At 69.7% G+C, this 115,343-nt stretch carries 93 protein-coding genes and 1 pseudogene (1 of these 94 only partly in view); 49 read left to right on the top strand and 45 right to left on the bottom strand.

The window, feature by feature from the left end; all coding sequences use genetic code 11:
* The first annotated feature begins 65 nt into the window (after nt 1–65).
* Both JK359_RS20030 and JK359_RS20025 read left to right on the top strand, forming a co-directional pair.
* The gene (locus JK359_RS20030; protein WP_201837445.1) at nt 66–1,019 is read left to right on the top strand and encodes a DUF4349 domain-containing protein; all 954 of its coding nucleotides are present in this window, start codon (nt 66–68) and stop codon (nt 1,017–1,019) included.
* A 28-nt stretch (nt 1,020–1,047) separates the two neighbouring features.
* A complete protein-coding gene (locus JK359_RS20025; protein ID WP_201837443.1) occupies nt 1,048–2,442 on the top strand; it encodes an FAD-dependent oxidoreductase in 1,395 nt (464 codons plus the stop codon).
* 121 nt (nt 2,443–2,563) lie between these two features.
* Here the strand turns inward: JK359_RS20025 and JK359_RS20020 are convergent, their stop codons facing one another.
* Complete coding sequence (locus JK359_RS20020; RefSeq protein ID WP_236678138.1) at nt 2,564–2,851, bottom strand: hypothetical protein; 288 nt, start codon at nt 2,849–2,851, stop codon at nt 2,564–2,566.
* Nucleotides 2,852–2,943: 92 nt separating this feature from the next.
* Here JK359_RS20020 and JK359_RS20015 point away from each other — a divergent pair, with 92 nt between their 5' ends.
* The gene (locus JK359_RS20015) at nt 2,944–3,768 is read left to right on the top strand and encodes a rhomboid family intramembrane serine protease (RefSeq protein WP_201837441.1); all 825 of its coding nucleotides are present in this window, start codon (nt 2,944–2,946) and stop codon (nt 3,766–3,768) included.
* Nucleotides 3,769–3,781: 13 nt separating this feature from the next.
* On the opposite strand, the gene hemE is transcribed toward JK359_RS20015, so the two are convergent.
* Nucleotides 3,782–4,834: a uroporphyrinogen decarboxylase gene (gene hemE, locus JK359_RS20010; protein ID WP_372445443.1), complete on the bottom strand. Its 1,053-nt coding sequence runs from the start codon at nt 4,832–4,834 to the stop codon at nt 3,782–3,784.
* Nucleotides 4,835–4,935: 101 nt separating this feature from the next.
* On the opposite strand from hemE, the gene JK359_RS20005 reads away from it, so the two are divergent.
* On the top strand, nt 4,936–5,613 hold the full coding sequence (locus JK359_RS20005) for a DUF3000 domain-containing protein (protein ID WP_201837437.1): 678 nt from the start codon (nt 4,936–4,938) through the stop codon (nt 5,611–5,613).
* 343 nt (nt 5,614–5,956) lie between these two features.
* Nucleotides 5,957–6,616 (top strand): response regulator transcription factor, encoded by a 660-nt coding sequence (locus JK359_RS20000; protein WP_030777669.1) that lies wholly within the window; start codon nt 5,957–5,959, stop codon nt 6,614–6,616.
* A gap of 178 nt (nt 6,617–6,794) precedes the next feature.
* Here JK359_RS20000 and JK359_RS19995 read toward each other — a convergent pair whose 3' ends face one another.
* Both JK359_RS19995 and JK359_RS19990 read right to left on the bottom strand, forming a co-directional pair.
* Nucleotides 6,795–7,949, bottom strand: coding sequence for a tyrosine-type recombinase/integrase (locus JK359_RS19995; RefSeq protein WP_307788188.1), 1,155 nt, complete (start codon nt 7,947–7,949; stop codon nt 6,795–6,797).
* Nucleotides 7,950–8,061: 112 nt separating this feature from the next.
* Nucleotides 8,062–8,550 (bottom strand): helix-turn-helix domain-containing protein, encoded by a 489-nt coding sequence (locus JK359_RS19990; RefSeq protein WP_233477524.1) that lies wholly within the window; start codon nt 8,548–8,550, stop codon nt 8,062–8,064.
* Nucleotides 8,551–8,638: 88 nt separating this feature from the next.
* Between JK359_RS19990 and JK359_RS19985 the strand changes: the two genes are divergently transcribed.
* The 14 genes from JK359_RS19985 (at nt 8,639) to JK359_RS19925 (ending at nt 25,048) form a co-directional block, all read left to right on the top strand.
* Complete coding sequence (locus tag JK359_RS19985) at nt 8,639–8,830, top strand: helix-turn-helix transcriptional regulator (RefSeq protein WP_161174634.1); 192 nt, start codon at nt 8,639–8,641, stop codon at nt 8,828–8,830.
* Between the two features lie 298 nt (nt 8,831–9,128).
* Nucleotides 9,129–10,367: an AAA family ATPase gene (locus JK359_RS19980; RefSeq protein ID WP_201837431.1), complete on the top strand. Its 1,239-nt coding sequence runs from the start codon at nt 9,129–9,131 to the stop codon at nt 10,365–10,367.
* Between the two features lie 1,302 nt (nt 10,368–11,669).
* Nucleotides 11,670–12,905 (top strand): helix-turn-helix domain-containing protein, encoded by a 1,236-nt coding sequence (locus JK359_RS19975; RefSeq protein WP_201837429.1) that lies wholly within the window; start codon nt 11,670–11,672, stop codon nt 12,903–12,905.
* Complete coding sequence (locus JK359_RS19970; protein ID WP_182729962.1) at nt 12,887–13,465, top strand: flavoprotein; 579 nt, start codon at nt 12,887–12,889, stop codon at nt 13,463–13,465. Before JK359_RS19975 ends, JK359_RS19970 begins: the two co-directional genes overlap by 19 nt.
* A 156-nt stretch (nt 13,466–13,621) precedes the next feature.
* A complete protein-coding gene (locus JK359_RS19965; RefSeq protein ID WP_201837427.1) occupies nt 13,622–14,872 on the top strand; it encodes a methionine adenosyltransferase in 1,251 nt (416 codons plus the stop codon).
* Nucleotides 14,872–15,795, top strand: a complete 924-nt coding sequence (locus JK359_RS19960) for an aminoglycoside phosphotransferase family protein (protein WP_201837425.1) — start codon at nt 14,872–14,874, stop codon at nt 15,793–15,795. Before JK359_RS19965 ends, JK359_RS19960 begins: the two co-directional genes overlap by 1 nt.
* Entirely contained in the window at nt 15,792–16,502 is a 711-nt protein-coding gene (locus JK359_RS19955) for a histidine phosphatase family protein (protein ID WP_201837423.1), read from the top strand. The genes JK359_RS19960 and JK359_RS19955 overlap by 4 nt, the downstream gene beginning before the upstream one ends.
* The gene (gene serS, locus JK359_RS19950; RefSeq protein WP_201837421.1) at nt 16,495–17,787 is read left to right on the top strand and encodes a serine--tRNA ligase; all 1,293 of its coding nucleotides are present in this window, start codon (nt 16,495–16,497) and stop codon (nt 17,785–17,787) included. Before JK359_RS19955 ends, serS begins: the two co-directional genes overlap by 8 nt.
* Nucleotides 17,787–18,803: a glycosyltransferase gene (locus JK359_RS40185; protein WP_201837419.1), complete on the top strand. Its 1,017-nt coding sequence runs from the start codon at nt 17,787–17,789 to the stop codon at nt 18,801–18,803. The genes serS and JK359_RS40185 overlap by 1 nt, the downstream gene beginning before the upstream one ends.
* Nucleotides 18,803–19,837, top strand: coding sequence for a hypothetical protein (locus tag JK359_RS19940; RefSeq protein WP_201837417.1), 1,035 nt, complete (start codon nt 18,803–18,805; stop codon nt 19,835–19,837). The genes JK359_RS40185 and JK359_RS19940 overlap by 1 nt, the downstream gene beginning before the upstream one ends.
* Nucleotides 19,838–19,886: 49 nt before the next feature.
* Nucleotides 19,887–22,292 carry an EcoAI/FtnUII family type I restriction enzme subunit R gene (hsdR, locus tag JK359_RS19935; RefSeq protein ID WP_201837415.1) on the top strand — a complete coding sequence of 802 codons (2,406 nt, stop codon included), beginning with the start codon at nt 19,887–19,889 and terminating at the stop codon, nt 22,290–22,292.
* Nucleotides 22,293–22,414: 122 nt separating this feature from the next.
* Nucleotides 22,415–22,906: a type I restriction-modification system subunit M N-terminal domain-containing protein gene (locus JK359_RS39220; RefSeq protein ID WP_307788187.1), complete on the top strand. Its 492-nt coding sequence runs from the start codon at nt 22,415–22,417 to the stop codon at nt 22,904–22,906.
* Nucleotides 22,890–23,915, top strand: coding sequence for an HsdM family class I SAM-dependent methyltransferase (locus JK359_RS19930; protein WP_236678136.1), 1,026 nt, complete (start codon nt 22,890–22,892; stop codon nt 23,913–23,915). Before JK359_RS39220 ends, JK359_RS19930 begins: the two co-directional genes overlap by 17 nt.
* Nucleotides 23,912–25,048, top strand: a complete 1,137-nt coding sequence (locus JK359_RS19925; RefSeq protein ID WP_201837413.1) for a restriction endonuclease subunit S — start codon at nt 23,912–23,914, stop codon at nt 25,046–25,048. The genes JK359_RS19930 and JK359_RS19925 overlap by 4 nt, the downstream gene beginning before the upstream one ends.
* Before the next feature lie 43 nt (nt 25,049–25,091).
* On the opposite strand, the gene JK359_RS19920 is transcribed toward JK359_RS19925, so the two are convergent.
* The 3 genes from JK359_RS19920 to JK359_RS40435 form a co-directional block, all read right to left on the bottom strand.
* The gene (locus JK359_RS19920; RefSeq protein ID WP_201837411.1) at nt 25,092–25,820 is read right to left on the bottom strand and encodes a hypothetical protein; all 729 of its coding nucleotides are present in this window, start codon (nt 25,818–25,820) and stop codon (nt 25,092–25,094) included.
* A 269-nt stretch (nt 25,821–26,089) separates the two neighbouring features.
* Nucleotides 26,090–26,548 carry a helix-turn-helix domain-containing protein gene (locus JK359_RS19915; RefSeq protein ID WP_201837409.1) on the bottom strand — a complete coding sequence of 153 codons (459 nt, stop codon included), beginning with the start codon at nt 26,546–26,548 and terminating at the stop codon, nt 26,090–26,092.
* Nucleotides 26,545–26,991: a DUF6932 family protein gene (locus JK359_RS40435; RefSeq protein ID WP_372445437.1), complete on the bottom strand. Its 447-nt coding sequence runs from the start codon at nt 26,989–26,991 to the stop codon at nt 26,545–26,547. The genes JK359_RS19915 and JK359_RS40435 overlap by 4 nt, the downstream gene beginning before the upstream one ends.
* Nucleotides 26,992–27,470: 479 nt before the next feature.
* Between JK359_RS40435 and JK359_RS19910 the strand changes: the two genes are divergently transcribed.
* The 3 genes from JK359_RS19910 (at nt 27,471) to JK359_RS19900 (ending at nt 32,297) form a co-directional block, all read left to right on the top strand.
* Entirely contained in the window at nt 27,471–28,769 is a 1,299-nt protein-coding gene (locus tag JK359_RS19910; protein WP_201837407.1) for a ribonuclease D, read from the top strand.
* Nucleotides 28,770–28,953: 184 nt separating this feature from the next.
* The gene (locus tag JK359_RS19905) at nt 28,954–30,171 is read left to right on the top strand and encodes a thiolase family protein (RefSeq protein WP_201837405.1); all 1,218 of its coding nucleotides are present in this window, start codon (nt 28,954–28,956) and stop codon (nt 30,169–30,171) included.
* Complete coding sequence (locus tag JK359_RS19900; RefSeq protein ID WP_201837403.1) at nt 30,168–32,297, top strand: 3-hydroxyacyl-CoA dehydrogenase NAD-binding domain-containing protein; 2,130 nt, start codon at nt 30,168–30,170, stop codon at nt 32,295–32,297. The genes JK359_RS19905 and JK359_RS19900 overlap by 4 nt, the downstream gene beginning before the upstream one ends.
* Before the next feature lie 62 nt (nt 32,298–32,359).
* On the opposite strand, the gene JK359_RS19895 is transcribed toward JK359_RS19900, so the two are convergent.
* A complete protein-coding gene (locus JK359_RS19895; protein WP_201837401.1) occupies nt 32,360–33,376 on the bottom strand; it encodes a PLL family lectin in 1,017 nt (338 codons plus the stop codon).
* Nucleotides 33,377–33,450: 74 nt separating this feature from the next.
* On the opposite strand from JK359_RS19895, the gene JK359_RS19890 reads away from it, so the two are divergent.
* Entirely contained in the window at nt 33,451–33,843 is a 393-nt protein-coding gene (locus JK359_RS19890) for a PIN domain-containing protein (RefSeq protein WP_201837399.1), read from the top strand.
* A gap of 73 nt (nt 33,844–33,916) precedes the next feature.
* On the opposite strand, the gene JK359_RS19885 is transcribed toward JK359_RS19890, so the two are convergent.
* The 10 genes from JK359_RS19885 to ngcE form a co-directional block, all read right to left on the bottom strand.
* On the bottom strand, nt 33,917–35,365 hold the full coding sequence (locus tag JK359_RS19885; RefSeq protein ID WP_201837397.1) for an ArnT family glycosyltransferase: 1,449 nt from the start codon (nt 35,363–35,365) through the stop codon (nt 33,917–33,919).
* A 73-nt stretch (nt 35,366–35,438) separates the two neighbouring features.
* Nucleotides 35,439–36,965: an amino acid permease gene (locus tag JK359_RS19880; RefSeq protein ID WP_201837395.1), complete on the bottom strand. Its 1,527-nt coding sequence runs from the start codon at nt 36,963–36,965 to the stop codon at nt 35,439–35,441.
* Nucleotides 36,966–37,109: 144 nt separating this feature from the next.
* Nucleotides 37,110–39,038 carry a 1-deoxy-D-xylulose-5-phosphate synthase gene (gene dxs / locus JK359_RS19875; protein WP_201837393.1) on the bottom strand — a complete coding sequence of 643 codons (1,929 nt, stop codon included), beginning with the start codon at nt 39,036–39,038 and terminating at the stop codon, nt 37,110–37,112.
* A gap of 201 nt (nt 39,039–39,239) precedes the next feature.
* On the bottom strand, nt 39,240–40,550 hold the full coding sequence (locus tag JK359_RS19870; RefSeq protein WP_201837391.1) for a sugar ABC transporter permease: 1,311 nt from the start codon (nt 40,548–40,550) through the stop codon (nt 39,240–39,242).
* Nucleotides 40,547–41,347, bottom strand: coding sequence for an ATP-binding cassette domain-containing protein (locus tag JK359_RS19865; protein WP_201837389.1), 801 nt, complete (start codon nt 41,345–41,347; stop codon nt 40,547–40,549). Before JK359_RS19865 ends, JK359_RS19870 begins: the two co-directional genes overlap by 4 nt.
* A 209-nt stretch (nt 41,348–41,556) precedes the next feature.
* Nucleotides 41,557–42,663: a substrate-binding domain-containing protein gene (locus tag JK359_RS19860; protein ID WP_201837599.1), complete on the bottom strand. Its 1,107-nt coding sequence runs from the start codon at nt 42,661–42,663 to the stop codon at nt 41,557–41,559.
* A 133-nt stretch (nt 42,664–42,796) separates the two neighbouring features.
* A complete protein-coding gene (locus JK359_RS19855) occupies nt 42,797–43,996 on the bottom strand; it encodes an ROK family transcriptional regulator (protein WP_201837387.1) in 1,200 nt (399 codons plus the stop codon).
* Nucleotides 43,997–44,182: 186 nt separating this feature from the next.
* Nucleotides 44,183–45,106: a carbohydrate ABC transporter permease gene (locus tag JK359_RS19850; protein ID WP_201837385.1), complete on the bottom strand. Its 924-nt coding sequence runs from the start codon at nt 45,104–45,106 to the stop codon at nt 44,183–44,185.
* A gap of 15 nt (nt 45,107–45,121) precedes the next feature.
* The gene (locus JK359_RS19845; protein WP_201837383.1) at nt 45,122–46,057 is read right to left on the bottom strand and encodes a carbohydrate ABC transporter permease; all 936 of its coding nucleotides are present in this window, start codon (nt 46,055–46,057) and stop codon (nt 45,122–45,124) included.
* 122 nt (nt 46,058–46,179) lie between these two features.
* Nucleotides 46,180–47,622 carry an N-acetylglucosamine/diacetylchitobiose ABC transporter substrate-binding protein gene (gene ngcE / locus JK359_RS19840; protein WP_201837381.1) on the bottom strand — a complete coding sequence of 481 codons (1,443 nt, stop codon included), beginning with the start codon at nt 47,620–47,622 and terminating at the stop codon, nt 46,180–46,182.
* Nucleotides 47,623–47,963: 341 nt separating this feature from the next.
* Between ngcE and JK359_RS19835 the strand changes: the two genes are divergently transcribed.
* Complete coding sequence (locus JK359_RS19835) at nt 47,964–51,767, top strand: GH92 family glycosyl hydrolase (RefSeq protein WP_201837379.1); 3,804 nt, start codon at nt 47,964–47,966, stop codon at nt 51,765–51,767.
* Nucleotides 51,768–51,847: 80 nt separating this feature from the next.
* Here the strand turns inward: JK359_RS19835 and JK359_RS19830 are convergent, their stop codons facing one another.
* Nucleotides 51,848–55,120 (bottom strand): GH92 family glycosyl hydrolase, encoded by a 3,273-nt coding sequence (locus tag JK359_RS19830; RefSeq protein ID WP_201837377.1) that lies wholly within the window; start codon nt 55,118–55,120, stop codon nt 51,848–51,850.
* 482 nt (nt 55,121–55,602) lie between these two features.
* Here JK359_RS19830 and JK359_RS19825 point away from each other — a divergent pair, with 482 nt between their 5' ends.
* From JK359_RS19825 to JK359_RS19815, 3 genes are all read left to right on the top strand, one after another.
* Complete coding sequence (locus JK359_RS19825; RefSeq protein WP_201837375.1) at nt 55,603–58,296, top strand: SpoIIE family protein phosphatase; 2,694 nt, start codon at nt 55,603–55,605, stop codon at nt 58,294–58,296.
* Nucleotides 58,297–58,612: 316 nt separating this feature from the next.
* The gene (locus JK359_RS19820; protein WP_201837373.1) at nt 58,613–59,473 is read left to right on the top strand and encodes a helix-turn-helix domain-containing protein; all 861 of its coding nucleotides are present in this window, start codon (nt 58,613–58,615) and stop codon (nt 59,471–59,473) included.
* Nucleotides 59,474–59,516: 43 nt separating this feature from the next.
* Nucleotides 59,517–60,002: a hypothetical protein gene (locus JK359_RS19815; RefSeq protein ID WP_201837371.1), complete on the top strand. Its 486-nt coding sequence runs from the start codon at nt 59,517–59,519 to the stop codon at nt 60,000–60,002.
* 270 nt (nt 60,003–60,272) lie between these two features.
* Here the strand turns inward: JK359_RS19815 and JK359_RS19810 are convergent, their stop codons facing one another.
* The 3 genes from JK359_RS19810 to JK359_RS19800 all read right to left on the bottom strand — a co-directional run bounded on the left by JK359_RS19810 (nt 60,273) and on the right by JK359_RS19800 (nt 64,450).
* Nucleotides 60,273–60,434 carry a DUF397 domain-containing protein gene (locus JK359_RS19810; protein ID WP_236678134.1) on the bottom strand — a complete coding sequence of 54 codons (162 nt, stop codon included), beginning with the start codon at nt 60,432–60,434 and terminating at the stop codon, nt 60,273–60,275.
* Between the two features lie 422 nt (nt 60,435–60,856).
* Nucleotides 60,857–63,574, bottom strand: coding sequence for an aconitate hydratase AcnA (acnA, locus tag JK359_RS19805; RefSeq protein ID WP_201837367.1), 2,718 nt, complete (start codon nt 63,572–63,574; stop codon nt 60,857–60,859).
* A 222-nt stretch (nt 63,575–63,796) separates the two neighbouring features.
* Entirely contained in the window at nt 63,797–64,450 is a 654-nt protein-coding gene (locus JK359_RS19800) for a hypothetical protein (protein WP_201837365.1), read from the bottom strand.
* Between the two features lie 207 nt (nt 64,451–64,657).
* Here JK359_RS19800 and JK359_RS19795 point away from each other — a divergent pair, with 207 nt between their 5' ends.
* The 8 genes and pseudogenes from JK359_RS19795 (at nt 64,658) to JK359_RS39205 (ending at nt 69,483) form a co-directional block, all read left to right on the top strand.
* Entirely contained in the window at nt 64,658–66,187 is a 1,530-nt protein-coding gene (locus JK359_RS19795) for a helix-turn-helix domain-containing protein (protein WP_201837364.1), read from the top strand.
* A gap of 382 nt (nt 66,188–66,569) precedes the next feature.
* A complete protein-coding gene (locus JK359_RS39215) occupies nt 66,570–66,839 on the top strand; it encodes a hypothetical protein (RefSeq protein WP_236678132.1) in 270 nt (89 codons plus the stop codon).
* The gene (locus JK359_RS39910) at nt 66,836–66,967 is read left to right on the top strand and encodes a hypothetical protein (RefSeq protein WP_269139023.1); all 132 of its coding nucleotides are present in this window, start codon (nt 66,836–66,838) and stop codon (nt 66,965–66,967) included. Before JK359_RS39215 ends, JK359_RS39910 begins: the two co-directional genes overlap by 4 nt.
* Nucleotides 66,964–67,314: a hypothetical protein gene (locus JK359_RS19785; protein WP_201837363.1), complete on the top strand. Its 351-nt coding sequence runs from the start codon at nt 66,964–66,966 to the stop codon at nt 67,312–67,314. The genes JK359_RS39910 and JK359_RS19785 overlap by 4 nt, the downstream gene beginning before the upstream one ends.
* Nucleotides 67,315–67,549: 235 nt before the next feature.
* Nucleotides 67,550–68,128, top strand: coding sequence for a hypothetical protein (locus JK359_RS19780; RefSeq protein WP_201837362.1), 579 nt, complete (start codon nt 67,550–67,552; stop codon nt 68,126–68,128).
* A 287-nt stretch (nt 68,129–68,415) separates the two neighbouring features.
* Nucleotides 68,416–68,460, top strand: a pseudogene (locus JK359_RS40430) (hypothetical protein); the annotation flags it as partial.
* A 430-nt stretch (nt 68,461–68,890) separates the two neighbouring features.
* Nucleotides 68,891–69,142, top strand: coding sequence for a CBS domain-containing protein (locus JK359_RS39210; protein WP_236678131.1), 252 nt, complete (start codon nt 68,891–68,893; stop codon nt 69,140–69,142).
* A complete protein-coding gene (locus tag JK359_RS39205) occupies nt 69,106–69,483 on the top strand; it encodes a hypothetical protein (RefSeq protein WP_236678130.1) in 378 nt (125 codons plus the stop codon). The genes JK359_RS39210 and JK359_RS39205 overlap by 37 nt, the downstream gene beginning before the upstream one ends.
* Nucleotides 69,484–69,600: 117 nt before the next feature.
* On the opposite strand, the gene JK359_RS19770 is transcribed toward JK359_RS39205, so the two are convergent.
* The 4 genes from JK359_RS19770 to JK359_RS19755 form a co-directional block, all read right to left on the bottom strand.
* On the bottom strand, nt 69,601–71,133 hold the full coding sequence (locus JK359_RS19770; protein ID WP_201837361.1) for a hypothetical protein: 1,533 nt from the start codon (nt 71,131–71,133) through the stop codon (nt 69,601–69,603).
* A 126-nt stretch (nt 71,134–71,259) separates the two neighbouring features.
* Nucleotides 71,260–72,375 carry a hypothetical protein gene (locus JK359_RS19765; RefSeq protein WP_201837360.1) on the bottom strand — a complete coding sequence of 372 codons (1,116 nt, stop codon included), beginning with the start codon at nt 72,373–72,375 and terminating at the stop codon, nt 71,260–71,262.
* 6 nt (nt 72,376–72,381) lie between these two features.
* Nucleotides 72,382–72,786, bottom strand: a complete 405-nt coding sequence (locus JK359_RS19760) for a hypothetical protein (RefSeq protein WP_201837358.1) — start codon at nt 72,784–72,786, stop codon at nt 72,382–72,384.
* A 192-nt stretch (nt 72,787–72,978) separates the two neighbouring features.
* On the bottom strand, nt 72,979–74,028 hold the full coding sequence (locus tag JK359_RS19755) for a beta family protein (RefSeq protein WP_201837356.1): 1,050 nt from the start codon (nt 74,026–74,028) through the stop codon (nt 72,979–72,981).
* Nucleotides 74,029–74,699: 671 nt separating this feature from the next.
* Between JK359_RS19755 and JK359_RS39200 the strand changes: the two genes are divergently transcribed.
* From JK359_RS39200 to JK359_RS19745, 4 genes are all read left to right on the top strand, one after another.
* On the top strand, nt 74,700–75,191 hold the full coding sequence (locus JK359_RS39200; RefSeq protein WP_236678129.1) for a DEAD/DEAH box helicase family protein: 492 nt from the start codon (nt 74,700–74,702) through the stop codon (nt 75,189–75,191).
* A 190-nt stretch (nt 75,192–75,381) separates the two neighbouring features.
* Nucleotides 75,382–75,627: a hypothetical protein gene (locus JK359_RS39195; RefSeq protein ID WP_236678128.1), complete on the top strand. Its 246-nt coding sequence runs from the start codon at nt 75,382–75,384 to the stop codon at nt 75,625–75,627.
* Nucleotides 75,624–76,085 (top strand): DUF7919 family protein, encoded by a 462-nt coding sequence (locus JK359_RS39190; protein WP_236678127.1) that lies wholly within the window; start codon nt 75,624–75,626, stop codon nt 76,083–76,085. The genes JK359_RS39195 and JK359_RS39190 overlap by 4 nt, the downstream gene beginning before the upstream one ends.
* Before the next feature lie 175 nt (nt 76,086–76,260).
* Nucleotides 76,261–79,728 (top strand): ATP-binding protein, encoded by a 3,468-nt coding sequence (locus JK359_RS19745; RefSeq protein ID WP_201837354.1) that lies wholly within the window; start codon nt 76,261–76,263, stop codon nt 79,726–79,728.
* 79 nt (nt 79,729–79,807) lie between these two features.
* Here JK359_RS19745 and JK359_RS19740 read toward each other — a convergent pair whose 3' ends face one another.
* On the bottom strand, nt 79,808–80,746 hold the full coding sequence (locus tag JK359_RS19740) for a TIGR03619 family F420-dependent LLM class oxidoreductase (RefSeq protein WP_201837352.1): 939 nt from the start codon (nt 80,744–80,746) through the stop codon (nt 79,808–79,810).
* A gap of 63 nt (nt 80,747–80,809) precedes the next feature.
* A complete protein-coding gene (locus JK359_RS19735) occupies nt 80,810–81,493 on the bottom strand; it encodes a hemerythrin domain-containing protein (RefSeq protein ID WP_201837350.1) in 684 nt (227 codons plus the stop codon).
* A 45-nt stretch (nt 81,494–81,538) separates the two neighbouring features.
* On the opposite strand from JK359_RS19735, the gene JK359_RS40425 reads away from it, so the two are divergent.
* The 6 genes from JK359_RS40425 (at nt 81,539) to sbnA (ending at nt 91,076) form a co-directional block, all read left to right on the top strand.
* Nucleotides 81,539–81,841: a hypothetical protein gene (locus tag JK359_RS40425; RefSeq protein WP_372445435.1), complete on the top strand. Its 303-nt coding sequence runs from the start codon at nt 81,539–81,541 to the stop codon at nt 81,839–81,841.
* A 186-nt stretch (nt 81,842–82,027) separates the two neighbouring features.
* On the top strand, nt 82,028–84,622 hold the full coding sequence (locus tag JK359_RS19725; protein ID WP_201837348.1) for a Pls/PosA family non-ribosomal peptide synthetase: 2,595 nt from the start codon (nt 82,028–82,030) through the stop codon (nt 84,620–84,622).
* 13 nt (nt 84,623–84,635) lie between these two features.
* Complete coding sequence (locus JK359_RS19720) at nt 84,636–87,902, top strand: non-ribosomal peptide synthetase (RefSeq protein WP_201837347.1); 3,267 nt, start codon at nt 84,636–84,638, stop codon at nt 87,900–87,902.
* Nucleotides 87,903–87,944: 42 nt separating this feature from the next.
* Nucleotides 87,945–88,949, top strand: coding sequence for a TauD/TfdA family dioxygenase (locus JK359_RS19715; protein ID WP_201837345.1), 1,005 nt, complete (start codon nt 87,945–87,947; stop codon nt 88,947–88,949).
* Complete coding sequence (gene sbnB / locus JK359_RS19710) at nt 88,946–90,016, top strand: 2,3-diaminopropionate biosynthesis protein SbnB (protein WP_201837343.1); 1,071 nt, start codon at nt 88,946–88,948, stop codon at nt 90,014–90,016. The genes JK359_RS19715 and sbnB overlap by 4 nt, the downstream gene beginning before the upstream one ends.
* A gap of 37 nt (nt 90,017–90,053) precedes the next feature.
* Nucleotides 90,054–91,076 carry a 2,3-diaminopropionate biosynthesis protein SbnA gene (gene sbnA / locus JK359_RS19705; protein ID WP_201837341.1) on the top strand — a complete coding sequence of 341 codons (1,023 nt, stop codon included), beginning with the start codon at nt 90,054–90,056 and terminating at the stop codon, nt 91,074–91,076.
* Between the two features lie 70 nt (nt 91,077–91,146).
* Here the strand turns inward: sbnA and JK359_RS19700 are convergent, their stop codons facing one another.
* From JK359_RS19700 to JK359_RS19660, 9 genes are all read right to left on the bottom strand, one after another.
* Complete coding sequence (locus JK359_RS19700) at nt 91,147–92,319, bottom strand: MFS transporter (RefSeq protein WP_201837339.1); 1,173 nt, start codon at nt 92,317–92,319, stop codon at nt 91,147–91,149.
* Complete coding sequence (locus JK359_RS19695; protein WP_201837337.1) at nt 92,319–92,846, bottom strand: GNAT family N-acetyltransferase; 528 nt, start codon at nt 92,844–92,846, stop codon at nt 92,319–92,321. The genes JK359_RS19700 and JK359_RS19695 overlap by 1 nt, the downstream gene beginning before the upstream one ends.
* A complete protein-coding gene (locus JK359_RS19690; RefSeq protein WP_201837335.1) occupies nt 92,843–94,129 on the bottom strand; it encodes a type III PLP-dependent enzyme in 1,287 nt (428 codons plus the stop codon). The genes JK359_RS19695 and JK359_RS19690 overlap by 4 nt, the downstream gene beginning before the upstream one ends.
* On the bottom strand, nt 94,126–95,415 hold the full coding sequence (locus tag JK359_RS19685; protein WP_201837333.1) for a DUF6271 family protein: 1,290 nt from the start codon (nt 95,413–95,415) through the stop codon (nt 94,126–94,128). The genes JK359_RS19690 and JK359_RS19685 overlap by 4 nt, the downstream gene beginning before the upstream one ends.
* A complete protein-coding gene (locus JK359_RS19680; protein WP_201837331.1) occupies nt 95,412–96,437 on the bottom strand; it encodes a phytanoyl-CoA dioxygenase family protein in 1,026 nt (341 codons plus the stop codon). The genes JK359_RS19685 and JK359_RS19680 overlap by 4 nt, the downstream gene beginning before the upstream one ends.
* 199 nt (nt 96,438–96,636) lie before the next feature.
* Entirely contained in the window at nt 96,637–98,148 is a 1,512-nt protein-coding gene (locus JK359_RS19675) for a glycoside hydrolase family 3 protein (RefSeq protein WP_201837329.1), read from the bottom strand.
* 8 nt (nt 98,149–98,156) lie between these two features.
* Complete coding sequence (locus JK359_RS19670) at nt 98,157–98,987, bottom strand: carbohydrate ABC transporter permease (protein WP_201837327.1); 831 nt, start codon at nt 98,985–98,987, stop codon at nt 98,157–98,159.
* Nucleotides 98,984–99,982 carry a carbohydrate ABC transporter permease gene (locus tag JK359_RS19665; protein WP_201837325.1) on the bottom strand — a complete coding sequence of 333 codons (999 nt, stop codon included), beginning with the start codon at nt 99,980–99,982 and terminating at the stop codon, nt 98,984–98,986. Before JK359_RS19665 ends, JK359_RS19670 begins: the two co-directional genes overlap by 4 nt.
* A gap of 121 nt (nt 99,983–100,103) precedes the next feature.
* Nucleotides 100,104–101,384 (bottom strand): extracellular solute-binding protein, encoded by a 1,281-nt coding sequence (locus tag JK359_RS19660; RefSeq protein WP_201837323.1) that lies wholly within the window; start codon nt 101,382–101,384, stop codon nt 100,104–100,106.
* A 302-nt stretch (nt 101,385–101,686) separates the two neighbouring features.
* On the opposite strand from JK359_RS19660, the gene JK359_RS19655 reads away from it, so the two are divergent.
* Nucleotides 101,687–102,517, top strand: coding sequence for a GntR family transcriptional regulator (locus JK359_RS19655; protein WP_201837315.1), 831 nt, complete (start codon nt 101,687–101,689; stop codon nt 102,515–102,517).
* Nucleotides 102,518–102,740: 223 nt separating this feature from the next.
* On the opposite strand, the gene JK359_RS19650 is transcribed toward JK359_RS19655, so the two are convergent.
* The 3 genes from JK359_RS19650 to JK359_RS19640 form a co-directional block, all read right to left on the bottom strand.
* The gene (locus tag JK359_RS19650; protein WP_201837313.1) at nt 102,741–103,169 is read right to left on the bottom strand and encodes a DUF6299 family protein; all 429 of its coding nucleotides are present in this window, start codon (nt 103,167–103,169) and stop codon (nt 102,741–102,743) included.
* 169 nt (nt 103,170–103,338) lie between these two features.
* Nucleotides 103,339–103,737: a RidA family protein gene (locus JK359_RS19645; RefSeq protein WP_201837311.1), complete on the bottom strand. Its 399-nt coding sequence runs from the start codon at nt 103,735–103,737 to the stop codon at nt 103,339–103,341.
* A complete protein-coding gene (locus JK359_RS19640; protein WP_201837310.1) occupies nt 103,734–104,867 on the bottom strand; it encodes an acyl-CoA dehydrogenase family protein in 1,134 nt (377 codons plus the stop codon). Before JK359_RS19640 ends, JK359_RS19645 begins: the two co-directional genes overlap by 4 nt.
* A gap of 314 nt (nt 104,868–105,181) precedes the next feature.
* On the opposite strand from JK359_RS19640, the gene JK359_RS19635 reads away from it, so the two are divergent.
* Entirely contained in the window at nt 105,182–106,774 is a 1,593-nt protein-coding gene (locus JK359_RS19635) for an AMP-binding protein (RefSeq protein WP_201837308.1), read from the top strand.
* A 15-nt stretch (nt 106,775–106,789) separates the two neighbouring features.
* Entirely contained in the window at nt 106,790–107,602 is an 813-nt protein-coding gene (locus JK359_RS19630) for a PaaX family transcriptional regulator (RefSeq protein ID WP_201837306.1), read from the top strand.
* A gap of 74 nt (nt 107,603–107,676) precedes the next feature.
* On the opposite strand, the gene JK359_RS19625 is transcribed toward JK359_RS19630, so the two are convergent.
* Nucleotides 107,677–110,094, bottom strand: coding sequence for a bifunctional salicylyl-CoA 5-hydroxylase/oxidoreductase (locus tag JK359_RS19625; protein ID WP_443729085.1), 2,418 nt, complete (start codon nt 110,092–110,094; stop codon nt 107,677–107,679).
* Nucleotides 110,079–110,906: an enoyl-CoA hydratase family protein gene (locus JK359_RS19620; RefSeq protein ID WP_201837304.1), complete on the bottom strand. Its 828-nt coding sequence runs from the start codon at nt 110,904–110,906 to the stop codon at nt 110,079–110,081. The genes JK359_RS19625 and JK359_RS19620 overlap by 16 nt, the downstream gene beginning before the upstream one ends.
* A gap of 294 nt (nt 110,907–111,200) precedes the next feature.
* Between JK359_RS19620 and JK359_RS19615 the strand changes: the two genes are divergently transcribed.
* Nucleotides 111,201–111,653, top strand: coding sequence for an ATP-binding protein (locus JK359_RS19615; protein ID WP_201837302.1), 453 nt, complete (start codon nt 111,201–111,203; stop codon nt 111,651–111,653).
* On the opposite strand, the gene JK359_RS19610 is transcribed toward JK359_RS19615, so the two are convergent.
* From JK359_RS19610 to JK359_RS19600, 3 genes are all read right to left on the bottom strand, one after another.
* Complete coding sequence (locus JK359_RS19610) at nt 111,613–113,061, bottom strand: amino acid permease (protein WP_201837301.1); 1,449 nt, start codon at nt 113,059–113,061, stop codon at nt 111,613–111,615. The genes JK359_RS19615 and JK359_RS19610 overlap by 41 nt on opposite strands.
* A 113-nt stretch (nt 113,062–113,174) precedes the next feature.
* Nucleotides 113,175–114,197 carry an ornithine carbamoyltransferase gene (gene argF, locus JK359_RS19605; RefSeq protein WP_201837299.1) on the bottom strand — a complete coding sequence of 341 codons (1,023 nt, stop codon included), beginning with the start codon at nt 114,195–114,197 and terminating at the stop codon, nt 113,175–113,177.
* A gap of 62 nt (nt 114,198–114,259) precedes the next feature.
* Nucleotides 114,260–115,343 carry the 3' portion of an arginine deiminase gene (locus tag JK359_RS19600; RefSeq protein ID WP_201837297.1) on the bottom strand. Its footprint extends 140 nt past the window's final position, so the window shows 1,084 of its 1,224 coding nt (coding positions 141–1,224); its start codon lies off the right edge, out of view — the gene reads right to left on this strand; it ends in the stop codon at nt 114,260–114,262.

Raw genomic sequence — 115,343 nt, 5'->3', positions numbered from 1 at the left:
AACGTTTCCGCCGGGGCCCGCGTCGAAGGACCGTCACAGCGCCACAACCCTCGGGGGTACCTCTCATGCACACGTCACCTTCGGCCCGGTCCGTCCGGGCCCTGTCCGGGATCCTGCTCGCCGCCTCCCTCGCGCTCGCCGGGTGCAGCGGCGCGAACGACTCGGGCGGCGGCTCGGCGAAGTCCGACGCGGGCGCCTCCGCACCGAAGGCCGAGACCGCCGGCGGAGCGGCGGCCGACGGCAAGGCCACGCGCGGGACGCCCCGGCTCGCCCCGGACGCGATCATCCGCACCGCCTCCCTCACCGTCGAGGTCAAGGACGCGGCGAAGGCACTGGCACAGGCCCGGGCGACCGCGGAGGGCGCGGGCGGCTACGTCGGCGACGAGACCACGAGCCGGGACGCCGACGGCCACGAGCGCACCAGGGTCGTGCTGCGCGTGCCCGGCGAGAAGTACGACGAGGTGCTCACCGGCCTCGAGGGCACGGGCCGGCTGGTCGACCGCACGGCCAAGGCGGTCGACGTCACCGATCAGGTGGTGGACGTCGACAGCCGCATCAGGACGCAGCGGGCCAGCGTGAACCGGATCCGCACGCTGATGGACCGGGCGACCAAGCTGAGCGACGTCGTGACCCTGGAGGGTGAACTGAGCAGCCGTCAGGCCGACCTGGAGGCACTGCTGGCCCGGCAGGCGTCCCTGAAGGACCGTACGAGCCTGGCCACCGTCACCCTGTCGCTGTCCGAGACACCGGTGCAGCGGGCGGACGACGACCCCGGGTTCACGGACGCGCTGGCGGGCGGCTGGCACGTGTTCGTCTCCATGCTGCGCTGGATCGCGCTCGCGCTCGGTGCCGCTCTGCCGTTCGTGGCCCTGGCCGCGCTCCTGATGCTGCTGTGGCTGCGGGTCGTACGCCCCCGGCTGCCGCGCCGCACGGAGGCCGCGCCCGCGATGACCGCGTTCGGCCCGCTGCCGTCCGCCCGGCCGGCGCCGGACTCCGCCGAGGAGACCGGGCGGGACTGAAATCCCCGCGCCCCTTAGCGTGTTCTCCATGAGCATGAGCGAGGGACGGGACGGGCGGGAACGGCTGGTCGTGATCGGCGGCGACGCCGCGGGCATGTCCGCGGCGTCGCAGGCACGGCGGCTGAAGGGCCCCGGGGAGCTGGAGATCGTGGCCTTCGAGCGCGGTCACTTCACCTCCTACTCGGCGTGCGGCATCCCGTACTGGGTGGGCGGCGAGGTCCCCGAGCGGGACCGGCTGATCGCGCGCACGCCCGAGGAACACCGGTCCCGCGGCATCGACCTGCGGCTGCGCACCGAGGTCACGGAGATCGACGTGGCCGGGCAGCGGGTACGCGCGCGTGAGCTGGACTCCGGCGCCGAGTCCTGGACGCCGTACGACAAGCTCGTCATCGCCACCGGAGCCCGCCCGGTCCGCCCGGACCTGCCCGGCGCGGACGCCCCCGGGGTGCACGGCGTGCAGACCCTGGACGACGGCCAGGCCCTGCTCGACACGCTGGCCCGCACGCGTGGCCGCAGGGCGGTGGTCGTGGGGGCGGGCTACATCGGTGTCGAGATGGCCGAGGCGCTGATCCACCACGGCTTCGAGGTGACGGTCGTCAACCGCGGCAGGGAACCCATGTCGACGCTCGACCCGGACATGGGCCGGCTGGTGCACCGGGCCATGGAGGGCCTCGGCATCACCATGGTGAACGACGCCGAGGTCACCAAGCTCCTCACCGCGCCGGACGGCCGGGTGCGGGCGGTGGCCACGGAGGACGCCGAGTACCCCGCGGACCTGGTGGTCCTCGGCATCGGCGTCCGTCCGGCGACGGCGCTCGCCCGGGCGGCCGGCCTCCCGCTCGGCGCCCACGGCGGTCTGCTCACGGACCTCGCCATGCGGGTGCGCGGCCACGAGGACATCTGGGCGGGCGGCGACTGCGTGGAGGTGCTGAACCTCGTCTCCGGGCAGGAGCAGTACGTTCCGCTGGGCACGCACGCCAACAAGCACGGGCAGGTCATCGGCACCAACGCGGGCGGCGGCTACGCCACCTTCCCGGGGGTCGTCGGCACGGCGGTCAGCAAGGTCTGCGACCTGGAGATCGCCCGCACCGGCCTGCGGGAGAAGGACGCCCTGCGGGCAGGCCTCCGGTTCGAGACGGTCACCGTCGAGTCGACCAGCCGCGCCGGCTACTACCCCGGTGCCGCCCCGATGACGGTGAAGATGCTCGCCGAACGGCGGACGGGCCGCCTGCTGGGCGTCCAGATCGTCGGCCGGGAGGGCGCGGGCAAGCGGGTCGACATCGCGGCGGTGGCGCTGACCGCGCAGATGACGGTGGAACAGATGACGGCCCTGGACCTGGGGTACGCCCCGCCGTTCTCACCGGTGTGGGACCCGGTACTGGTGGCGGCGAGGAAGGCCGCCGCGAAGGTACGCGCGAGGTGACCGGAGGAAGGCCGCCGCGAAGGTACGCGCGAGGTGACCGGCCGGGGGCCGGGCGGGGCCGGCACGCGGCTCCGCCGCGCGGGCCCGAGCGGCCCCCGCGCAGCCGCGGCCCGCGCCGTGCCTAGGCCGTGCCGCTGATCCGCGGCAGGGACGTCACTCCCGCCCCGGAGGAGACGGCCGCCGGCTGCTCCCCGGAGGGCTTCGCGTGGGAGGCGGAGGGCCGGGTCGAGCGCAGGCGGTAGCTCACCGCCTCGTCCAGGGTCACCGGCCGCTGCATCTGCGAAGCGAGCCGCCCCGCCTCCTGGCCGAGCCGTGCCACGTCCTCCCAGGGGATCCGTACCACCAGGGACAGCTCGGCCTCGCCGTCGGGCAGAGCGTGCATCGCGGAAACCTGCGGAGCGTTCGTCATCGCCTGATCCTCACGTCGGTTGAGGAGAGATACGCACGCCCGCCCGGCCGTGTTCACCGGTTCGGCCACCGCATCGCGGGCAGTACTTCTGTGTGGTCATCCCCGTCCATGACGTGAACCCGGTGCGCCGCACGCCCTGGGTGACGTACGCGCTCATCGCCGCCAGCGTGCTGGTGTTCCTCACCACGCCCGGCATAGCCGGTTCCGTGGCCGGCGGCAGCGACCTGGCGCAGCTGTGCCGTCTGCACGCCTTCCTGGACCACTACGCGGCTGTGCCCCGTGAGCTGATGCACGATCAGCTGCCCCGGGTCGTGCCGACCGGGGAGGCCGGCGTGGGCGCGCACGGCGCGGGCTGTGTCGTCGGCCCGCCCGGCTACGACAAGTCCCCGCCGCTGTCGGTCTTCACGGCCATGTTCCTGCACGGCAGCTGGCTGCACCTGCTGGGGAACATGCTCTTCCTGCTGATCTTCGGCAACAACGTCGAGGACCGGATGGGTCACATCCGCTACTTCCTCTTCTACGTCGTCTGCGGCTATGCGGCCGGCTACGGCTTCGCGGTGCTGAACGCCGACTCCGCGGACCCGCTGATCGGCGCGTCCGGCGCGATCGCCGGGGTCCTCGGCGCCTACATCGTGCTGTGGCCCAGGGCCCGGGTGTGGGTCCTGGTGCCGTTCCTGGTCTTCCTGCCGCTGCGGCTGCCCGCCTGGCTGGTGCTGGGCTTCTGGTTCGGACTCCAGGCCGTGTACTCCTCCGGGCACGGCGTCTCCGGAGCCGGGACCGTGGCGTACGCGGCCCATGTGGTCGGCTTCCTGGCCGGGATGCTGCTCGCCTGGCCGCTCAAGCCCGGCACGCCACCCCCGCCGGAGCCGCCCGGCCTGCTCTTCGGCAGGCGGGCGCGGCCCCATTACTCCTGGTGAACCGGCGGACGGGTCAGCGCGCGGTGGCGGTGTGGACGTACTCCACGAGCCGGGTCAGGGCGTCCGGGTCGGTGTTCGGCATGACGCCGTGGCCGAGGTTGAAGACATGGCCCTCCAGGCCGGCGGCCGCGTCGAGCACCTCGCGGGCCTTGGCCTCGACGGTGTTCTTGTCGGTGAACAGGACCGTCGGGTCCAGGTTGCCCTGGAGCGCCTTGCCGGGTCCGACGCGGCGCCGGGCCTCGTCCAGCGGGACGCGCCAGTCGACGCCGACGACGTCCGCGCCGGCCTCGCCCATCAGCCCCAGCAGTTCGCCGGTGCCGACGCCGAAGTGGATGCGCGGGACGCCGTACCCGGCGACCGCGTCGAAGACCTTCGCCGAGGCCGGCATGACCGACTTCCGGTAGTCCGCGGGGGCCAGGGCGCCGGCCCAGGAGTCGAAGAGCTGGACGGCGACGGCGCCGGCCTCGATCTGCACCTTCAGGAAGGCGGCCGTGATGTCGGCGAGGCGGTCGAGCAGGTCGGCCCACAGCCCGGGGTCGCCGTACATCATCGCCTTGGCGTTCTCGTACGTGCGGGACGGGCCGCCCTCGACCAGGTAGCTCGCGAGGGTGAAAGGCGCACCGGCGAAACCGATCAGCGGGGTGGCGCCCAGCTCACAGGTGAGCATGCCGATGGCCTCGGTGACGTAGGGGACGTCCTCGGGGCTGAGGTCGCGCAGCCGGGCGAGGTCGGCGCGGGTGCGGACGGGCTGCTCGACGACCGGGCCGACGCCGGGCTTGATGTCGAGGTCGATGCCGATCGCCTTCAGCGGGACGACGATGTCGCTGAAGAAGATCGCCGCGTCCACGTCGTGCCGGCGCACCGGCTGGAGCGTGATCTCGGTGACCAGCTCGGGCCGCATGCAGGACTCCAGCATGGGGACGCCCTCGCGCACCTTGCGGTACTCGGGCAGGGAGCGGCCGGCCTGGCGCATGAACCACACGGGGGTGTGCGGTACGGGTTCACGCCGGCACGCCTTGAGGAAGGCGCTGTCGTACGTCGCGGTCGGCTGCTGGCCCGTGGGCATGTCGTCGGCGGTCACGGAGCAAGTCTCGCACGACATCGGTGACCACCGGCGCGGGGTGTCTTGCCCTGCGCGGGGCCCCGCTTCCCCTTACTCTTCCCCGCATGGCTGCGGCTCACGGACGAATGTCGGACAGCGGTGATGGAACGGGCGACGTGAAGGACACCGAGGAGGCGGACCGGCACTCGAGTGCCTCGGGTCCGCCGGCTTTCCGGACCGCGGTCGACGCCCTGCGCAGCTGCCGGCTGCGGCCGCAGGTCGAGGTGGAGCCGACGCCGGCTCCGCAGCGGCTCGCCCCCTTCTCGTACGCGCTGGAGGCGGTGGTGGTCGACGGCGAGCAGGAACTGGCCGACGGCCGGCTGGTACTGCTGCACGACCCGGCCGGGCACGAGGCGTGGAGGGGCACGTTCCGGCTGGTGACGCTGGTGCGTGCGGAGCTGGAGCAGGAGATGGCGGCCGATCCGCTGCTGCCCGAGGTGTGCTGGTCGTGGCTGACGGGGGCGCTGCAGGCGCGGGGGCTCGGGTACGGCGAGCCGAGCGGCACGATCACTCGGGCGGGCTCGCACTACTTCGGCGGGCTCGCCGACCGGCCGCCCGCCTCGCAGATCGAGATCCGGGCGTCCTGGACGCCCCGCGAGGGCCTCGGCGGGGTGCCGGACACCGCCGCCCACCTGGCCGCCTGGTGCGATCTGCTGGCGCAGGTCGCCGGTCTGCCCCCGGCCGGTCCCGGCGACGCCTCGGTGGTGACCCTGCCACAGCGCAGGGGCCCGCAGTCCCGGTGAGCGGTCAGCGGTCAGCGGTCAGCGGTCAGCGGTCAGCGGTCAGCGGTCAGCGGTCAGCGGTCAGCGGTCAGCGGTCAGTATTCAGCGATCGCAGCGAAACGCCCCGTTGACCATCTCTTTGTCGATACGGCCACTTTGCGCACTCGAATCGCACCCGCTTGAACCGACTCGATCTTCGGATGATCGATCGCGTGTCCGAATTGCACAGATTGTTACTCACTAGATCGTGATCATTCTCTAAAGGCGGACGAGTTTGCTGCCGAAGACGACTGTGACCTTGAAAGCACGGTTCGTCCCGGCTTCCTCCCCACAAGCCGGCCCCGTCCCCCACCCAGGAGGCCTGGTGTCCGTTCTCCTAGAGCAACCCGCAAGCCTGGTCGCCTACCGCCCGAACAAGCCGACCGCCATGGTGGTCGTGGCCGACCCGCGCGTCCGCTCCACCGTCACCCGCCACCTGTGGGCGCTCGGAGTGCGCGACGTCATCGAAGCCTCGTCCATCGCGGAGGCTCGTCCCCGCATCGGCAACCCCCGCGACATCTGCGTCGCCGACGTCCACCTCCCCGACGGCTCGGGCCTGACCCTGCTGTCCGAGACCCGCGCCGCGGGCTGGCCCAACGGCCTCGCACTGTCCGCGGCCGACGACATCGGCGCGGTCCGCAACGCGCTGGCCGGCGGGGTCAAGGGTTACGTCGTCACCGGCACCCGCACCAACATCGGGCTCCCCACCCGACCCGGTGCCGCTCCCCTCGGTGCCGCCGCCCGCATGCACCGCCGCCCCCCGGGTGCCCCGAGCCACCCGGGCGGCTACCGCGAGCTGTCCGGACGCGAGGTCGAGGTGCTGCGACTGGTCGCGGAGGGCCAGTCGAACAAGGCGATCGGCGTCTCGATGGGCCTGTCCGCCCTCACCGTGAAGAGCCACCTCGCCCGCATCGCCCGCAAGCTGGGCACCGGCGACCGGGCCGGCATGGTGGCCGTGGCCCTGCGCACCGGGATCATCCACTGAGCCCTGCGCGTACCTCCTTCGGCGGAACCTTGCGGTCACGTCGGTGAACCGGGGCTTGCCCCCGGGTGACTGGTTTACGCCCCTGCGGCGCCCGTCGACGGAACGTTCCGTCGACGGGCGCCGTCCACGCACGGATACCCTTGATCTGTCCGGGCACGGCCCTGACCTGCGCGAAGAGTCATCCAGCCTGCCTCTCAGGGCACATCGGGGGCACATCGCCGAGCGCTGCTTCGACTGCAGCTCGGGTCGTGTCCTCGTCTTCCATCCAGAGGTGGGTGTACGTGTCGAGCGTGATGCTCGGCTTCGAGTGCCCCAGGCGCTTCTGGACGGTCTTCACGGACTCGCGGTGCTTGATCAGCAGACTCGCGTAGTAGTGGCGAAGATCATGCAGTGTGGTCCCGGCTGGCACCCGTTCGTCACGGCCCGCAACCTCCAGCGCGGCGTTCGCGCGCTTCACGATGCCGGACCATGTCCGCGCCCAAGGAGAGCGCTGCACGGGTCTCCCCTCCGCGTTCGGGAAGATCAGTAGCGCCTTTCGCTTCACGGGCTTGCGCGGGTCGGTACGGTCCCAGACCTCCACCTCCCGTGGCGGCGATGCCGCCAGGAAGGCTGCCACGGCGTCTACAGCGGCCTTGGCCAGCGGCACGGTGCGCACGGCCTCATGGGTCTTAGCCGGCCCAAGGAAGACGCCTCCTGCGCCCTTCCCGGTGATGTCGCACAGCTGCTGCTCGACCCGCACCTCACGGCGCAGGAAATCGACGTGGCGGACTTCGAGGCCGAACAGCTCGCCCTGTCTGAGGCCCGAGCAGGCCGCGAGGAGCACCAGCGCTCGCTCGCGGATGGTCGGGGCGGCGTCGATGAGTGCGCGCACGGCCACGTCGCCGGGCGGTACCACCTCGGTCCGACGCCTGGTCGGCAGCTTCACGCCGTCGCATGGAGAGGACCGAATGACACCGTCCAGCACAGCCGAACGCATGACAGTAACGATGATCGCGTACGTGTTCCGCAGGCTCACCGGGGCGAGCACCTGGGAGCGGTCCTTGATCCACGCCTTGATCTCAGACTGGCGTATGTCGGCTATCGGACGTTGCCCAAGCGCCGGGTACACGTGAGACTCCAGCCTCTGCCGGACGCTGGCCGCGGTGGAGGGCCGGTGGACAGCCGACGCCCGCCAGCGCTCGGCCACCGCCCGGAAAGTCTCTCGTCCCGCCTTGCGGTCGATGAACTCTCCCCGGTTGAGGTCTGTCTCTACTGCAGCGGCACGGGCATCAGCGTCCGGCTTGCGCGCGTAGTTCTCCTTGCACTGCTTCCCCGACGCGTCCCTGTAGCGCACCTGCCAACGCTTACCTCGGCCATGGTCAGCAGACGGCACCAACACTCTCGTCTTGCTGCTGTGTACCCTGCACGGCTCTGCGCCTTCCCCGGGCCGGGACAGATGCCACCGGTCAACTACCTGGGCCATCGTCGACCTCCTCTTCCAGCACCTCGACCGCGATCGTTGCCGGAGCCGCGAACATGATCTTGGCGAGTTCTTCCTCCGTCACGTACGGCCGGTTAGTGGCCAGCCAGGACAGACCGGAGACGGGGACCCGCTTCCTGGCGACCAGCGGCGTCAGCCCGTGCATCCAGCGCCAGGCCTCCCGCCATCCGGGCACGGTGAGCCTCTCCGCCAGCCGTACCGTCTCGGTCTGGTCGCCCTCGGGGGGAAGCATCAGCGTGACCGGAGAAACCCCCAGCGCGGCGGCCAGAGCCACCAGTTCGTCAACCGTGATGCGACGCTTCTGCGTTTCGATCTTCGTGATGGTGGATGCGGTCATCGGAACGCCCAACTTGGTTACCGCTGCAGCCAGTTCGGCGGTCGTCTCACGGCGCAGTCGAGCAAGGTTCTCTGCCACCTGATCACCGACGGGTCCGCGTTCACTGTGCTTTCTCATTTCTGCCACGTAGGCAGAATCTCACCCTCTCTAGCATTCCGCAAGCGACACTGGCATGCTGCTGGAAAGAGCTACGCAGGGAGGAAAGATGCCAAGCAAGCAGAAGCTCGTGACACGTGTGGAACTCGCCGAGTACCTGGGACTGCCGATCGCGACGCTCGCCCAGTGGTCCTACCGGGGCACCGGCCCGCGCTCAATCAAGGTGGGGCGTCACGTCCGCTACCGCTGGACCGACGTCGAGCGGTGGCTGGACGAGCAGAGCCGGGGAGCCGCCGCATGAGCCCCAGCCATCGCTACAAAGCCCTACTCGACGTCGAGCTGTGCCCCTTTGCGCCCGTTCGGCGGGAGTTGCGCGTCCTGGACTCCGACCCTGATGGCGCGAGGAGACACCGCCGGCCAGGGTCGTCGAGGGAGTGATCGACCTTAGGGCCACGCTGCCCGTTGTGCCCGATCGACGCCTATGCCGAAGCGCTGGCCGACGCTCTGGCGGACCTGAAACGGAACCTGCTGCCCCAGCAAGATCAAGCGAAAGGAGACCGGGCCACGCCGCGCGGACCCGCAACCTGGGCATGCCAACTATGAGCCAGAACAGCAACGAGGCCGCCCCCAACGAGAGCGGCCCCGAACCCACGACCAGTGTACCGACGTCTCAGTTCCGTAGGCCGTCACCGACGCTCTGCCTGGACCACGATCAGCACGAGCCGTGCCTCCACCGCAGCCACTGGGCACAGACTGACATCCGCGAACTCACCTTCCACTCACTCGCCGCCGTCGCCGCCGAGGTAGACGCAGCAGGCCCGCCGCGCTGGCTGTTCAAGGGCGTCATCGTCGCAGGCGACTACGGCGTCATGTCTGCAGAGGACAAGGCCGGGAAGACCTGGGCGGTCATCGACGCCGCCGTATCCTGCGCGGCCGGGCTGGCATGGTTCGTAGAGTTCGCATGCGAAGACCCGGGACCCGTCCTCGTGTTCTTCGGGGAGGGCAGCCGCAGGAAGGCCGTACGGCGCATCCGGGCGGTTGCCGAATCCAAGGGGCTCACGCGAGAACAAGCGGACGCCCTGCCCATCGTCCTGTGCTTCCGCGCGCCGCGACTGGGTAATGCCGAGCACCTGGAACTGTTTCGCCAGGCCGCCGCTCTGCACCGCCCGAAACTCGTCATCGTCGACCCGCTGTACCTCGCCGCAGGGGGAGCCAAGGGCAGCGACCTCTACTCGATGGGCGAACTGCTACAGAAGGCGCAGCACGTCGCCCAGGAGATCGGCGCGAGCCTGATCATCTCCCACCACTGGAACAAGGGCGGAACGGGCGACGGCCACGACCGGGCGAGTGGCGTCGGCCCCGGAGCATGGGGCCGGTTCCTCATCTCCGTCGCGGTAAAGTCCCGCCGTACCGACCCCGCCACGGGCGAAAGCACCGTGTGCCAGAAGTGGTCGCTGCGCGGCGACGAGATCCCCGACACCGAGATGGGTCTGATTCGGCGCGTCTATGAAGAGATCCCCGGCGACCTCTCCAGTGCCATGCACTACTCCGTCCAGCGAGATGACTCGGCGACGAGCGGGAGCGGACGGCAGGACGATCTGTCCCCGGCTGAACGCAAGCTCCTGGAGGCGATGCGGACCGCTGGGCGGCCAGAAATTGTGCGGCAACTGGTCGACCGAATAGCCGCCAAGCACGGTCACGGACTGCAACGAGAAACGTGTTCGCGGGCTCTCAACCGCCTCGCCGGAATGGGCCTGGTCGACCAGATAGCCCCGGAACGGGTCGGGATGGCCGCCCAATGGTTCGTGGTCGACGAAGCCGCAGGTCAGGTCGCGTGACCGTGTGACATCACGCGTGACCGGTCACGTGTGCGTGCGTGTGACCGGGCCTATGGGGCCGGTCACGCCATCACGCGAGCGCACGTGTGTCGATTGGGCACGCCTTACGCCATCGCTCTCAGTGAGCCCTCCGCCATTGCTGAAGCTTTCCCCGAAAGGATCAACGAACCATGGGCCGCACGAAGTTCAGCAAACCCCGTCGCCCTCGTAGGGATTGGACGGACCTGGAACGGGCCGCTGACGCTTACAGGTGCGGTCACTGTCACTCAGCTACGAGCTGGGCGAAGCCCAAGGACGACGCCATCGGCCGTCTCACCATCCAGCACGACAGCACCTGCCCCGTCCTGGCCGGAAGCCTGTCCGATCTCCCCGACGCGGTACGGGCCGCTAACGCCACCGGTGGGATGGTCGTCCTTGACGCCTCGACCGGCCAACACGTCACGGTATACGGCGACGACGACCAGAAGGCCGCGTTCGTCGCCGCTCTGTCTGCGCGGGGAGATCACTTCTTCCCTCCACGACCGGATGACATCTCCGGACATCGAGGAGGCCCGGAGAAGGGCGTGCAACCGTAATATTCGCCGACGCCGACCGCGTAGTAGTTACCGGCCCGCCCACAAACTGGTCGCAGGGGCATCACATATTACCTTGCGCTAAGCCGCGAAAGCGGGAGTGGTTGCCAGCGAACCATGCGACGTTCCGGGTCCATCGGAGGCGATTGAGCCCGGTGACGGCAGCCCGCTTCATCGGGAATTTTGGCGCGCGAAAAAATACGGATCACTGCGCGGGGTCGTCCGGTCGAGAAGCGACCTTGCACCTCCCTCCCCCCCCATGAGTAGGAGGTCCACGAAGCTACTTTGATGCATTTCCTGGATCCCTCACTACCCATCGCGTGTCGTGACCGAAGGACTGAACGACGCTGAAGAGCGCAACGCGAACTTGAAGAAGCTGTGATTGCAATCGAGCGCCAACACGACTGTGAGGCATCAGTCTCAGTTTGCCAACAAGCATCTTTCTGCTACTGGTCAACAAGCTCTAGCGACCTCGACTGTGAGGTGCGCCTGAAACCAGATGTGAGTGCTCCACCTGTTGCGCGCAAGGCGACGCCGACAGGAGCTGCCGACTCTCGCTCCCATGATCGCGGCAACAAACCCCGGGGGCGGGGCGCTGGCGTAGCTGAGCGATCGCGGCAGACCCGCCCCATCGACCGTTTCTCTCTCTAATGCAAAAATCCGTCCGGTCCGTACAAGCGGCTGGCCGTTCGGTTCGTGACGCGGCCCGCCAGGTCGAGGGAGGGCACGCATGCGTGGGCTCGGAGACCATCTCACCATCGGTGAGCGGATCGCTTTCCACCGGCGACGCCGCGGCTACACCCAGCAAGTCCTGGCCGGCTTGGTGGGCCGCAGCACCGACTGGTTGGCCAAGGCGGAGTCAGGCCGGCGTAAGCCTCCCCGTATTGACATGCTCGCCGAGCTGGCCCGCGTACTCCGGGTACCACTCGGTGACCTGCTCGGGAAGCCTGTGCTGATGGAGGACGAGCGGCAACAAGACGATGTACCCGCTGTCCGGGACGCCTTGATGAGCCCGCGCCGCTTGTCGCGCCTGCTCTTCGGACCAGAGGCTGAGAATCAGCTCCCGACCCCCGGCCCGGTGGCACCTCGCGTCGAAGCAGCTTGGGACGACTATCAGGCCGGTCGGCTCGGCAAGGTGATCGCTGCGCTTCCTGGACTGCTTCAAACCGCTCAGGGACTCGAAGATCGTGCTGTTCGCTCCACCACAGAGCGCGTGGACTCCTGGGCAGTCTCCGCGCGCGTCCACCACCTTGCAGCAACGACCCTCGCCAAGGTGGGTGAGTCCGACATCTCCTGGCTCGCTGCTGAGAGGGCCATGAGAGCTGCCGACGAGTCGGAGGATCCATTGGTCCTGGCCTCCGCTGCCCGGTCGGGCACGCATGCCCTTCTAGCGAACGGCCGGTACGACGACGCTCTGGAGCTGGCGATGACTGCGTCAAAGTGGCTGTCCGCTCGAATCGAGGAGAGCGATCCGGCTGCATTGAGCCTGCTGGGCATGATCCACCTCCGAGCGGCTATCGCCGCAGCTCGGCATCAGGATCGTTCGACCGCCATGAGTCTCTTGGCCCGTGCCGAGGAGCTGGCCGACCAGCTTGGCTCGGACGAGAACTACTGGCACACATGCTTCGGCCCGACGAACGTGATGCTGCACCGGCTCTCGGCGGAGCTGGATCTCGACAACGTGTCGTACCTGGTGGAGCACGGTGATATCGATGTGGACCACATAGCTGCGGAGCGCAGCGTCTCTCACCGCATTGACTACGCCCGAGCCCTCTCTCTGACCGGGCGGGTGGACGACGCGTTCACGGAGCTGCGCACAGCCGAGTCAACCTCGCCACAGCTCGTGCGGAACAATCCTCGTGTCCGTGACACGCTGCGCGACCTGATCAAGCAAGCTCCGGTTACGGGCGGAGCTCCTTCGTCGGAGCTGTTCATGATGGCTCAACGATGCAGGGCGGTGCAGTGAGCACAAGGAAAAGCCGGGTGTTGGGAGTCGTGGGTACCAGCGCCGGAGGAGTCGAGAGCTTGCGCACCGGGCTCGTGGAGCCGGCGCTGGCGCGGGGCTGGCGAGCGGCTGTAACACTCACACCGACGGCAGGTCGCTGGCTGCGCATGAGTGGCGAGGTCGCCCGCTTGGAGAAGCTGACAGGCCTACCCGTCCGGGATGAAGCACGGCTGCCCGGTGAGGTAAGTCCGCACCCGAAGGTGGACTGCTACGTGGTGGCCCCCGCGAGCGCCAATACGGTGGCCAAGCTCGCGACCGGCATCGCCGACAACCAAGCGCTGACACAAGTAGGGGAAGCACTCGGCACTCTCGGACTGCCCGTAGTGGTGTTCCCCAGGGTCAATGCGGCTCATGTACGCCACCCCGCCTGGAAGCGTCACATCGAGACGCTACGAGAGGCCGACGTGCACCTGGTCTACGGGCCGGAGATCTGGCCTCTGTACGAGCCACGCGAGGCGCCTGCCGGGCGCGAGTTGCCCTGGACCGCAGTACTCGACACCGTCGAAAACGTCCTGAGCTGACTCGGTTGGCGGGCTCTGAGCTGCGGGAACTACGAACCCGGACAGTTTGTCAGGGCTCTGGTTCCTCGCGGCGCCGAAGCTATCTCCCGTTGTTCCCCGCCGGGCCTACCGACGCCCGTGCTGGGCCATCTGCCGCCCCTGAGACGGGAGTTCGCCATGCCCCGAACGAGCATGACCCTCGGCAAGAGCCGCCTGGCCATCGAGACCGGCGCTCATGAGCCCGGTGGCACAACCATCGTGGAGCGCAAAGGACTTGGTCACCCGGACACACTCGCCGACCACCTGGCCGAGCGGCTCTCCCGTGCGTACAGCCGCTACACCGTTCACCACTTCGGTGCCGTGCTGCACCACAACTTCGACAAGCTCGCCCTCCTGGGCGGAGCCAGCGAGGTGCGCTACGGCGGCGGCGAGATGACGGCTCCGATCCGGGTCCTGATCAACGGGCGAGCGGCGCCCGCCTGCGGCGGTGAGAGCATTCCCGTACTGGAGATCGTCGAGGCGGAGGTCCGGGACTTCTTCACCGAGCGCCTCCCGGAGGTGTCAGATCACCTCGACCTCTCGTTCAACATCACGAGTAATTCGAGTCCCGGCGCCGTGCTGACCGGGGACACGGTGCCCGACCGCACCCGTTGGTTCAATCCGCGATCCATCGACGACCTGCGGGAGCGCAGGGTCCGGCTCTCGAACGACACATCCCTCGGCACCGGCTGGGCACCAGAGAACCCCTTCGAGGCGTTCGTACGAGAGCTGGTGGACCACCTCTCCGGACAGAGCGACTTCAGGCGGGCACACGCCTGGTGCGGCTCCGACGTGAAGCTCATGGGCTACTGGGACGGCGAGTCCGCCGACATCGTGCTGTGCGTGCCGCAGAAGTCGCGGCATGTCGGTAGCCGGGTGGAGTACATCCGCAACGCGGAGACGGTCCTGGCCGAGTGCCACCGACTCGCCGGCATCCGGCTGCCCGGCGCCGAGGCCAGATTCCGTCTCAATGCCCGAGACATGCCTGAGAAGGACGAGCTCTACCTGACGTACACGGGAAGCTCGATCGAGTCCGGTGACGAGGGAGTCGTGGGGCGTGGCAACCGCGTCAACGGCTTGATCACGCCGTTGCGTCCGATGAACCTGGAGGGCGCCAACGGCAAGAACCCCGTCTATCACGTCGGCAAGCTCTACAACATCGCCGCGCAGCGCCTCGCGCAGCGTCTGCACGAGGCGACCGACGGACACGCCGAGGTTCACCTCGTGAGCACCACGGGGCAGCGGCTCGACGAGCCCTGGCGCATCCTCGTGCGCTTGTCCTCACCCGACGTCGAGATCGACAAGGTCCAGGCACTCGTCTCCGAGGCCCTCGACTGGTTCCCGGCCCTGACGGACGAGCTGGTCTCACACGGGATCGTTCTGAGCTGATGACGCTGCAAACGCTCGGAGAAGTGCCGCCGGGTTGTCGGCGGCGCCTTCTCGACCACTACGGCCCAGCGGCGGAAGCCTGGCTGCGAAATGCTCCGTTCCTTCTGGCCGAGGCAGCAGAGCGCTGGAAGCTCTCGCTTACGAGCTACCACGACGCAGGACACGCCTCTGCCGTCGCACTGGCCACCGCCATCGATGAGACGCCGTTGATTCTCAAGGCGTGGTACGAGCCTCTCCGCTACCGCCACGAGACGGCCGCACTGCGTACGTGGGCCGGCGGGCCTACCGCCAACTTGATCGAGTCCGCGGATGACCTCTCCGTGGCCGCCTTGGAACTGGTGGGCGGCCGGCCTGGGGGCGCAGCCTCCATCGGACGCGAGAGGCAAATGATCGCCGCTGCAATCCACGGGCTGCATGACTTCGGCCGGAGAAGGCCACGGCCGGATCTGCCGAGCTTGGCCTACTTCCATCGGGAGATCATGCTGCCCCGTATCCGTCAGCGAGCAGACAAACTCGATCTTGGTGCTGGACGGGCGTTGGTGGAGGAGGCGTGCGCGGGACTCCCCTTACTTCGAGACGATCCCGCACGAACAACCGTTCTGCACGCTGATCTGTACCGAGAGAACGTGATCTTCGACCGTGCTGGGCATCCCCGACTGATCGATCCGCACCCCCTGGTGGGAGATGCAGCGTTCGACTGGGCCTTCTGGACGGTGTACTACGACCTCGAACACGAGGTGACCGAGCGATTGGCGACTGCCGCGCGCATCTCACGTATCCCCGTCCCGGACATCACCCCCTGGTGTAGGGCACTCGCGGTCGACGGCTTTCTTTACTACATGGAGATCGACGACCCCGCGAAGCCGAAGATCGAGAAGGTTCTGTCCTCGTTCTTGGCCTCCGATCTGGAGGGCGATCGATGACGACGTACGTCCTCCGTCACGGCCAGACCGACTACAGCAAGCAGCACCTCGTCAACGGGGACCCGTCCCGCAACATCACGCTCAACGAAGAGGGCCTGACGTCGTGTCGGCGGCCGTGGTCTGAGCTCCCGCTCCATAGTGTGCGCACCTGGGTGGCGAGCGAGTTCCCGCGTGCCCAACAGACGGCCGCTCTGCTCACGGGCGTGCCAGCGCCAGACCTCGTCGTGGAAGCACGCCTCAACGAACTGGACTACGGAACGTTCGAAGGCGGCCCGTTCCTGGACTACGCCGCATGGCTCGACGCGCACGGCGGATCGCAACGCCCGCCAGGTGCCCGGGAGTCCCAGCGAGACGGCATCCGACGGATGCTCTCGGGGGTTCGTGCGGCGCTGGAGTACCCAGGCTCTCGCGTCCTGGTCTGTCACGGCCTTCTCGTGTCAGTCCTCCGCTGGCACCGCGACCGGACTCCGTCCGAGGCCATGCCGTTGTTCTTCCCGGAGGCCCCCTGCATCGAGCCCCTCTCGGTCCCCGACGACGTACTGCCCGACTGGATCGGAGCCCTTATGACCAATCTCGACGGGGAGGAACCACAGGATCCGGAGGCGCGCGGCAGCGCCGCGATATTGCGGCTCGGACAGGGTTCGGCAGTTGCTACCTTCGACGCAGTAGCCCACTCGCCGGAGAAAAAGGAACCTCCCCATGCATGATGCCCGCGCCCTTCTCGAAATGGGTGCCGAAGCGGTTCGTCGCCTCGCTCGCCGCGGATACTCGCTGGACCTGTCGTCGCTGGAGAGTCTCCAGTCTCGGCGCAACCAGAACATCCGCTCGGCTGACGAGCTCCGGGCAGAGTCCAAGCGGGTGGCAAGCGAGGTCCAGCAGACCGCGAAGCAGGGCGGGGACATCTCGAAGCTCAAGGACCGGGCTCGCGAGATCAAGGAGGAGATCCGCGAGATCGAGGCGGACCAGGAGCAGATCCAGGAAGAGCTCCGTTCGCTCCTCCTCACCATCCCGAACCTCCCTGACGACAGGGCCCCCGACGGCGACTCCGAGGAGTTCGCGGTCGAGGTCCGGCGGGTTGGAACTCCGCCGTCGTTCTCGTTCGCTCCGAAGGACCACGTCGACTTGGGCGAAGCCACCGGCATCCTCGACTTCGCCCGTGCCACGAAACTGTCGGGCCCTCGCTTCGCCGTCTCCCGCGGCGCAGGGGCGGCCCTGGAGCGAGCCCTCACCACGCTCTTCCTCGACATCCACACGCGTCGGCACGACTACGTCGAGCACTCGGTGCCTTTCCTGGTCACCCGGAAGACCATGACCGGGACCGGTCAGCTGCCGAAGTTCGAGGAAGACCTGTTCAAGACGGGCGTTGCGGATCGCGAGCTGTTCCTGATCCCGACGGCCGAAGTACCTCTGACCAATCTCTACGCCGACGAGATCATCCCGCCCGCCGAGCTCCCGGTCGCGATCACCGCGCAGACTCCGTGCTTCCGCTCGGAGGCCGGCTCGTACGGCCGCGACACCCGGGGCCTGATCCGCCAGCACCAGTTCACCAAGGTGGAAATGGTGCGGATCTGCGACCCCGAGGAGGCCGACGCCGAGCTCGAGAAGATGGTCGGCCACGCTGAGGCCTGTCTGAAGGAACTCGGTATGGCGTACCGCGTGGTCACCCTCGCCGCAGGCGACACCGGCTTCTCCGCCCAGCTCACCTACGACCTTGAGGTGTGGTTCCCCAGCCAGAACACCTACCGCGAGATCTCGTCGGTCTCGAATTTCGGCACTTTCCAGGCACGCCGCGCGAATATCCGCACTCGCGGTGCGGACGGAAAGCCCAAGCTGGTCGCCACGCTGAATGGCTCGGGCCTTCCGGTCGGCCGAACCATGGCTGCGCTGCTCGAACAGTGCCAGCAACAAGACGGCTCGATCGTCCTGCCTGAATCACTCGTCCCGTACCTCGGCTTCCGCCGTATCTCGGCGAACGGAACACCGGAGGCATAGTGCTCGTCGGCGTCTGCGACTTTCCAGGCAGCTACGCTTTCCCACCTGCCGGATATGGCGGGATCGAACGATGGCTATGGGCGGTCGCAGTAGGCGCCCGAGCCGCAGGCGCCGACGTACACCTCCTCGGTCCGGGATGGCTCCCGGAACTGGAGCCGGACTGGATCCGCAAGCCGGTCCGGCTCGAAGATGTCATCCCGGGCTCGCTGGCCGAGCGGGAACTCAAGGCCGCTGGCTATGACCTTTTAGTCGTCGGTCACGAGTATCCGTCGCTGCCTGCCTGGGTTCGAACCTGGAGTGAGTTGGGATGCGATGTAGCCACGTTCCAGCACTCTCCGGCCTTCCAACACACCGACACTGCGTTCGACGGTCAGCGGTCACGGCTCTACTGCTACTCGCCCGAGATGATCGAGCGGTATGCAACCCACCAGCCCATCGCGGAGCTGGCTGTCCACCTCGGACTCGACGAGGAAGAGCCCCCAGCCACGCGGGGACGAGATCTTGTGTGGTTGGGTCGTATCGACGAGGAGAAGGCTCCCCACCTTGCGGCCAGGGCAGCGCAGCTCCTCGGCCGCCGCATATTTATCGTCGGTCCGGTTTTCAGCAAGGATTACGTACGGAGCCACGAAAAGATCCTCACCGCCGACCATGTGGAATGGGTCGGCGAACTAGGCGGCCCAGCCAAGACGGCCGCCATCAGGAACGCGTCCGTGTTCGTCTACACCTACGCACGTCGCTACGTGGAGGCCGGCGCGGCCGTCTTCGGCGAATCCGTACGGGCCGGAACACCCATGGCAGCACTGACCTGGCGTGAGGGGACCTGCGCACAAGCCGCGCTCTGCGATCGTACGGGCGTGACGGTCGTCGTACCTCCCGAGGCGGACGATGAGACGGCATCACAGGCCCTCGCGGAAGCGATCCAGCGCGCTGCCCGTCTCGACCACGCCGAGGTACAAGAGATCGGCAGACGTCGTTTCGATCCCACACGGCACTTCGAAGCCCTGGCAGCCCGCTGATGTTGGCCGATCCGACCACGCTCGACGTAACTACCGCGCTGCGACAAGTCCTCGGCTCAAGCTGGGAATTCACGACCGACGGCACGCACCTGGAAATACGTCACCGCCACCGAGGCACGCCGTACGCTCCGCCGCGCCGGCCACCGTCCTGGGCCGAGCTCCTGGCGACCTTGGAGGACGCCTTCGCTGTCCGCGGCGTTCCTCGTGATGAGTGCATCCCACTGCGGTGGGGCCGCGAGACGGAACTGGCAATCTCCGCGGTCCAGGCCCTCGATCCTTTCCTCAAGGACGGCCGTTCCGTGACCTACCGCAGCGGGTTCCTCCCCCAACCAGTGGTCCGACTCACTGGTGAGAGAGATCGCAATGGGGACCTCCTTGACGGCTACCTGACCTCCTTCGTCAACGTTTCGCGCGTCCAGCCGATCCAGAGCATCAACGAGTACGCCGAGGCCCTGAACGACTGGCTGTACGTCCTCTCGCGTCTAGGCTTCCACGCCCGGCACGTCAGCCTCTACGGCCAGCTCAAGGTCTGGCACCGCCGACAGGTCGCCGGAGTGACTCTGATGTTCCGCCACCTCGATCTCGAGATCGGCGACCTCGTGCTGCTTTGGAACACGCAGAACCCTCAGCGGCTGGCTCTTGACCTAGGCACGGGTCTTGAGCGCTTAGCTTGGGCACGGACTCGTCGGCCGTGGGGGGAACTGATCTACCGCTCCCTTGCCGGAGCAGCGCCCGCGTCAACCCTGGACGCACTCCGCACGGCAACGCTGTTGCTGGGCCACGGCATCATGCCCGCGGCCCGGGGTGCTGGTGGGGTGGCCCGACGGGTCCTTGCCACGATCCCATGGGAGTCGATACGACTCGGCGTGAGCGCCGCCGTTCGATCGTCGCACGAGTACTGGACGACGATGGCAACGCTCCCTGTCCCGTGGCCGGCCATCGTCTCGTCCATCGAGCATGAGGTCGCGCGCCGCGAACCGCAAGCACTTCGGGTGGCGCAGGCATTTCAAGTCCCGCTGGTAGAAGGCCCGTAGAGAGGCAAAGAGGGACCGGATGTCAGTGCCTTGGCGTACCGTAATGACCATGGTTGACAAGGGGCGGGATGAAGCGACGACGTGCCGAGACTTTGTGCTTCCGCGTCTGAAGGACGAGTCCGGTTGGCTGTCGGGGCAGATCAAGGAACAGGTGCCGGTCACCGCAGGACGGATCGTACGAGCCGACCGGTCCCATCGTCGGCAGCGACCTCTACAGGCCGACTTCGTCCTGGAGATCTCAGATGGTGTCCCGGTAGCAGTCGTCGAGGCGAAGCGAGAGTTCGCCGACCCCCGAGACGGGCTCCAGCAGGCGAAGGTGTACGCCGAGCAACTCGACCTACCAGTGGCCATCTCGACGAACGGGCACGGCGTCGCGATGTTCAACTTCGTCTCAGGCGAGGAGACGACCCCCGAGTACTTCCCGCGTCCGGACGAACTGTGGGAGCTGTACCTGGCCCACCAGGGTGTCACCGACAACAAGATCGCTGACGTGCTCCGGGAGCCATTCAACCGAGTACTCAAGCATGCAGACGGCACTCCCAAGGAGCCGCGCTATTACCAACGCATTGCTATCCACCGGACCGTCGCAGCCTGCCTCAGCGGTCGACGCAACCGCTTGCTGTTGACGATGGCAACCGGAACGGGCAAGACATTCACGGCGATGCAGATCGTGTGGAAGCTGATGCGGTACTGGGAGCAGACCGGTCAAGCTGGCTTGAAGAGAGTGCTGTATCTGACAGACCGCGACAGCCTGATCGAACAGCCGATGCGGAACGACTTCACACCAGTCTTTGGAGAAGCCGTGCACCGCATCCGCGGCGAGAAGGACACAGCGCGGAGCATCTACTTTGCCACCTACCAGGCCTTGACCAACGTCGCACGATCAGACCTGTTCAGGAAATACCCCGCCGACTTCTTTGACTTGGTCATTGTCGATGAATGTCATCGTGGCAGCGCCAGCGAGCAGTCGAGCTGGAGAGAAATCTTGAAGCATTTCAGCCCGGCCATTCAGCTCGGGCTGACTGCTACTCCCAAGCGGGGCGCGAACGTCGACACGTACAAGTACTTCGACGAACCCCTCTACACCTACTCGCTCAAGCAGGGCATCGCGGACGGATACCTGGCTCCTTACCGGGTCCGTCGAGTGGTATTGAGCCCAGACGCCGAAGGAGTGCGGATAAGCGCCGGCGAGCTTGACAAGTATCAGCGCGAGATCCCGGAGGGCTTGTACGAGACGAAGGACTTCGAGCGCATCATCTCGCTACTTAAGCGAACCGATGCCGCCGCGCAGTACCTCACGGACTACCTCCAGGACACTGACCGCATGGGGAAAATGGTGGTCTTCTGTGTCGACTCGGAGCACGCTCTCGACATGCGCCAGGCCATGACCAATGCGAACCAGGACATGGCTCGGATCCACAAGGATTATGCGGCGCGCATGGTGAGCAAGGAGGGCGACTGGGGCAAGCAAATGCTTGAGCAGTTCCAAGACCCGGAGACCCCAGCGCCTGTCGTGGCGACCACCTCACGGATGCTCTCTACCGGAGTAGACATCCCAACCCTTCGCACTGTGGTGTTGTTCCGCCCCATTGGCTCCGTGCACGAATTCAAACAAATCATCGGCCGTGGTACTCGGTTGGCCGAGGACTACGACAAGTTGTCGTTCGAGATCATCGACTTCGTCGGTGCGACCGTTCTTTTCGAGGACCCTGAATTCGACGGTCCGGCCGAGTACGAGATCGAAGAAACGATCGATGATGATGGCCAGGTCGTGTGTCATCCATCAGCTGAGGAACCCCAGCCCTCCGCAGCAGATGCAGCCCCGGAACTGTTGCCGCTGGGGGCCGAAGAGGATGCCTCCGCTACTCCGATTCCGCCCAGCACCCGCAAGTTCGTAGTCGAAGACATTGAGGTGCAGATCACGGCTGAAGGCGTTTGGATGACCGAGCCTGGCAGCGACCGGCTTCGGCTCGTTGAGTACCGTGACTACGCCCAAGGAGTGGTCCGGAAGCTCTTTGCCGGGCCGGACAAACTGCGGGCTCGATGGCGGACCGCACCCTCTCGCGGTGAGATCGCTGATGCCCTGGCAGCGCGAGCTATCGCCTTGGACGAGCTGTGCAAGAGGACTGGACTCACCGACGCGGACCCGCTCGACGTTCTGGTGCACGTCGCTTGGAACGAGCCGGCCATCAGCCGCCACGAACGCGTATACCGAGCCAAGCGGGCCAAGGCCGACTTCTTTCAGCGGTTGCCTGAGGAAGCTCGGGCCGTCATAGAGGAGTTGCTGGAGCGATACGCGGTGCACGGTGCGGGGGAGCTGGACAAGCTGGAAGTCCTGAAGCTAGATCCTATGCGTCAGCATGGGTCGATGCGCGAGATCGCGAGCCTCTTCGGTGGGCCCGAACGGCTGCGGCAGACCTGGGATGAGCTTCAGAACGTACTCTACGCGGCCTGAAACCGACTACCCTCCCGGGAGGCGGGGCAGCCCTGGACCACCTCCTGCCGCCCCGCCCGTCCCCCGAGGGCTCGCGTCCCCTACCGTCGTGAGCCTTGCCGTCCGCTCCGGAAAGAACCCGCGTGAGTACTCTGTTCAATCTGCCTGATGAGACCCCTGCACCGCCCGCGGGTGATCGCCGTAGCAGCGTGGCTGACCTCAATGCGATCATCAAGCGGGCCCGCGACATCATGCGGAAGGACTCGGGGCTCAACGGGGATATCGAACGCATCCCACAGTTCTCCTGGTTGCTGTTCCTCAAGGCACTGGATGCGCAAGAGGAAGACCGTGAGGACTTTGGCACTGGACCGTTCCGCCCCTTGATCGAAGCCCCGTACCGCTGGCGCGATTGGGCGGCGTGCCAGGAGAAACAGCGCCGAACGGGTGACAGCCTCACTCAGTTCGTGAACACCGAGCTGTTGCCATATCTGGCGCGCAGGTCGGGATCGCCAGAACTAGATGTAATCGGCACCATCTTCAAGGAAGTGCAGAACCGGATGCGTTCCGGCTACCTGCTGCGTTCAGTTCGACTTCCACGCTCAAGACGAGGTCTACACCATGGCCCACGTCTATGAGTCCATGCTCCAGGAGCTCCGCGATGCTGCTGGCGACTCCGGCGAGTTCTACACGCCGCGTCCTGTAGTCCGCTTCATGGTACGCATGACCGCCCCGAAGCCTAATGAAACGGTTCTCGACCCCGCTTGCGGGACAGGCGGGTTCTTGGTCGAAACCTTCGAATATCTCCGCAAGCAGTACGGCAAAGAGTTGAGCGCCGACGCGGCGGCTGAAATCGACGCCAACCTGCGCGGCGTCGAAAAGAAGTCGCTGCCATATTTGCTAGCGACCATGAACCTACTGCTGCATGGAATCAGCCGACCGAACCTGACGCTCGATAACACACTTCGCCACCCCATTGCCTCACATCGCCACCAGCGTGTTGACGTCGTGCTCACCAATCCTCCGTTTGGCGGCGAGGAGGAATCCAGTGTCCCCAAGAACTTTCCTACCGACAAGCGAACTACGGACACCGCCTGGCTCTTCTTGCAGGTAATTATGGAGCGTCTCACCGAGGGTGGCCGTTGTGCGGTCGTCGTACCCAATAACATCCTCTTCGAGGGTGGCGTAGGCACCAAGGTGCGTAAGGCCATCTTGGACAATTTCAATCTGCACACCATTGTTCGGCTACCCAACGGCGTATTCGCTCCCTATACGCTCATCCCTTCCAACATTCTCTTTTTCGACCGCACAGGACCAACCAAGGCGGTTTGGTTCTATGAAGTTCCGCTACCCGACAAGCGACGGAACTTCACCAAGACTAAGCCGATGAATGACGTCCACCTTGCGGACCTCGAAGCTTGGTGGGGTGGCGCGGAGCGAAACGGCCGAGTGGGAAATCGACACGCCTGGCGAGTAGCCCGCAAAGATCTTGACGAACAGCTTGACCTGGACCTCCGCAATCCACATCAAGAGGAATCGCAGGCACATCGGAGCCCAGCAGAGATTATCGAGGGCCTCATTAATGCAGAGGAAGAAATTCTCTCTTTGCTCAAGCGGATGCAGAGTGAGATTGGAAAGAACGCATGATGAGGACACTCGGCGAAGCACTCCGGCCCTCAATTGACGCCGTCTCGGTTTCGCCAGATGAAAAGTACGACATTGCAGGTGTCTACGGATTTGGCCGCGGATTGTTCACTCGCGAACCCATTAAAGGGAGCGATACAAGCTATCCTAAACTTCACCGATTGCACTCTGGGAACGTCGTACTGAGCCGTCTCAAGGCGTTTGAAGGTGCGATCGGGCTCGTTCCACCCAGCCTCGATGGATGGTTCCTTTCCCCAGAATTCCCAACCTTTTCGATTGATTACGACGTCGCCCATCCTGGCTACCTTCAACATCTCTTTCGCTGGCCGGCGTTTTGGGAATTGCTGCGAGGTAAGTCTCGGGGTGTGGGTGCACGACGCGAACGAGTCGGCGCCCAGCATATGCTCTCACTAAAGGTGCCTCTCCCTGATGTGTCCCTGCAACAGGAGATCTGCGCCCGATTGGATCGGCTGCATGAGGCGCGCGGTTACAGCGTCGACCGCACAGAACAGGCTAAATCTTCGGTTGAGGGGTTGCATGATGCGCTCTGCCGGGTCGAAGCTACGCCTGTCCGCGTCGGCTCAGTCATCGAACTAGCACGCACTCCTGTTTCGATTGAACCAAATCAGACATACTCCCAGATCGGCGTCTATTCCTTCGGGAAGGGGCTGATTCGCCGTGAACCCCAACTCGGGGCTACGCTGAGCAAACTCAAGTACTACCAGATTCCAGCTAATGCATTGGTGCTCAGCAATATTCAGGCATGGGAGAAAGCCATTGCTCTTTCCGATGACTCCGATACCGCACGCATCGCCTCTCAGCGATTTCTGCCGTATCTTCCAGTAGATCCTCAGGAAGTCGACACCAACTATCTGCGGTACTACTTCCTCAGCGAGGCCGGTCATCCGCTGATTCTTAAAAGCTCACCCGGAACGACAGCGCGTAACCGTACCCTGGGCCGCAAGGCATTCGAGAACCTCGTGATCCCGTTGCCTGACATAGACAGACAGCGCCATATCGCTTCTCTCCTCGACTGTGGCTACGAGGCCCTCCGTCGGATGGAACGGCGAACCGAGCAGTTCGATGCGTTGTACCAGGCAGCACTTGCCGAGGTGTTCGACTCGGCAAGTGAGTGACAGGTCAGATCGTCGGTCCCGTGCTGCACGACTCAACCGATGTTCATACCGCTCCGGCCAGACCAGCGGCGTTCCCAATGACTTTCAGGTCATTCGTCCATGGAGAGCCGACCATCAGTTCGTTGAACGCGATCATGCCAAAAAAGAGGAAGAAAAAGGCAACGTAGGGCGATGCGTCCGTGGGGTCACTGTCGAGGCGGTATGTGGGAGCGTTCAACAGCTCTAGGACATCGTCCGACTCCCGGTAAAAGCATTGCGCTGCTGGAAGTGAGGCATGCGACAGCTGCGTCTCGGCGAGCCAGGACTGGAGCAGTCCGCCGCCAAGCCGGCTCAGGAGCTTGCTCATGATGTTGAACTCATCGGATGGGCTGCTCGGGACGACCGCATCCCGGACGGCATCGGCTGCCTTAGCGTCGTACTGATATCCACCCGCGTCCGCCGCCCTACGGAGGCCGGTGTGCTTGTGCTGGAACGCCTTGTTCATTGAATCCACGGCAGCGTCACCGTCGCGGACGAGCCACTGTAGATGGGCGACGTACTCGATCATCAGCCGCCGGTTAGGGGCAGCCTCGTGGCCGAGACCTGCGTCATGCAGGTGAACCACAGCGCAGGCCTGCCGGTGCAGGGCGGCCACTTGACCCCAGCCAACGAGGAAGGCACGCCGGTCATCAGGAGCCGGCGCGTAGTCAGCAGCCCCGCGGGACAGCAACTCGGTCAAAGCGGCCAATCCGGGGCCAGCCTTCTCGTTGAACTCGGCGATACTGATCGTCACTCGCAAATTATCCTGCGCAAGGCACCCCGGCTGCACGGGGTTTTGGGGACGGGGCGGCCGGGCCAGGGTATCTCTGGCTGCGCTCGGCATGCGGAGAGCAAACGAGGCGCCTCCGACGGCAAAGGCGCCAAGTGAGTAGCCGCTGAGTAGCCCGCTGCCTCCACCGGTGCGACGGCGGAGATGGTCGACGGTCCGGTCGGGCAACTCGTGCACTGGGCGCACAACCGGTGCGGGTTCGTCATGTGGAGTTGACCGACCAGCGACGACCCCTATTTCTCTCCGGGACCGGAAGGGGCATTGGGAAGGCCCAGGTCGCTGATGTCGAGAGGTTCTCGTGGCTGCGCCGGCTCCAGTACACCCCTGAGGCGGTAACCCAGCGCATCCGCGACATCTGCAAGCCGGGTCAATGTGGCCCGCTCATACCCCCCAGCCTCGTCTCGTTGAACTGCCTGCTCCTGCTTGTCCAATTGCCGAGCAAGCTCAGCCTGGGTCCAGCCCTTCGCGATTCGCGCCTTAATGAGCGCGATGGCGAGGTCTGGAACACCGGAGACGGTGAAGATAGTTTCTTCGCCCTTCTGAATTTTCCTGTACTCGGCGATCTCCAGTTCCATCTCCTCGACGAGGTCATGGAGTACTTCCCTCTCGATGCCCGTAGTGTCCTTGACGGACTTCTGGGCATGGCGGAGCTTTTCCTCCATCACCTTCAGCTGGCGATCGGTGCTGATCAAGGTAGGTCTCCTGGTGCTAGTAGGAGCATGCCTTTGGGGACATTGTCCCTATCGGTGCTCATGAAGTCTTTGATGCTTTGATGGCGACCGGTCGGACCATGGTCGGCGTAGGACGGAAACGCCCAGAGGTCAATTCCGCTGCGCTGCTTCAAGTGCCCTCGCTCACGGGGGCTGAGTAGTCCCCACTGCGTGATATCGGCGCCCGCAGGCGGAACGTAGATCACATCGATATCAGAGGGGCGATGCTTGCTTGTGGCAAACGACCCGTTTAGCCAGATGGTCTCAACCTTGAGACTGTCCAACCCGTCCCGCACCACTTTGAAGTTAGCGAGCAGGTCCCGGCGCGTGTCGTTCCAGCCGAACCTTTCACACAGTTCCGGCCAAGTGACATCGTGGTCACCCGCAGGAAGGTATCCGTGTTCCGTGAAATCCGGTACAACCATCAGAGTACCCCAACATATATGTTGTGTCGAGCACCGTCGGCTTGACGTCTACTCCTGATCACCTCGAACAGAACGTACGACAAGGTCACTAATGGGGCATTTTGGGCGCATCCGTCTTGGATGCACTTGATCGGGAAGACGAAGGGGCGTCCGGCGCCGGACGACGAGCGATGCTCTGAACTGGCCGTTAGCTGGCATGGCGCACCCGTCCAAGCCGTGGCACGTTGCCGACCATCGCCGCTCGCCGACATATCCCCTCCGATGAGACCGGCCGCGCTACCGCCCAAGCACTACAGCACTCCACCCATCAGTGATTCAGCCCGCCAGCCACTGCTGGACCGAGGGCACGCCGAGGGCACACGGCGGCAGGAAACACCCAGAAAGCATGACAAGCGTTGAGAAGTCGTTTCTGCAGGTCAGCCGAACTTTCGACCGAAACCGCAGGTCAGCAGACCGCCCAGTACGGATACCCTTGACAGGTGACCGACGCCCAAGACACCGCAGCAGACAGCTCCCTGCGCATCACCGGAGGCACCCCTCCGGACGATGCCGGATCTTCTGTGACGGGGGCACCGGTCCCGCTGCTCGCACCCCGCGACGGCGTTCCGCCGGTGATCACCGACGAAACCGCCCTCGCCCGGGTGACCGCCGCCTTCGCCGCCGGTACCGGCCCGGTCGCCGTGGACGCCGAGCGCGCCTCCGGCTACCGCTACGGCCAGCGCGCCTACCTGGTACAGCTGCGCCGCGAGGGCGCCGGCACCGCGCTGATCGACCCCGTCGCCTGCCCCGACCTGTCCGGTCTCGGCGAGGCCCTGTCCGGCGTCGAGTGGGTGCTGCACGCGGCCACCCAGGACCTGCCCTGCCTGCGTGAGATAGGCATGGTCCCGAGCCGCCTCTTCGACACCGAGCTGGCCGGCCGGCTCGCCGGATTCCCGCGCGTCGGCCTCGGCGCCATGGTGGAGGGCGTCCTCGGCTACGTCCTGGAGAAGGGCCACTCCGCGGTCGACTGGTCGACCCGGCCGCTGCCCGAGCCGTGGCTGCGCTACGCCGCGCTCGACGTCGAGCTGCTCGTCGACCTGCGGGACGCCCTGGAGAAGGAGCTGGACCGGCAGGGCAAGCTCGAGTGGGCGCTGCAGGAGTTCGACGCGATCGCGGCCGCGCCGCCGGCCGAGCCGAGGAAGGACCCCTGGCGGCGCACCTCCGGGATGCACAAGGTGCGGCGGCGCCGGCAGCTCGGCGTCGTACGGGAGCTGTGGCAGACGCGCGACCGGATCGCGCAGCGCCGGGACGTGTCGCCGGGCAAGGTGCTCAGCGACGCCGCCATCGTGGAGGCCGCGCTGGCCCTGCCGGGCAATGTGCACGCCCTCGCCGCGCTGAACGGGTTCGGGCACCGGATGGGGCGGCGGCAGCTGGAACAGTGGCAGGCCGCGGTGGACCGGGCCAAGACGCTGCCGGACACCGCACTGCCGCAGCCGGGTCAGCCGGTCACCGGACCGCCGCCGCCGCGGGCGTGGGCCGACAAGGACCCCGCCGCCGCGGCCAGGCTGTCCGCCGCCCGGGCGGGCGTGTCCGCGCTGGCCGAGCAGCTCACCATGCCCCAGGAGAACCTGATCTCCCCGGACACGGTGCGGCGGATCTGCTGGGAGCCCCCGAAGCCGGTGGACACCGGGTCCGTGGAGAGCGCGCTGGCCGGGTTCGGCGCGCGTGCGTGGCAGGTCGAGCTGGTCACGCCGGTGCTGGTGAACGCGCTGTCGGCCAAGGGTGCGCCGTCGCCGTGACGCCCGGCCGGGGACGCGGGGGACGTCGAGATCACGCCAAGATCCTGGGGCCGGCACCGTCCGGCCCCGGCTCGTCGGTGTGACCTTCACCGCTCTGGCCGAGGGGGCTGGGCAGCTACGTTACTCATAAGTAGCATGGGCATGAGCAAGCGCTCAGCGTCCCGCACCCTGGAGGAGAGCCATCGTGCCTCGTACCGTCAGGGACGTCGTCTTCGTCGACGGCGTCCGCACCCCGTTCGGCAAGGCGGGCCCGAAGGGCATCTACCACGAGACCCGCGCCGACGACCTCGTCGTGAAGGCGATCCGGGAGCTGCTGCGCCGCAACCCGGGTCTCGACCCCAAGAAGATCGACGAGGTCGCCATCGCCGCGACCACGCAGATCGGTGACCAGGGCCTCACCCTCGGCCGCACGGCCGGCATCCTCGCGGGCCTGCCGCAGTCCGTCCCGGGCTACTCGATCGACCGCATGTGCGCCGGCGCCCTGACCGCCGTCACCTCGGTCGCGGGTTCCGTCGCCTTCGGCGCGTACGACGTCGCCCTCGCCGGCGGTGTCGAGCACATGGGCCGCCACCCCATGGGTGAGGGCGTCGACCCCAACCCGCGCTTCGTGTCGGAGAAGCTCGTCGACGAGTCCGCCCTGTTCATGGGCATGACCGCCGAGAACCTGCACGACCGCTACCCCACCATCACCAAGCAGCGCGCCGACGAGTACGCCGTGCGCTCGCAGGAGAAGGCCGCCAAGGCGTACGCCGACGGCAAGATCCAGCAGGACCTGGTGCCGATCTCGGTGCGCCGCACCAACCCCGAGGCCGGCGAGACCGGCTGGGGCCTGGTCACCGCCGACGAGCCGATGCGCCCGGGCACCACGCTGGAGAACCTGTCCGGCCTGAAGACCCCGTTCCGCGTCCACGGCCGGGTCACCGCCGGCAACGCGGCCGGCCTGAACGACGGCGCCACCGCCTCGATCATCGCGAGCGAGGACTTCGCCCGCGAGAACAACCTGCCGGTCAAGATGCGCCTCGTCTCCTACGCCTTCGCGGGCGTGGAGCCCGAGGTCATGGGCTACGGCCCGATCCCGGCCACGGAGAAGGCTCTCGCGCAGGCGGGTCTGTCCATCTCCGACATCGGTCTGTTCGAGATCAACGAGGCCTTCGCCGTCCAGGTGCTGGCCTTCCTGGAGCACTACGGCATCGCCGACGACGACGCGCGCGTCAACCAGTACGGCGGCGCCATCGCCTTCGGTCACCCGCTGGCCTCCTCCGGCGTCCGTCTGATGACGCAGCTGGCCCGCCAGTTCGAGGAGCAGCCGCAGGTCCGCTACGGCCTGACCACCATGTGCGTCGGCTTCGGCATGGGCGCGACGGTCATCTGGGAGAACCCGCACTTCGAGGGGGACAAGTGAGCACCACCGCTGAGCTTCTGAAGGGTGCGGCCGAGCTGTTCCCGGACGAGGTCGTGACGTCCGCGCACGTACGCCACCTCGACCTGCCGTTCGGTGCGGGGCGCTTCGCGCTCATCACCCTCGACAACGGCTTCGACCACACCAAGCCGACCACCTTCGGTCCGGCCTCGCTGGCGAACCTCAACACCGCCATCGACCAGGTCGAGAAGGAGGCGGCCGACGGCGAGATCGTCGGTGCCGGCATCACCGGCAAGCCCTTCATCTTCGCCGTCGGCGCCGACCTCAAGGGCGTCGAGCTGCTGAAGAAGCACGAGGACGCGCTGGCCATCGGCAAGGGCGGCCACGAGGTCTTCAAGCGCCTCGCGGCCCTCGCGGTCCCGACCTTCGCCTACTACAACGGTGCGGCGATGGGCGGCGGCGTCGAGGTCGGTCTGCACTGCTCCTACCGGACCGTCTCCAAGGCGATCCCGGCGTTCTCCCTGCCCGAGGTCTTCCTCGGCCTGGTCCCGGGCTGGGGCGGCTGCACGCTGCTGCCGAACCTGATCGGCGCCGACAAGGCCGTCTCGGTCATCATCGAGAACAGCCTGAACCAGAACAAGCAGCTCAAGGGCCAGCAGGTCTTCGACCTGGGCATCGCCGACGCCATCTTCGAGGGCGCCGACTTCCTGGAGCAGTCGCTGATCTGGACCGCCCAGGTGCTCAAGGGCGACATCGCCGTCGAGCGTCCGGCGATCGACCGCGGTGAGGGCTGGGACCAGGCCGTCGCCAAGGGCCGCTTCATCGCGGACGGCAAGGTGCACGGGGCCGCTCCGGCCGCCTACCGCGCCCTCGACATCATCGCCGACGCCAAGAACGGCGACCTGCAGCAGGGTTACGACGCCGAGGACCAGGCCCTCGCCGACCTGATCATGGGTGGCGAACTGCGCTCCGGCATCTACGCGTTCAACCTCGTCCAGAAGCGCGGCAAGCGTCCCGCCGGCGCCCCGGACAAGAACCTGGCCCGCCCGGTCACCAAGGTCGGCGTCGTCGGCGCCGGTCTGATGGCCTCCCAGCTCGCGCTGCTGTTCCTGCGCCGCCTGGAGGTGCCGGTCGTGCTGACCGACATCGACCAGGAGCGCGTCGACAAGGGTGTGGGCTACGTCCACGCCGAGATCGACAAGCTGCTCGGCAAGGGCCGCATCAACCAGGACAAGGCCAACCGCCTCAAGGCGCTGGTGACCGGTGTCCTGGACAAGGCCGAGGGCTTCGCGGACGCCGACTTCGTCATCGAGGCGGTCTTCGAGGAGATCGGCGTCAAGCAGCAGGTGTTCGCGGAGGTCGAGGCGGTCGCCCCGGCGCACGCGATCCTCGCCACCAACACCTCCTCGCTGTCGGTGACGGAGATGGCGTCGAAGCTGAAGCACCCCGAGCGGGTCGTCGGCTTCCACTTCTTCAACCCGGTCGCGATCCTGCCGCTGCTGGAGATCGTCCGCGGCGAGAAGACCGACGACGCGTCCCTGGCGACCGCGTTCGCCGTCGCCAAGAAGCTGAAGAAGACCGCGGTCCTCACCAAGGACGCCCCGGCGTTCGTCGTGAACCGCATCCTCACCCGCTTCATGGGCGAGATCCAGAACGTCATCGACGAGGGCACCCCGGTCGAGGTCGCCGAGAAGGCGATCGAGCCGCTCGGTCTGCCGATGTCCCCGCTGGTCCTGCTGGAGCTGGTGGGCCCGGCGATCGGCCTGCACGTCTCGGAGACCCTCAACCGGGCCTTCCCGGACCGCTTCACGGTCTCCCCGAACCTCGCGGCCGTCGTCAAGGCGGGCAAGCGCGGCTTCTACGTCTACGACAGCGGCAAGCCGGAGCTGGACCCGGAGGTCGCCGCGCTGCTGAAGCAGGGCGACTCCGTGCTCACCGAGGAGCAGGTGCGCGACCGCGTGCTCGACGCGGTGGCGCAGGAGATCGGGCTCATGCTCGAGGAGGGTGTCGTCGCCGAGGCGCAGGACATCGACCTGTGCCTGATCACCGGCGCCGGCTGGCCCTTCCACCTGGGCGGCATCACGCCGTACCTGGACCGCGAGGGCGTCTCGGAGCGCGTGAACGGCAAGAAGTTCCTGGCCCCGGGTGTGGCCAGCGTCCCCGCGTGACACCGGTGACATAGGGAAGGGCCCCCGCTGCGGCGGGGGCCCTTTCGCATGGTCCGGCGCGCTCAGACCTGTTGCCACGCCTCCAGGGCCAGCCCCGGCTCGTCCTTCCGCCGGGTCAGCAGCAACTGTCCGGTCGACGGCGACAACGTTGCCGCCACCACCCGCTCGTCCTCGTCCGTCGCCAGTGACACCCGGGCGTCGACCGGGAGTTGCGGACCCGACTCGGACCACCACGCTCCCGCCGACTCCGACTCGGTGGGGTACGCGGCGAAGGCGACCCGGCCGCTCGCCGCACGCTGGGCCAGCAGGGTGCAGTCGTGACCGTCCAGGTCGCAGCGGACCGCCGCCACCGGGCCCGACCCGGCCGCCGGCAGGAGGGTGGCCGGCGCGCCGCCCGGGCGCCAGGCGCACAGGTCGCCCGAGGTGTCGGTGTAGAAGACGGTCGTGCTCTCGGGCGAGGTGGCGAGGGCGCGCAGGGTGCCCGGGCGGACCGGGGCCTGCAAGGCCTCCTGCAGCACGGGCTGGGCGCCCGGCTCCTCCTGACGCCAGTACAGCAGGCCCTGCGGGACCGCCGCGTACAGTTCGACCCTGCCCGACTCCCCCGTGACCGCGGCCAGTCCGTCCCGCACCTCACGGCCCTTCAGGTCCCGCCAGGGGCCCCAGCCGCCCTTCTCCTTCTGCCCGAGCATGCTCACCCCGCCGCCCTTGTTCGGGACGAAGACGTGGGCACGGCCCTGCGCGTCCACCGCCACCGCCGGGGTGCCGGTCCGCTGCCCCGTCCGGTCGGGGTGGCCGACCGGGTTCCAGTCCAGGGCCGCCAGGTGCGGGCGGAAGTGCGTGGAGTGCACCAGCCCGGACTCGCCCTTGTGCGTGGGCCGCCAGGACACGAGGTGGGCGTACCCGTCGGTGCCCTGGCCGACCGCCAGGACGGGGTGCAGTTCCTGCTCGCCGCCCACCGTGCGCGGGGCGGACCAGGGGCCGCGGGGGCCGCGCTCCGCCCTGCACAGGACGGCGTCGCCCGACAGCTGGTAGACACTGAGCCGGCCGTCTCGGCCGCGGAGGAGCCAGTCGCCGTTCACCGGTTCACTTTAAGCCGGTCCGCACCGGCGCCGGGGCCCGGCCCCCGGTCCCCGGCCGTGGGACCCTGTGTGGCATGACCGGTCCCGCGGACCCCGCTGCTTCCCCCGCCCCCCTGCTCGTCGTCGTCGACGGCGCGAACGTCGTCGGCTCGCGGCCCGACGGCTGGTGGCGGGACCGCAAGGGAGCGGCCGAGCGGCTGCGGGACCGGCTGGCCGGTGAGGGCCTGCCCGGGCACGCGGGGCCCGTGGAGATCGTACTGGTGGTCGAAGGCGCGGCCCGTGGAGTGCAGTCCGTGCCGGGGGTGCGGGTGGAGTCGGCACCGGGCAGCGGGGACGACCGGATCGTGGAGCTGGCCGCCGAGCACACCGGCCGCGCCCGGCTGGTGGTGACCGCCGACCGCGAGCTGCGGCGCCGGGTGACGGAGCTGGGCGCGGAGGTCGCCGGGCCGCGCACGGTCCTGGGCTGACCGCGCCCGTCACGGTCCCGGCGCCCGGGCCTCCGGCGCGGCCCCCGCACGGTCCGGGACCGAACCGCACCCCCTACGGCTTCGGCACCCGGGCGTACAGCACCGCCCCGTCCACCCGGGCCACCTCCTCGTAACCCGCCGTCAGCAGGCGGCGCAGGGCCGGGACGCGGTCGGGGGCGTACGGCTTGCCCCGGGAGTCGTCGACGACCAGGGCGGGGCTGTGCGCGGCCAGCTCCCGCCGGAAGACCGGCCAGGCCCCGGCGACGGCGTACTCCTCGCCGACCTGCGGGCCGTCCCGGCCCCCGCTGTAGTTGGTGAGCAGGCCCGCGGTGAGGTAGCGGGTCGCGGGGGTGCGGCCGGCCAGCCAGTACGTCTCCGGGTGCATCCCCCACACCAGGACCCGGTCGGCGGGCCCGGTGCGCTGCGCGAGGGCTCCCGCGAGGCGCTGGGCGTGGGCGAGTTCGGGGCGCGGGGCGGTCAGGCCCCAGACGAGGAACAGGACGCAGCAGCAGGCCGAGGTGAAGACGGCGGCCTCGTGCCGTTTGCGGGGCTGGGCCCGGAGCGCGGCGGCGGCCAGCAGGGCCAGGGGAGGGGTGAGCTGGAGGAAGTAGTGGCCGAAGAAGTGGAAGCCGAGGGTCACCGCGAGGGCCGACGAGGCGAGCCACAGCCACAGGTCGACGGCTGCGCCGCGGGCCGTGCGCAGCGTCCGCAGGACCGGCGGGAGCAGGCCGGCGCAGGCTCCGGCCAGGATCGCGGTGTTGGTCAGCGCGCGGGCCAGTACGTGGAGTTCGGAGCCGGTGAAGGAGGCGTAGGCGCCGGAACCGGTCACGGTCCAGAACAGGAACCCGGCCGGATCGGTCAGCAGGGCCGCGCCCAGCACGGGGACGGCCGCACCGGTCCCGAGGCGCAGCGCGCCGGCGGGGCCGGCGCGGTGACGATGCAGCAGCCACACCACCGGCAGCAGTACCGCCCCGCCGGTCTGCTTGGTGAGGAAGGCGCAGGCGACGGCCGTTCCGGCGGCGCCCCAGCGCCCGCGGTCCGCGCACCACACGGCGGCGGCCGTCCACGGCAGTATGAACACCTCGAAGGTGGCGGCCTGTGCGTCCTCCGGGTTCAGTCCGACCGAGACCAGCAGATACAGCACCCCGGCGGTGCGGCCCGCGCCGTCGCCCCAGCGGCGCCGGGCCAGGGAGGCCAGGGCGACGGCGGTGGCCAGCTGGGCGAGGACCGCCAGCACCCGCAGCGGGGTCAGGGAACCGGAGCCGCAGACCGTGAAGGCGGCCTGGTACAGCCAGGGCAGCAGGGGCGGCTTGCGGTCCACCACGGTCTCGTAGAGCCGGCCGCCCTCGCCGAGGAGCCGGGCCTGGACGGCGAGGTAGCCCTCGTCGGGGTTCCACAGCGGCCCGGTGAAGGACGGCAGGCGGGTGACACAGGCCAGGGCCGCGAGCAGGGGCAGGAGCCGCGTCCAGTACGCCGTCCGGGTGGAGCCGGTCCGTGCGGGAGCGAGCGGGGCGGCGAGCATGGGCAGCACGCTATCCGGCCCCGCCGTCCGTGCCGAAGCAGGACATACGGGGCCGGAGCGGGGATCTGACCGGTCAGGCCGTGTCGCCGTGCGGCGGGTGCTCGATCTCCTCGGCCGTGGTCTCCTCGTGCCGGCCGAGGCGGCTGTGGGAGCGGCCGTAGAGGAAGTAGACGACGATGCCCACGGCCATCCAGACCGCGAAGCGGATCCAGGTCTCGGCGGGCAGGTTGAGCATCAGCCACAGCGAGGCGCACACCGACAGGATCGGGAGGACGGGCACCCAGGGGGTGCGGAACGCGCGGGGAAGGTCCGGGCGTGTCCTGCGCAGGATGATGACGCTGACGGCGACGATGACGAAGGCGAACAGCGTGCCGATGTTCACCAGTTCACCGAGGGTCCGGAGGCTGGTGAAGCCGGACACGATCGCGATGATCACACCGAGCAGGATGGTCGGCCGGTACGGCGTCCGGAAGCGCGGGTGGGTCCGCGAGAAGAACCGCGGCAGCAGCCCGTCACGGCTCATGGCGAAGAAGACGCGGGTCTGGCCGAGGAGGAGGATCATGCAGACCGTGATCAGCCCGATGGTGGCGCCGAAGCTGATCAGACCCGCGTACCAGGGATGCCCCGTGGCCTTGAACGCCTCGGCCAGCGGGGCCTCCACGGACAGGCTCTTGTACTTCTGCATGCCGGTGACGACGATCGAGACCGCCACGTACAGCACCGTGCAGATGAAGAGCGACCCGATGATGCCGCGCGGCATGTCGCGCTGGGGGTTGCGGGTCTCCTCGGCGGCCGTGGCCACGACGTCGAAGCCGATGAACGCGAAGAACACGATCGAGGCGCCGGTGAAGATGCCCATCACGCCGAAGTCGGACGGCGCCCAGCCGAACATCAGCTGGATCAGCGGGGTCTTCAGACTGGTCCCGGCCGAGGTCGGCGCGGACGGCGGGATGAAGGGGCTGTAGTTGGCGGAGTTGACGACGAACGCACCGGCGATGATCACGATGAGCACGACGGTCAGCTTGATCGCCACGACCACCTGGGTGACCCGCGCGGACAGTTTCATGCCCAGCACGAGGATGCCCGTGAGCACCAGGACCAGGAACGCGGCGCAGATGTCGAACCCGAAACCGTCGGCACCTTCCCGGCCGGCGAGCGCCGCGGGGATGTGCCAGCCGATGTTGTCGGCCAGGAACGACCGGAAGTAGCCCGACCAGCCGACGGCGACCACCGCGGTGCCCAGCGCGAACTCCAGCACCAGGTCCCAGCCGATGATCCAGGCCGGAAGCTCGCCGATGGAGGCGTACGAGAAGGTGTACGCGGACCCGGCCACCGGCACGGTGGAGGCGAACTCCGCGTAGCACAGCGCGGCCAGGGCGCAGACGACACCCGCCACGACGAAGGACAGGGAGACCGCGGGACCGGCGGCGTCCCTGGCCACCGCGCCGGTGAGGACGAAGATGCCGGTGCCGATGATGACGCCGACGCCGAAGACGGTCAGGTCCAGCGCGGACAGGGACTTCTTGAGCGCGTGCTCCGGTTCCTCGGTGTCGAGGATGGACTGCTCGACCTTCTTCGTCCGGAAGAGGGTGCTGCTCACGGGCCTACCTCCCACACGCTCGTCATCCTCGACATGATCGAGAGGGCTGGGGATGCGTATGCCCCGGCACAGGCAGGTTCACGCAAAAGGGCCGGTTCCGCCACCGGGAGAAGTGGCGGAACCGGCCCCTGACGAGCGGGGGCGCTAGTCGCGCGCGGGCTCCACGGAGTCCACCGCCTCGGCCGTACGGTCGAACTTGCCGTCGAGCCTGGCGACCAGCCCGGTGACCTGGCGGGCGATGTCCGGCGCGGTCAGCCCGATCTCGGCCATGACCTCGGCGCGGGAGGCGTGGTCGAGGAAGCGCGGCGGGATGCCGAAGTCACGCAGCGGCACGTCCACGCCGGCGTCCCGGAGGGCCTGGGCGATCGCGGAGCCGACGCCGCCGGCCCGGCTGTTGTCCTCGACGGTGACGACGACCCGGTGCCGCTCGGCGAGCGGGGCCATGGCCTCGTCGACGGGCTTGACCCAGCGCGGGTCGACGACGGTGGTGGAGATGCCCTGCTTCTCCAGCAGGGCGGCGATCTCCAGGCACATCGGGGCGAGCGCGCCGACGGAGACCAGCAGCACGTCCGGCCGGTCGGTGCCCGGCTCGCGGAGCACGTCCATGCCGCCGACCCGTCCGACGGCCGGTACGGCGGGACCGACGGCGCCCTTGGAGAAGCGCACCACGGTCGGCGCGTCGTCGACGGCGACGGCCTCGCGCAGCTGGGCCCGTACCTGGTCGGCGTCGCGCGGGGCGGCCAGCCGCAGCCCCGGTACGACCTGCAGGATCGACATGTCCCACATGCCGTTGTGCGAGGCGCCGTCGGTGCCGGTGATGCCGGCCCGGTCCAGTACGAAGGTCACCCCGCACTTGTGCAGGGCCACGTCCATGAGGACCTGGTCGAAGGCGCGGTTGAGGAAGGTGGCGTACACCGCGAAGACGGGGTGCACCCCGCCGTGCGCGAGGCCGGCCGCGGAGACGGCGCCGTGCTGCTCGGCGATACCGACGTCGTACACGCGTTCGGGGAAGCGCTTGGCGAACTTGTCCAGGCCGACCGGCTGGAGCATGGCCGCGGTGATCGCGACGACGTCCTCGCGCTCCTCACCGAGCTTCACCATCTCCTCGCCGAACACCGAGGTCCAGTCGGCACCGGAGGAGGCGATGGGCAGGCCGGTGTCCGGGTGGATCTTGCCGACGGCGTGGAAGCGGTCGGCCTCGTCCTGCAGGGCGGGCTGGTAGCCGCGGCCCTTCTCGGTCAGGCAGTGCACGATCACCGGGCCGCCGAACCGCTTGGCGCGGGCCAGCGCCGACTCCAGCGCCTCGATGTCGTGCCCGTCGATCGGTCCGACGTACTTCAGGCCCAGGTCCTCGAACATGCCCTGCGGGGCGATGAAGTCCTTGAACCCCTTCTTCGCTCCGTGCAGGGTCTCGTACAGCGGCCTGCCGACGACCGGCGTGCGCTCCAGGAGTTCCTTCGTCCGGGCCAGGAACCGCTCGTACCCGTCGGTGGTGCGCAGGGTCGCCAGGTGGTTGGCCAGTCCGCCGATGGTGGGGGCGTACGACCGCTCGTTGTCGTTGACGACGATGACCAGCGGCCGGTCCTTGGCATCGGCGATGTTGTTCAGCGCCTCCCAGGCCATGCCGCCGGTGAGTGCCCCGTCACCGATGACGGCGACCACGTGACTGTCCCGTTTGCGCAGCTCGTTGGCCTTGGCGATGCCGTCGGCCCAGCCCAGGACGGTGGAGGCGTGGCTGTTCTCGATGACGTCGTGCTCGGACTCGGCCTGCGAGGGGTAGCCGGACAGGCCGCCCTTCATCTTCAGCTTGGAGAAGTCCTGCCGGCCCGTGAGCAGCTTGTGCACGTAGGACTGGTGGCCGGTGTCCCACAGGACCTTGTCCTTCGGGGACTCGAAGACCCGGTGCAGGGCGATGGTCAGCTCCACCACACCGAGGTTGGGGCCCAGGTGCCCGCCGGTCTTGGAGACCTCCTGGACGAGGAAGGTCCGGATCTCCTCCGCCAGCTGGGCCAGCTCCTCCAGGCTGAGCCGGTCCAGATCGCGCGGTCCCCTGATGCGGGTCAGCAGCGGCACCCGTGCCTCCTTGCAGTAGAGCTGATCGAGCTGTTGCCGGGCCAGTCGAGTCTAATGTTCATGCTTTGCGGGACACGACAGCGCCCGGTACCTGAAGGCACCGGGCACTGGTCCCACCCGAAGGGGCGCGGGGAACTGCGCGACGAGCCGTGACAGGCCCGCACCCGCAGGTCACACCCGCGCCCCCCCGGCGGCCGGGCGCTACGCGCGCCCCGCCGTCTTCTGCGTCTTGCGCGTGATGGAGTCGATGACCACCGTGGTCAACAGCACAGCGGCGGTGATCATGTACTTCACCGGCTCCGCGATGGACTCCAGCTGGAGACCGTACTGGATGGACACGATCACCAGCACACCGAGCAGCGCGTTCCACGTGCGGCCACGGCCGCCGAAGAGCGAGGTGCCGCCGATCACGGCCGCGGCGATCGCGTTCATCAGCAGGTCGCCGGTACCGGCGCTCTGGTTGGCCGAGGCGATCTTCGAGGCCAGGAAGAGACCGCCGATGGCCGCGAAACCGCCGGAGATCGCGAAGACGGAGATCCGTACCGCCGTGACGTTGATGCCCGCGCGGCGGGACGCCTCCACGCTGCCGCCGAGGGCGAAGACCTTGCGGCCGTAGGAGGTGCGCCGCAGCACGAAGTCCGTGCCGACCAGGAAGGCCAGGAAGATCACCGTGGCCAGCGGCAGACCCTTGTACTGGTTGTACATGTAGGCCCCGGCGAAGGAGACCACGGCCAGCAGCACCGTGCGCAGGACCGTGTCGCTCAGCGGCCGGGACGGGACGCCCGCGGCCTCCCTGCGCCGGTTGCCGAGGAAGGAGGTCACGAAGAACAGGACGACCACGACGACGGCCAGGCCGTAGGCGGCGGCCACATCGGTGAAGGTGTACGTGGTCAGCTTGCCGATCAGACCGTCGCTGTCGAGGTTGATCGTGCCGTCCTCGCCCAGCACCTTCAGCATGAAGCCGAGCCAGAAGAGCAGACCGGCCAGCGTCACGGCGAAGGCGGGGGCGCCGAGCACCGCGAAGAAGAAGCCGTGCAGGGCGCCGATGGCGGCACCGGCGGCGATGGCGACGAGCACGGCCACCCACTCGGGCCAGCCCTGGTTCACCGTGAGGACGGCGGCGAGGGCACTGGCCGCGCCGCTGACCGAGCCGACCGACAGGTCGATCTCGCCGAGCAGCAGCACGAAGACGATGCCCACGGAGATCATGCCCGTGCCGACCATCGTGACCGTGATGTTGCTGATGTTCTGGGCCGAGAGGAACTCGGAGTTCAGGACCTGGAAGATGATGCAGATGATCGCCAGGCCCAGGACGACCGGGAGGGAACCCAGCTCGCCGGCCTTCATCTTGCGCTTGAACTCGTGCCAGTAGCCGAGCAGGCCCTCTTCCTGCACCAGCAGGCGCGGGTCGACGGCGGTGACCGCGGCCGCCGCGGCCTCGGGGTTCTCGACCGCGGCCTCGTCCTGCGAGGACGTCTTGCCGAGGTTCGCGGAGGTCTTGTCGATGCTCACTTGGAAACCTCCCCGTTGGTGCCGGAGGTACGCGCCGCACGGCGGGTCACGGCGTTGTCGGTGGCGCCGGTGATGGCGGAGATGATCTCCTCCTGCGAGGTCGTCTTGACCTCGAAGACGCCGTTGTTGCGGCCGAGGCGCAGGACGGCGACCTTGTCGGCCACCGCCTTCACGTCCGCCATGTTGTGGCTGATGAGGATGACGGCGTGACCGCGCTCGCGCAGGCGCTCCACGAGGTCGAGGACCTGGGCGGTCTGCTCGACGCCGAGGGCGGCGGTGGGCTCGTCCAGGATGACCAGCTTGGGCTCGCCGAGCATGGAGCGGGCGATGGCCACGGTCTGGCGCTGGCCGCCGGAGAGCGAGGCGATCGGGATGCGCACGCTCGGGATGCGGATCGACAGCGTGGTGAGCAGCTCGCGCGAGCGGCGCTCCATCTCGACCTCGTCCAGGACGCCCCACTTCTTCAGCTCACGGCCGAGGAACAGGTTGCCGACGACGTCGATGTTGTCGCACAGCGCGAGGTCCTGGTAGACCGTCGCGATGCCCAGCGTCTGGGCGTCGTGCGGCTTGCTGATCGACACGGGCTTGCCATCCCATTCGATGACACCCTCGTCGATGGGGTGGACGCCGGCGATCGTCTTGACCAGCGTGGACTTTCCGGCACCGTTGTCGCCGACCAGGGCGACCACCTCACCGGCGTGGATCTCGAGCTCTACGTCGGTGAGCGCCTGAACGGCACCGAACCGCTTGGAGACCCCGCGCAACGCCAGCACGGGCGTAGCGGACACGTGAACCATCTCCTTCGCCGCCTGACCCGGCGGGAGGTTGTGCAGAAAACTGGGTGGGTGGGCTGGGGATGCCCGGGGGAGTTCCGTCCGGCGCCCCGCGCCGAGCTTGCGGGGCTGTCTGATGCACGGGGCACCGGAGGAGCCGTGGGCAGTCGGTCGTCTTCCCTCAGGGGCATTCAAGAACGGATGCCCCGGGGCGGGAAGGGACGCCGGACTGCTTACTTGTCGAGGCCGAGCTTGGCGCAGGCGGCCTTGTACTTGCCGTTGCAGATCTCGGCGGCGGTGTAGACGCCGTCCTTGATGACGGTGTCCTTGATGTTGTCCTTGGTCAGCGAGGTGACCGCGACGAGCACCGCGGGAACGTCCTTCTGCGAGTTGCTGGAGACCTTGTCCTTGGCGACGGAGTCCAGCGACTTGCCCTGGGCGAGCGCGACGGCCATCTCGGCGGCGGCTTCGGCCTCGGGGGCGTACGGCTTGTAGACGCTCATGTACTGCTCACCGGAGACGATGCGCTGCACACCGGCCAGCTCGGCGTCCTGGCCGGTGACCGGGACCTTGACGCCCGCGGCGTTCAGGGCGGTGATGATGCCGCCGGCCATGCCGTCGTTGGCGGAGTACACGCCCGCGATCTTGCCCTTGCCGACCGAGGAGATCGCCGCCTCCATCTCGGAGTTGGCGTTGTCCGGCGACCACTCCTTGGTGTCGTACTCCTTGGCGATGGTGACCTTGCCGTCGAGGACGGAGTGCGCGCCCTTCTTGAACTGAGCGGCGTTCGGGTCGGTGACCGAGCCGTTGATCATGACGATCTTGGAGGACTTGGTGGCCTTGTCGCCCAGCGCCTTCAGCAGCGCCTCGCCCTGGGTCTTGCCGACCTCCTCGTTGTCGAACGAGGTGTAGGCGCTGATCGGGCCCTCGGCCAGACGGTCGTACGCGACGACCTTGATGCCGGCGTCCACGGCCTTCTGGACCGAGTTCTGGATGGCCTTGGCGTCCACCGCGTCCACGATCAGGACGTCCACCTTGTTGGTGATCATGGTGTCGACCTGCTGCGCCTGCAGGTTCGCGTCCTGGCGGGCGTTGTTGTACTCGACCTTCGCCTTGCCGTTCGTCAGCTCGCTGATCTTCTTCTCGATCAGCGGCCTGTCGAACTTCTCGTAGCGCGCGGTCTTGTTCTCCGGCAGGAGCAGACCGACCTTGATGTCGTCACCCTTCTTGGCCGACCCGGAGGAAGAGCTGTCGCCGCCCTTCGACTCCTTGGCGCTGCCACAGGCGGCCAGCGAGACGGCCATCGCCCCGGCGGCGACGGCAACGGCGGCACGACGCATACGTGCGTTCACTTCACAAACCTCCCTGACGAGGCCGCGTCGTTGCGGCCGAGGTGGCTGGAAGTCAACTCGGCCTCACGTGCGACGTCAAGAAGTAAATCCTTAACGAGATGGCAACGGTGCCATCCGTTCTCTAAGTGAAGGCAGGGGCGGACACGGGCGAGGACCCCTCCAAAAGGGTCGAATCGCCCATTTCGCTGAGGGCGAGGGCGAGCGCCCCGAGCACCTCGGCACGGCCCCCAAGTGCACCCGGGAGGACGGACAGTTGACGTGCCGCACTGGGGATGGCGTAGCGGCCGACGGACTCCCTGATCGGTCCGAGCACCAGCTCACCGGCCTCGGCGAGATCACCGCCGAGGACCACCCGGCTCGGGTTCAGCAAGTTGCAGAGATTGGCCACTCCACTGCCGATGTGACGGCCGACGTCGGCGATCACGCGACGGCAGCCCGGGTCTCCTTCCCTGGCCAGCCGGACGACGCCTTCCATGGTCAGGTCGGCGCCGTGACTGGGCTGGAGCAGCGGGAGCACATAGCGCGCGGCCGCGAAGGTCTCCAGGCAGCCGCGGTTTCCGCAACGGCAGACAGGACCGGATTCATCGAGTGTAATATGTCCGATTTCGCCCGCGGTGCCGCCCGGGCCGCGATAGATCTTCCCGTCGATCACCAGACCGGCGCCGACACCGCTCGCCACCTTGATGTACGCCAGGTCGCGCACCCCCTTGCCGCCGCCCCAGACCAGCTCTCCCAGGGCGCCCAGGTTGGCGTCGTTGTCCACGTGGACGGGCACGCCGAGCCGCTCGCGCAGCTCCTCGGCGGGCTTGGTGCCGCCCCAGCCGGGCAGGATCGCGGTGGATCCCAGCGTCCCCGATTCCACGTCGATCGGCCCGGGCACGCCGAGGCCCACGCCGGCCACCTTGGTCCGGTCCACCCCGGTGGCCGCGATCAGCCGGTTGACCAGCTGTTCGGCCCGGTCGAAGCCCTGGTCCGCGGAGGCGTCCACGTCCAGCGGCTCGGCCTCCTCGGCCAGGACCTGATGGGCGAGGTTCCCGATCGCGACGCGCAGATGGGTGTGCCCGAAGTCGACTCCGATCACGATGCCGGCGTCCCCGCTCAGACTGACGCTGCGGGCTCGCCGCCCGCCCGCCGAGGTGGGCGTGACCTCGACGGTTCCGCCGTCCTTCAGCTCCCGCACGATATTGGAGACGGTCGCGGCGGACAGACCGGTCGTCCGCGCGATCTCCGCCTGCGTGAGGGAACCGGCCAGGCGTACGGCCCGGACGACCCGCTCCAGGTTGGCTCGGTGCAGTGATGACTGCGACCCTGGAGTCTCCACGACGACCTCCTGAGCGCGGGGCCGCTTCGGCGAGGCCCCGTGTATGTCCAACTAGTGAACTCTAAGCTGAGCCGTTCGGGGTGACTCCCGTCAAGAGGTTGAACCGTTTCCGGGTAGTCCGGACACATACGCGCACGCCGCCCCGGACCTCCGGGACGGCGTGCGCGCGGCGCTCGGGGAGCGCGGTTATTTCAGGGTCGCCGAGGTCAGACCCGCCTGCACCTGACGCTGGAAGGACAGGTACACCACCAGCATCGGGATCATCGCGATCGTCACACCTGCGAACAGAACCGGCAGGTCGGAGGCGTACCCCTGCTGCTGTTGCAGCTGGATCAGACCCTGGGTGAGCAGGTAGCGCTCGGGGTCGGAACCGCTCTGCGGCTGCATCAGCACCGTGGGCAGGATGAACTGGTTCCACTGCCCCAGCGTGTTGAAGATCCCCACGCTGATCAGTCCCGGTTTCGCCATGGGCAGCATCACCTGGAAGAAGGTCCGGGTGTGCGAGGCGCCGTCCAGGATCGCCGCCTCGTAGACCGCCGTGGACTGGGTCCGGAAGAAGGCGTGCATGAAGAACACCGTGAACGGCATCGAGTAGGCGACGTAGACCAGGATCAGGCCCTGGTAGGTGTTGAGCATGTCCAGCCGCTTGACCATGAAGAACAGCGGGACGAGGGCCAGGAACACCGGGAACATCGCGCCGGCCACGAAGAAGTAGTACAGCAGCCGGTTGCCCCAGAAGCGGTACCTGGCCAGCACGTACGCGGCCATCGACCCGAACAGCATCGTCAGCGGCACCGAGAACACCAGGACGATCACGGTGTTCAGGAAGTAGTCGCCGATGCCCTTGTCCCAGGCGCGGCTGAAGACGTCGAAGGACCAGTGCTGCGGCCATCCGAAGGCGGACCCGCCGATCTGGGTGTCGCTCTTGAAGGAGCTGAGCACCAGCCACAGCAGCGGCAGCACGATCAGCAGGGCCCACAGGGCGAGGAAGCCGTGGGAGAAGGCGTTCAGGGCCACGCCCTCGCCGCGCCGGTCGCCGGGGCGGACGGGTGTCTTGGCCACGGGCCGCTCGGCGGGAGCGGGGAAGGTTTCCTTGATGGGTGCGCTCATCGTCGTCTCTCCCGCTCAGAACTCGATGCGCTCGCGGCGGGTGGCGCGCAGCGTGACCACGGACAGGACCAGCGTGAGCAGCAGCATGACCACACCCATGGCGCAGGCGTAGCCGCTCTTGCCGTAGTAGAGGAAGTTCCGCATCATCACCGTCGACATCACGTCGCTGTGGTGGTCGGGGCCGCCGCCGTACGCGCCCATGTTCTGGGTCATCGAGGAGACCAGTACGAACATGTCCATGGCGACGATGCCGAGGTAGACCCAGGCCGTCTGCACGGTGTCCCACAGCAGGGGCAGGGTGATGCGGAAGAAGGACTGGCCGCGGCCGGCGCCGTCGATCAGGGCGGCCTCGTAGATGTCCCTCGGGACGGACTGCATGGCGGCGGAGAAGAGCACCAGGTAGAAGCCGACGCCGTGCCAGACCACGACCAGCAGCAGTGCCCACAGCACCATGTCCGGCTCGTTGAGCCACTCGACGGGGCTGTCGGCGTCGACCAGGCCCAGCTTGATCAGGAAGCCGTTGAGCAGACCGCCGCCGTCACTGCGGTACACCGCGTTGAACAGCACGGCGAGGATGGCCAGCGACAGCACCTGCGGGAAGAAATAGACGATCTTGTAGAGCCTGGACCCGGCGACCCCCTGGACCCCGCCGGCCCGGCCGCGTCCGCCCGCGTTCAGCATGAAGGCGAAGAACAGTGCGAGCAGAATCGTGATCACCGGGATGAAGACCAGGAAGAAGACGTTGTGCCAGATGGCCTTCAGGAAGACGTCGTCCTCCACCAGCGCCTTGTAATTGTCCAGACCAACGAAGTCGAAGGTCTGCGACTGCCCCTTCCAGTTCGTCAGTGAATAGCCGAACGTCTGGATGTACGGCCAGATCACGAAGATCAGATAAAGCGCCACGGGGACGAAGAGAAACCCCGCGACGAACCGGTACTGCCCTTTGCGCATACCTGCCCCTGATATTCCGGTCGTGCGAGCGCCCCGGAAGGGGTGCGGGGGAACTGCGCGACGAGCCAGGACGGGCCCGCAGCCGCAGGTCACACCCGCACCCCCACGGCGCTCCGGCGGACCTAGTCCCGGTGGTTCTTCTTCGACGCGGGGTCCTTGGCCTGCTTGTCCACCGCGGCCTGACACCTCTTCAGCCACTCCTTCGGCTGGATGCGCTTGGCCATCAGCTCGTTGGACGCGGCCTCGATGGCGGTGCCCATCTCTCCGTACCACTCGGTGTACAGGTAGCGGAAGGTGTTGTCGCCGGCGGCCTTGGACGCCTCGACCGTCGACTGGGTGCCCGGGCGCAGCCGGACGCCCGGGTCGACGCCGTCCTTGAGGATGGTGAGCGAGTTGGCCTGCTTGGCGAAGAGAGTGGACCACTCCTTCGAGAGCATGCGCCGCATGAACTCCTGGGCCGCGGGCCGGTTCGCCGCCTTCGCCGGGATGACGAACGGCTCGCCCGAGCCGGCCCGGATCGCCTCGAACGGCAGTGTGCTGCCGGACAGCAGCGGCATGGGCAGGAACTTCATGTCGAAGTCCGTCGGGGTCTGCTTGAGCTGCTCGTTCTCCAGCCAGGAACCGGAGGTGATGAAGACGGCCTTGTACTGGTTCCAGCGGGTCTGCGACTCGGTGTGGGTCAGGCCGTTCGTACCGGGCATCAGGTAGCCCTTCTCGACGACCTCGTAGATGGCCTCGATGGCCTCCTGCGCCGCGTCGGAGCCGACGAACGCCTTGGGGTCGAGGTTGTCGATCGCCTTCATGGCGTCCAGGCCGCCCTTCTTGGCGATCAGGTCCATGATGGCGACGTTGATGTAGTACGGGTACTTGCCCTGGTGGGCGAGGCCGCCGATGCCCTGCGACTTGGCGTCCTTGCAGATCGCGAGGAAGTCGTCCCAGGTCTTGGGCACCTCCCAGCCCTTGTCCTTGAAGAGCTTGCCGGAGTACCACAGCCCCCAGACCGTGTAGATGTAGTTCAGCGCGACGATCTTGCCCTCCTGCATGCCCGGGTCGAGCGTGCCGGGGATCAGGGTGTCGCGGACCTTCTTGGCGGGGTCGTCCACCGACGGTGCGTCCAGAACCTCGGAAAGGTCCAGCAGCTGGCCGTTCTTGTACAGGACGTCGACCTTGATCTGCTGCGCGCCGGAGTCGTCCACGATGTCCGGCGGGTTGCCCGCGTTGAAGCGCGGCTGGAGCTTGCCGGTGATCTCCTGGGTGCCGGTGTGGGTGGAGGAGATGCCGAGCTTCTTGCTGAAGTCGGCCTCCCACGCCTTGGCGTAGTCGTCGCCGTATCCGCCCTTGAAGACGACGACGTCGAGCTTGCTGCCCTTCTTGGCGCCGAAGGGATTGTCCTTGGACGTCTTCCCCTTGGTGTCGCCGCCCTCGTCCGAGTCACCCCCGCCGCCGCTGGCACAGCCGGACAGGAGGCCCATCCCGGGGGCCGCAACCATGCCGAGCGCCGCGGACCGCTTGATCAGATCACGACGGCCGACACCTTCGGCACCGTGGTGCGCAGTGGATCCCATGCTCAAGTCCTCGCCTTCTCCAGGACTCAGGCGGTGAACCGGATCCTCCCCGGCACCGCTGTCGGGTAGTGCAGGGTCGTGCGGGAAACGCCGACAGGTATAGTCCACTTCCCGTCGGCGGAGCAAGATCGAATGCAAGGTTCGCCATCGGTCTTTTCCGAGTTGAGACCTCACGGAAATACCGGGCGGGGCCACGCGCTTCGCACGGGAAATCGACGACACGACTCCCTGAATGCCACAGCCAACACCCTTGACATCACCGCCCACTTGACCACCTACTGGTTCCTGCGCCCGGTTGCTGACAACGTTGTCTGGAGGGGCGCAGGAGGGGAAATCCGTAGATGCAGCGGAGAACTCGGCACAAATGGGGTCCGGCGGCCGTCCTCACGGCCGCCTTTGTCATGGCCGCCGGCGCGCAGGGCGCGGCGGTCGCCCTGCCCGCCAAGGCGCCGGCGGCCGACCGGGAGTTCGCATCCTCGTTCGAGTCGGGCGAGCCGGCGCCGGACTGGCTGAACACCGTCGACACCGGTCCGGACGGCGGCAAGCGCGCCTCCGGCGTCGACGGCGGCTACAGCACCGGCATCCCGGGCAATGTGACCGACCATGTCACCGAGGTCCGGGCGAGCGCCGAGAACGCCGGCGCCGGCGAGGTGAAGGAGAACCTCGTCGACGGCGAACCCGGCACCAAGTGGCTGGCCTTCGAGCCCACCGGCTGGGTGGAGTTCGACCTGGACAAGCCGATCAAGATAGCGACGTACGCGCTCACCTCGGCCAACGACTACGACGAGCGCGACCCCAGGGACTGGACCCTTAAGGGCTCCACCGACGGCAAGGACTGGAAGGCGCTCGACACCCGCTCGGGCCAGAACTTCTCCGAGCGCTTCCAGACGAAGTCCTACGACCTCTCCGAACCGGTCGAGTACCAGCACTTCCGGCTGGAGGTCACCGCGAACAACGGCGCCCCGGACATCCTGCAACTCGCCGACGTGCAGTTCTCCACCGGCGGCGGGGGCGGCCCGGTGCCGCAGGACATGCTGACCCTGGTCGACAAGGGCCCGAGCGGCTCGCCGACCGCCAAGGCGCGGGCCGGCTTCACCGGAAAGCGTGCGCTGCGCTACGCCGGACGGCACACCGCGGACGGCCGGGCGTACTCGTTCAACAAGGTCTTCGACGTGAACGTGAAGGTCGGCGGCGACACCCGGCTGTCCTACCGCATCTTCCCGTCGATGGCCGACGGCGACCGGGACTACGACGCCACCCATGTCGCCGTCGACCTGGCCTTCACCGACGGCACCTATCTGAGCGGCCTGCGCGCGCTGGACCAGCGCGGCTTCCCGCTCACCCCGCGCGGCCAGGGCGCCTCGAAGGCGCTGTACGTCAACCAGTGGAACGACGTGTCCGCGCAGATCGGCTCGGTGGCCGCCGGCAAGACGGTCGACCGGATCCTGGTGGCCTACGACTCCCCCGACGGCCCGGCGAAGTTCCGCGGCTGGCTGGACGACGTGGCCCTGAAGCCGGTGGCACCGGAGAAGCCGAAGGCGCATCTGGCGGACTACGCGCTGACCACCCGCGGCACCAACTCCAGCGGCAGCTTCTCGCGCGGCAACGACTTCCCGGCGACGGCGCTGCCGCACGGCTTCAACTTCTGGACGCCGGTGACCAACGCGTCCTCGCTCAGCTGGCTGTACGAGTACGCGCGCGCGAACAACGCCGACAACCTGCCGACGCTCCAGGCGTTCAGCGCGAGCCACGAGCCGAGCCCCTGGATGGGGGACCGGCAGACCTTCCAGGTGATGCCGTCGGCCGCGTCCGGCACCCCGGACACCGGGCGCGAGGCGCGGGAACTGCCGTTCCGGCACGAGAACGAGACCGCGCGGCCCTACTACTACGGGGTGCGGTTCGAGAACGGCCTCAAGGCCGAGATGGCGCCGGCCGACCACGCGGCCGTGATGCGCTTCACCTTCCCCGGTGACGACGCGAGCGTGCTGTTCGACAACGTCACCGAGCAGGCGGGCCTGACACTCGACAAGGAGCACGGCGGCTTCACCGGCTACTCGGACGTGAAGTCCGGCCTGTCCACGGGCGCGACCCGGCTGTTCGTGTACGGCGAGTTCGACAAGCCGGTGACGGACGGCGGATCCAGCGGGGTCAAGGGCTTCCTGCGCTTCGCCGCGGGCGCCGACCGCACCGTCACCCTGCGCCTGGCCACCTCGCTCATCAGCGTCGACCAGGCGAAGGAGAACCTGCGCCGGGAGGTGCCGGACGGCATGTCCTTCGACGGCGTCAGGGCGCACGCCCGGCAGGCCTGGGACAAACTGCTCGGCAAGGTCGAGGTGGAGGGCGCGACCGCGGACCAGCTGACCACGCTCTACTCCGGCATGTACCGGCTGTACCTGTACCCGAACTCGGGCTTCGAGAAGGTAGACGGCAAGGACCGCTACGCCTCGCCCTTCTCCCCCATGCCGGGTCCGGACACCCCGACCCACACGGGTGCGAAGATCGTCGACGGCAAGGTGTACGTCAACAACGGCTTCTGGGACACCTACCGGACCACCTGGCCGGCGTACTCCTTCCTGTCGCCGTCCCAGGCGGGCGAGATGGTCGACGGGTTCGTGCAGCAGTACAAGGACGGCGGCTGGACCTCCCGCTGGTCGTCCCCCGGTTACGCCGACCTGATGACCGGCACCTCCTCGGACGTGGCGTTCGCCGACGCGTACGTCAAGGGTGTGAAGTTCGACGCGAAGGCGGCGTACGACGCGGCCGTGAAGAACGCGACCGTCGTCCCGCCGATGTCGGGCGTCGGCCGCAAGGGCATGAGCACCTCGCCGTTCCTCGGCTACACCTCCACCGACACCCACGAGGGCCTGTCCTGGGCGATGGAGGGCTACGTCAACGACTACGGCATCGCGAAGATGGGCGAGGCGCTCTACCGGAAGACCGGCGAGAAACGCTACCGGGAGGAGTCGCAGTACTTCCTTAACCGGGCCCAGGACTACGTCGAGCTGTTCGACCCGAAGGCGGGCTTCTTCCAGGGCCGGGACGCCAAGGGCGACTGGCGCGTGCCGTCCTCGGCGTACAACCCGCGCGTGTGGGGCTACGACTACACCGAGACCAACGGCTGGGGCTACGCCTTCACCGCCCCGCAGGACAGCCGGGGTCTCGCCAGTCTGTACGGCGGCCGGCAGGGTCTCGCGGACAAGCTCGACGAGTACTTCGGCACCCCGGAGACGGCCTCCCCCGACTACGTCGGCTCCTACGGCGGGGTCATCCACGAGATGACCGAGGCCCGGGACGTCCGGATGGGCATGTACGGCCACTCCAACCAGGTCGCGCACCACGTCATCTACATGTACGACGCGGCCGGCGAGCCCTGGAAGGCGCAGGCCTACGTGCGCGAGGCGCTGTCCCGGCTCTACACCGGCAGCGAGATCGGGCAGGGCTACCACGGCGACGAGGACAACGGCGAGCAGTCGGCCTGGTACCTCTTCTCCGCGCTCGGCTTCTACCCGCTGGTGATGGGCAGCGGCGAGTACTCCATCGGCTCCCCGCTGTTCAAGCAGGTCACCGTGCACCTGGAGAACGGCAGGGACCTGGTGGTGCGGGCGCCGCGCAACAGCGCGAAGAACGTCTACGTACAGGGCGTGACGCTCGACGGCCACCCCTGGAAGTCGACCTCTCTGCCCCACTCGCTGCTGGCCAAGGGGGGCGTGCTGGAGTTCTTCATGGGTGACAGGCCGTCGGCCTGGGGCACGGGCGAGGGCGCGGCACCGGTCTCCATCAGCCAGGACGACAAGGTGCCGGTGCCCCGGGCGGACGTCGTCGAGGGCGGGGGTGCGCTCTTCGACGACACCTCGGCCACCAGCGCGACGGTGACCTCGGCGGAGCTGCCCGTGCGGAACGCCGTGAAACCGGTGCAGTACACGCTGACCTCGGGGGCGGACCGGTCGAAGGCGCCGGCCGGCTGGACCCTCCAGGGATCCGCCGACGGCACGGCCTGGCGGACCCTGGACCGCCGCTCCGGCGAGTCGTTCGCCTGGGACCGCCAGACCCGCGCCTTCACCATCGCCGCACCCGGCACGTACACCAGGTACCGCCTGGTCCTGGACGGCGAGTCGACACTGGCGGAGGTGGAGCTGCTGTCCTGACCGTCACGGCGCGGAAAAGGGGCGACGAGGAGCGGCCCGCACCCGGGTTCCGGGTGCGGGCCGCTCCGCCGTGCGGGGGGTCAGCCCGTGGCGAGGGTGAACACGTGCAGGTCACTGTTGTGCGGGAGCGTGACGCTCGCGATCTGCCTGCCCGCCGGGGCCCGGAACGGCTCGGTGGCGAAGACGTACGTCGCCACCGGGTCCTTGTCGGCGCCGGCGACGTTACGGTACGCGGTCCTGGCGACGACCTCGTTGCCGAACTGCACGGTGCCGCCTCCGCCGCCGAGGGTCCAGTCGGTGAAGGACAGGTCGACGGTGTCGGTCGTGCCGTCCGTGTAGGTGACGGTGACCTTGGTCCGCTGGTCGCCGTTGACCGCGCTGCCGATGAAGGACAGCCGGCTCGCCGCGGAGGGCAGCCGGACGGTCCGCCCGGCTCCCGTGGCGTTGTCGGGGCGGCCGGCGGGTGAGGCGGGCCAGGTGAAGGCGAGGCCGTCGACCGTGGCCTGCCCGCCCGGGGTGAGGCCGGCCGCGGCGAGCGCCTGGCGGGAGTAGCTCCAGCCGCCGCCGTCGAAGTCGGCCTCGTCGTGCTCCCCGTCGTCGTCGGAGATGCCGGTGTTGTCGTAGGCGGCGAGGAGGGTGCCCGGCGCGGCGACGGTGAGCGACACCGGCTGCTCGTAGGAGGTGTCGTCCGAGGTGACCTGCACCTCGACGTCGGCGAAGCCCTGCCGGGCGTCCTCCGCCGCCGTGAGGGTGATCTCCTGGGCGCCGTCGGTGACCGTGCCCCGGGCGGGCGTGGCCGTGATCCCGGCCGGGGTCTTCGTGCTGAACCGGACCTCGGGGCCGGTGCCGCCGGTCAGGGCCAGCGCGCGGACGGTGATCTTCGTGCTGTCGCCGGGCGCGAGCGTGGCGGCGGTGGGGCCGACGCCGATCTGGTACGGCTGCTCGCCCTCGCGGAAGGACGGCGGCGGGCTGTCCGCACCCCAGCCGCGGTCCGGGGTACCGGACAGGATGAAGTCCAGCCGGCCGCCGTCCCGGACGAACGAGGCGGGCAGCCAGGGGCGGTCGCTGCTCCGGCCGTCGACCTCGAGGGAGCGGACGTACGGTGCGTCGGCCGCGGCACCGGTCGCGTGCACGGAGATGTCGTTGCCGTGCGGCCGGTCGATCTCGATCCGCTCGAACAGCGGTGAGGCCAGCACGAGTTCGGAGCGGGACGGCACCTGCGGGTACATGCCGAGGGCCGAGAAGACGTACCAGGCGGACATCGCGCCGAGGTCGTCGTTGCCCGGGATGCCGCCGGGCTCGGTGGACCACAGCTGCCGCATGGCCGCGCGGACGGTCTCCTGCGTCTTGTAGGGGGCGCCCGCGTAGGCGTACAGGTACGGCACGTTGATCGACGGCTCGTTGTCCAGCTCGGACTTTGTGCCGCCGTCGCCGGTGAAGGCCCAGCTGCCGTCCGCGTTGTGGAAGAAGCCGTCGAGGCGGGCGACGGCCCTGTCCTTGCCGCCCATCGCGGCGAAGAGGCCGGCCGGGTCGTGCGGGACCATCCAGGTGTACTGGGCGGCCGTGCCCTCCACGAACCCGTTGCCGGTGTCCGGGGTGAAGCCGGTGACCCAGCTGCCGTCGGCCTTGCGGTTGGCGATGTAGCCGCCGCCCGGGTCGGCGGCGATGTTGAAGTTGTTCTGCCACCACTGGGCGCGCCGGGCGAAGCCGGCCGCCGTGCTCCTGCGCCCCGCCGCGGAGGCGAGCTGGGCGAGGGAGAAGTCGGCCGTGGACATCTCCAGGGTCTCGGCGGCGCCGCCCCAGGCGTTGGACACCGACGGCATGTAGTGCTCGGCCAGGTACCGGTCCAGGGAGGGCCGCTGCCCCACGGACAGCACCGGCTTGCCGGCCGGCGACCTGTCCTGCGCGGTCGGCACCGTGGCCGCCCGCACCAGCGAGTCCAGTGCGCCGCGCAGGTCGAAGCCGGTGCCGCCGAAGGCGCGGATGCCGGCCAGGGCGGTGGGCGAGGGGTCGCCGTTCATGACGTGGGTGCCGCTCGCGCCGTGCAGCCAGCGGTCCCAGACGCCGCCGTTCTGCCGGGCCAGCTCGTACAGGGACTGGGCGATGTCCGAGCCGGTGCGCGGGTCGAGGAGGGTCAGCAGCTGCACCTGGTCCCGGTACACGTCCCAGCCGGAGAAGGTGCCGTACTGGGCCCGGTGGCCGCGGCCGACGGTGTGCACCTCGCCGTCGCTGCCGCGGTACCGGCGGTCGGCGTCGCTGATGACGTTCGGGTGCAGCAGCGCGTGGTACAGCGCGGTGTAGAAGGTGGTGCGCTCGGCGTGCGTGCCGCCGCCGACCCGGACGGCGCCCAGACGCCTTCGCCAGGCCAGCCGGGCCTGGTCCCGGACGGCGTCGAAGGAACGCCCCGGCGGGTTCTCGGCGGCGAGGTTCGCCGCGGCCGCGGCCTCGCTGACGTAGGAGATGCCGACCTTGACGCCGACCGGACCGTCGCCGGGCACGAACTCGACGTAGCCGCCCGCGCCCTTCCCCGCGACCGGCCGCCCGCCCTGCGCGAAGCCGCCGGTGCCGCCGGAGGTCTTGAGCGAGCCGGGGTCGAGCTTGTCGTCGTGCCAGGTGCCGGTGGCCTTGAAGGCACGGTCGAAGCGGGCGGTGAAGAAGAGGGTGTAGTAGGAGCGCCGGCCCTCGGGGTCGAGGTAGCCGCAGAAGTTCCCGGAGGTCACCGAGCCGGAGACGGTCCGGGTGTCCGGGTCGATCGTGACCGTCGAGTCCTGCGAGCCCACCTCGGAGTTGGCGGTGCGCACGAGGAGGGAGGCGGGCTTGCCGGCCGGGTAGGTGAAGCGGGCCGAGCCGGTGCGCGCGGTGGCGGTGAGGTCGGCGGTGACGCCGGAGGCCAGGCCGACCTCGTAGTGGCCGGGTCCGGCGGTCTCGTCGGCGTGGCGGAAGTCCGCGGCGTAGACGGTGTCCCCGGTGTCGTCGGCCGGGGAGGAGGTGACCTCGCCGGGGTACGGGAAGAACGGGACGTCCCCGCTGCCGCCCGCACAGCCGGTGCCGGACATGTGGGTGAGGCTGAAGCCGCGGATGCGGGTGGCGTCGTACTGGTAGCCGCCGGGGGCGGCGGTGCGCGTCGCGTCGCCGCGGGTGTTCTCGGGGCTCCAGGAGAGCATCCCGAAGGGCACGACGGCGCCCGGGAAGACGTCTCCGCCGTTCCTGGTGCCGATCAGCGGATCGACGTACGGGGTGGGGTCCTTGACGAGGCCGGTCGGGGATGCGGCCGCCGCGAGGGCGGGGGGTGCGGTGACGCCTGCGGCCGTGAGCAGCGCGGCCAGCAGCAGGGACATGGGTCTGAAACGCATGGCGCGGCCCTTCCTCCTGACGGACGGGTCGCGCACCACGGGTCGCACAAGCCGCAGGGACAGTAGCGTGCGCCAGCCGTACCACGGAAGACCGCGTTCCCCCGCGCAGGCGCACGCCGGCATCACCCGGAAGGGCTAAGCCAAGTGGGTTGACATCGTTGTCCGTTGAGGCGGTAGAGTCATGTACAGACCAGAAGACAACGTTGTCGCGCCCCGGTCGGGCGCACAAGCCGCGTAATTTTTCACTTTCTTGGGCCGTTTCCCTCCGGGCAGGCATCCCGCCCCCCTCGCCTGCCCGGCTCGCGGACCCGGTGCGCCACCCCCACCGGGTCCGCCCCGAGCACACCGAGCACCTCCCGGAGTGCGACGCAGCGTGATTTTTGAGGCGAAAGTGAATACACGGGGTATATGGGGCCGCAAAACATGCGTCCAACTCGTGGACCCCCGTAGTCACAGAGTTGACCCGGTGCTACAAATGCCGCATGTCGGACCTTTTCGCCCGGTTCAGGCGTACGGCATGGCGTGCCGTGGTCGGCAGGAGCCCGCGCAGCGTCGCCGGACAGGTCCTGCTCGTGCAGGTGGCCCTCGTCGTGCTCCTTGTCGTCTGCGGTGTCATCGCACTCGTCCTGCAGTCGGAACGTGACACCAGCACGGAGGCCAGACGGCGTTCCATAGCCGTCGCACAGACCTTCGCGCACTCCCCTGGCATCGAGGAGGCACTGCAGAGTCCCGACCCCTCCAAGACGCTCCAGCCGCTCGCCGAGGCGGGACGGAAGTCCGCGGGTGTCGACTTCATCGTGGTCATGGACACCAAGGGCATCCGGTACACCCATCCCATGCCGGGCAAGATCGGCCACCGCTTCGTCGGCGAGATCGAGCCGTCCCTGGCCGGGAAGGTCTACACGGAGAGCGTCCACGGTCCGCTCGGGAACGAGGTGCAGGCGACCGTGCCCGTCCGGGACGACGACGGCAACGTGATCGCGCTGGTCTCCGCGGGGATGAAGGTGAAGAACGTGACCAGCCAGGTGGACCGGCAGCTGCCGATCATCCTGGCCGCCGGTGCCGGGGCCCTCGCGGTGTCCACCGGAGGAACGGCCCTGGTGGGCCGCAGGCTGCGGCGGCAGACCCACAGCCTGGCCCCGGACGAGATGACCCGGATGTACGAGCACCACGACACGGTGCTGCACTCGGTGCGCGAGGGCGTGCTCATCGTCGCCGACGACGGACAGCTGCTTCTCGCCAACGACGAGGCGATGCGCCTGCTGGAGCTGCCCGCGGAGGCCGAGGGCCGCAATGTGCGGGAGCTGTCGGGCCTCGACCCGGCCACGGTCGAACTGCTCGTCTCCGGCCGCGAGGCCAGCGACGAGGTGCACTTCGCGGGCGGACGCCTGCTGGCGGTCAACCAGCGGCACACGGACGGCGGCGCCTGCTCCGGGAGCAATGTGGTGACGCTCCGCGACTCCACCGAACTGCAGGCCGTCTCGGGCCGGGCGGAGGTCGCCCGGGAACGGCTGGAGCTGCTGTACGACGCGGGCCTCGGCATCGGCACCACGCTCGACGTGGTCGGCACGGCCGACGAGCTGGCGAAGGTGGCCGTCCCGCGGTTCGCCGACTTCGTCACCGTGGACCTGGCCGACGGCGTGCTGCACGGCGAGGAGCCGGCGCCCACCGCGACGGACATGCGGCGCGTCGCCCTGGGCGGCATCCGGGACGACCACCCCCTCTACGAACGGGGCCGGCTGATCGACTTCCTGCCGTCCACGCCCCAGGCGCGCGGCTACGACTCCGGCCGCTCCGAGCTGGTCACCGACCTGTCGACCGCCGAGGGCTGGCTCGCGCAGGACCCGGAGCGGACCCGGCAGATCCTGGACTACGGCATCCACTCGCTCATCACCGCCCCGATCCGGGCCCGCGGTGTCGTGCTGGGCATGGCCAACTTCTGGCGGTCCAAACGGGAGCCCTTCGACGAGGAGGAGCTGTCCCTCGCCGAGGAGCTGGTGGCCCGGGCCGCGGTCAGCATCGACAACGCCCGCCGGTACACCCGTGAGCACGCGCTGGCGGTCACCCTCCAGCGCAGTCTGCTGCCGCGGGCCCTGCCCGAGCAGAGCGCCCTGGACGTCGGCTACCGCTATCTGCCCGCCCAGTCGGGCGTCAGCGGCGACTGGTTCGACGTGATCCCGCTGCCCGGCGGACGAGTCGCGCTCGCCGTCGGCGACGTGGTCGGACACGGTCTGCACGCCGCGGCGACGATGGGCCGGCTGCGGACCGCTGTGCACAACTTCTCGACGCTCGACCTGCCCCCCGACGAGCTGCTCAGCCATCTGGACGAGCTGGTCGGCCGCATCGACCAGGACGAGGTCTGTCCGGAGACGGCCGGGGAGATCGTGGGCGCCACCTGTCTGTACGCCATCTACGACCCCGTGACCCGCCGCTGCGTCATGGCCCGGGCCGGGCACCTGGCGCCCGCGCTCGTCGCGCCCGACGGCAGTGTCACCTTCGCCGACGTGCCCGCCGGGCCGCCGCTGGGCCTGGGCGGCCTGCCGTTCCAGACGGGCGAACTGGAGCTGGCCGAGGGCAGCCAGCTCGTCCTGTACACCGACGGCCTCATCGAGGACCGCGAGCGCGACCTGGACGAGGGCATGGAGCTGCTGCGCCGGGCGCTGGCGGGGCACCCCGGCCGTTCTCCGGAGGAGAGCTGCGGGGCGGTGCTGGCCGAGCTGCTGCCCGAACGCCCCAAGGACGACGTCGCCCTGCTCATCGCCCGCACCCACGCGCTGCCCGCCGGGAGCGTCGCCGACTGGGACGTGCCGCGCGATCCGGCGGCCGTGTCGGGGATGCGTCAGGCGGTGTCCGGCAAGCTCGAGGAGTGGGGCCTGGCCGAACTGGGCTTCGGCATGGAACTCGTACTGAGCGAGCTGATCACCAACGCGATCCGCTACGGCTCCGACCCGATCCACGTACGGCTGATCCGGGACCGCGTGCTGATCTGCGAGGTGAGCGACGGCAGCAGCACCTCGCCGCACCTGCGGTACGCCGCGTCGATGGACGAGGGAGGCCGGGGCCTGTTCCTGGTCTCCCAGCTGGCCGAGCGCTGGGGCACCCGGTACTCGCCGCACGGCAAGGTGATCTGGGCCGAACTGGCCGTGCCGGACCTCGACGCGCTCCTGGCCGACTGAGCGGACCTGCCGAGGGGCTCCCGGCCGGCCGGGTCCCGCCGTGGGGCGCGAGATGCGCCCCCGTCAACGTTTCACGCCCCCCTTGTGCGCCCCTTTGCCCCCGCCCGGTGCAACAGGGGCGGCTTTCCGGGATCCGGGGCGGTCCGTCGTGCGTTGAGGGGGGCGAAGGGGGCAGACGAGCAGTGCCCGGAATCCGCGCCATGCTCTATCAGCTCTATGCAGAAAGCTACGGGCATAATGAAGATGTCCGACAGCTTGGAGCTTTCTGTGCATGGCCGATCGGGTTCGGGGTACGTGCACGGTCGAAGGAGCGGCGATGACACCCCCTGTGGACCCCAGCCTCAATCGGCGCAAACTGCGCCTTGCCCTACGACAGGCACGTGAGAACGCCCGGCTGAGCCAGCGCGAGGCCGCGGAGCGGGTCGAGTGGTCGCAGTCGAAGCTGATCCGTGTGGAGACCGGCACGGTCAGCGTGTCCGTCAGCGACCTGCGGGCGCTGCTGGGTCTGTACGAAGTCACCGACCCGGACCGGGTCCACGAGCTGGAGGAGGCGGCGCGGGGAAGCAAGGGACCCAGCTGGTGGTCCAAGTACCACGAGGTCGTCACCCCGCAGTTCGCGCAGTACCTGGGCTACGAGAGCGCCGCGACGTCCCTGAGCACGTACCACCCCATCGTCGTCCCGGGACACCTCCAGACCCGCGGCTACGCCGAGGCGCTCCTCGCACCGCGCGGCCTCGAGCCGGAACGGGCCCGGCGCGTCGTGGACCTGCGGATGGAGCGGCAGCAGCGGATGTTCGACGGTGCCAAGGGGCCCGCCGCCACGCTCGTCCTGGACGAGGCCGCGGTACGCCGGGAGATCGGCGGGACGGACGTGCTCGCCGCGCAGCTGGAGCACCTGCTCGACCTCGGCGCCCGCGACCGGGTGCGTCTGCGCGTGCTGCCCTTCTCGGCCGGCGCGCACTACAGCACCCTGGGCAGCTTCGTCCTGCTGGGATTCCCGGACGACGACGATCTGCTGTATCTGGAGTACGCGGCGGGCAGCATGACCGGCGGCGAGGACATGGAGCTGCTGGCCCGCTATCAGGAGTGCTTCCAAGCGATCATGGATCTTGCGCTCGGTGACACCGAGTCCCTCGACCTGATCGGTCGCATCAAGCAGGACCTCGGGACCCGCTAGTACACGCGGAATCCGTGGCGGCGGAGCCAGGGGGAGGACCGACGTGGTCTTCAGGTCGATATGGCAAGGTCTGCAGAACCTTGCCCTCACCAGCGGACAGGGTGCTCAGGGAGCCGGACTGTCCGACGAGGAGCTCAAGGCTCAGGCGATGCAGAGCCAGGAGCTGGCCCGGAATCTGATGGCGATAGAGGAGGCGCGCGGCCGGAATCAGATAGCGCTGGAGAAGGCCCGCGGCAGGGCGGACCACGGGTGGAAGGTGCAAGTCGCGCTGATCGCGGGCGTGGTGCTCCTCGGTTTCTCCGCGATAACGGGCTGGACCCTCGTGTCGCTGCACGCGGCCGGGCACCTGCATCTGCCCTGGCCGAAGATAGCCACCGTGGCCGGCACGTTCGTGGGGACCGCCCTGATCGCACTGGCGACCGGACTGATGCGCAAGCGGCGCAAACAGCGCGATGCCGCGGCTACCGCTCCGGGGAACCAGGCGCAGAACGGTGCGCAAGACGATCAGAATCAGGTCGGGACGCCGTAAGTCCGCCCTCGGCCCACCACATGCCCGCCCCTACGGCCACGGCGACGGCGACGGCCACCCACAGGATCCGTCGCGCCGTCACGCTGTCCACGAGCATCGAGGCGAGTGCCGCCGCCAGCGTGGCCGCCGCGCCCGCGCCCACGGAGAGCGCGACCGCCCCGGTGACGGTCCGTCTGGGCCTCGGTGTCCGGTCTTCTCCCGCATGCTGCACTGCAGATGCCTCGGCACGCATAAGTCCCCCTACCAGTCGCCGATGGCTCGATGAGAACGTCACAGGCCGTGCGGATCCACTCGGGTGACGGCACGGAGGAACTCCGTCCAGGCGACAGCGGTGAAGGACAGCGGTGCGGACCGAGGATGCTTGGAGTCGCGCGCGAAGACCAGGTCCTCCCGCACGGCGACCTCCAGGCATTCGTTCTCGTTGCCACACATGCCCCACCTCAGCCCCTCCTGCTCCCCCGATGTGCCTGGACTGCGGGCCCCGTTCATGTTAGTGGACGGTTGTGCACTGCCGCAGGCGAGTACCCCGAAAAGCGGGACGGACCCCCGATACGTCCCCACCACCCGTGGCACCCATAAGACTACTCTCAGCTACCAGGACCAAGCGTAGGAGACGCCTGCCCTTTTCTTCCATACCCGAACCGGTCGAAGTGGCCTACGCCTTCGGGCGCTCTTTCGGCTCGACACCCTGCTCGGTAGGGGGCGGAGGAAGGCGGAGCGCGGAAGGCGGAACGTGGAACGCGGAAGCGCGTAGGGCGAAGGGCGGAACCCGGAGGGCGCAGGGCGGGAGGGGACGGCGAAGGGCCGCACCCCCGGTGCCGGGGATGCGGCCCTGAACCGCCTGCCTGGGCCGCCTACTTGCGGATCAGGCTGCGCAGCACGTACTGCATGATGCCGCCGTTGCGGTAGTAGTCGGCCTCGCCGGGGGTGTCGATGCGGACGACCGCGTCGAACTCGACACCGGTGTCGGTGGTGACCTTGACCGTGCGCGGCGTGGTGCCGTCGTTCAGCTCGGTGACGCCGGAGATGGAGAAGGTCTCCTCGCCGGTCAGACCGAGGGACGCGGCGGAGGCACCCTCCGGGAACTGCAGCGGCAGGACGCCCATGCCGATGAGGTTCGAGCGGTGGATGCGCTCGTACGACTCGGCGATGACGGCCTTCACGCCGAGCAGCGCGGTGCCCTTGGCCGCCCAGTCGCGGGACGAGCCGGAGCCGTACTCCTTGCCGGCCAGGACGACCAGCGGGATGCCCTGCGCGATGTAGTTGCGGGAGGCGTCGTAGATGAACGACACCGGCGCGTCGGCCTGGGTGAAGTCGCGGGTGTAGCCGCCCTCGGTGCCCGGCGCGATCTGGTTGCGCAGGCGGATGTTGGCGAACGTGCCGCGGATCATGACCTCGTGGTTGCCCCGGCGGGAGCCGTAGGAGTTGAAGTCACGACGCTCCACACCGTGCTCGGTGAGGTACTGGCCGGCCGGGGTGTCGGCCTTGATGGCGCCGGCCGGGGAGATGTGGTCGGTGGTGACCGAGTCGCCCAGCTTGGCGAGCACACGGGCACCGGCGATGTCGGTGACCGGGGCCGGCTCCATCTCCATGCCCTCGAAGTACGGGGGCTTGCGGACGTAGGTCGACTCGGCGTCCCACTCGAAGGTGTTGCCGGTCGGGACCGGGAGCGACTGCCACTGGGCGTCGCCGGCGAAGACGTCCTGGTAGGACTTGGAGAACATGTCCTCGCCGATGGCGTTGGCGACGACGTCGTTCACCTCGGCCTCGGAGGGCCAGATGTCCTTCAGGAAGACCGGGTTGCCGTCCTGGTCGGCGCCCAGGGCGTCACGGGTGATGTCCACCTTCATGGAGCCCGCGATGGCGTACGCGACGACCAGCGGCGGGGACGCCAGGTAGTTCATCTTGACGTCGGGGTTGATACGGCCCTCGAAGTTCCGGTTGCCGGAGAGGACCGAGGTGACCGCGAGGTCGTGGTCGTTGACGGCCTTGGAGACCTCCTCCGGCAGCGGGCCGGAGTTGCCGATGCAGGTGGTGCAGCCGTAACCGACGAGGTTGAAGCCGACCTTGTCGAGGTAGGGGGTCAGGCCCGCCTTCTCGAAGTAGTCGGTGACGACCTTCGAACCCGGGGCGAGGGTGGTCTTGACCCAGGGCTTGCGGGTCAGGCCCTTCTCGACCGCCTTCTTGGCCACCAGGGCGGCGGCGACCATGACGTACGGGTTGGAGGTGTTGGTGCAGGAGGTGATGGCCGCGACCGTCACCGCACCGTGGTCCAGCTCGTAGCTCGTGCCGTCGGGGGCGGTCACGGTGACCGGGTTGGACGGGGCACCGTTCGGGGTGACGGCCGGGGCGTCGGAGGCCGGGAAGGACTCCTGGCCCGCCTCGTCCACGACGTCGACGTAGTTGCGGACGTCGCTCTTGAACTGCTCGGCGGCGTTCGCGAGGACGATGCGGTCCTGCGGGCGCTTCGGGCCGGCGATGGAGGGGACGACCGTGGACAGGTCCAGCTCGAGCTTCTCGGAGAAGTCCGGCTCGGCCTTCGGGTCCAGCCAGAGGCCCTGCTCCTTGGCGTAGGCCTCGACGAGCGCGACCTGCTGCGGGGAGCGGCCGGTCAGGCGCAGGTAGTTCAGGGTCTCGTCGTCGATCGGGAAGATCGCGGCGGTGGAGCCGAACTCCGGCGACATGTTGCCGATGGTGGCGCGGTTGGCGAGCGAGGTGGCGGCCACGCCCTCGCCGTAGAACTCGACGAACTTGCCGACGACACCGTGCTTGCGCAGCATCTCGGTGATGGTCAGCACCAGGTCGGTGGCCGTGGTGCCGGTGGGCAGCTCGCCGGTGAGCTTGAAGCCGACGACGCGCGGGATGAGCATGGAGACCGGCTGGCCGAGCATGGCGGCCTCGGCCTCGATGCCGCCGACGCCCCAGCCGAGGACGCCGAGGCCGTTGACCATGGTGGTGTGCGAGTCGGTGCCGACCAGGGTGTCGGGGTAGGCCTGTCCGCCCCGGACCATCACCGTGCGGGCCAGGTGCTCGATGTTCACCTGGTGGACGATGCCGGTGCCCGGCGGGACGACCTTGAACTCGTCGAACGCGGTCTGGCCCCAGCGCAGGAACTGGTAGCGCTCCTTGTTGCGGCCGTACTCCAGCTCGACGTTCTGCTTGAAGGCGTCGTTGGTGCCGAACTTGTCGGCGATGACGGAGTGGTCGATGACCAGCTCGGCCGGCGCCAGCGGGTTGATCTTCGCCGGGTCGCCGCCCAGCTCCTTCACGGCCTCACGCATCGTGGCGAGGTCCACGACACAGGGCACGCCGGTGAAGTCCTGCATGATCACGCGGGCCGGCGTGAACTGGATCTCCTGGGACGGCTGGGCCTGCGAGTCCCAGCTGCCGAGGGCGCGGATGTGGTCGGCGGTGATGTTCGCGCCGTCCTCCGTGCGGAGCAGGTTCTCGAGCAGGACCTTGAGGCTGTACGGCAGGCGGGCCGAGCCCTCCACCTTGTCCAGCCGGAAGATCTCGTACGACTCGTCGCCCACCTGCAGCGTGCTGCGGGCGTCGAAGCTGTTCGCCGACACGACAGTCTCCTTCATTGATGTGCGCGTACCACCGTCAATCGTGCCGCCACGCCGGCTTGGCCGATCCAGTGAGGGCAGGCTAAGTTAGGTATGCCTTACTGGTGTGGCGGCTACGGTGCGCCTCGGCAGATATCTCGATGTCGAGATAACACTAGTACATGGGCGCGGCCTGGTCATGCCCGACCCGGCCCGGCGGGCGTTCGGAGCCGGGCCGGGCGGCGGCTACCAGCTGCGCTCGGCATCCATCTTGGCGGGAGCCAGGACGGTCACATGACCGTGATCGCCGTACACGGACTGCCGCCAGCGGGCGAACACCTCCGCGGCGCGCTGCAGCTCGTCGTCCTCCCACACGCCGTAGTCGACCCACACGTCCGCCTCCGTGCGGCCGTCGCCCCCGGGCGTGCGGATACAGACCTTCTCGACGTGGGCCGCGACGGCGGCGTCCGCCTTCCGGGCACTCGCCTTCAGGTGGGCGCGGAACTCGCGCGTCATCGGGAACCAGCGGTGCGGGCCGGCTGCCGGCACGCCCGCGCCGTCGTCGTCCGTGGTGTCACCCGCAGGCACCCCCTGGTCGTCACTGGTGGTGTCGGGGAGTTCCTGGTCGTCGGACGTCGTGTCACCCCCGGCGGACCCCTGGTCGTCACTGGTGGTGTCGGGGAGTTCCTGGTCGTCGGACGTGGTGTCCGGGAGTTCCCCGTCGTCGTCCGTGGTGTCCTCCGGGACCTCCTCCAGAGCGCAGCTCCTGTCGGTCACGGACGCCCGCGGTGCCGGCGCGCCGGTCCGCCCGGCCTCTCCGTGCTGCGTACCGCAGGAGACGAGCGAACAGCAGCCGACGAGCAACGCGGCGACGACGTACCGAGGTGTCTTGGTCTTCATGTGTATCCCCCTTCGGGGTCTGAGAGGGACGCACACGCCCCGGGGTTGCCTCGGCATCCGTGCGCCATACGACATCGGGTGATTTGCCGGATCTTTCCGGGCGCTCGGCATCCCGTTGCGCGCAACCCCGCTGACGGACCGTCACTGCGGTCACCCGAACAGACCCCCCGGCAAGCGCAATCTCATATCTGAGATAACCTCAGCCTCATGTCAGACGACTACCTCGTACGCATCGGCAAGCTCATCCGTGACGCCCGGCAACACCGGGGCTGGACACAGACGCAGCTCGCGGAGGCGCTCGGCACCAGCCAGAGCGCGGTCAACCGCATCGAGCGCGGCAACCAGAACATCAGCCTTGAGATGATCGCCCGAATCGGTGAAGCCCTGGACAGCGAGATCGTGTCGCTCGGCTATGCGGGTCCGATGCATCTGCGCGTGGTCGGCGGCCGCCGTCTGTCCGGCGCCATCGACGTGAAGACCAGCAAGAACGCCTGCGTGGCCCTGCTGTGCGCCTCGCTGCTGAACAAGGGGCGCACCGTGCTGCGCCGGGTGGCGCGGATCGAGGAGGTGTACCGCCTGCTGGAGGTGCTCAACTCCATCGGTGTGCGCACCCGCTGGATCAACGACGGTGTCGACCTGGAACTCGTCCCGCCCGCCGAGCTGGAGATGGAGGCGATCGACGCGGAGGCCGCCGTCCGCACCCGCTCCATCATCATGTTCCTCGGCCCGCTGCTGCACCGCATGGACCAGTTCAAGCTGCCGTACGCCGGCGGCTGCGACCTGGGCACGCGGACCATCGAGCCGCACATGATCGCGCTGCGCCGGTTCGGTCTGGACATCGCGGCCACCGAGGGCCAGTACCACGCGCGGGTCGACCGCTCGGTCCGTCCCGACCGGCCGATCGTGCTGACCGAGCGCGGCGACACGGTGACCGAGAACGCGCTGCTCGCCGCCGCCCGGCACGACGGCGTCACCGTCATCCGCAACGCCTCCTCGAACTACATGGTCCAGGACCTGTGCTTCTTCCTGGAGGCACTGGGCGTCGAGGTGGAGGGCATCGGCACCACCACACTGACCGTGCACGGCGTGCCGAACATCGACGTCGACGTCGACTACTCCCCCTCCGAGGACCCGGTCGAGGCGATGAGCCTGCTGGCCGCGGCCGTGGTCACCGAGTCGGAGCTGACGGTGCGCCGGGTACCGATCGAGTTCCTGGAGATCGAGCTGGCGGTCCTGGAGGAGATGGGCCTCGACCACGACCGCAGCCCCGAGTACTCCGCGGACAACGGCCGTACCCGGCTGGTGGACCTCACGGTCCGGCCCTCCAAGCTGGAGGCGCCGATCGACAAGATCCACCCGATGCCGTTCCCCGGCCTGAACATCGACAACGTGCCGTTCTTCGCGGCCATCGCGGCGGTCGCCTCGGGCCAGACCCTGATCCACGACTGGGTCTACGACAACCGCGCGATCTACCTCACCGACCTCAACCGTCTCGGCGGGCGCCTCCAGCTCCTGGACCCGCACCGCGTGCTGGTCGAGGGCCCGACCCGCTGGCGTGCCGCCGAGATGATGTGCCCGCCGGCCCTGCGCCCGGCGGTGGTCGTCCTGCTGGCGATGATGGCGGCCGAGGGCACCTCGGTACTGCGGAACGTCTACGTGATCAACCGCGGCTACGAGGACCTCGCCGAGCGCCTGAACTCGGTCGGCGCGCAGATCGAGATCTTCCGGGACATCTGAAAGTCTTGAGAAAGACCGCTGCGGCACCCCTCCTGTCCTGCATGTGGGGCGGGAGGGGGTGGCGGCCCCTGTGGGACTTCTCCGGGACTTTGAGCCGGGACCCAAGGCCCGCTCGGGCGACGCGCACCGTCAGTGGAACCGGCTAGCTTGTTGCGGTACCGGTGCGGCAGCTCTCGCCCGATGGGCCCGCCATCCCGAGTACCAGCAGGGCTACGGCCTCGGCCGCCTCGGCGAACTGATCGCCGAGCGTGACCTGGTGGACGAGAAGTCCCGGCAGGGCACGTACCTGTACGGTCGCTGGACCTGCCTTTCCGCAAGGTCCAGGAGGGCTACCGCTCCCGCCGCACGCACGGCCCGGCCTCCGACAGTGACACTGTTACGGGTGAGCCGGAGAACAGCGAGGACATCGGCCTGCGCTTCGAGCCGCTGCACGCCACTGCACGCCAAACTGTTCGAGCCGGAGTCGATCCGCCTGATCGGCAAGGGCACGATCCCGGTGCTCGGCTACGGCCCGCACCACCTCACCGACATGCAGCGGGACGTCGTCGTGGGCGCCGTCAAGGACCCCTCGAAGAACATTTTCATCGCCTCGGAGTACCTGGCCCAGCTCAAGGCGAGAGCGGTTTCGCCGACGTGCCGCCGGAACAGATGACCCGAGCCCAGATGCAGGAACTGGCCGCCCGCTACACCGGCGGACCCTACTACGAGGACCCGAACGCCCAGGGATACGGTCGGGGCTTCGACAGGAAATTGGACGACGCGAAAGAGGCGCTGCGGTGAGCTCAAGCGCAGACTCGATCACCGAGGCACGCGAGAGTCCACGGCCGGGGGTCTCCAGCCGGATCGGAACCGGTGTGTGCGCGGTCGTCCTCGCGCTGGCAACCTTGGTCACCGGCTACGTCGTGCTCACGGCCTTCATGGTCGAGCCGGACGGCCCCTGGGACCGGCAGGCCGTCACCAACTCTCATGTCGCAGCCGGCGTCGGCTTGGCTTTCTGCTCTGTGATGGCGCTGCTGACGTGGGTGTTCGTCAAGGCTGAGTGGCTCCGCAGGTGGTGGTACGCCGTCCCCGCGGTGCCGGCACTCGCCGCACTGCTGCGACTGACCCTGTTGGGGCCCGATCTCTGAATTGATCACCATGGCCGCTCCCCACCGGCTCCGCTGTTCAGCCGAATCACGCAGCGGAGTCCAGCCGGAGCGTCAGAGCCCCTGCGGTACGGACTTGACCTCACGATGCGCGAAGGTGGATGCGCGACCGCTGCACTACGTTCACCGCGGCTCTGTACGCGGCCGCGATGCCCGACCGGGACGACATCTGCACCGGCACAACGGGGTCGATGTCCAGGGACTCGGTGCGGCCCTGATGGCGGACGGGCTTGCCGTCAGTCTCCCGCTCGCACCGGACTGGGACGCGGCCTGGCTGGAACTCCACATCGAGGAACTGTCGGAGGATCTGGAGACCGGGGAGAGTGTCGGAGACGAGTACCGGGAGAATGTGCGGCACGCCTCCCGCAAGGCACACCTCGCCGAACACGAGCAGTGGGGCCGGCTGGAAGGGCTGGACCGCGTCTCCAGCGGGGCGGAACTGTGGGCTCGGTGCGCGGACTTCTTCCCCAACCTGCAGTTCCTCGACCGGGTTCAGGCCGACCTGGAAAACCTCGACCCGAAGTGGTTCAAGGGCGCTCGCCAGTTGCTGCGACAGCTCCAGGCGACCGCGGCCCGATGGGACCCCGTCACCTCCCCCACCGGGCCGCACTGGGAAGCCCCGAACATCAGAGGGGAACACGAGAACGCCCGCAAAGACCGGATCTGGAAGGACAACGGCAAGGACGAGTGCTTCCAGCTCCACGGAAACCTCAACCGAGGTGCCGGGTGGATCTACTTCCGGCTCGTCCACGAGGAAAAGGCCATCCGTATCGCCCACATCGGCCGACACCTCTGAGGCCGACAGTTTCAGCTTCCCCTAAACCCCGTTCAGCGGCAAAGGTACAGGTGAAATGATTGACTCCAGCACCGGGTCCGGAGAAGCGCAGTCCCGGGCCCGCTACCTGCTCGACGGCCGCGGGTGACCGTCGCCGACCTGGTCAGCGGCGGACTGCTCAAGGAAGGCGAGCGGCTGCAGTTCGTACGACCCCGGGTCGGTGAATCGCACGAGGCGACGGTCGCCCCCGGGGGGGGTGGATCCGGCTCTCGGACGGAGAAGAGTTCCGCTCGCCTTCCAAAGCCGCCATGGTCGCCGTCGGATACGGGTCGTTCGACGGCTGGGAGGCGTGGCAGGTCGACGACGGCAGATACCTGACGCAACTGCGTCAGGAACTGCTCGACCGTGCGGCCGAGGAGGCCGACTCCCCGGCGGCGGAAGAGCAGCAGCAGACGTCGGTGTCGCCCAGGGAGCGGTACACGCGGCTGAAAGAGGCACGTGAATCGGCAGAGTCAGGGCGACCCGTGTCCCTGTCGGTGCAGGAGTTGCTGGCCTGGTGGGGCGCCACGGGTCGAGGTCTCGTCAACGACCAGATCGAGGCCGAACTCGCCAACCACAGCCTGATCACCTCTCCGGAGTACGACAAGGTGTCCCTGACCGCTACGGTCCGGCTGGTCAAGGCGGGCGGAAGAGGAGCCGGAGGACATTCCCCTCACCGGGCTCCCGGTGACGGCCGCGGTGCCGGCCGGAGTGTCCGAAGAGCTGGATTCACGGGAGACGGGATTGACCGTCGGCACCCTGCCGTCCGCCCTCGCCGGTGTCATCAGCGTCAAGCCGACGGCCACGTTCGAGGAGGTCATCACGCTGATGGTGCTCCACGACTTCTCCCAGCTGCCCGTCCTCGCCGGTCCGCACAACTTGCGGGGATCCGTCTCGTGGAAATCCATAGCCCGCGCGCCCCACATGCCGACCCCGGCGCCCACCTCTCCCAGGCCATCGTGGACGCACGCGAGGTCCGCTACGACCACGACCTGATCGACGTCCTCCCCACGCTGGCCGAGCACGACTTCGTACTCGTCAGGGACCAGCGCAACGCCATCGCCGGGATCGTCACCGCCGCGGACGTCGCCCAGGCCTACGGCGAACTGGCCGGACACTTCCTGCTGATCGGCGAAATGGACCGCCGCTTGCGACAGGTCATCGCGGGAGCCTTCACCCTGCCCGAGGTCACCGGCCTGTGCCACCCGGCGGGTGAACGCATCACCTCGTTCGGTGATATGACCGTCGGCGACTACCAGCGGGTGCTGGAGAACCCGGGACTGTGGGAGCAGCTCGGATGGCCGCTCGACCGCAAGGTGTTCATCGCGCGGCTGTAGGAGATCCGCCGGATCCATAACAACTTCATGCACTTCAACAACAGTGACCCCCTGCCGAAGGGCGACGTCGACAAGATCCGCCATCTGAACAAGTTGCTGAGCGAGTACGGAGAATAGTCAGGTCCGGTGACGCCCGCCTGTGACGCACCGGCTCTTCCCCGACTCGGCGGGCGTCAGCCGTACCTGGGACGAGCTGAGCTTGAGCGGCTCCTGGGTCGCCCGGTCCCACAGGATGGCGGTGCCGTCGGCCACTCCGAAGGACAGATAGGGACGACGGGGCACTAGGTGCGGCCCTTCGCCGGAGAGACGTGCGAGGGGAACGGCAGGCTCGACGCACGTCCACTCCGGTTCAATCCCGAAGTAGGACGGTGGAACGTCGCCACGCTTGGCAGCCTCGGTCGTCCTTTCCACCGCCGTCTGTGCCGAATCAAGGGCCTGCAAGGTGGCCACGGCGAGCATCAGCAGGAAGAAGCAAGCGTTCAACGCCACATTCAACCGCTCACCGGGTACCGCGTAGAAATGATGCCGGTGCCGTGCGATTCCCCACCAGGCGGGAACGATCAGCACGGGGCTGAGAAGCGCCACCAGCTTCATGGCGGCCAGCACCTGCCAGACCACCGGTACTTCGATGTCGTCCGGCGAGAGCGACAGGCCGTCCACGTAAAGGGCGTGAAGCACAGAGCCGGCGGCCAGGAACGAGGACAGGGCCAAGGTCACGACGAAAGGGACCGCCCAGGCTACCCACTCCCCCCAACTCCACTGTCGTACGAGCAACCACAGGCCCGTTCCCACGCCCATCACGAGAGCGGTCATGAGGATCTGGCGGCGAGTCCATCCGTTCCTCTCCTCATTGAACAGACCCAGACCGGACGCAGCGAAGAACGCCAGCAACAGTAGGGCGGCTACCACTCCGAACCATCTGCCCTCCCGCACCAGCCCCGCTCCCGCCCACAGCGCACACGTCGCGCTCAGGACGACCACCGCCGCCCAGAACCACCAGGTGAAACCGGATCGGCCGACTGTGAAGGCCAGCGCCGCTGCAGCCAGCAGAGACCACGACACCGCGTGGAACAGTCGGCCTTCGGTCTCCTCCTCGGGCCAGTACCTCACCGTGCCACGCCAGCGGCCGTCGAGGGGCCGAACCCCTGCCACCATGACGTCAGGGCTGTGCGTCCTCGCCAGTCGAAGAGCCTGACGCGCGGTTCCCGACACGACGCCGCCCACGTCGTACCTTCCCCACCGCAGAGCGAGCCGTGAGGCTGAGCGACGCCAGGATTGCGGTGGACAGGCGCGGCGGCGCTCACTGTCGACGATCCGCCAGTGCGAGAACATCTCGCGGTCGCGGTGAATGGGCTCCGCCAGGCGCACGTAAGCCTCGAGCCTGGCGCTGCGCATGGCCTTCCGCACCCTGCTCGCCGCGCCCCGGTCACACGCCTTCGCGGCACCGAACAGTCGAACCTCGATCTCGTAGACACGGGTCTCCGGGTCGGGATCGAGTGTCGATCCGCGGGGCCGCTCCCCGGCGTCGGAGCAACCGCGCACCGGCCAGCCGTGCACCTCGAATCGCCGCTGCGCCTCGTCCCAGTCGTCGGGGCCGCCACGCACCTCCACGAGGGCCCGGACTCGTTGGTCGTAACGTCCGTGCGGCATGCGAGTGGGCCTCCCGGGCCGGATGTGATGTGTGCAGCCGGTCTCAACGGCCGATCAGGAAGGGTGCGTCAAAGCCGCTCTGTTCCTCTTGTTTCTCGTGCCAGGGCAAATTGTCATACGGGCCACTCACAACGGGCCAACGTACTCGGCGATCACTCGGCCACAGTCAGTCAGCGGCGGAACAGCTGCGGGGCTCAGAGAGATGCCCACCACGAACATTCCGGCGCCCAGTGCAGCGTGGAAGAAACAGCTCACCACGACCGTTCCGTCATCCTTCTGCCATGCGAGTGTCAACCTGGCGCAGAAGATGAGCAGGGAAGTCGCACCGACGGCGAGCAGTACAGCAGCAACGGGAAACAGAATGCTCCAGACCACTGCCACGCCGGGCTCCTGCGAGTACATCGAGCGGATAGCCGCACCTGCCATGGGCATTGGAAGACCAGCCGCAACGAAGAACAGACGCCCCAGACCGCGCCGGAAACGGCCCGGCCGGGTCGCTGACATGGCGCTTCGCGGTGCACTACGTGCCGCAGGGTGCCCGGGACGAGTCGATGGGAACGCCTTAGGGCTATCCCCCGACATGGCCCTGTACTCTCCCTCGGCGAATTCTCGGCCGGCCCGGGCCTCCCGAACGACATCACCCCTCACGACCGTGTGGCTGCCCAGCGGTTCCTCGCTCCTCCCAAGGTCTTCCGCCAGCGTTCGCAATTCAGCTCTGATCGAGCGGAGTTCGTCGTCCGCCGCGCCCAGGATGTCCTCGAAAGTGCGCTCGTCGTCCGGCGCTCGCGCGGAACTCCACCTGGCTGATTCCGCTTCGTAGCGGGTCCTGGCCATGAGGTTTTCAAGGCGCTCACGCTCGCGCTCGGCCTCCTCCTTCTTCGCCTGGGCCCGAATGACGCGAGACTCCGCCTCCCGTAGCTTCTCCTGCACTTCTCGCAGCGCCTCACGGCGGCCTTCGGCCCTCGCCCGCTGCGCCTCTGCCGCAAGCTCCACACACCTCTGACGGAAGTGCTCCACCGCAAGCGCCAGTGCTTCGATGACGCGCTGTGTGTGCTGCTGGGCAGCCTGGGGCGTGACACGGCGAGCGACGTGAGCGGAGGCGGTCAGACCTGGCGCGGGATCGACGTGCACGTTGAAGTGGGTCACGGTCTGGTCGCGGCCTGCTTGGTACACGCCACCGTGATCCGACGCCGTGCCGAAAAGATATGTGTCGCCGGTCAGGCGATCAGGTGACTCATCCATGCATCGTCATTTGAAGTTGTTCACGGTCTGGTCACGGACGGACTGGTAGACTTGGCCGGCCCCTTCGGCTCGAGCCTGGAGATGCACTCCTCCACGGATCGTCTGAGCGTTTGGGCCGGCAGTCAGCTTCTGCAACAGGGTCGACAACTCCCCGACCGATTCCGGATGCCTGGCCAACAAGGCAGCGAACTGAAGCTGCAGCTCGTTCTCCGCTCCATCTGGGTCCGCACCTGCGAGGAGCCCCTGCCGCGTACTTGAGAGCATTGCGCTGATCTCTTCTGCCGCCTCCGGACGGAATCGCCGCCACAGGGTCAGAACGCCGCTACGGGTCTGTTCCCACGCGTCAGTCGCAAGCAACGCCACCACGGTCGTACCTGCGGTTCCGGCAAGCGCCAGCAGATTCTGGTCCACGTGATCCTCTCGATGTGATGGAAAGGTCCGGTGCACCTCTCCAGGCTGGGAGTCAAGATCAGGGCGGGGTAGAGCAGCCTAGCCCAAGTGGCCTACGCAGCACAGGGAATGATGGCGCCGCAGCCGAGTCACACGGCTTCGTTCGTGCCCCCTGCCGGCCCAGCCGCCCATCAACGAGGTGTACAACCCACATCAGCGCCCTCGCTCACCAAAACAGGTCACCAAGAACGTCATGTGCTGAACATTCCCCACCCGGTTCCAGGTGCCGTGATTACCCGTGTCAGTGGCACCCCGCTCCCGGTCACGCAGCCACCGCTCCCCCGCGCCCGTCCCTGCACCCCGGAAGCCCGCGAGGCCGGTGAGACAGCGCGCGGCCTGCCGGTTGGTGTCGTCGTACTGCCTGCCGTACGGCACCTTGGCCAGGTGGTAGGAGCGGGCGGTCGTGTAACGGAGGACACCCCAGGGCGCGCCGCCGTTGCGCGCGGACGGGGTTTGCGCGACATAGGTGGCGGGGTGGATGCCGTAGTCGCCGTAGCGCAACAGGGGAAGGTAGGCGCGTTCGCTGTGCCGGATCTCGTGCCACGTCTCCCAGTCCGTGCGCGGTGCCTCGTACGGGATGCCCTCCCGGAAGTCGTCCGGTGGTTCGGGGAAGCCGCCCGCCAGTACGGTCACGGAGCACCAGGAGGTGAGGGGAACCAGTGCGTCAAGGGCGCGCAGTGCATCCTTGGCGGCGTCGGGGCGGTCGGGCAGGACGGTGCCGAGATCGAGGAACAGGTCGGCGGGGTGGCCCGTGGGCAGCCGGCCGAGCAGCGCGTCGACGTCCAAGGCCGTGCGGTCGCTCCACTCACCGGGGAGCCGTACGCGGATACCCAGTCCGCCCTGGTGCCGTCGCGCCACGGCGAGAGCGAGCGACTGCTGTACGCTGGGGCGTCCGGGGCCGGTGACGGGTCGCAGGTTGCGGTGATCCCACCACTCGGGCGGCAGGGCGTCGGCGAGGACGGCCGCATCGGCGTCGTCGGCGAACGGCGCGTCCAGCCATGCGGGTCCGTGACGCTGTGCGGCGGTGACGTCGCCAGCGTCCCTGATGATGCGTTCGGCCAGTTGTCTTGTCGGCACACCGGGACGGGGAGGCAGCGTCCACAACGGGGCGACCAGGCGCTGTACGTCCGGCGTCAAGGCACGGTAGGCGGCCGTCGCGTGGCGCCGGGTCGGCAGGGCGGGAACGTACAGCGGTGCGGACATGGCGTCTCCCCCTCGGCGCTGCCCGTGCACGGCTCTTTCTTTCAGGGTGAAACCATCTGTAGAGGCCGGAAAGGGTGCCAATCGGCCACTCTCCGGTAGAGGATGCGGGCCACCGACGGCAATGGGGCCCCGGCCCTCGCGGCATCCGGTGTGCCCGTCCCCTCACACGCTGTCCGACCTGCGCTATCCGGTTGATCCGCACCACGCGAGGCGACCGCTGTCACGGGGCCGTCTCAGGATCCTGGGACGAAGAGGAGCGTCGTGAAGCCCACTCTGGCCGCCGCGCAGCTGCGGGGGCAGTCTGACGCAGTACCTCACGACGACGTACGCGCTGGCCGACAACGACACCCGTCGGGCCCTGGAGCGTTTCCTGGGGGACCCCGAGTCGGGCATTTTCCGGGGGCCGTATCTGCGGATCAGGACGCCGTTCCACAAGGCGGAAGACGTCTGGGAGCGGTATCTCGAGTGGCAGCCCGGGTTCACACCGTGGCGGCATCAGGCCAAGGTGTGGCAGCGGCTGAGCACGCTGGGCGGCAAGGCCGCCGAGCCGACGCTCGTGACTACCGGCACCGGTTCCGGAAAGACGGAGTCGTTCCTGGTGCCCGCCCTCGACCACTGCCGACGGCAGAAGGCGCTCGGGCGGCGCGGTGTCAAGGCCGTACTGCTGTCCGATGAACGCGCTCGCCACCGACCAGGCCGGCCGCATCAGCGACTACCTGACAGCTCCCGACCTGGCACAGGTGTCGGCGGGGCTGTACATCGGTGACCGGCCGGACACCGACTTCCGGCGGGTAATGACGCGGCGCGAGGAGATGCGGGCCTTCCCGCCGGACGTACTCATCACCAACTACAAGATGCTGGACCTGCTCCTGCAGCGCGGTGAGGACCGGGCGTTGTGGGCAGGTGCCGATGTCTCGTTCGTGGTGCCGGACGAGTTCCACACCTACGACGGCGCGCAGGGCACGGACGTGGCCATGCTGCTGCGCCGACTGGCAACGGCGGTCGGCGCCATGCAGCCGGGCCGGCCGCTGGGGCGGATCTGCCCCGTCGCGACTTCCGCAACGCTGGGGGGCGGGAAGGGCCGGCGCCTCGGCGGGCGGCATCCTCGACGTGGTGGCGCAGGTGTTCGGCATGCCCTTCACGGCGGACGCGGTGATCGGTGAGGAGCGGATGACCGCCGTGTAGTCCACCGGCGAGGTCGACTACACGCTTCCCGAGCCGCCCACGCCGGAGGAGGTCATCGCGGCCTCCGGGGGCGTCGGCGTCGAGGCGAAGCCCGATCTGCTCGATCTGGACGGGCTCGCCATCCGTCTGCTGGGGCGGCAGGGCCTTGACGTGTTCCGTATCGGCCGCATGCTGAGGCGGCCCGACTTCACGCAGGGTGTACTCGCGCTGCTCGACGGTGAACCGCTGGACGAGTGGAGCCTGCGGGACCGGCTGGCTCGCTTCGGATACGCATGGGGACGCACCCGGGACAATCCGCATCTGGTGCTGCAAGCCCTGTCGCCCTTCGTGGCCTTGCTGTCCGCTGCCCGGGACCCCGACTCCGACGAAGGACACCCGTGCCCGCTGCTGCACATCTCTGGGTGTGGCCGGTGACACGCGTGCTGCGCGGGGTCGGCCGCACTCCGGAGTTCCGCTGGTACGAGGACGATCGCGCGCAGGCACGGCGTGCCGCCCTGACTGAATACGAACAGCCCGAGGGCCTCACCATCGGCTGGCTCGAGGACGGTTACGACTACAACATCGACGAGGTCTCCGAGGAGGACCTCGCGGACATCATCGATCTCGGTTCGCTGCGGCAACACAGGAGCAGGGGCTGGCACTCGTGCACGCTCTGCGGTAAGTGCACCGAGCATTCGGCGACCTCCGCGCGGGCGGGCTTCAAGTACCGGCTCGGCCATGCCGAGATCCGGGCCGTTTCGGACGACGGAGTGCTCTACGTCGCCCCGAACCTGATCATCCACTACATCGTCGACCACCTTTACGGACCGCCCGCCGAGTTCCTCGACGCCGTCCGCTCCGAAGTCCGAAGGCGCTGGCCCGATGAGGCGTGATGCAGCGGGTCCACCAACCCGTCCAGGCGTCCGGTTCGCGGCGACGCCACGTCCCGACTCCGTGGCCCGCCCTACGACCAGCATCACAATGCGGCGTCGCGCGCCCAACCGCACCTACCGCTGTCCGAACGAACCTGACCGACCGTTGCGGTGTGCCGTTTACGATGGGCTTGTCATGGTCACATTGAAGGTTCTCGGCTCGTTCCGGGTCGAGGTCGACGGCCGCGCGGTGGATGCCGGTGGCCGGCTCGCCCGGATGGTCCTGGTCCAACTGCTGCTCGGCCGGGGGGCGGTCGTGCCCACGGAGCAGATCATCGAGAGGCTGTGGCCGACGCGTGTCCCGTCCAGCTCGCACGCATCACTCCATGCCTACATCGCGCGTCTGCGGCGTCTCCTCGAACCGGAACGGGCGCCGCGGACGCCTGCGCGGCTGCTGGTCAGCGCCCCCTACGGCTACGCCCTCGCGGTGGACGAGAGCGCGGTGGACGCCTGGGTGTTCGAGGCCCGGGTCACGGCTTGCTCAGCGACTCGGTTGCCTGCCCAGGTCGCCGTCGAGGGCTTGACCGAGGCGCTCGCCTCGTGGGGCGGGCAGCCGTACGCGGAGTTCGCCGACGAACCGTGGACCGCCGGTGAGCGCGCCCGTCTGGAGGAGGTGCATCGCACCGCCCATGAACGGCTCGCCGCGGCTCGGCTGGGCTGCGGGCAGGCCGCGCAGGCCCTCGCCGACGCGAGCGCTCTGACGCGGGAACAGCCCTTGCACGAGGAGGGCTGGCGGCTGCTGGCCCTGGCGCTGTGGGCCCGCGACCGCCAAGGTGACGCCCTGGCCGCCCTGCGGCGGGCCCGGCACGTCCTCGGTGACGAACTCGGCGTCGAGCCCGGACCCGCTCTGGTGGAGCTGGAGCAGGCTCTGCTGCACCAGCGTCTCGACGTACTGCGCCGGGCGACCGGGGCACCCGCCGAGGTCACCGTCCGAACCGAGCCGGCCACCGTCGGGGCGGCGGCGGGTCCGGCCGCGGCGGGCGCCTCGCCGGCGGTGCTGGAGCGTCCGGCCGCGGCGGGGGCCTCGCCGGCGGTGCTGGAGCGTCCGGCCGCGGTGGCCGGCCACGGGGTGCCGACGGTGCTGGCGGCGGACCGGCTCCTGGGCCGTGACGAGGAACTGGCGCGGATCGCCGCCGCGGCGGACCGGGCCCGGGGCGGCCGGGCTCAGGTCGTCCTGGTCTCCGGTGAGGCCGGCATCGGCAAATCGAGTCTGCTGCAGACCGCCGTCCGTCAACTCCCGGAACAGGGCTGGCTGGTCGGGTCCGGACAGTGCCCGGAGACCGACGGGGCCCCGCCCGGCCGGGCCTGGTTCGACATGCTGCCGAGCCTGGCGCAGGCCGCGCCGCCGGGCCCGTACGCCGATGAGCTGGCACCCCTGCTGGCCCCGGGCACCGCGAGCGAGTCCGGGCAGCTCGACGGGAGCCCGGCCGGGCGCTTCCGCCTGCACCGGGCACTGCTCGCATGGCTGCGTGACACGGCCGGGCGGCAACCGCTGGCGATCGTGCTGGACGACCTGCACCGGGGCGACCAGGAGAGCATCGAACTGTTCGTGCTCTGCGCCGAGCGGCTGCGCGACGCACCGCTGCTCCTGGTGGGCTCGTACCGCACCGGTGAGGGCGATCTGACCGGGGCGTTGGCACGCCTGGCCGCCTGCTCGCCGCTACGGCTGGTGCTCGGCGGTCTGTCGGACACCCACGCGAAGGAACTGCTGCGGTCCGTCGCGGCCGACATGAGCGATCGGGCCGCGGGGGCACTGGCCGAACGGGCCGGGGGAAACCCCTTCTACCTGCGCGAGAGTTCGCTGCTGCTGGCCGGTGAGGGCGAGGAGCAGGCCCTGGCCCGCGTCCCGCAAGGAGTCCAGGACGTGCTGCGGCGCCGGCTGGCCCTGCTCGCCCCGACCGTCACGGCCAGCCTGCGGCTGGCGGCCGTCGCCGGACGCGAGGCTCCGGTGGCCCTCCTCGTCCATGCCGCGGACAGCGATGCCGAACAGCTCCTCGACGCCTTGGACGCGGGTGTGACCGCCGGACTGCTCACCGAGCCGCGTCCGGGCACGGTGCGCTTCAGCCACGCCCTCGTACGGGACGCCCTGGAGGCCGACCTCACCCGGCTGCGGCTGGCCCGGATGCACTCCCGGCTGGGGCGGGGGCTGATCGCGCTCGGCTCGGACGACGTGGCCGCCACGGCCCACCACCTCCTTCGGGCAGCCACGGTCGTGACCGCCGATGCCGGGGCGGCGGTCCACCACGCCCGGCTGGCCTGCGAACAGGCGGTGCGCCGCTACGCCCCGCAGAACGCCGAAGCACTCCTGGACGCCGCCCTCGGCGTCCTCGCCGACCATCCGTCGGCCTTCGCCGACGAGGACCCCACTCTGCTGCGCGTGATGCTGCTGGGACAGCTGGTGGACTGCCGGATCCGGATGGGGGCCGTCGTACCCGCCCGCGAGGCACAGCAACAGGCCGTACGGGTCGCCCGTGCGCAGGACCGGCCCGACCTGCTGATCGCCGCGTACACGACGTGGACCGAACCGACGCCCTGGCGGGTCCGCGCGTACGCGGCCTCCGACCCCGAAGCCGTCGAGGAACTCGGAAAGCTCCTGGAGGGCCGGGGCCTGACCGACCGGCAGCGGTGCCTGCTCCTCGACCAGCTCGCCGACGCGCTCGACGACGCGGATGCCCGGGCCGTGGCCGTGGGGCGCCAGGCCGTCGAACTCGCCCGGAGCACGGGCGAACCCCGTCTGCGGGGTCTGACGCTCACGTCTCAGCTGCGCCGCGTCGACGGCGAACTCGATCCCGAGGCCTACCTGGAGCTCCACACGGAACTCACCGAGGTGGCCGGCTCCCAGGAGAGCCCGGAGTACTCCTGGATGAGTGCCTACACCGCCGCCCGGATCGCGGCCGGCCGCAACGACCCGGCGGAGACGGAACGGTGTCTCGTACGTGCCGACGAGATCGCCCGCGCGTACGAGCTCCAGGGCGCGTTCGCGGTGGCCAGGCTGCGCCACCCCATGCTCGCCATGGCCCGGGGGCGCTTCGAGGAGGCGGAGCGGGCTCTGGGGTCGGCGGTGGCGGAGCTGCGGGCCCGGGGCGCGGTGGATCTCAGCGGGCTGGCGGGCCTGGCCGTCGGCTGCATCCGGTTGCAGCAGGGACGGCTCGCCGAGGTGCTGCCCGTGCTGCTCGCGGTGTGGGAGCAGTACCAGCCGCACAACGAAGCCCTCACCGCCCTCGCGCTGCTGGCCGCCGGACGCCCCGAGGAGGCCCGGGAGGTCTTCGGCCGGCGCGTGCCGCTGCGGCGCGACTTCGCCTACCCCATCCTGGCCGGGCTGCGCGGCGCGGCCGCCATCGCCTTCGGCGACACGGCGGCGGCCGCCGAGGTCTACCGGGACCTGCTGCCCCTCAGCGGGCTCGCGGGCGGAGCGAGCACCCTCAGCCTCGTCTTCCGGCCCGTGGCGCAGACCCTGGGCGACATCGCCCGGTTCCTGGGGCGCCCGGAGGACGCCCGGGGCCACTACCTCGAGGCCGAGCGGGTGGCGGCGGCGTGGGACTCCCTTCACTGGGCGGACGCCGCCCGGGCCGGACTGGCCGCCCTGCCGCCGGCCCGCACGTAGAACCACCGGGCGATGGCCCAGGGGGTGTGCGGTCCGTCGGCGTGCCGGGCCGGACGGCGGGCGACGGACGCGGCCACCCTCATACCACGGGCCGCACGTGCGTCGAGGGCTCGGCCAGTTCGGCCATGAACGCCGCCGCCAGGTCGAGGAACTCCTCGGGCGAGGCCGTCGTCAGCTGCAGGTCCACGAGCACCTCGTCGGTCTCCGCCTCGCACATCGACCGCAGGTGCTCGCAGATCTGGCGCACGGTCCCGCGGTGGTGGGTCTCCGCCGGGTCGGCCTCGGCGGTGGTGACCTCGGCGTTCACGCGGAACACCCGGCGCAGACCCGCCGGGTCCCGTCCCGCACGCTCGGCGGCCTCCACGGCGACCGACCAGAGACCGTGGAAGTAGGGCAGCGGCATCGCGGCCGCGAGCCAGCCGTCCGCACGCCTGCCGACCCGCTCCAGCGCCAGGGCGGTGAAGCCGCCCAGCAGGATCGGCGGCCTCGGGCTCTGCAGGGGTTTGGGCAGGACGGTCGACTCGGGGATCGTCCACAGCGGGCCGGTGTGGACGACCGTGTCGGAGCGCCATACGGCATCGAGGACGTCGAGGGTCTCCTCCAGCCGCGCGCCGCGGCCCTGCCACGGCACCCCGGCGGCCTCGTACTCCTCACGCATCCAGCCCAGCCCGATGCCCACGTCCAGGCGTCCGCGGCTGATCAGGTCGAGGGTCGTCAGCGCCCGGGCGAGCACGAGGGGCGGCTGCCACAGGGCGTTGAGCGTGCTGCTGCCCAGACGTACCCGTTCGGTCGCCGCGGCCGCCACGCCCAGCGCGAGCAGCGGGTCGAGGTGGGTGCCGTACCGCAGGGGCATCTCGTTCCCGCCGAGGTAGCCCTCGGGGGAGGCGAGCGGGGCCAGGAGCCGGTCGCCCACCCAGAGACTGTCGCAGCCCAGCGCCTCCAGCGCCGTGCACATCCTGGCGGTGCGGTGGGGATCGGCGAACGGGCCGAACTGGGGGACGGAGAATCCGATGCGCATCAGTGAGAGTTCCTCGATCGGTACGGGGCGGGGCAGGGATGCCGGACGGACGGGGACGGCCCGTCATGCGGTCGTGCGCCGGCCGCGGATCCGGTCGGTCTCGCGGCGGTACTGCCGCTGCCCGAGAAGCCTCCACAGCACCCGGGCCGGGAGGGGCAGCCGGGCGAGGAACTCCCGGCGCTCCTCGGGTGAGGTGTCCTCCAGGATGGCGCCCAGGGCGATCATCAGCCGGTTCCGGGGCGTCTCGGCGAGGCCCCGCTCCCCCACCGCGTGCCACTGCTCCTCGTTCACGTGGAGCGCGACCAGCGGCATGACCTGCCGCTCCTCCTCGTCGAGGTGGGCGCACAGCTGGCGGTGGTGCCTGCGCAGCGCCTCGACGAGTTCGTCGCGGTCCTCCGGCAGTGCCTGGGCCTGCCACCGGTCCATGAGTCGCTGGACCTCGGCGATCCCGTGGTCCAGCTCACGGTGCTGCGCCTCCATCGCCAGGACCTGCTCGGCATCGAGGTCCAGGTGGGGCAGCAGGACCGGCCAGAGCATCTCGTCCTCGCCGGTGTGGTGGGCGTGCAGGCCGATGGCGTACTGCCGCCAGTGCTCGGCGAGGATCCGGGAGCGGGCGGTGTCGGTGGGGCGCACGTCCTGGACGAGTTCGGCCAGCAGGCGCGACTCGCGGCGGAACACCTGGTGGATCATCGCCATCTCGCGGGTGTAGGGGTGGACGGTGGCATCGGAAGTGCTGCTCGAAGTCATGGCACCCAGTCTTCGGAGCCCGATTGCGAGCCACTTGCACCCGGCTTGCCCCGCCCCGCCCTTGCGGCTGTCGTCAAGACCTCCGGCGACTACGTCGACGTGGCCGACCTGCGCGGACAGCGCTGGCTCGCCGGTTCCGCCTCGGGGGAGGACGGGCTGATGCGCGTACGGCCGGGCCTGGACGAGCGTCCCGAGATCGTCCTCACCGCCCGCGACCGGCCGGCCAAGCTGCACCTCGTCGCCGCCGCGCTCCTGAGGTCGTGCGCGAGGTCCCGTGGGCCTCGGGAGGAGGGGGTGCGGGGGTGTTCCGCGGGCCCGGAGCCGTGTCCCGGGCCGCTGATCGGGTGAACCGGGATACGCCCTGGCAGGGCGCGGAATCCCGGGGTTATGGAGCCGTCGCGCATTTCTCGCGGGCGTGGGGCCCCGTCCGAAGTGGCAGCCTGCTCACAGCCTGGCCAGACTGAAACCGCTGGTCCGAAATCAGGCGACTGACGCGGCCGGCCAATGGCGATCCATACGTCTTCAGGAGATCGAATGGTGAAGCAGTCCTCCGAGGTCCCGATACCAGGACCGGACGAACCTGCCGTCACCATGAGCGACACCGGTTCGGCCGGAACGGAGACCGAAAGAAAACTCGCGGAAACACTGGCCCAGGTCATGGGCACCGACCGCGTTCCGGTCGACAGCCACTTCTTCACCGACCTGGGTGCCAATTCACTGGTCATGGCCCAGTTCTGCGCACGAGTGCGGAAAGCACCGGAGCTGCCGTCGCCCTCCATGAGGGACATCTACCGGCACCCCACCATTCGCAGCCTGACCACAGCGCTCACGGAGTCGGCCGCCCTTTCCCGGGCGACCGGTCGGGACGAGTCCGCGCCGGTACCGGCGGCCGTATCGGCGCCGGCGCCGGCGACCCGCCCGAATCCGCTCCACCATCGGCTGTGCGGCACGTTCCAGCTGCTGTTCTTCCTGGTGTACTCGCTCGTCTGGGGGTTCCTCACCGCCTCCGGATACGAGTGGACCGCCGCCGGTTCGGACCCCGCCGACATCTACCTGCGGTCGCTGGTGTTCGGAGGCGGCGGGTTCATCCTGCTGTGCGCTTTCCCGGTCGCCGCGAAATGGCTGCTGGTCGGCCGTTGGAAATCGGTCGAGTTCCCCCTGTGGGGCCTGACGTACCTGCGCTTCTGGCTCGTGAAGGTGCTGCTGCACGCGAATCCGATGGTCCTCCTCGTCGGGACCCCGCTCTACACGCTGTACCTCCGGGCTCTGGGCGCACGGATCGGCAAGGGCGTCACGATCCTCACGCACACCGTCCCGGTCTGCACCGACCTGCTGACGATCGGCGCCGGCACCGTGATCCGCAAGGAATCGTTCCTCCTCTGCTACCGGGCCCACGCGGGCCGCATCCAGACGGGCCGGGTCACGCTCGGCCGGGACGTGTTCATCGGCGAGAAGACGGTCCTGGACATCGACACGTCGATGGGCGACGGCGCCCAGCTGGGGCACTCCTCGTCGCTGCACCGCGGCCAGGCGGTGCCGGCCGGGGAGCGCTGGCACGGCTCCCCGGCGGAGCCCACGCGCGTCGACCACGTGCGGGTCCCGCCTGCCAGGTGCACCGCCGCCCGCCGGACCTGGTTCGGCCTCGTGACGATGCTGCAGCTAGTCTTCGTGTACGTCCCGCTGGCCATCGGCGGGGTGTACATGGTGTTCACCGGGATTCCGGCGATCGGCAAGCGGCTCGATCCGCAGACGGCGGTGCTCTCCCGGGCGGAGCTGATACCCGACGCGCTGGCCGTCTCGGTCGTGCTGTTCGCCGGCTTCCTCGTCGTGGGCATCACCGCCCTGTACACCGTCCCGCGCCTGCTGAGCCTCATCGTCAGGGCCGACCGGGTCTATCCGCTCTACGGGATCCACTACACGCTGCACCGGCTGGCAGCCCGCATGACGAACATCAAGTTCTTCGCCTGGCTCTTCGGTGACAGCTCGTACATCGTGCACTATCTCCGCGGACTCGGTTACGACCTGTCGCACGTCGAACAGACCGGTTCCAATTTCGGCACGGAAGTGCAGCACGAGACGCCTTTCCTGGTATCGGTCGGCAGCGGCACGATGGTGGCCGACGGACTCTCGCTGATCAATGCCGACTACTCCAGTACGTCCTTCCGGCTGTCCCACGTGTCCGTCGGGGCGCGCAATTTCCTGGGCAACAACATCGCCTATCCGTCGGGCGGCAGAACGGGCGAGAACTGCCTCCTCGCGACCAAGGTGATGGTTCCGCTCGACGGCGAGATCCGTGAGGGCGTCGGACTCCTCGGTTCGCCGTGTTTCGAGATTCCCCGCTCGGTGGAACGCGACGCGCGCTTCGACCATCTCCGGAAAGGCGACGAGCTGCGCCGGCATCTCGCCGCGAAGAATCGTTACAACCTGCTCTCGATGACGTGGATGCTGTTCGTGCGCTGGCTGCACGTCTTCATGCTCACCCTGCTCGCCCTCGCCTCGGTGGATCTGTACGGAGCGGTCGGCCACGTGGTGATCGCCCTGTATCTGGCGCTGACGCTCCTGCTCTCCACCGCCTACTACGTCCTGGTGGAACGCTGTATGACGTCGTTCCGGGGACTGCGCCCCCAGCTGTGCTCCATCTACGACCGGAATTTCTGGTTGCACGAGCGCCTGTGGAAGATCCCGGTGCAGTACCTGAACATCTTCAACGGGACACCTTTCAAGAGCTTCGTCTGGCGGCTGCTGGGTGTCCGCATGGGCAAGAGGGTGTTCGACGACGGCTGCTTCATCACCGAGCGGACCCTCGCCGCCATCGGCGACGAGTGCACCCTCAACGCCGGCAGCAAGATCCAGTGCCACTCCCAGGAGGACGGCACGTTCAAGTCCGACGGCATCACGCTCGGCGCCGGCTGCACGCTGGGCGTCGGCGCCCACGTGCACTACGGCGTGACCATGGGCGACGGTTCGGTGCTGGCACCCGACTCCTTCCTCATGAAGGGCGAGGAAGTCCCCCAGAACGCCCTCTGGGGCGGCAACCCGGCCGTGGACATGCCGGAGGTCCCCGCCCTCCCCCGCGGCCCGGAGCGGGCCGTACGACCGGCCGACGCCCCCGCGGCCGCCACGAGTTGAGGAAGGCCATTCGATGGGAACGCGCGTGGAAGCGGACCGGGAAGCGGACCGGGAGTACTGGAGCCGTGTGCTGACCGCCGGCGGTGTCACCGCCGTGCCCCGGTGGGTCCGGGAGCCGGTGCCGGGGACGCTCGAGCACGAGACGGTGGTCCCGGGTGACGTGGCGGACTCGGTGCGCGCCCTGGTGCAGCGGTCCGGGGTGCCGCTCAGCGCGCTGCTGCTGGCGGCGCACGCCAAGGTGCTGGCCGTGCTGTCCGGCGAGCAGGAAGTCGTGACGGGGTACGCCGCCGGGGTGCACGGCGAGCCGCTGCCGTGCCGGCTGGCCGTCGTCCCGGGGCCCTGGCGCACCCTGGTGTCGGCCGCCGAGCGTGCCGAGGCGGAGATGCTCGCCCACCGGGAGTTCCCGGTGGCCCGGCTGCGCCGCGAACTGGGGCTGACCGAGCCGTCGTACGAGGTCGTGTTCGGGCCCATGGAGGCCGACGAGTCCCCCGCCGGCGACGGCGTGCTGCACGTGCGCTGGTGCGACCGGGGCGGGCGGCTGAAGCTGCGCCTGCGCTACCGCACGGACGTGCTGGACGCGGAGTGCGCGGCCCGGGTCGGCGGCTACCACGTGACGGCCCTCGGCCTGCTGGCGGCCGGCCTGGACGCCGACCACACGCGGCAGAGCCTGCTGTCGGCCGACGAGATGCGGGAGCAGCTGGAAGGGCTGGCGGGCCCCCGCCGGGCGCTGCCGGACGCCCGCGCGCACGAGCTGTTCGAGGAGCGGGTGCGGGCGCATCCGCAGGCCGTCGCGGCCGTGCACGGCGAGCACCGGTGGACGTACCGGGAACTCAACGCGCGCGCCAACCGGCTGGCGCGGGCGTTGCAGGCCCGCGGGCTGGGCCGCGAGGACGTGGTGGCCGTCGTCACCGAACGGAACCTCGACTGGCTGGCGGCGACGCTGGCGGTGTTCAAGGCGGGCGGCGCGTACCTGCCGGTCGAGCCGCACTTCCCGGCCGGCCGTATCGCGGCGACGCTGTCGCGGGCGGGGTGCCGCCTGGTCCTCACCGAGTCCGGCAGCACCCGCACCCTCGACGAGGCGCTGGCCACCGTACCGGGAGCGGAGAAGCTGCTGGTCGAGACGGCGTACGCGGAACCGCACGCGGACGGGGACCTCGGTGTGCGGGTCGAGGCGGGCCAGCTGGCCTACATCTACTTCACCTCCGGCTCCACCGGGGCGCCGAAGGGCGCGATGTGCGAGCACGCGGGCATGCTCAACCACCTCTACGCCAAGATCCACGACCTGGGCATCGGCGAGGGCTCGGTGGTGGCGCAGACGGCCCCGCAGTGCTTCGACATCTCGCTGTGGCAGCTGGTGTCGGCCCTGCTGACCGGCGGGCGGACCCTGATCGTCGAGCAGGACGTGATCACGGACGTGGAGCGGTTCGTGGACACGCTGGTGCGCGGCCGGGTCGCCGTGGCCCAGGTCGTGCCCTCCTACCTGGAGGTCGTGGTCTCCTACCTGGAGCAGCGCCCCCGCGCCCTGCCGGACCTGCGGTACGTGTCGGTGACCGGTGAGGCGCTGAAGCGGGAGCTGGTGCAGCGCTGGTTCGCGATCCAGCCGGGGATCGGGCTGCTCAACGCCTACGGTCTGACGGAGACCTCCGACGACACCAACCACGAGCTGCTGGACGGCGTGCCCGACCGGGTGCTGCTGGGACGCCCGGTCGGCAACGTACGCGTCTACGTCGTGGACGAGCACCTGTCGCTGGTGCCCCTGGGCGCACCGGGCCTGATCGCGTTCTCCGGCATCTGTGTGGGCCGCGGGTACGTCAACGACCCCGAGCGCACCCGTGAGGCCTACCGCACGGATCCGTACCGGCCCGGGGAGCGGCTCTACCTGGGCGGTGACTGGGGCCGCTGGCAGCCCGGCGGCAAGCTGGAGTTCCTCGGCCGGCGGGACAACCAGGTCAAGATCCGCGGGTTCCGGATCGAGATCGGCGAGATCGAGAACACCCTGCTGAAGGTGGACGGGGTGCGCGACGGTGCGGTGGTCGTCGTCGAGCGGGGCGGCGGGAACAAGCATCTGATCGCCTTCCACACCGGCAGGCGCCACCAGCCCGACGTGCTGCGCGAGGCGCTGTCCGCCGCGCTGCCCGCCTACATGGTCCCCTCGGCCTTCCACTGGCAGGGCAGTCTTCCGCTGACCGCCAACGGCAAGACGGACCGCAAGGCGCTGACCGCGCGGGCCCAGCGGACGGAGCCGGCCGCCGAGCCGGCCGGAGCGGAACGCGAGGCGCTCGGCCCGGCGGAGCGGAAGATCGCGGCGGCCTGGGCCGAACTGCTGGGCGTGCCCGAGCACCGGATCAGCCGGACGGACAACTTCTTCGACTGCGGGGGCACCTCCCTGTCCGCCGTCAAACTCAGCATCGCGCTGGACCGAGCGGTCTCCCTGAAGGACATCACCCGCCATCCGGTGCTCGCCGACCTGGCCGCGCTCCTGGAGGGCGCCGGCCGGCAGCGCGCGGAGCTGCTGCAGCCGCTGTCCGAGGGGGGCGGTGCGGCGGAGTGCGCCCTGGTCTGCTTCCCCTACGCGGGCGGCAACGCGGTCAACTTCCGGCCGATGGCGGGTGCGCTGGCGGGCAGCGGTCTGACGGTGCTCGCGGTGGACCTGCCCGGTCACGACCTGGCCGCCCAGCGGGAGCCGTTCGCGTCGATCGCCGACGTGGCCGAGCAGGTCGCCGGCGAGATCACGGCACGCGGTCTGACCCGGGTCATGCTGTGGGGCCACTCGTCGGGCGCCGCCCCGGCGGTGCAGACGGCCCTGCTGCTCCAGGAGCGGGACGTGCAGGTGACGCGGGTGTTCCTCGGCGCACAGCTGCTCGGCACCGCCGCCGGCCGCGGTGCCGCCGTCGCCGAACTGACGAGACGCAGCGACGCGGAGATCGCGGCGCAGCTGACCGCGGACAGCGGCTACACCGAACTCGCCGAGCTGAACGAGCAGCACGCCGAGCACATCGGTGCCGCCTACCGCCACGACTGCGTGGCCGCGCACCAGTACTTCCGGGCGGTCCTGGAGACCCCGCCGCCGGTGAAGCTGTCCGCACCGGTCTCGGTGGTCGTCGCCGCCGACGACCCGCACACCGCCGGCCACGCCGGTCACCACCGTGACTGGCTGCTGCTGGCCGAGCACGTCGATCTGCACGAGCTGGCTGACGGGGGCCACTACTTCCTGCGCACCCGTCCGGCCGAGGCGGCACAGGCCGTCCTGAGCGCAGCCCTCCCACTGGCCTCCACATGAGGCCCGTAACACCACCCGACGGGCGACCGAAAGGAGACCGAGATGCCGTCCTCATCCCTGACAGCACCACTTGATATGGAGCTGCGGCCGGACAAACCGGCGATGCTGCGCGTCGAGCCGCCGGCCGACGCGGCGAGCTGGGCGGACGAGTGCCGCGACGCGCTGCGTGCGCAGGTCACCGAGCACGGTGCGCTGCTCGTGCGCGGCCTCGGCCTGCGGGACGCGGACCAGGCCGGCGCCGTGTTCGCGCGCCTGGCCGGCCCGCTCATGACGGAGACGGAGGCCTTCGCGCCCCGGGAACCGCGTGGCGCGGGGACGTACTCCTCCACGACCTGGCCGGCCAACCAGCCGATGTGCATGCACCACGAGCTGAGCTACCTGCTGGAGGTGCCCGGCCTGATGCTGTTCGCCTGCCTGACCGCGCCAGGGCAGGGCGGGGCCACGGCCGTGGCCGACGCCGAGGAGGTCCTCCGGGCCCTGCCCGCCGAGCTGACGGAACGGTTCGAGCGCGAGGGCTGGCTGCTGACCCGCACCTACAACGACGAGATCGGGGCGTCCCTGGCGGAGTCGTTCGGCACCGACGACCGGGCCGGCATCGAGGCCTACTGCCGTTCCCACGCCATCGACTTCACCTGGGACGCCGACGGCTCGCTGCACACCCGGCAGCGCCGCAGTGCCGTGGTGCGGCACCCGGTGACGGGCCGGCGCTGCTGGTTCAACCAGATCGCCTTCCTCAACGAGTGGGCCCTCGCCCCGGAGGTGCGCGAGTACCTGGTGGACGAGTACGGCGCGGACGGCCTGCCGTTCAACACCCGGCACGGGGACGGCAGTCCCATCGGCGAGGACGTCGTCCAGCTCCTGAACTCGACCTACGAGGCGCACACCCGGCGCGAGCCCTGGCAGGCCGGTGACCTGATGCTCGTGGACAACATCCGCACCGCGCACAGCAGGGAGCCCTTCACCGGGGACCGGGAGGTGCTGGTCGGCATGGCCGAGCCGCGGCGGCTGGGCGACTCGGGCCCGACCGGGGAGGCGAGCGGACGATGACCCATCTGCTGTCGAGTGCCACCCAGCGGGCCGTGCCCCACCCGGGATCGGCGCCGAGCTTCGCCGTGATCTCCGGCGCTCAGGTCCAGGAAGCGCTCACCGGGCACGAGAAGGAGCTGGTGGCGCTGGTCGAGACGACGTACCGGCTGCACGGTGCCGGGGACTCGGTCAACCCTCCGTCGTACTTCCTGCGCTTCCCCGACCGGCCGACCGCGCGGATCATCGCGCTGCCCGCCTCCCTCGGCGGCTCGGTGCACGTGGACGGCGTGAAGTGGATCTCCAGCTTCCCCGAGAACGTGAGTGCCGGTCTCCCCCGGGCCTCGGCGGTGCTGATCCTCAACGACCACGACACCGGCTATCCCTTCGCCTGTCTGGAGAGTTCCGTCATCAGCGCGACCAGGACGGCCGCGTCCGCCGCGCTGGCGGCCGACTGGCTCAGCCGGACCCGCAGCCGGCCCACCCGGGTCGGGTTCGTCGGCACGGGCCTGATCGCCCGGTACATCCACACCTTCCTGGCCGGCACCGGCTGGACCTTCGACGCCGTCGGCGTGCACGACCTGTCCACCGACAGCACGGCCGGCTTCTGCGGCTACCTGAAGGAGTCCGGTGCCACCGGGCAGGTCACCGTCCACGACAGCGCCGAGGACCTCATCCGCTCCAGCGACCTCGTGGTCTTCGCCACGGTCGCCGGCCGGCCGCACATCACGGCCCCGGCCTGGTTCGCGCACGACCCGCTGGTCCTGCACGTGTCGCTGCGCGACCTCGCCCCCGAGGTCCTGCTCGCCTCGGCGAACTTCGTCGACGACGTCGAGCACTGTCTGAAGGCGGACACCTCACCCCACCTGGTGGAGCAGCAGACCGGCAACCGGGACTTCCTCAACGGGACGCTCAACGACGTGCTGCTCGGACGGGCCGCCCCGCCCCACGACCGGCCGGTGATCTTCTCCCCGTTCGGCCTCGGGGTCCTCGACCTGGCCGTCGGCAAGTACGTCTACGACCAAGTGGCCCGGGCGGGACAACTCCGCCTCATCGACGACTTCTTCCACGACTTGCGCCGGTACGGCTGAGGCCGTTGCCCTCAGCCCTGGTTTCAGGAGGCCTGCCGTGCCTGTCATCCGCGCTCCCCACGACTTCAACGAGGGAAGTCTCTTCGTCGATCTAGAGTCGATTTTCGGCTACCGCCTCTACCTCAAGTGCGAGGGCTTCAACTTCGCCGGCTCCATCAAGCTGAAGGCCGCGAACGAGATGGTGGAGAGCGCAGAGCGGGACGGATCCCTGCGGCCGGACTCCATCCTCGTGGAGTCCTCGTCCGGGAACCTGGGCGTCGCGCTCAGCATGATCGCCGCGAGCAAGGGCTACCGGTTCCTGTGCGTGACGGACCCCCGCTGCAACCTGTCGACCCGGCTGCTCATCGAGGCCCTCGGCAGCCAGGTGCACGTCGTGGCCGACCTGGACTCCAACGGCGGGTTCCTGGGCACGCGCCTGGACTACGTCCGCGCGCTGTGCGCGTCCGACGACCGGTACGTGTGGCTGAGCCAGTACACGAACCCGGGGAACTGGCGGGCCCACTACCGCACGACCGCGCCGGAGATCGCCAGCAACTTCCCGCAGCTGGACGTGCTGTTCGTCGGGGCGGGCACCGCCGGGACCCTGATGGGCTGCGCGCGCTGGTTCCGCAAGTGGCGGCGGCCGGTGCGGATCGTCGCCGTGGACAGCGTGGGGTCGGTGGCCTTCGGCGGCAAACCCGGCCGCCGGATGATCCCCGGCCTCGGCATGAGCATGCGTCCCCCGCTGCTCGACGAGTCGTACGTGGACGAGGTGATCCGGGTGGAGGAGGCGGACACCATCCACACCTGTCACCGCCTGGCCCGCCGGGGTTTCCTGTTCGGCGGCTCCACGGGGACCGTGGTCAGTGCCGCGACGGACTGGCTGGCCCGGCACGACACACGTGACGTCACCGCGGTGGCCATCGCCCCCGACCTCGGCGAGCGCTACCTCGACACCGTCTACCAGACCAACTGGCTGCAGGATCTGTACGGCGATCAGATGGTCGAGTCCATTCGGGTGGACAGCCCGTGGGAGGAGAACTCCGCGGTGCGTCCCTCGGGCCGCCGCCGCAGATCCTAGGAGGCGCGGTGCCGGCCGGGCCGGACCGGCCGCGGGGGCCGACCCCTCGGCCGGCCCGGCCGTGTCCGGCTCAGGACGTCACGAGGGCGCCGGCCCGGGCCCGCCACGGGATCCAGAAGGCGGTCAGCGTGACGATCAGGGCCGAGGCCGCCACGGTGGCCATGCCCAGGGTGAGGCTCGCCGCGCCCGCCACGAAGCCGATCAGGGCCGGCCCGCCCAGCAGACCGGTGGTGCCCATCGCGGCGACCAGCGCCAGGGCGTCCGGGCCGCGGCCGGCCGCCGCCACGTACACGCACGGGGTGACGGCCGCCGCGCCGAGGCCGACGCAGGCGAAGCCGAGCAGCGTCGGCACCACCCCGCCGGTCAGCAGGGCGAGGCCCAGGCCGGCGGCGGCCACGGCGCTGCCCGCGCGCACCACGCGTCCGTCGCCCCAGCGGGTGCGCCAGCGGTCCGCCAGCAGTCGGGCCAGCAGCATCATCACGGAGACGACGGCGATGCCGAGCGGGGCGACGGACGCGGACGCCTCGACGACGTCCTTCAGGTAGAGCGTGGACCAGTCGTTCATGGCGCCTTCGGTGATCGTGCCGAAGGCCATGGCGCAGCCCATGAGGAGGGTCGTGCCGGAGGGCAGGGCGAGTGCGGCGCGCCGCTTTCGCCCTTCCGGGCCCGTGGCGCCCGGCTCCTGCCGCGTCAGCAGGCCCGGGCGGGCGGCGCCGAGCAGGAGCAGCAGCAGGGCCCCGGCGACGGCGAAATGGGCCGGGACCGACCCGGTCAGTGTGGTGACACCGGACGCGAGCAGGGCGGCGGCGAGCAGACCGGCGCTGAAGGTGGCGTGCAGCTGGGACATGGCCGTACGCCCGTGGGTGCTCTCCAGGGCGGCGCCCTGCGCGTTCATGGCGACGTTGAGGCAGCCGACCGCGACGCCGTCGGCGCACACGGCGAGCAGCGCGAGCGGCTGGTTCGGCACGGCGGACAGCGCGGCCGGCACCGCGACCAGGCACGCGGCGGAGGCGAGGGACAGCCGCCGTGAGCCGAGCCGCCGCATCAGTGCGGCGACCAGCGGAAAGGAGGCCGCCGCACCCGCCCCGCAGGCCATCAGCAGCAGACCCACCTCGCCGGCGCCCAGGTCCAGGCGGGCCTTCAGCGCCGGAAGGCGGGAGATCCAGGTGCCGTACTGGAAGCCGAGGAAGCCGAACAGGGCCGCGATCGACCACTTGGCGTGCCGGAACGAGGGCTCGGGCATCACACGGCCTCCCGGGCCTCGTGCGGACGGGGTACGGCGGCCACCCGTGCCGACATGTAGACGGCGTCGCCGCCGTAGTCCGGCGGGACGGCCGCCGTGGGGTGCGCCCGGTAGCCGTTGGCCCGCCAGAAGGCCTCCTTGCCGCCGACGGCGACCAGCGACATCGTCGCGAAGCCGCGGGTGCGGGCCACGCCGGTCAGATGGCGCACCAGCCGGGTGCCCAGCCCCCGGCCCCGCAACGGCGGGCTCACGACCAGGTCGTGCAGGTGCAGGTTGCGGGTACGGTGGACGGCCCGCTCGGGGTGGGCGAGGTCGGGGCAGCGCAGCGGCGGGTAGGGCAGGGCGAGTACGTAGCCCTCGATCCGGCCGTCGAGGTCGAGGACGAAGCAGGTGCCGGCCGAGGCGCGGGCGCGGGAGCGCAGCAGTTCCTCGCCCTCCGTGAGGGCGGGGTCCGCGTACGCCTCGCCCTCCAGGGCGGCCACCCGGGGCCAGTCGGCCTCGGCGATGCCCCGTACGAGGTGTCTCATGTCAGTGGTGTCCTTCCGGGGCCGCGTGCGCACACGCACGGCAGCGGGCGGATGCCGTTGAAGCCCTGGGTCGTGTAGCTGGTGGCGTAGGCGCCCGCGGACAGGATCCAGACGGGGTCGCCGGAGGCGAGGGAGCGGGGCACCCGGGCCGGGTACCGGCCCTCGCCGTAGGCGTCGTCGCTGTCGCAGGTGGGGCCCGCGACGACGGCGGGCACGTACGTCTCCTCGGCCTCGTCCGCCTGTGCGGGGAAGACCAGCCGGTGTCGCACCTGGTCCATCTCGTACAGGCCGTTGAACTTGCCCACGCTCAGGTACAGCCAGCGGGCGTGCGTGCCGTCCGGCTGGGCGCGTTCGGTCAGCCGGTACACGTGGGCCCGGACCGCGCCGTGGTCGGCGACTAGGTGGCGCCCCGGCTCGACGACGAAGCGGAGCGGGGCGGCGGTCAGGCCGTTCAGCCGGTCCATCCCCTCGCGGACGACGGTGAAGATCTTGTCCAGCGGCGGGTCGAGGGGGGTGCCGTGCCGGTCGAGGTAACCGAGCGCGGGCAGGCCGCCGCCCAGGTTCACGTGGTCCGGTACGATCCCGAGCCCGTCCAGCGTGACGAGCACCTCGGCGAGGGTGTCCAGGGCCTGTTGCCAGGCCTCGCCGGTCATCTGCTGGGAGCCGACGTGCACGGACAGGCCGGCCGGGGTGAGACCGCAGGCGCGCGCCGTGCCGAGGATCCGGACGGCGTCCTCGGGTGAACAGCCGAACTTGCGGTTCAGGCCCCACAGAGCGCCCTCGCCGCTGGTGGCCAGGCGGCAGAACACCCGGGCGCCGGGGGCGTGTTCGGCGATCGCGGTGACGTCCTGGACGCTGTCGGTGGCGAAGGTGCGGACACCCAGGCGGTGGGCTTCGGCGATGTCGCGGTCGGACTTGACGGTGTTGCCGTAGTGGACGCGGTGCAGTTCCACGCCGGCGCGGAGTGCCTGGACGATTTCGGCGGGGCTCGCCGCGTCGAATCCCGCCCCGCGCTCCACGAGGCAGCGCAGGACCTCGTCGACCGGGCAGGCCTTGAGGGCGAAACGGACGTCGATTCCCGGCAGTTCCTCCAGCAGGGCGTCGTAACGGTGTTCTATGCCGGCGAGGTCGTAGACGATGCGGTCGGACTCGGCCGCGGCGAGGTGTCCGCCGAGTGCGCCTGCCGGCGTGTCGTGCCGTGCCGTCGCGCGTCCGCCGCCGCCTCGTGGCTGGTCGCGCAGTTCCCCGCGCCCCTTCGGAACGCTCCTGTGCGGGCCGCTCATGTGCGGGCCGCCTCGATCAGGGCCGGCCAGGCTTCGATCAGGTCTGCGAAGTCCTCGATGTCGGACCGTGCGGCGTCCAGCAACCGGTCGCGGTGCTCGGCGAGCCGGTCGGCGACGGCCGCGTACCGTCCCCCCAGCTTCCGGTACGCGGTGTCCACCCGGTCCAGGCGCCAGACGTTCTCGGCGCGGTCCAGGTGCGTGCTCTCGCGGAGCAACTGAGCGATCAGGTCGGGCCGGACGTGCTGCCGGGTGTCCAGCAGCCTTGCGCCCTCGGAGGTCATCCGGCCGTAGACGTGGTGGAAGTAGTGCATCGACAGCAGGAACTTCACGAAGCGGGTCTGGTAGGCCAGGAAGCCGGCGTCGGTGCGGCGTTCGGGGGTGTAGAAGTTCTCGATGTGCCGGTTGTGCAGGATGCCGGGGAGCGTGGCGTCGTGGACCAGGTGGATGAGGAAGTAGTCGCTGCCGATGGTGTCCGTCGCCGGGGGCAGCGGGACCCGTTCGTAGACGTCGCGGTGGAAGGCGATGTTGCACATGTCGACCCGCATCGGGTCCACGAGGGCCAGGGTGGAGTCGTCGCCGGTGAAGGGTGCCGTGCCGGCGCCGGTGAAGGACTCCTCGACCAGCGCGCGCCGCTGTTCCGGTGAGGCGTCGGCGGGCGCCCACAGGCCGACCACGTCGTGGTGGACGCCCTCGTCCAGCCGGCGCATCTCGGCGATGTCGACGGACGGTTCACCGATGAAGGAGGCGCCGGCCAGCGACACCGGGCGACGGGCGTGGGCGGCGTCGAGGTCCGTGCGGGTGACGGCGGCCGCGGCCTCGGCGGCGGGGCGGCCCAGCCAGGGCAGTTCGTGGTGGACGGGGAAGACCGGCTCGCCGTCGAGGAGTTGGTAGGCGCTGTCGGAGTCCCGGCGGTGCACCGAGTCGCAGCCGAGGGCGGCGGCCAGCAGGAAGGCGCGATCGGTGCAGGCGCCGTAGGAGACGGCGGGCGGCAGCAGGAGGCGGAGCATCCGGTCCGGCTCGGGCAGGCCGGCCCGCTCGATGGTGCGGCGCAGCCGGGTGCGTTGCCGTGCCTCGTCGAGGTGGTGGACGGTCACGCCCTGTGCGGCGGGCAGCGCGGCGACGGTGCCGGTGTGCCGGGCGCGGGTGCGGTGGCCGGCGGAGTCCAGGATCAGCAGGTGGACGTCGGCGCCGAAGCGGCGGGCGGCGTAGGACGCCTCCTGGTGGATCGCGGTGATCGTGGCGGAGCAGGCCCGGTTGGTGGGCAGGCTCAGGCAGATCCGGTTCACCGTGCACCTTCCGCGGCCGACCAGGAGTCCAGGCCGAGCAGCCTGCGGCCCAGGCCGTTCAGTTCGGCGGGGCCGTAGCGGAGGGCTTCCGGTTCGCGGGCGTCGCCGAGCAGGGTGGCGTTCCAGTCGGGGGTGGCGAGGGTGCGCCAGGAGTCCACGCGGGAGTCGCGCAGGGCGGTGTGTTCCTCCAGCGCGGGCATCATCGAGAGGTACTGGACCGCTCGGACGGCGTTGTCGGAGAGGTTGGGCGCGACGCCGTGGGCGAGCAGGCCGTTGAAGATCAGCAGGTCGCCGGCCTGGAGGTCGGGGCGGATCACCGGGAACTCGGCGCGGTCGGTCCCCGGCCGGACGGGGTCGCGGCCGGCCGGCTGCGCGACGCGCCATTCATCGAAACGGCGGAAGAGTTCCGGGGCGCACTGGAAGCCGCCGAGTCCGGGGCGGGTGTCGGTGAGTGCGATGATGCCCTGGACGCGCTGCGGCAGCACGGCGAGCGTGGTGTCGACGTCCCAGTGCAGCTCGATGTCGAAGCCCTCGTCGGCGGGCTCGATCAGGGCGCGCGAACGGGTGCCCGTGTTGGGCGGGTTGAGGTTGAGCCGGTCCAGCGTGACCCAGAGTTCGGGGCTGTCCCACACGTCCACGAAGGCGTCGTAGACGCGCTGTGTCTGCCGGCTGTCCCAGATGAGCTGGTGGTGGTAGGCCTCGACGAAGCCGTAGATGTAGAGGTGCCGGTCGAGTTCGGAGCGGAACTCGGGTTCCTCGTAACAGCTGTCGGGGCGGTCGGGGTCGAGTCCCTGGAACTGCCAGGCGAAGTCGAGCAGGCCCTTGGCCTCGCCGGGCGTGATGGCCTCGCGCACGACGACGTAGCCGTACGTCTGCCAGAACGCGAAGTCCTCGGCGGACAGCACGCGCAGCGGCTCGGTCTTCCGGAGGTCGCGCAGGGGTGCCGGGGCGAGGTAGGTCTCGCCGTCGGCGCTGAAGTAGGGGCGGCCGGTGGCCGCTCGGTGGAGGTGGGGCGTGTGCATGCGTTCACTCCGGGGTGATCGAGGGGTCAAACACCGTGGGGTCGGACGTGAGACATGTGCCGGTGGCATGCGCGGGGACGCGGCAGGGCCACCGATTCCCTGGGGAATGAGGAAGGGGGGAACGAGTAAGGGGGAACGAGGAGGGGGAACGAGGAGGCCGGCCGCCCGCGGGGAGGTGCGGGCGGCCGGGTGGGGTGGGTCAGCCGGCGAGGACGGCCTCGGCCGCCGCCGTCCCGCAGACGCGGGCGGCGCCGTAGGTGGCGATGTGGAGGGCGCCGCGCGGGGCGGCCTGCGGCAGGCCCATCTCCACGACGACCGTGTCGGGGCGGGCGGCGAGCAGGGCGTCGAGCGCGGAGCGCATCCAGTCGTGCCGGTGCTCGTCGCGGACCACGGCGACGATCCGGCGCCCGCCGGCGGCGGCGAGTGCGGCCGCACCGGCACCCTCGCCGGTGAAGGAGGCGGAGTCGGTGCCGGGCAGCAGCCGCTCCAGCTCGGCGGCGACGCCCCAGGGCGTCTGGTCGCCGACGGCGATGTTCGGGGCCGGGTTGAACCGGGCGACGTAGACCGGCCCGGTGAGCGGTGCGGGGGCGCCGGTGCGGGTGACGGTCAGCGCGCGGCGGGCCGCGGCCAGGCCGACCTGCGGGTCGGGCTCGGTCTGCGCCGCGTCGCCGCGGGAGGCGGCGGTCCAGGCGGCCAGCTCCCGTACCCGGGCCGCCGCGTCGGCGAGCCGCTCCTCGGGCAGTTCACCGGAGCGTACGGCGGCGACCAGCGCGTCCCGGAGGTTCAGCACGGTGCCCTCGTCGCAGAGCCCGCCGCCCACGCAGATGGCATCGGCGCCGGCGGCGATGGCGAGGACCACACCGTGCTCCAGGCCGTAGGTGCCGGATATCGCGCGCATCTCCATGCCGTCGGTGACGATCAGGCCCTGGTAGCCGAGTTCGCCGCGCAGCAGGTCGGTGAGGACGCGCCGCGACAGGGTGCCCGGGCGGTCGGGGTCGAGGGCGGGCACGAGGATGTGGGCGCTCATGATCGCCCGGGTGCCGGCGGCGATCGCCGCGCGGAACGGCGGCAGTTCGCGCTCGTACAGGGTGTCGGCGTCGACGTCGATGCGGGGTACGGCGTGGTGGGAGTCGACATTGGTGTCGCCGTGGCCGGGGAAGTGCTTGGTGCAGGCGGCGACACCGGTGGACTGCAGGCCCTCGACCCAGGCGGCGGTGTGCCGGGCGACCAGGCCGGGGCTCGCGCCGAAGGAGCGTACGCCGATGACGGGGTTGTCGGGGTTGGCGTTGACGTCCGCGGAGGGGGCCCAGTCGAAGTTGACGCCGCAGGCGGCCAGGCGCCGGCCCAGCTCGCGGGAGACGGCCCGGGTGAGGCCGGGGTCGTCGACGGCGCCGAGGGCGTGGTTGCCGGGGAAGGAGGAGCCGGTGCGCACGTCGAGGCGGGTTACGTCGCCGCTCTCCTCGTCGATGGCGACCAGGAGGTCGTCGCGTTCGGCGCGCAACTGTGCGGTGAGGCCGGTGACCTGGTCCTCGCTGACGACGTTGCGGCCGAACAGGGCGACGGAGGCGAGGCCCTCACCGAGGCGGCGGCGCACCCAGTCGGGCGCGGTGGTGCCGTCGAACCCCGGCTGGAGCACCGCGAGGGCGTCCCGGGCGAGGGTGTCGCCCGCGGCGGAGCCGCTGCCGGACCCAGTGGTGGCGTATGTGGTCATCGGCCGGGTCATCCCTTCACGGCGCCGTCGGTGAGACCGCTGACAGCCTTGCGTTGCAGGAAGATGAAGAGGATCAGGATGGGCAGCGCGAACAGGGAGGAGGCGGCCATGGTGGCACCCCAGTCGTCGCCGAAGGCGGTCTGGAACTGGGACAGCCACAGCGGCAGGGTCTGCTTCTCGACGTCCTTGTTGAGGATCAGGACGAGCGGGAACTCGTTCCAGGCGGTGATGAAGCCGAAGAGCGAGGTCGCCATGAGGCCGGGGGCGAGCAGCGGGAAGATGACCTTGACGAACGCCTGCGTGCGGGTGCAGCCGTCGACCATCGCCGACTCCTCCAGCTCCTTGGGCACGGCGGCGACGTAGCCGCGCAGCGTCAGGATGGTCAGCGGCAGCACCATCATCGTGTAGAAGACGGTGAGGGGGACCAGGCTGTTGAGCATGTCGTTGTCACGGACGATCATGTAGATGGCGATGATCATGACCTCCCAGGGGGCCATCTGCGCCAGCATGAACGTCACGATGAGGCCGCGCCGGCCCCTGAACCGCATCCGGGCGAGGGCGAAGGCGGCGAACAGGGCGATGACGAGCGAGAAGACGACCGACAGGACCGTGACCGTCACGGAGTTGAGCACCAGGGTCCAGAAGTGGTCGGCGTCGACGGCCTTCTTGAAGTGTCCGAGGGTGGCGTCGGTCGGGAACCACACCGGGTCGTCGGAGATGATGTCACCGGTCGGTTTGAAGGCCGTGGCGAACATCCAGTAGACGGGGAACACGAAGCCGGCGAAGAGGACGACGGCGGTCGCGTTGGGCCAGATACGGCCGAGAAGCGAGCGCTTCACAGCTCGTCCTCCTCTTGCTTGAGCACCATGCGCAGGTAGTACGAGGTGATGACGAGCAGCACCAGGATGGTCAGGAAGGAGATCGCCGCGCCGACGCCGAAGTGCTGGTTGCCGACGCCCTCGACGTAGGCGTAGATCGGCAGGGTCTCGGTCAGGTGGTCGGGGCCGCCGGCGTTCATCGCGAAGATCTGCGCGAACGCCTTGAAGATCCAGATGACCTCGAGGAAGGTCGTGGCGTAGAGGAAGGGCCGCAGGAAGGGCAGGGTCACGGAGGTGAAGCTCTTCCAGGCGCCGGCGCCGTCCAGGGAGGCCGCTTCGTACAGCTCGCGGGGGATCGTGGTGGTCGCCGCGTAGAGGTTGATCGCCACGAAGGGTATGGACTGCCAGACGAGGAGCAGGGTGATCACGGCGAAGGTGGAGAACTGGGTCTGCAGCCAGTTGTGGTCGGCCATGGAGTGCCAGCCGAGCTTGTCCAGCACCCAGTTGACGACGCCGAAGCGCTGGGCGAACAGCCACTGGTAGACGGTGGTGGCCGCGATGACCGGCATGGCCCAGGCGAGGACCAGGCCGATCATGAGCAGCAGCCGCATCCTCGTACCGAGCCGGGCCAGCAGCAGCCCGACCAGGGTGCCGAGCACCATGATCAGGGCGACGTTGACCGCGGTGACGACGACGGAGCGCTCGACGACGCGCCAGAAGTCGTCGCCGGTCAGCACCTCTTGGTAGTTGTCGACACCGTTCCACTCGGTGAGGTGCTGGATGAGCTGCCGCGGGTTGAGGTTCTGGAACGACAGCATGCCGTTCTTGACCAGGGGCCAGCCGAGGAGGACCACGGTGGCCAGCAGCGCGGGCAGCAGGAGCAGGTAGGGGGCGGCGGCGAGGCGCCGGGACGGGGCCGTGGAGGCGCGGTCGTCACCTCGTGGCGGGGCCGGCACCCGGGCCTTGCGGACAGCGGGCTCCCCGGCCGTGTCCGTGCGTTCGGTCTGCACTGACATGAGTTGTCATCTCTTCCGTGGCCGTACGAAATCCGTGGCCGTACGTAAACCATGGCCGTGCCCACGGCACGGCCCAGGCCCGTGCCGGGGGCGCCCCCTCGTGGCGCCCCCGGCGACGGGTCTAGTTCTGCTGGGCCAGGCGCTTGTTGATCTCGGCCTCGACCTGCTTGGCGGCGTCCGCCGGGGACTTACCGTTGAGCACGGCCGTCATGTAGGACTTGATCGGGTTCGGGGTGTTCTCCACCGCGCCCCACTCGGGGATCAGCGGGGTGGTGCCACCGGCGGCGGCACCGGGAGCGGCGGCCTCGGCGACGGCGTTGCCCTTGAGGTTGGACTCCAGGGCCTGCTTGTTCGGGATGACGCCGTTGAGCTTGGCCAGTTCGCCCTCGTACTGGTCGGACAGCGCGATCTTCAGGAACTCCTTGGCCAGGGCCTGCTTCCCGCTGCCCTGGGCGACGGCGAGGTTGGAGCCGCCGAGGAAGACGCCCTCGGGCTTGCCGGCGCTCTCACCGGGGATGGTGAAGTAGCCCAGGTCCTTCTCGATGGCCTTGTTGGCCTGGATCGCCGTGCCGGCCTCCCAGCCCATGCCGATGAAGGCGCCGGTCTTGCCCTTGGCGAAGACCTCGGCCTGCTGCGGGGTGGCCTCGTCCTTGTCCTTGGGGGCCTTGGAGTAGGAGGCGTACTTCTTGTAGATGTCCATGGCCTTGGCGACCTTGGGGTCACCGAGGTTGGAGACGTACTTGTCGCCGTCCTTCTTCACCAGGTCGGCGCCCTGGCCGATGGTCAGGCCGTCGAAGAAGTACCAGTTCTGGCCGGGCAGGTAGAGCGGCTCGGCGTCGGTCTTCTTGCCGATGGTCTCCAGGTCCTGGAAGAACTCGTCCCGGGTCTTCGGGGTGTCCTTGATGCCGGCCTGGGCCCAGATCTTCTTGTTGTAGATGACCACGCGGTTGGCGAAGTACCAGGGGGCCGCGTACTGCTTGCCCTCGTAGACCGAGGACTGCGAGACCGACGGCGTCCAGTCGGCGCCGATCTCCTTCTTGAGGTCGCTGAGGTCGGCGAGGCCCCCGGTGGCCGCGTAGGCCGGGGTCTGGGTGTTGCCGACCTCCAGGACGTCCGGCGGGGTGGACTCGGAGAGGGCGGTGGTGATCTTCTGCTGGATCCCGTCCCACTTCTGCGTCTCGAACTTCAGCTTGGCGCCGGTCTTCTTCTCGAACGCCGCCGTGACGTCCTTCACCCACTGGTCCGGCGTGGAGCCGTCCATCGCCCAGACCGTCAGCGTCTGGCCCTTGAAGCTGTCCGGTCCCGCGTTCTTGCCGCTGTCGTCGCCGTCGTCTCCGCCGCACGCCGACACGGAGACCATCATGCCCGCGATCACGATCGCGGCCGCAAGCTTGCGCTTCACGCCACCCTCCTCAGGGATGCCACTAACCCCCCACGCCCTCGGCGGTGACCTGCGTACGACGCTGTTGCACGTAGGGCTCGGGACCTGGCCACTAATGGTGTAGACCAGTACGGTGGAGCTTGGCCTAGACCTTTTGGAGTGTCAAGGGTGGTTCGGGAAGCCGGTACCTGCCGTTACGAGAAAGTCACCGGAGTGCGTCCGTCCGCCTCCGCCCCTTTCGCCCCGGACCGTTCAGTTGGACTAGACCATACGGCAGTTGGTCGCTATAACGGGAGCCCATCGACACAGCCGGGAAGGCAGGCATGACCACCGACGTCAGCAGCGCCCAGCCGCGCAGGGGGGCGGCCGGCCGCACCGCGCGCGTGCCGAAGTACTACCGGATCAAACAGCAACTGCTCGGGATGGCCGAGGCCCTGCAGCCCGGGTCGGCCATGCCCGCGGAGCGGTTGCTCGCCGTACGGTTCGACACCTCACGGACCACCGTCCGGCAGGCGCTCCAGGAGTTGGTGGGCGAGGGCCGCCTCGACCGGATCCAGGGCAAGGGCACCTTCGTCGCCCAGCCCAAGCTGTACCGGACGCTCCAGCTCACCTCGCACACCGAGGACATGCGCGCCCAGGGCCTGACCCCCGCCTCGCAGATGCTGGACGTCGGGGAGGTGCCCGCGGACGAGAAGCTGGCGGGCCTGCTGGGCACCGGGATCGGCGAGCGGGTGCTGCGCATCGAGCGGCTCCGGCTGGCCAGCGGCGACCCGATGGCGATCGAGACGACCCACCTGTCCGTGCGGCGCTTCCCCGGCCTGCGCGGGTCCCTGACCACGTACCCCTCGCTCTACACGGCCCTCGCCGAGGTGTACGGCGTTCATCTCGCCGAGGCCGACGAGACCATCGAGACCTCGCTGTCGACCCCGCGCGAGGCACAGCTGCTCGGCACCGACGTGGGGCTGCCGATGCTGCTGCTGTCCCGGCACTCGCGGGACGCGGAGGGCACCCCGGTGGAATGGGTGCGCTCGGTCTACCGCGGTTCCCGCTACAAGTTCGTCGCCGCCCTGCGCCGGCCGGGCGGCCCGGTGTCCCCGCCGAGCGTCCGGCGCAGGATCGCTCCGCCGGACCGGGACGGGTTCAGCCGCGCCTGAACCAGGGGGCGTCGGGGCCGGGTTCGCCGCGAGCCGGCAGAGGTCCGGGCCGGGTTCGCCGCGAGCCGGCAGAGGTCCGGGCCGGGTTCGCCGCGAGCCGGCATAAGTCCGGGCCGGGTTCGCCGCGAGCCGGCATAAGTTCGGGCCGGGTTCGCCGCGAGCCGGCAGAGGTCCGGCCCCCTCGGCCAGGGGCCGGACGGTGGCCGGGCGGCGGTGCCCGGGGTCACTCCTGGGTGAGGGTGACATCCTTGTCGGCGACCGCGTGGAAGGCGGGCAGCGGGATCAGGCCCGACGGGCGCAGCTCCGTGAGGGTGACCTGGACGTGTGCCGACCCCGCCTTCAGCTTCAGGGCCGTGAGGTCCCCGGAGTTCTCCCAGCGGTGTTCGGCGCCGTCGCAGCGGGCGGTGCTGCCGCCGACGGAGTGGTGGACGCCGGGGTCGGCCTGGCTGAGCGCGGCGCTGACGAAGACCGGTCCGGTGCTGCCGGTGCAGCGGTAGGTGCCCGAGAGCCACACCGTGCCGTCGGAGGCGATCCGGCCGGCCGGATCGATCGTGATGGTCTCGGCGGGTGCCGGGCCGGCGGTGGCGGGGCCGGCGGCGCACAGCAGGGCGGCGGCACCGAGGGCCGCGGTGAGGGCGGGGCGTACGGGCATGGGAAACCTCCCGGTTCCATGGGATCGAGGGCTTCCAGGGGTACCGGGCGGCCGTGCCGCCGGGCGTGACCGTCACTCCAACGGTGGCGCGTCATGGAACCGTCCGGCCGGAAGGGGCGTACGACGCCCTGAGGTGCCCATGAGCCCGGCGGTCTGCGCGGGCCAGGTGTCACGGCAGCACCGCGAACCCGTCCAGTTCCACCAGCGCCTGCTCGTCCCAGAGCCGTACGACCTCCACGACGGCCATCGCGGGATAGTCGCGGCCCGCCGACTCCCGCCAGATCCGGCCGAGCTGCCGCGCCTGCGCCCGGTACGCGGCGACGTCGGTGGCGTAGACGGTGACCCGGGCGAGGTCCGCGGGGGTGCCGCCAGCCGCGCGCAGGGCGGTGAGGAGGTTGTGCAGGGCCCTCTCGAACTGCCGGGGAAGGGTGTCGCCGGTGATCTTGCCGTCGGTGTCCAGGGCGGTCTGTCCGGCGAGGAACACCACGCGGGTGCCGGCGGCGACGACGGCGTGCGAGAAGCCCGTGGGCGGGGACAGTCCGGGCGGGTTGACGCGCTCGTTGGTCACCTGGCCTCCTTCTGTGCGGCGGTGTACAACTCCTTGGCGATGATGCCGCGTTGCACCTCGCTGGCGCCCTCGTAGATGCGGGGGGCGCGCACCTCGCGGTACAGGTGCTCCAGCAGGTGGCCGCGGCGCAGGGCGCGGGCGCCGTGCAGCTGGACGGCGGTGTCGACCACGTACTGCGCGGTCTCGGTGGCGAGCAGCTTGGCCATCGCGGCGCGGCGCGGGACGTCGGCGGCTGCGGCGTCGTACGCCGACGCGGCCGCGTACACCATCAGCCGGGCCGCCTCCGTGCGCAGGGCCATCTCCGCGACCTGGTGGGACACCGCCTGAAGGTCCATCAGCCTGCCCTGGAAGGCCTCACGCCGGCTGGTGTGGCCGACGGTGGCGTCCAGGGCGGCCTGGGCCATGCCGACCGCGAAGGCGCCGACGCTGGGCCGGAAGAGGTTGAGGGTGCCCATGGCGACGGCGAAGCCGCGGTCCGGCGCGCCGAGCACGTCGTCGGCGGTGACCGGCACGGCGTCGAAGTCGAGGCTGCCGATGGGGTGCGGCGAGAGCATCTCCAGGGGACTGCCGGTGAGGCCCGGCCGGTCGGCGGGGACCAGGAAGGCGGTCACGCCACGGGCTCCGGCGCCGGGCGTGGTGCGGGCGAAGACGGTGTAGAAGTCGGCCTCGGGGGCGTTGGAGATCCAGCACTTGGCGCCGGTGAGCCGCCAGCCGCCGGCGCCGTCGGGCTCGGCGGCGAGGGACAGCGCCGCCGCGTCGGAACCGGCGCCGGGCTCGCTCAGCGCGAAGGCGGCGACCGCGCTGCCGTCGGCGACCCGGGGCAGCCAGCGCTCGCGCTGGGCCGGGGTGCCGTGCGCGTGCACCGGGTGACCGCCCAGCCCCTGCAGGGCGAGGGCGGTCTCGGCCTCGGTACAGGCCTGGGCCAGGGACTCGCGCATCAGGCACAGGTCCAGTGCACCGGAGTCGAACAGCCGGGCGAGCAGACCGAGCCGGCCGAGTTCGGCGAGCAGCGGCCGGTCGACCCGGCCGGGCTCACCCCGGCCGGCGAGCGGGCGGAGCCGTTCGGCGGCGAGTGTGCGCAGCTCGGCACACCAGGCGATCTGCTCCGGTCCGAGTGAGAATGCAGACACAGCCGGTCCTCCCTCCGGGGACGCCGGCCCGGCCTTCCCCGTCGCCCGGGAACGGACCGCCACGGCCGTCCCCTTCGTCGGGAGACGCACCGCACGGCCGTCCCCGCTCGTCGTGGGACGCACCGCACGGCCGTCCCCCTCGTCCGGGGGCGACCGCGCCGGCCGTCCCCCTGGCCTTCGAGGCGGGCCGTGCCCACCTGCCCCCACGACGTTATCGCGCACAGTTGACTGCCGTCACCAACACGATACGCTCAAAGCGCGAGCCCACCAGGAAGCCCGTCTGGACATCCGTCACGGCAAGGGGGCGGACCACCATGCATCTCTCGGCCCACGTCGACACGTTCGCGCGCGACCATCTGCCCCCGCCCCACGAGTGGCCCGAGCTGCGGTTCGACCTGCCGGAGCTGCTCTACCCCGATCGGCTGAACTGCGCCGCGGAACTCCTGGAGCACGCCGACCCCGCCCGCCCGGCGTTCCACACCGCGGCCGGCCCCACCTGGACCTACGGCGAACTGCGCGCGCACGTCGACCGGATAGCACACGTCCTCACCACCGGCCTGGGCGTGGTCCCGGGCAACCGGGTCCTGCTGCGCGGCCCCACCAGCCCCTGGCTCGCCGCCTGCTGGCTTGCCGTGCTGAAGGCGGGCGCGGTCGCGGTCACCGTGCTGGCCCAGCAACGGCCGCACGAGCTGGCCACCGTGTGCGAGATCGCCCGCATCGGGCACGCGCTGTGCGACATCCGCGCGGTGGACGACCTGGCGAAGGCGGGGATAGCCGGGCTGCGGATCACGACGTACGGCGGCGACGGTACCGACGACCTGCTGCACCGCCCGGCGCCCGCCACCCCCTACCCGGCGGTGGACACGGCGTCCGACGACGTGGCCCTGATCGCCTTCACCTCCGGGACCACGGGTCGCCCGAAAGGGTGCATGCACTTCCACCGGGATGTGCTGGCGACAGCCGACACCTTCTCCAGACATGTGCTGCGGCCCCGTGCGGACGACGTCTTCACCGGCAGTCCCCCGCTCGGCTTCACCTTCGGCCTCGGCGGGCTGGTGATCTTCCCGATGCGCGCCGGTGCGAGCACCCTCCTCCTGGAACAGGCGAGCCCCAGACAGCTGCTGCCCGCGATCGCCGAGCACCGCGTCTCGGTCCTGTTCACCGCGCCGACCGCCTACCGCGCCATGCTGGACGCGCTGGAGGGCCACGACGTCTCGTCGCTGCGGCGCTGTGTGTCGGCCGGCGAGAACCTGCCCGTGTCCGTCTGGCAGGCCTGGCACCGGCGCACCGGCCTGCGCATCATCAACGGCATCGGCGCCACCGAGCTGCTGCACATCTTCGTCTCCGCCGCCGACGAGCACATCAGGCCCGGAACGACCGGCGTCCCGGTACCCGGCTGGCAGGCCCGCGTCCAGGACACCGGCGGACGGCCCGTGCCCGACGGTGAGCCCGGGCTGCTGGCCGTGCGCGGGCCGGTCGGCTGCCGTTACCTCGCCGATCCGCGGCAGCGGGACTACGTCCGCGACGGCTGGAACATCACGGGAGACACGTACGTCCGGGAGAGCGACGGCTACTTCCGCTACGTGGCCCGCGCCGACGACATGATCATCTCCGCCGGGTACAACATAGCGGGCCCGGAAGTGGAGGACGCGCTGCTGCGCCACCCGGACGTGGCCGAGACGGCGGTCGTCGGCCGGCCCGACGAGACCCGCGGCCAGGTGGCCGTGGCCTACACGGTGCTGCGCGACGGAGCCCGGCGCGACCCGGAATCGCTGCGCGCCTTCCTCTGCGCCGAACTGGCGCCCTACAAATGCCCGCGCGAGTTCGTCTTCCTCGACGCGCTGCCCCGCACCGCCACCGGCAAGGTGCAGCGGTTCCGGCTGCGCACCGAAGGTGACGGGCAGTGATATCGAAGACCTAAAATGATCAACGTGTCCGAGCAGCACGCCCCCAGGTCCCTCATCGTCACGCTCTACGGCGCGTACGGCCGCTTCATGCCCGGTCCGGTGCCCGTCGCCGAGCTGATCCGGCTCCTGGCCGCGCTCGGCGTGGACGCGCCCTCCGTGCGCTCCTCGGTGTCCCGGCTCAAACGGCGCGGCCTGCTGCTGCCGGCCCGCACGGAGTCCGGCGCGGCCGGGTACGGGCTCTCCCCCGAGGCACGTCAGTTGCTGGACGACGGTGACCGGCGCATCTACGCGACCGCGCCCGTCGAGGACGACGGCTGGGTGCTCGCGGTGTTCTCGGTGCCCGAGTCGGAGCGGCAGAAGCGGCACGTGCTGCGCTCCCGGCTGGCCCGGCTGGGCTTCGGCACGGCGGCTCCGGGGGTGTGGATCGGCCCGGCCCGGCTGTACGAGGAGACGGAGCACACCCTGCGCCGGCTGCACCTGGATCCGTACGTGGACTTCTTCCGCGGCGAGCACCTGGGTTTCGCCCCGACGGCGGAGGCGGTGGGCCGCTGGTGGGACCTGGCCGCGATCGCCAAGGAGCACGAGCGCTTCCTGGACGCGCACGCGCCCGTGCTGCACGCCTGGGAGCGGCGCCCGGACACCCCGGCCGAGGAGGCCTACCACGACTACCTCCTGGCCCTCGACTCCTGGCGCCACCTCCCCTACACCGACCCTGGCCTGCCCACCCGCCTGCTCCCCGCCGACTGGCCGGGCGTCCGCTCCGCGGAGGTGTTCCGGGCTCTGCACCGGCGGCTGCGGGACGCGGGCGCCGCGTTCACGGGGCTCTGACGGAGCCCGGGCGGGGTGACCGGGAAAGGCACCCGCCCGTCGCCCGGGGCCGCACCCGGCGGGCAGGGCGGCTCTCAGCCGCCGAGCGACAGGCGGGGCCTGGGGGCGTCGGTGCGGCCGGTCTGCGGGCGCCGGCTGCCGGCCCGGTAGGGTGCGGGCCAGCCTGCGCCCGGGCCCTCGTAGCCCTGCTCGGCCGCCGCGTGCAGGGTCCAGTGCGGGTCGTACAGGTGCGGGCGGGCGAGTGCGCACAGGTCGGTGCGCCCGGCGAGGATGAGCGAGTTGACGTCGTCCCAGGAGGAGATCGCGCCGACCGCGATCACGGGGACGCCGGCCTCCTGCCGGATGCGGTCGGCGAACGGCGTCTGGTACGACCGGCCGTACTCCGGCGCCTCCTCGGCCACCACCTGCCCGGTGGAGACGTCGATGGCGTCGGCGCCGTGCGCGGCGAAGGCGCGGGCGATCCGGACGGCGTCCTCAGCGGTCGTCCCGCCCTCCGCCCAGTCGGTGGCCGAGATCCGCACCGTCATCGGCCGCTCCGCGGGCCACACCCCGCGTACGGCGTCGAAGACCTCCAGCGGGAACCGCAGCCGCCGCTCCAGCGAGCCGCCGTAGGCGTCGGTGCGCCGGTTGGTGAGCGGGGAGAGGAAGCCGGAGAGCAGGTAGCCGTGGGCGCAGTGCAGTTCGAGCAGGTCGAAGCCGACCCGGGCGGCCCGCCAGGCGGCGGCCGCGAACTGCTCGCGGACGTCGGTGAGCTGGGCGCGGGTGAGCTGGCGCGGGGTCTGGCCGCCGGGCCGGTACGGCAGCGGGGAGGCGGCGACGAGGGGCCAGTTGCCCTCGGGCAGCGGTTCGTCCATGCCCTCCCACATCAGCCTCGTGGAACCCTTGCGGCCGGAGTGGCCCAGCTGGACGCCGATCGCGGTGCCCGGCGCCCGGCGGTGCACGAAGTCGGTGATGCGCCGCCACGCCTCGGCCTGCCGGCCCGTGTAGAGGCCGGCGCAGCCGGGGGTGATGCGGCCCTCCGCGCTGACGCACACCATCTCGGTCATCACCAGGCCGGCCCCGCCGAGGGCGCGGGCCCCCAGGTGGACGAGGTGGAAGTCGCCGGGGACGCCGTCGGTGGCGGAGTACATGTCCATCGGTGACACGACCACCCGGTTGCGCAGGGTCAGGCCGCGCAGCCGGAACGGCGTGAACATCGGTGGGGTGCCGGGCGGGCAGCCAAACTCGCGCTCCACTCCCTCGGTGAAGTGGGGGTCGCGCAGCCGGAGGTTGTCGTGGGTGACGCGGCGGCTGCGGGTGAGCAGGTTGAAGGCGAACTGGCGCGGCGGCTGGCCGAGGTAGAGCCGCAGGTTCTCGAACCACTCCAGGCTGGCCCGGGCGGCCCGCTGGGTGGAGGCGACGACGGGCTTGCGCTCCTCCTCGTAGGCCGCCAGGGCACGGGGCACGTCCGGCTGTTCCGTCAGGCAGGCGGCCAGGGCCAGGGCGTCCTCCACGGCGAGCTTGGTGCCCGAGCCGATGGAGAAGTGGGCGGTGTGGGCGGCGTCGCCGAGGAGGACGACGTTGCCGTGCGACCACTGCTCGCAGGCCACCGTGCGGAAGGTGGTCCAGGCGGAGTTGTTGGAGCGCAGCGGGCGCCCGCCGAGCGCGTCGGCGAAGATCTTGGCGCAGCGTTCGAGGGTCTCCTGCGGGTCGAGTTGCGCGAATCCCGCAGCCAGCCAGACTTCTTCGCGCATCTCGATGATCACGGTGGAGGCGCCGGACCGGTCCTGGGTCCCGGGGGGCATCGGCGCGGGGTGGTGGCCGGGCGAGGGGTGGGCGTAGGGGTAGCCGTGCAGCTGCATCACGCCGTGTTCGGTCTCGGTGATCTCGAAGCGGAAGGCGTCGAAGGCGAAGTCGGCGGCGAGCCAGATGTAGCGGCAGTGGTGTTCGGTCACATGGGGGCGGAACACATGGGCGTAGCGTTCACGGGTGGTGCTGTGCACACCGTCGGCGGCGATGACCAGGTCATGGTCCTCCGCGAGCCGGTCGACGGGCGGGGCCTCGGTGGAGAAACGCAGGTCCACGCCGAGTGAGCGGCAGCGTTCGTGCAGGATCTCCAGCAGCCGGTGCCGGCCCAGCGCGGCGAATCCGTGGCCGCCGGAGCGGTGCCGAACGCCCCGGTGCACGATGTCGATGTCGTCCCAGCGGACGAAGTCGCGCCGGAGGGCTTCGTAGACGACGGGGTCGGCGTGTTCGATGCCGCCGAGGGTCTCGTCGGACAGGACCACGCCGAAGCCGAAGGTCTGGTCGGGGGCGTTGCGTTCCCAGACGGTGACCTCCCGCGCGGGGTCCAGCCGTTTCAGCAGGGCGGCGGCGTAGAGCCCGCCGGGGCCGCCGCCGATGACCGCCACCCGAAGGGAGCGGTTGCGCCTCGCTCCCGGCCGTGGGTCCGTCGTGGCCCGTCGCGCGGTTCCCCGCGCCCCTTGGGCGGGCACCGTCACCGTCCCCGCCACTTCGGGGGGCGCTTCTCCGTGAACGCCGCGTGGAACTCGTGGTAGTCCTCGCCGTTCATCAGCAGCGCCTGCGTCGACGCGTCCAGCTCCACCGCTGCCGCCAGGGGCATGTCCAGTTCCGCCGTCAGCAGGGCCTTCGTCTGGGCGTACGCCAGGGCCGGGCCGTCGGCCAGCCGGCGGGCGAGCGCCGCCGCCGCCTCGTCCACCCGGCCCTCCTCCGTCATCTCACTGATCAGGCCGATGCGCTCCGCCTCGGGGGCGCGGACCGGTTCGCCGAGCATGAGGAGGCGGGTGGCGTGGCCGAGGCCGACGACGCGGGGCAGCAGATAGGCCGCGCCCATGTCGCCGCCGGACAGACCGACCCGGGTGAAGAGGAAGGCGAAGCGGGCCGAGGGGTCCGCGATCCGGAAGTCGCAGGCGAGGGCCAGGACCGCGCCCGCGCCGGCGGCCACCCCGTGGACGGCGGCGACCACGGGGAACGGGCATTCGCGGATCGCCCGGACCACCTGGCCGGTCATGCGGTTGAAGTCCAGGAGCTGGGCGGTGTCCATGGAGAGCGTGGCACCGATGATCTCGTCGACGTCACCGCCGGAACAGAAACCGCGTCCTTCGCCGGCCAGTACCAGGGCGCGTACGGACCGTTCCCGGGACAGTTCGGCGAGCAGGTCGCGCAGGTTGGCGTAGGCGCCGAAGGTGAGCGCGTTGAGTTTCTCGGGGCGGGCGAGGGTGACGGTGGCGACCCCGTCGGCGATCCGGACCCGCAGGTGCTCCCAGTCGGAGGTACGGGCGGCGGAGCCGGTGAACGGACTCATGACGTGCGGCCTCCTCGGTCGGCGTGCCGTACGTTGCTCTGCCCTACGAAGCTATCACTTGTTTGTGACTGTCGTCACGGGCACGCGACATGCCGATCCGTGCCGGCCGGTCCCGGTCACATCCGTCACCGGTCGGCGACAGGGCCGTAACAAGGGGCCCCTGGCGGCGAGGCGGGCCGCCCCGGCGGGTAGGGCGCCCCTTGCCGGGGCGAACGTCCCGGCCGGTGCCCGGCCACGGTCCCCGGGACCGGGCCCCGTACCATGCCTACGGTTGAAAGCAGGACAGCCTGCTCCATGAACGGACTCGCCTTGCACGAACGCTCCGCCGAACCGGCCTCCTGGCGCATCGCACTGCCGCACACCACCGCGGCGGTGCCCGTGGCGCGCGCCCTGGTGCGTACGGCGCTCACCGAGGTGGAGCACCCGGCCGACTGCGACACCGCGGAGCTGCTCACGGCCGAGCTGGTGGCCAACGCTGTGGAGCACACCGCCGGGCGCGGCCCGATAGAGCTGGTCGTGGAGCTGCTGCCGGGTGGCTGCCAGGTCGAGGTGCACGACCCGGACCCGGCACCCCCCGGTCATCTGACCCGGCCGGTGATCGAGGAGCCCGACGTGTGGCAGGAGGGCGGGCGCGGGCTGCTGCTGATCCGCGCCCTCAGCTCGTCCTGCGGTCACCGCCCCACCCCGTCGGGCAAGGCGGTGTGGTTCAGACTGCCTGCGGTTCCCGCTCAGCGGCGTCCGGAGTGACCTCGCGGGCGCTCTGCGTCGCCAGCGTGGAGTGCCGGCGGCCGTAGGCGGCGTAGACGAGCAGGCCGGCCACGAGGAAGACGGCGAACTGCAGCCAGGTCTGCCAGCCGGTCTCGTACATCAGGTACAGGCAGAAGGCGACGCCGAGCAGCGGGGCCACGGGGTAGAGCGGCACCCGGAAGCTGCGGGCCAGGCCCGGCTCGCGACGGCGCAGGGCGATCACCGCGATGTTGACGACGGCCATGATGGCGAGGGTGCCGATGGTGCACAGGTTCATCACGGCGTCGAGGGAGGCGAAGGCCGCGGGGACCGCGAAGACGACCGCGACGATCAGCGTGCCGGCGACCGGCGTGGAGGTCCTCGGGGAGACCTTCTCGAAGACCCGCGGGATCAGGCCGTCGCGGGACATCGACATCAGGATGCGGGTCTGGCCGTACATCACGGCGAGGACGACCGAGGCGATGGCGACGACCGCGCCGAAGGCGATCACACCGCCGCCGACGGCGGAGCCGGTGACCTCGTTGACGACGTAGGACAAGGCGGCGGGCCGGCCGGCGACCTGGTCACCGCCGATGGCGCCGATCGCGGCGAGCGCGACCGCGCAGTACAGCAGGGTGACCAGGCCCATGCAGACGAGGATCGCGACGGGGATGTCCCGGCGCGGGTTCTTGGCCTCCTCGCCGGCGGTGGTGATCGCGTCGAAGCCGATGTACGAGAAGAACGCGGCGGTGGTGCCCGCGCCGATGCCGCCGAGGCCGGCCGGCGAGAACGGGGTGAGGTTGCCGTCCTTGAAGGCGCTGTAGCCGATGGCGCAGAAGGCGATCAGGATCACCAGCTTGACTGCGGCCATGGCGGCCGTCGCCCGGGCGCTCTCCCGCACCCCGCGCACCAGCAGCACGGAGGCCATGGCGATGACGATCACGGCCGGGAGGTTGACGACGCCGCCGTCGCCGGGGCCGGCGGACAGCGCGGCCGGGAGCTGCCAGCCGGTGAGGCTGTGCAGCAGCTCGTTGACGTACTGGCTCCAGCCGACCGCGACGGCCGAGATGGAGATGCCGTACTCCAGCAGCAGGCACCAGCCCACCAGGAAGGCGGTGGTCTCGCCGAGGCCGGCGTAGGCGAAGGAGTACGAGGAGCCGGAGACCGGGATCGCGCCGCCCAGCTCGGCGAAGGAGAGTGCGGTGAAGACGCAGGTGATCGCGGCGAGGACGAAGGAGACGACGACGGCCGGGCCGGCCTGCGCGACGGAGTCGGAGAGGCCGACGAAGATGCCGGTACCGACGATGGCGCCGACGCCGAAGCAGATGAGCTGGAAGAGGCCCATGGTGCGCTTCAGGCCGTGTCCCTCGCGGTCCGCGCCGGATTCGGCGACGAGCAGGTGGGGGGACTTGATACGGGGAGCGGGCATGCGGGTGGTGCTCGTTTCTGGTGGTGCGGGCGCCTGTCGTTGCGGCGCGGCGGCGGCTCCGGAAAAAGGGGTGGCTCCGGGCCGCCGGTCAGGATAAGGCCTGGTGAGCCGGGTCAGGCAAGGCTTTCCCCGGCCAGTGTGGCCACCAGCACGGCCTTGATGGTGTGCAGGCGGTTCTCGGCCTCGTCGAAGACGACCGAGTGGGCGGACTCGAAGACCTCGTCCGTCACCTCCAGCGACCGCAGGCCGTGGGCCTCGAAGACCTCCTGGCCGACCTTGGTGCCGAGGTCGTGGAAGGCGGGCAGGCAGTGCAGGAACTTCACGTCCGGGTTGCCGGTGGCGCGCAGGACGTCCATGGTCACGGCGTAGGGGGCGAGGGCGGTGATCCGCTCGGCCCACACGTCCTTGGGCTCACCCATGGAGACCCACACGTCGGTGGCGACGAAGTCGGCGCCCGCGACACCCTCGGCGACGTCCTCGGTGAGCGTGACGCGGGCCCCGCTGGTCGCGGCCAGTTCGCGGGCGCGGTCGACGATCTCCTGGGCGGGCCAGTAGGTCTTCGGGGCGACGATCCGTACGTCCATGCCGAGCAGGGCGCCGGTGATCAGGTAGGAGTTGCCCATGTTGAAGCGGGCGTCGCCGAGGTAGGCGAAGGCGATCTTCCGCAGCGGCTTGGTGCTGTGCTCGGTCATGGTGAGGATGTCGGCGAGCATCTGGGTGGGGTGCCAGTCGTCGGTGAGCCCGTTGTAGACGGGCACGCCGGCGTGCGCGGCCAGCTCCTCGACCTTGGCCTGGCTGTCGCCGCGGTACTCGATGCCGTCGTACATCCGGCCGAGGACGCGGGCGGTGTCCTTCACGGACTCCTTGTGTCCGATCTGGGAGCCCGTGGGGTCCAGGTAGGTGGTGTGGGCGCCCTGGTCGGCGGCGGCGACCTCGAACGCGCAGCGGGTGCGCGTCGAGGTCTTCTCGAAGATGAGCGCGATGTTCCTGCCCCGCAGATACTGGGTCTCGGTCCCCGCCTTCCTGGCCGCCTTCAGCTCGGCTGCCAGCTCGACCAGGCCGCGGAACTCCTCCTCGGTGAGGTCCAGCTCCTTGAGGAAGTGGCGGCCGGCGAGGGCGGTCGGGACTGTCGCCATGGCGGGCGCTCCAGAGGTACGACTACAGGGGACTCTGGAATTCTATACGACCCTTCACATTTCTATACGGCATCTCGTTCCACGGGACAGCTCATGCACCGCGGCCCGCCCCTGCCCCGGCCCAGTTCGCTGCCCGGGATCTCGATCACCTCGATGCCCTGCTTGCGCAGATGCGTGTTGGTGGTGACGTTCCGCTCGTAGGCGACGACGACACCGGGCTCGACGGCGAGCACGTTGCAGCCGTCGTCCCACTGCTCGCGTTCGGCCGCGTGCACGTCCTGCGTGGCGGTCAGCACCCGGATCTCGCCGAGGCCGAGCGCGGCGGCGATCGCCCGGTGCATGTGCTCCGGCGGATGGTCGGTGACCTTCAGCTCCCGCTCCCCGTCACCGGCCTCGATGGTGTACGAGCGGAGCATGCCGAGGCCGGCGTACTGGGTGAAGGTGTCGCCGTCGACCATGGTCATCACCGTGTCGAGATGCATGAAGGCGCGCCGCTTGGGCATGTCGAGCGCGACGATCGTACGCGCCGAGCCGGCCGCGAACAGCTTGTGCGCCAGCATCTCCACGGCCTGCGGGGTGGTGCGCTCGCTCATGCCGATCAGGACGGCACCGCCGCCGATCACCAGGACGTCGCCGCCCTCGATGGTGGAGGGGTAGTCCGCCTGCCCCCGGGACCAGACGCGGAACGTTTCCTCGCGGAACAGCGGGTGGTGCCGGTAGATCGCCTCGAAGTGGACGGTCTCCCGCTGCCGGGCGGGCCGGCGCATGGCGTTGATGGAGACGCCGTCGTAGATCCATGCCGAGGTGTCGCGGGTGAACAGGTGGTTGGGCAGCGGAGGGACCAGGAAGTCGTCCAGGTCCATCACGTGGAAGCGGACCGAGGTCGGCTCCGCGTGGGCCGCCAGGAACTCCCGCTTGGTCATCCCGCCGACCAGGGCCTCGGCCAGTCCGGCCGGGGTCATCCGGTCGAAGGTGGCGCGCAGGTGGTCGGTGGCGAGGGGGCCGTACTCCTTCTCGTCGAAGACCCGGTCCAGGACGAGCGCCCTCGCCTCGGGGATCTCCAGGGTGTCGGTGAGCAGGTCACCGAAGAGGTGGACGGTGACCCCGCGGTCGCGCAGGACGTCGGCGAACCCGTCGTGCTCGGCG

The sequence above is a fragment of the Streptomyces actinomycinicus genome (genome assembly GCF_016741775.1).
In the GTDB taxonomy this organism is placed as follows: Bacteria; Actinomycetota; Actinomycetes; order Streptomycetales; family Streptomycetaceae; genus Streptomyces; species Streptomyces actinomycinicus.
This window is presented reverse-complemented; position numbering and strand designations above follow the sequence as displayed.

What these genes read in the sequence shown, in the direction of transcription:
- JK359_RS20030 (WP_201837445.1), top strand. Translation starts at nt 66, where the DNA reads ATGCACACGTCACCTTCGGCCCGGTCCGTCCGGGCCCTGTCCGGGATC.
- JK359_RS20025 (WP_201837443.1), top strand. Translation starts at nt 1,048, where the DNA reads ATGAGCATGAGCGAGGGACGGGACGGGCGGGAACGGCTGGTCGTGATC.
- JK359_RS20020 (WP_236678138.1), bottom strand. Translation starts at nt 2,851, where the DNA reads ATGACGAACGCTCCGCAGGTTTCCGCGATGCACGCTCTGCCCGACGGC.
- hemE (WP_372445443.1), bottom strand. Translation starts at nt 4,834, where the DNA reads ATGCCCACGGGCCAGCAGCCGACCGCGACGTACGACAGCGCCTTCCTC.
- JK359_RS20005 (WP_201837437.1), top strand. Translation starts at nt 4,936, where the DNA reads ATGGCTGCGGCTCACGGACGAATGTCGGACAGCGGTGATGGAACGGGC.
- JK359_RS19990 (WP_233477524.1), bottom strand. Translation starts at nt 8,550, where the DNA reads ATGAGAAAGCACAGTGAACGCGGACCCGTCGGTGATCAGGTGGCAGAG.
- JK359_RS19985 (WP_161174634.1), top strand. Translation starts at nt 8,639, where the DNA reads ATGCCAAGCAAGCAGAAGCTCGTGACACGTGTGGAACTCGCCGAGTAC.
- JK359_RS19980 (WP_201837431.1), top strand. Translation starts at nt 9,129, where the DNA reads ATGAGCCAGAACAGCAACGAGGCCGCCCCCAACGAGAGCGGCCCCGAA.
- JK359_RS19975 (WP_201837429.1), top strand. Translation starts at nt 11,670, where the DNA reads ATGCGTGGGCTCGGAGACCATCTCACCATCGGTGAGCGGATCGCTTTC.
- JK359_RS19970 (WP_182729962.1), top strand. Translation starts at nt 12,887, where the DNA reads ATGCAGGGCGGTGCAGTGAGCACAAGGAAAAGCCGGGTGTTGGGAGTC.
- JK359_RS19965 (WP_201837427.1), top strand. Translation starts at nt 13,622, where the DNA reads ATGCCCCGAACGAGCATGACCCTCGGCAAGAGCCGCCTGGCCATCGAG.
- JK359_RS19960 (WP_201837425.1), top strand. Translation starts at nt 14,872, where the DNA reads ATGACGCTGCAAACGCTCGGAGAAGTGCCGCCGGGTTGTCGGCGGCGC.
- JK359_RS19955 (WP_201837423.1), top strand. Translation starts at nt 15,792, where the DNA reads ATGACGACGTACGTCCTCCGTCACGGCCAGACCGACTACAGCAAGCAG.
- serS (WP_201837421.1), top strand. Translation starts at nt 16,495, where the DNA reads ATGCATGATGCCCGCGCCCTTCTCGAAATGGGTGCCGAAGCGGTTCGT.
- JK359_RS19940 (WP_201837417.1), top strand. Translation starts at nt 18,803, where the DNA reads ATGTTGGCCGATCCGACCACGCTCGACGTAACTACCGCGCTGCGACAA.
- hsdR (WP_201837415.1), top strand. Translation starts at nt 19,887, where the DNA reads ATGGTTGACAAGGGGCGGGATGAAGCGACGACGTGCCGAGACTTTGTG.
- JK359_RS19930 (WP_236678136.1), top strand. Translation starts at nt 22,890, where the DNA reads ATGGCCCACGTCTATGAGTCCATGCTCCAGGAGCTCCGCGATGCTGCT.
- JK359_RS19925 (WP_201837413.1), top strand. Translation starts at nt 23,912, where the DNA reads ATGATGAGGACACTCGGCGAAGCACTCCGGCCCTCAATTGACGCCGTC.
- JK359_RS40435 (WP_372445437.1), bottom strand. Translation starts at nt 26,991, where the DNA reads ATGGTTGTACCGGATTTCACGGAACACGGATACCTTCCTGCGGGTGAC.
- JK359_RS19890 (WP_201837399.1), top strand. Translation starts at nt 33,451, where the DNA reads ATGACCGGTCCCGCGGACCCCGCTGCTTCCCCCGCCCCCCTGCTCGTC.
- JK359_RS19885 (WP_201837397.1), bottom strand. Translation starts at nt 35,365, where the DNA reads ATGCTCGCCGCCCCGCTCGCTCCCGCACGGACCGGCTCCACCCGGACG.
- JK359_RS19865 (WP_201837389.1), bottom strand. Translation starts at nt 41,347, where the DNA reads ATGGTTCACGTGTCCGCTACGCCCGTGCTGGCGTTGCGCGGGGTCTCC.
- JK359_RS19860 (WP_201837599.1), bottom strand. Translation starts at nt 42,663, where the DNA reads ATGCGTCGTGCCGCCGTTGCCGTCGCCGCCGGGGCGATGGCCGTCTCG.
- JK359_RS19850 (WP_201837385.1), bottom strand. Translation starts at nt 45,106, where the DNA reads ATGAGCGCACCCATCAAGGAAACCTTCCCCGCTCCCGCCGAGCGGCCC.
- JK359_RS19845 (WP_201837383.1), bottom strand. Translation starts at nt 46,057, where the DNA reads ATGCGCAAAGGGCAGTACCGGTTCGTCGCGGGGTTTCTCTTCGTCCCC.
- ngcE (WP_201837381.1), bottom strand. Translation starts at nt 47,622, where the DNA reads ATGGGATCCACTGCGCACCACGGTGCCGAAGGTGTCGGCCGTCGTGAT.
- JK359_RS19835 (WP_201837379.1), top strand. Translation starts at nt 47,964, where the DNA reads ATGCAGCGGAGAACTCGGCACAAATGGGGTCCGGCGGCCGTCCTCACG.
- JK359_RS19830 (WP_201837377.1), bottom strand. Translation starts at nt 55,120, where the DNA reads ATGCGTTTCAGACCCATGTCCCTGCTGCTGGCCGCGCTGCTCACGGCC.
- JK359_RS19825 (WP_201837375.1), top strand. Translation starts at nt 55,603, where the DNA reads ATGTCGGACCTTTTCGCCCGGTTCAGGCGTACGGCATGGCGTGCCGTG.
- JK359_RS19820 (WP_201837373.1), top strand. Translation starts at nt 58,613, where the DNA reads ATGACACCCCCTGTGGACCCCAGCCTCAATCGGCGCAAACTGCGCCTT.
- JK359_RS19810 (WP_236678134.1), bottom strand. Translation starts at nt 60,434, where the DNA reads ATGTGTGGCAACGAGAACGAATGCCTGGAGGTCGCCGTGCGGGAGGAC.
- JK359_RS19800 (WP_201837365.1), bottom strand. Translation starts at nt 64,450, where the DNA reads ATGAAGACCAAGACACCTCGGTACGTCGTCGCCGCGTTGCTCGTCGGC.
- JK359_RS19795 (WP_201837364.1), top strand. Translation starts at nt 64,658, where the DNA reads ATGTCAGACGACTACCTCGTACGCATCGGCAAGCTCATCCGTGACGCC.
- JK359_RS39910 (WP_269139023.1), top strand. Translation starts at nt 66,836, where the DNA reads ATGACCCGAGCCCAGATGCAGGAACTGGCCGCCCGCTACACCGGCGGA.
- JK359_RS19780 (WP_201837362.1), top strand. Translation starts at nt 67,550, where the DNA reads ATGGCGGACGGGCTTGCCGTCAGTCTCCCGCTCGCACCGGACTGGGAC.
- JK359_RS19770 (WP_201837361.1), bottom strand. Translation starts at nt 71,133, where the DNA reads ATGCCGCACGGACGTTACGACCAACGAGTCCGGGCCCTCGTGGAGGTG.
- JK359_RS19765 (WP_201837360.1), bottom strand. Translation starts at nt 72,375, where the DNA reads ATGGATGAGTCACCTGATCGCCTGACCGGCGACACATATCTTTTCGGC.
- JK359_RS19755 (WP_201837356.1), bottom strand. Translation starts at nt 74,028, where the DNA reads ATGTCCGCACCGCTGTACGTTCCCGCCCTGCCGACCCGGCGCCACGCG.
- JK359_RS39200 (WP_236678129.1), top strand. Translation starts at nt 74,700, where the DNA reads ATGAACGCGCTCGCCACCGACCAGGCCGGCCGCATCAGCGACTACCTG.
- JK359_RS39195 (WP_236678128.1), top strand. Translation starts at nt 75,382, where the DNA reads ATGCTGAGGCGGCCCGACTTCACGCAGGGTGTACTCGCGCTGCTCGAC.
- JK359_RS19745 (WP_201837354.1), top strand. Translation starts at nt 76,261, where the DNA reads ATGGTCACATTGAAGGTTCTCGGCTCGTTCCGGGTCGAGGTCGACGGC.
- JK359_RS19740 (WP_201837352.1), bottom strand. Translation starts at nt 80,746, where the DNA reads ATGCGCATCGGATTCTCCGTCCCCCAGTTCGGCCCGTTCGCCGATCCC.
- JK359_RS19735 (WP_201837350.1), bottom strand. Translation starts at nt 81,493, where the DNA reads ATGACTTCGAGCAGCACTTCCGATGCCACCGTCCACCCCTACACCCGC.
- JK359_RS19725 (WP_201837348.1), top strand. Translation starts at nt 82,028, where the DNA reads ATGGTGAAGCAGTCCTCCGAGGTCCCGATACCAGGACCGGACGAACCT.
- JK359_RS19720 (WP_201837347.1), top strand. Translation starts at nt 84,636, where the DNA reads ATGGGAACGCGCGTGGAAGCGGACCGGGAAGCGGACCGGGAGTACTGG.
- JK359_RS19715 (WP_201837345.1), top strand. Translation starts at nt 87,945, where the DNA reads ATGCCGTCCTCATCCCTGACAGCACCACTTGATATGGAGCTGCGGCCG.
- sbnB (WP_201837343.1), top strand. Translation starts at nt 88,946, where the DNA reads ATGACCCATCTGCTGTCGAGTGCCACCCAGCGGGCCGTGCCCCACCCG.
- JK359_RS19700 (WP_201837339.1), bottom strand. Translation starts at nt 92,319, where the DNA reads ATGCCCGAGCCCTCGTTCCGGCACGCCAAGTGGTCGATCGCGGCCCTG.
- JK359_RS19695 (WP_201837337.1), bottom strand. Translation starts at nt 92,846, where the DNA reads ATGAGACACCTCGTACGGGGCATCGCCGAGGCCGACTGGCCCCGGGTG.
- JK359_RS19690 (WP_201837335.1), bottom strand. Translation starts at nt 94,129, where the DNA reads ATGAGCGGCCCGCACAGGAGCGTTCCGAAGGGGCGCGGGGAACTGCGC.
- JK359_RS19680 (WP_201837331.1), bottom strand. Translation starts at nt 96,437, where the DNA reads ATGCACACGCCCCACCTCCACCGAGCGGCCACCGGCCGCCCCTACTTC.
- JK359_RS19675 (WP_201837329.1), bottom strand. Translation starts at nt 98,148, where the DNA reads ATGACCACATACGCCACCACTGGGTCCGGCAGCGGCTCCGCCGCGGGC.
- JK359_RS19665 (WP_201837325.1), bottom strand. Translation starts at nt 99,982, where the DNA reads ATGTCAGTGCAGACCGAACGCACGGACACGGCCGGGGAGCCCGCTGTC.
- JK359_RS19655 (WP_201837315.1), top strand. Translation starts at nt 101,687, where the DNA reads ATGACCACCGACGTCAGCAGCGCCCAGCCGCGCAGGGGGGCGGCCGGC.
- JK359_RS19650 (WP_201837313.1), bottom strand. Translation starts at nt 103,169, where the DNA reads ATGCCCGTACGCCCCGCCCTCACCGCGGCCCTCGGTGCCGCCGCCCTG.
- JK359_RS19635 (WP_201837308.1), top strand. Translation starts at nt 105,182, where the DNA reads ATGCATCTCTCGGCCCACGTCGACACGTTCGCGCGCGACCATCTGCCC.
- JK359_RS19630 (WP_201837306.1), top strand. Translation starts at nt 106,790, where the DNA reads ATGATCAACGTGTCCGAGCAGCACGCCCCCAGGTCCCTCATCGTCACG.
- JK359_RS19620 (WP_201837304.1), bottom strand. Translation starts at nt 110,906, where the DNA reads ATGAGTCCGTTCACCGGCTCCGCCGCCCGTACCTCCGACTGGGAGCAC.
- JK359_RS19615 (WP_201837302.1), top strand. Translation starts at nt 111,201, where the DNA reads ATGAACGGACTCGCCTTGCACGAACGCTCCGCCGAACCGGCCTCCTGG.
- JK359_RS19610 (WP_201837301.1), bottom strand. Translation starts at nt 113,061, where the DNA reads ATGCCCGCTCCCCGTATCAAGTCCCCCCACCTGCTCGTCGCCGAATCC.
- argF (WP_201837299.1), bottom strand. Translation starts at nt 114,197, where the DNA reads ATGGCGACAGTCCCGACCGCCCTCGCCGGCCGCCACTTCCTCAAGGAG.